Here is a 113,017-nt window from a genome sequence, read left to right as displayed (position 1 = left end):
GGCGTCCGCGATTGTTGTGTTTCGCCTAATGGTTTGTTGCCGGGAAGCTGTTTAAATTAAAAAAGGGCCGTCTGAAAACGATCATGTTTTCAGACGGCCTTTTGCAACCGGATGATCAATGATGCCCGCAGGCACTTTGTCCGTGGCTTTCGCGCAAGGCTTCGGCGGCCTGCTCGTCGGCGTGGTAGCTCGAGCGTACCATGGCGCCGATGGCGGCGTTGGAGAAGCCGAGTTCGTAGGCTTCTTTTTCGAAGATTTTAAACTGCTCGGGCGTGACGTAGCGCAAGACGGGCAGGTGGCCGTCTGAAGGCTGGAGGTATTGGCCGATAGTAATCATTTCGATATTGTGCGCACGCATATCGCGCATGATTTCGCGCACGTCTTCATCGGTTTCGCCCAAACCGACCATGATGCCGGATTTGGTGGGGATGTGGGGCATCATTTCTTTGTAGCGGCGCAGCAGGTCGAGAGAATGCCGGTAGTTGGCGCCGGGACGGGCTTTTTTATACAGGCTGGGGTGGGTTTCGAGGTTGTGGTTCATGACGTCGGGCGGGGTCTCGGCCAGAATTTGCAGGGCGATGTCGAGACGGCCGCGGAAGTCGGGAACGAGGATTTCGATTTTGGTGTTGGGGCTGCGTTCGCGGATGGCTTTGATGCAGTCGGCGAAGTGTTGCGCACCGCCGTCGCGCAGGTCGTCGCGGTCGACGGAAGTGATGACGACGTAGCGCAGGTTCATGGCGGCGACGGATTCGGCGAGGTTTTTCGGCTCGTCGGGGTCGAGATGGTTGGGGCGGCCGTGACCGACGTCGCAAAACGGACAGCGACGGGTGCAGATGTCTCCCATAATCATGAAGGTGGCCGTGCCTTTGCTGAAGCATTCGCCGATGTTGGGGCAGGAGGCTTCTTCGCATACGGTGTGCATTTTTTGTTCGCGCAAAATATCTTTGATTTCAAAGAATTTTTTAGACGGCAATTTGGCGCGTATCCACTCGGGCTTTTTCAGTTTTTCCTGCAGGGGAACGACTTTGATGGGGATGCGGGCGGTTTTGTCTGCACCTTTGAGTTTAACGCCGCGCTTGGGGTCGTCAACTTTGATTTCGCTCATTGGGTTTGCTCTTTCGGTGTGAGTTGTGCTTCGAGGTGTGCGGTCAGTTTTTCCGCCACTTCGGCAAGGGTGGGGCAGGGGTTGAGATACTCTGCCATCTGGGTCATTTCCAAGCCGGCGTATCCGCAGGGGTTGATGTTGTGGAACGGGCTTAAATCCATGTTTACGTTCAGCGCCAGGCCGTGATAAACCGAACCGTCTTTGATGCGCAGGCCGAGCGAGGCGATTTTGCGTTGGCCCACATATACGCCGGGGCGTTGCGGGTCGGCGGCGGCGGCGATGCCGTATTCGGCCAGCGTGGCGATGATGCTGTTTTCGAGCGCGGAAACGATGTGGCGCACGCTGGCTTTGCGGCGTTTGAAGTCTATCATGGTATAGACGACAAGCTGGCCGGGGCCGTGGTAGGTAATCTGCCCGCCGCGGTCGATTTGGATGACGGGGATGTCGGTGGGCAGCAGCAGGTGTTCGGGCTTGCCGGCAAGGCCTTGTGTGAACACAGGCGGGTGTTCGACGACCCAAAGTTCGTCTTCGGTTTGGCTGTCGCGTGCGGCGTTGAAGGTTTTCATCGCTTCAAACACAGGCAGGTATTCGGCAAAACCTTTCTGCACAATTTTCATTACAGCACCACTTTGACCAATTCGTGCGACGTCAGCGCGCGGTAGATGTTGTCGAGCTGCTCTTGGCTGCCAACGTAAACCTGAACGGTCGCACCGACATAGTTGCCTTTGCTGCTCGGGCGGGTGGTAATGTGGTGCGGTTGGGTATCGGGCGCGTGCAGGCGCACGGTTTCCAATACGGCGGCTTCGAATTCGGGGTGCACTGCGCCCATGACTTTCAGCGGGAAAGTGCAGGGGAATTCGAGCAGGGTGGTTTTTTCGGCGGTCATGGTGATTCCTTGGCGAGGCCGTCTGAAAAAAGAAACTGCGTTTTCAGACGGCCTCTGAAACATTTGGCGTTATTTTAACGCAAACGCAGGGCGCAAGCCATTGCGGGCTGCTTGGAAAATTAGGCGCGCGGCAGACTTTTTCAAGCCTTGAAATAACGGCGGTCAGCCCAATTTACGCAGCAACCTAGATTTGCAACCGTGTTAAAGAGATTGAACGATATGTCACAAGACAAACATTTAGAGGAATACGCCGCGCTGGCGACGCTGCCGCTGCGTGATGTGGTGGTTTACCCGCATATGGTGCTGCCGCTTTTTGTCGGCCGCCCGAAATCGATTGCGGCGCTGGAAGCGGCGATGGCCAACGACCATCCTGTGTTTCTGCTGGCGCAGCTTGACCCGAATACAGAAGAGCCGGCGCCGAAAGATTTGCACAAAATGGGTACGGTGGCGCAGGTTTTGCAGGTTTTGAAACTGCCCGACGGTACGGTGAAAGTATTGGTCGAAGGCATCCGTCGCGCTCGCGCGCTGACGGTGGAGGACGTCGGAGATCTGTTTTTGGCGCACATCGAATCGGTTGACGAAAACGCCGACGAACAAAACCTCGATATGGAAGCGCTGCGCCGCACGCTGCTGTCGCAGTTTGAGCAATACGCCAAACTCAACAAAAAAATTCCGGCGGAAGTGGTTTCGACCATTAACGGCATTTCGGAAAACAGCCGTCTGGTCGATACCATCGCCGCGCATTTGCAGCTCAAACTGGCGCAGCGTCAGGAAATTTTGGAAACCGTTTCCATCGCCGGCCGGATGGAATTCCTGCTCGGACAGCTTGAATCCGAACTCGACATCATGCAGGTGGAAAAACGCATCCGCGGGCGCGTGAAACGCCAGATGGAAAAATCGCAGCGTGAGTATTACTTAAACGAGCAGGTCAAAGCGATTCAGAAAGAGTTGGGCGAAGAAGACGAGCGCGGCGAACTCGATGCGCTGGAAGCGAAAATCAAAGAAGCCGGCATGGGCAAAGAGGCCGAAGAAAAAGCCTTGTCCGAGCTGAAAAAACTGAAAATGATGCCGCCGATGTCGGCCGAATCAACCGTTGTGCGCAACTATATCGACACGCTTTTAGAGCTGCCGTGGAAGAAAAAATCGCGTGTCAGCAAAGACATCGCCAAAGCTGATTTGGTGTTGAACGCCGACCATTACGGCTTGGAAAAAGTCAAAGAGCGGATTTTGGAATACCTTGCCGTGCAAAAACGCATGGACAAACTCAAAGGCCCGATTCTCTGCCTGGTCGGCCCGCCGGGTGTGGGTAAAACCTCGCTGGGCGAATCCATCGCCAAAGCGACCGGCCGCCAGTATGTCCGCATGGCGCTGGGCGGCGTGCGCGACGAGAGCGAAATCCGCGGCCACCGCCGTACCTACATCGGCTCGATGCCGGGCAAAATCCTGCAAAACATGATTAAAGCCGGCGTGAAAAACCCGCTGTTTCTGCTCGACGAAATCGACAAGCTCGGCAACGATTTCCGCGGCGATCCGGCGGCGGCATTGCTGGAAGTGCTCGATCCCGAGCAGAATAACAAATTTGCCGACCATTATGCCGAAGTGGATTACGACCTGAGCGACGTGATGTTTATCGCTACTTCAAACAGCCTGAACATCCCGTCTGCGCTGCTTGACCGCATGGAAATCATCCGCCTATCAGGCTATACCGAAGACGAAAAAGTCAACATCGCCATGCAGTATCTCGTGCCGCGCCAAATGAAGCGTAACGGCGTGAAAGAGGGTGAACTGGTGGTGGAAGAAAGCGCCGTGCGCGATATTATCCGCTACTACACCCGCGAAGCCGGCGTGCGCTCGCTCGACCGTGAAATCGCCAAAATCTGCCGCAAAGCCGTGATGCAGTTCACGCTGGCGGAAGACAAACGCAAAGCTGCGAAAAGCAAAGCGGCCGCCAAGCCCAAAGCCGTGACGGTTGGCGCGAAAAACCTGCATGATTTCTTGGGCGTGCGCCGTTTCGACTTCGGCGTAGCCGAGAGTGAAAACCGTATCGGCCAGGTCACCGGACTGGCGTGGACGGAAGTCGGCGGCGAACTTTTAACCATTGAGGCAGTCGCCCTGCCGGGCAAAGGCACGATTCAGTGCACCGGCCAGCTTGGCGATGTGATGAAAGAATCGGTATCCGCAGCCTGGTCGGTGGTGCGTTCGCGCGCCGAATCGGTCGGACTTGCGCCTGATTTTTACGAAAAACGCGATATTCATGTGCACGTTCCCGAAGGGGCGACGCCGAAAGACGGCCCGAGCGCGGGCATTGCCATGACTTTGGCGATGGTGTCGGCGTTTACCAAAATCCCCGTGCGTGCGGATGTGGCGATGACCGGCGAAATCACCCTGCGCGGCGAAGTGCTGCCCATCGGCGGTTTGAAAGAAAAACTGCTGGCGGCGCTGCGCGGCGGCATCAAACACGTTTTGATTCCGAAAGACAACGTCAAAGATTTGGAAGAAATCCCCGACAACGTCAAAACCGGCCTGACCATCCATCCGGTCAAATGGATAGACGAAGTATTGGCTTTGGGTCTGGAGACCCAGCCCGAGGCATGGCAGCCGCCGGCAGAAACTGCCCCTGCCGCGCTGGAAGTGCCGAAAGTCAAGGCTTCGCGCGCCAAGGCGACCAAACACTGATTTTTTGAAAATGTGTTGTATCAAGATGCGGATTTGTCCCGAAAGCCTGTAAAATCGGACAATTCCGCATCTTTTTGCTTGACACGGCATTTTGAGAATTGTTATAAAGCGAACAGGTACTCAGCAGTACGCAAAAGCCCGAATACTCGGGTTCTCATTAATTTCAACGATAGGAAGGGACTGATTGTGAACAAGTCTGAATTAATCGAAGCAATTGCTCAAGAAGCAGGTATTTCTAAAGCCGCTGCACAAAAAGCGTTGGACGCTACTACCGACGCTATTACCGGCGCGCTGAAAAAAGGCGACACCGTCACTTTGGTCGGTTTCGGTACTTTCTACGTTGGCGAACGCGCCGAGCGTCAAGGCCGCAACCCGCAAACCGGCAAACCGCTGACTATCCCTGCTGCCAAAACACCGAAATTCCGCGCAGGCAAAGCGCTGAAAGACGCGCTGTAATTGTAATTTAGCGGCGTTACAAGCATGCGAGGCCGTCTGAAAACATCAGTTTTCAGACGGCCTTTTTGTTTGGCGGTGTTACAATAGGCCGTCTGAAAATTACGTTTACGAAAAATCATGTTCACAGGAATCGTACAAGGCATGGGGCGCGTGGTTGATATTTTGCAGCCCGCAGCCGACTTCCGTACCCACATCGTCGAGCTGCCCGAGGGTCTGGCCGACAATCTGCAAATCGGCGCATCGGTCGCCAACAACGGCTGCTGCCTCACCATTACCCGAATCGACGGCCGGCGCGTCAGTTTCGACCTGATGGCCGAAACGCTGGAAAAAACCAACTTAGGCCGTCTGAAAACCGGCGACGTCGTCAACCTCGAACGCGCCGCACGTTTCGGCGACGAAATCGGCGGCCACGTCATGAGCGGTCATGTCATGGCGACGACCGAAATCACCCGCATAGACGAATCCGCACACAACCGCACCGTCTGGTTTGCGCTGCCCGAAGCGCTCAAGCCCTATATCCTGACCAAAGGATTCGTCGGCCTCGACGGTTGCAGCCTGACCGTCGGCGACGTAAGCGACCGCGGATTCAACGTCCACCTGATTCCCGAAACCCTGCGGCAGACGCTGTTTGGCAGCCGCAAAGCCGGCGACACGGTCAACATCGAAATCGACCTGCAAACGCAGGCCGTCGTCGATACCGTCATGCGCGTAATGGCGCAGCAGGCCGTCTGAAAGAACATCATGAAACTTGCCGAATTCCTCAAAAAAGCCCATTCCGTTTTAAACCGCCTCGACCTGATTCTGCCTGCAGAGCAGGGCGAGACCGACTGGACGGCGCTGGCCTACCGCTGGCAGAGCGTCGGGCGCAAAGGCATTTTGGAAAGCCTGCCCGCGCCGCACACCTTTCCGCTCGAGCGCCTCGCCGGAATCGGCCCGCAAACCGTCCGCCTCAAGCGTAACACCGAGCAGTTTCTCGCCGGCCGTCCCGCCAACAACGTCTTGATGAGCGGCGCGCGCGGTACCGGAAAATCTTCGCTGGTCAAAGCCCTGCTGCACGAATACGCCGCGCAGGGCTTGCGCCTGATCGAAGTCGATAAAAGCGATTTGGTCACATTGCCCGCGCTGCTTTCCATCTTGGCCGCGCGCGAAGAAAAATTCATCGTTTTCTGCGACGACCTGTCGTTTGAAGCCGGCGACGAAACCTACAAAGCCCTCAAAACTGCGCTCGACGGCGGCCTCTCGCAACGCTGTCCGAACGTATTGGTGTACGCCACTTCCAACCGCCGCCACCTGATGCCCGAATACATGGACGAAAACCTCGGCACCACCGGCGCGCGCGGCGAAATCCATCAAAAAGAAGCCGTCGAAGAAAAAGTCTCCCTCTCCGACCGCTTCGGCTTGTGGCTGAGCTTTTACCCCTTCGATCAAAACGACTACCTGCAAGCCGTGGAAAACTGGCTGGCCGATTTCGGCGTTGTGTTTGACGAAACCGCCCGCAAAGCCGCCTTGCAATGGGCGCAGATGCGCGGCAACCGCTCCGGCCGCTCCGCGTGGCAGTTCGCCTGCGACTGGGCGGGCAGGTTGCCCGGGCAGCGGGTTTTGGATTAACGGGGGTGGTCAATGAAATGCCGTCTGAAAATATTTTCAGACGGCATTTTGTATGGAAACAGGCTGAGACCGTTGCAAAAATAATAATGGCCGTCTGAAACTTTTATGTTCGGAAAATCAAACGTGGATTACCGCCTGCGCGGGAATGACGTCGATTGAGGAGTCAACCATTTCAGACGGCCTTTAGGCAGATATTTCTGATTTTTGCAAAGGTCTCAGGCTTTCGGGTTTCAAACCGGTTTACCGTTTAATACCCTGCTAAACCGCCACGCCGATGACATGGCCGATGATACCCGTTACCCCCAGTGCGACCGCACCCCAAATCACGACGCGGGCGACAGCGCGCAAAGGTCTGGCACCGCCGAGTTTGGCGGAAAACCAGCCCAGTGCGGCCAAGCCTGCAAGTGTAAGCACGGCAAGTCCGGCAATCAGATTTTCAGACGGCATCAGCAGGGAAACGGCCAGTGGCAAAACGGCGCCGACGACAAACGAGGCGGCGGAAGCCATCGCGGCCTGCAACGGGTTGGCGGCGTTGGCGTGGGTGATGCCGATTTCGTCTTGGGCGTGGGCGGCGAGCGCGTCGTGTTTGTGCAGGGCGACGGCGACTTGGCGCGCCAAATCCTGCGGCAGGCCGCGCATGGTGTAGATGGTGGTGAGTTCGTCCAATTCGGCTTCGGGATTTTTGGCCAGCTCGCGTTTTTCTTTTTCGAGGTCGGCTTTTTCGGTGTCGGTCTGGCTGGACACGGAGACATATTCGCCCGCCGCCATCGACACGGCGCCGCCGGCTAGCGCGGAAACGCCCGTGAGCAGCAGGGTCTCGAAATCGGGTTTGGCGGCGGCCATGCCCATCAAAAGCGCGGCGGTGGAAATCAGACCGTCGTTTGCACCCAAAACGCCCGCGCGCAGCCAGTTGCCGCGGTTGCTGAAGTGTGCTTCGGAGTGTTGGCTGTACATTTTTTCTGTTCTTGAAGTTGCAGTGGTTTGCGTATAAAGTGTTCCGCGGAATATTTTAGTACGAAGGAGAATCTGTGAATACAGTCACAATCCGCAACATCGAATTGGGCGCCGGCCTCCCGAAAATCGCCGTGCCGCTGGTGGCGGAAGATGCAGACGGCCTGATGCAGGCAGTGGCCGCTTTGCAGGGCGTCGGTTTCGATATTGTCGAGTTTCGCGCCGACTTTTTGAAACAGGCCGCCGACGCGGATTATGTGTTGGCGCAAACCGCTGCCGTGCGCGCCGCGCTGCCTGGTACGCCGCTTTTGTTTACCTTCCGCCGCGCAGCCGAGGGAGGCGCCTGCCCGTGTGGCGACGACTATTATTTTGCGTTGGTCAACCGCGTGATCGAATCGGGTTTGGCCGACATCATCGACATCGAACTTTTTGCAGGCGACGAAGCCGTCGGCGCGGCGGTGAAAGCGGCGAGAGCCAAAGGCATCGCGGCTTTGCTCTGCAACCATGATTTCGATAAAACGCCGCCGAAAGCGGAAATCACAGGCCGTCTGAAAAAAATGGAAGCGCTGGGCGCAGATATCTGCAAAATCGCTGTTATGCCGCAGTCGGCAGCGGACGTAGTTACACTTTTAGATGCGACGCAGGAAGTTTTTCAGACGGCCTCACAGCCGATTGTGACCATGTCTATGGGCAAACTCGGTGTCATCAGCCGTCTGGCAGGACAGACTTTCGGCTCGGTAATGACCTTCGGTGCAGTCGGCAAGGCATCAGCACCCGGACAAATCGGGGCGGACGATTTGCGCGGGATTTTGGAAATTTTGGGTTGAGGGAAACGGGTTTGCGCGCAGCCCCGTTTTTTTCAGACGGCCTCAAGGAGCAAAAAAGTGAATTGGCACAACAAACCGTTCGACTCGCTGAGCGTGTGCGAACTTTTTGAAATCTATAAAGCGCGCATGGCGGTGTTTGTGGTCGAGCAAAACTGCGCTTATCCCGAAGTTGACGATAAGGATTTGAACGCACGGCATTTTTTCGCCGAATCGGGCGGGAGGATTGCCGCTTGCTGCCGCATTATTCCCGAAAACGGCGCGGTCAGAGTCGGCCGCGTTTTGGTTGCGCAAACGGCGCGGGGCGGCGGTTCGGGCAGGGATTTGATGCGGCGCGCGCTGGAATTTGCGCGCGCGGAATATAAGGGTTGGCCCGTTTTGCTTCAGGCACGCTTTATCTGCGCGATTTTTACGCTTCTCTGGGGTTTGCGGCGGTGTCGGGCGAATATTTGGAAGACGGCATTCCGCATATTGATATGGCGTTGGTGCCGTCTGAAAAAACAGTATAGTGAAATAAAACTTCGTTGGCTGCGGCCGGGCTCAAAGGGGACGATTCACTAAGGCGCTGAAGTGTCAAATTCATCTGTCCCGTACTACCCGTACTGTCTGCGCCTTGCCGCCTTGTATCTTTCTTATTTTATTCCACTATCGTTTAAAATCTCAGCCGGCAGTTTTCATGCTGTCAAAATAAAGGCATAATGACGGCATAATTCAAACGGCCGTTTTCAGACGGCCTGATTCGGAAAACGCCATGAAACCTGCCGCGCTCGCGCTTCTTCTTTCCTTCTCTTTCTCTGCCCCCGCCTATGCCGCCGAAACGGTTTACGCCACGGGCAGGCTCGCCAACGGCTTTTCCTACCACATTTTCAAAGTTCCTTCCGCAGGCAAAAAACTGGTGACGCGCTTAAACGTCGGCGTGGGCGCGGCCGATGAAAACGCGGGCGAGGAGGGCATTGCGCACATCACCGAGCATATGGTGTTCCAACCGTCGCCGCAAAATCCCGAGGGCTTGTCGAAACAGCTGATGCGCGGCGGCTGGGTGATGGGCGGGCATTTCAACGCGCGCACAACCTATAACGACACGCGTTATATGCTCACGCCGCCGCGGGGCGTGAAGCAGCTTGGCGAGGTGTTGCAGGTTTACCGGCAGATTCTCGAGCCCAAAGCGTTTGCCGAGGGCGACTGGGCGAAGGAAAAACAGGTGGTATTGAGCGAATGGCGCCAGCAGCAGACGCTGCAAAACCGCCTCAACCGCCGCCGCCACGAGCTGACCTACAAAGGCGCGCGGCAGGGGCGTTATGCGCCCATCGGGCGGCTGGAGGCGATTCAGGGCGCGAGCATGAAAACAGCGTCGGATTTCCACAAACGTTGGTATGCGGGCAATAACGCGGTTTTGGTGGTGGCGGGTGATGTCAGCATAGACCGAACCGTCGCCGAGGTGCAGCAGATTTTCGGCAGCCTGCCGGCGAAAGAATTGGCCACGCGCAAGGCGGAGGAATACGAACCGGTTTTGCAAAACGGCTGGCACGTCGGCGAAATCCGCGACCAAGACAATACCGACAGCAAACTTTCGCTGGTGTTCCGCTTCCGCAAGCAGCCCGCGCAGGCGTATGAGGAACAATCCTACCAACGGCTTTTGGACAATTTCGCCGCTTATATCGTCAACCGCCGTATCGGTCGCTCGGGGCAGGCGGTGGAATTGAAAATGGATACGCTGGGGCGCAATACCGGCGCGCTGGTTCTGCATTCCGAAACCGCGCCCGAACAGCAGGCGGAGATGCTGGAAGTGTTGCGCAGCCTACGCCAAGACATCCTCGATAATCCCGCCACCAACGAAGAGCTGGCGGAATACCGCAAAGCGGTGCACAGCAATCTGCTGCCGCAAGCCGCCGCGCTGCCCGACAACCTCGATAAAATCGTCGGTATGGCCGACGACACGCTGTTGGCCGGCCTGCCGCTGCCGACCGCCGACATCCGCACCGCCGACCGCAGCCAGCTCTACCGCATCAACGCCAAAGCCGTAAATCAGCGCATTGCCGACTGGTTCAACGCGCCCGACAAAATGATTCAGGTGCAGCCCGCCGCCGCTGAAAAAATCGGCCTGCCGGCTTTGTCGAAACTCGACGAAGCTGTCAAAAGGCCGTCTGAAAACACCGCAGACACAAGCCGTGCTGCGCCAGAGTTTGCCGAATCGCCGGCGGGCAAAATCACCGCCGAACGCCGCGATGCCGCCACCGATACGCTCTATCTGCGTTTGGGTAACGGCGACACCGCTACCATCAGGCGCTTGGATGCGGCGGGCAGGAAAATCCATTTCAAAGCTGTCTCGCGCAGCGGCTGGTTCGGTGGTTCGGGCAACGTCCGCTACAACCGCCTCTCCGCCGACGTCGTTTCCCGTGCCGCGCCGCAAGGCATGAGCCGGACTGCGTTCAACCAATGGAAACAGCAGGCCGGCATCGCCAAATACAGCCTGCGCCTCGACGGTTATCATCAAACCACCGATGCGCAGGCGCTGGAGGGTGCGTTGCAGCCGCTGTTGCAGCTTTACCGCCAATACCAGACCGCGCCCGGTTTCGGCGGCCTAGGGCAGGCTGCCAAGCGCGAAGAGGCCGCGTTTAAAGTGGCGCAAAACACCAAAGCAGCCAAGTTGCGCCAAATGCAGGAAGAAATGCGCTACGGCCGCAGCCTGATGCCGTCTGAAAATCCGTTTGCCGCCATTGACGAAGCCGCGCTCAAGCGCCAATGGCAGCAGCTTGCCGCCGCGCCAACCGACTATTATTTCGTCAGCAGCCTGCCGTCTGAAACCGTCAAACAGGCTGTGCTGCAATATCTGGCTTCCATTCCCCGCCAAACCGCCGCAACGTCCGTCCAGCCGCTGCAAACAGGCCGCCACTGGCAGCAGGCCGCCGCAGGGCGCACCGATGGCGCAGAAATCCAAGCCGTTTCATGGCAGCCGCTTGACGCCCCCAACGCCGCGACTTTGTCGGAAATCAGGCTGCTCAACCATTTCGCCAACGCCCGCCTGAAAGAAGAACTGCGCAGCCGCAACCAAAGCGTGTACAGCGTCAAATTCGAGGCCGTGCCCAATTTCAGCCAAAAACGCATCGAAACCACGCTGACGTTCAACACCGCCGCCAACGAAGCGCAAAGCGCATGGCAGGCCGCGCAAAAAGTGTTGCACAACCTGCCAGACAGTATCGGTTTCAGCCAGGCCGCCGCCATGCGCAAACTCGCCGAAAACCTTGCCGAACGCCGCAAACGCAGCCCCGACGCCATGCTCGACTACATGGCGGCGATGGGAAATTCAGACGGCCTCAGCGTTCCCGAATTCAGCCGCAGCAGCCTGCGCGAAACGGCAAAATTATTATGGTCGGCGCAGAATGAACAGGTGTTGGCGGTGATGCCGGAAGGGGCAGGGGAATAATGGGGCGGGAATTTGCGGGGGGGGGGCAAGATCCAGAGTCCGGTAGATCGGATACCTGTATCCGACATTGATGAGAGGAGGGAACAATCTGTCGGATTCAAGAATCCGACCTACGGCTGATATGCAGAACGTACCCGATGAAAACGACGACAGTCCGTCTGAAAATTTCAGACGGACTGTCGTCGTTTCAACTTCCTGCTTACGCCTGCAAAGGTTTCAACAGCAAAACGCTGTTTTCCGCTTTGACTTTAAACAGCAAATCGATATTCGGATGTTTGCCCGGGTTGGCTTCGGCATCGGCAACGTGTTCGGCAAAAAGCTGCAAACCGCGCTCGGCTGCGGCAGCATTGAGTTTGCCGTCGAATTCCTGTGCCAGCGCGTTGTAGAGTTTGAGCGAGCCGAGCTTTCCCGGCGCGGCGGGGATGTGGCGGAGTACGTTGCCCTCGGCATCGCTGACGTCAAGACCGCTCAAATGGTCGATGGCGGGCATGGCGGCGAGGCTGTCTTGAAAACTCATAATGTGTCCTTCAGGTTGGGAAAAATCGAATAAAGGCCGTCTGAAAATCCGGTGGGCAGGCGCAGTAGTTTGCTGTGCTTACCAAATTCTAAGATATTCAGACGGCCTTCAATGTCATAACAAGCGCTTAGGCAGCGCAATCAGCGTGTGCCGAAAATCTTATCGCCCGCATCGCCCAAGCCGGGGATGATGTAGCCGTGTTCGTTGAGGTGGCTGTCGAGTGCGGCGGTGTAGATGGTGACGTCGGGGTGGGCTTCGTTGACGAGCTTCACGCCTTCGGGCGCGGCGACGAGGACAAGGGCTTTGATGTTGGTGCAGCCTTTGGATTTCAAGAGGTCGATGGTGGCAACCATCGAGCCGCCTGTTGCCAGCATGGGGTCGATAATCAGGGCAGGGCGCTGATCCATGCTGTCGACGAATTTTTCAAAATAGGAAACAGGTTTGAGCGTTTCTTCGTCACGCTGGAGGCCGACGACACTGATTTTGGCGGTCGGAATCAGGTCTAATACGCCGTCGAGCATGCCCAAACCGGCACGCAGAATCGGGACAACGGTCAGGGTTTTGCCTTTGATGCGGTCGCCTTCGATGCTGCCGCACCAGCCGTCGATAATGTATTTTTCGGTATCGAAATCGCGGCTGGCTTCATAGGCCATCAGGCGGGCGAGTTCGGTGGTCAGGGTGCGGAATTTGTAGGTGCTGCAATCCGCTTCGCGCATCAGGGTCAGCTTGTGTTTGACCAGGGGGTGGTCGATGATGGTAACGTTCATTTTTATGCTCCGCTGTCAGGGGTAAACGCCGCCATTATACGGCGTTTTACAGTGCCGTAAAATGCCGTTCTGGCGGGACGGTTTCCAACCATTCGGCGGCGGGGTGGATTCCTTATTTTGATTCACTATAAAATGTGCGTTTTTTCAGCGAAGGATAAAACTTATGGCAGCGGAACACGCGGGCGGACTGATTCAGGTGGTTGCCCTTTTGGGTGCGGCGGTTGTCGCCGTACCGCTTTTCAAACGGCTGGGACTGGGATCGGTTTTGGGCTATTTGGTGGCGGGCGTCGCCATCGGCCCGTTTGGTGCCGGGCTGTTTAACGATACGCAGGCGGTTTTGCAGATCGCGGAATTAGGCGTGGTCATTTTTCTGTTTGTCATCGGCTTGGAGATGAAACCTGCACAACTCTGGCATCTGCGCAAACAGATTTTCGGTGTCGGCGCGTTGCAGGTCGGCGTTGCGCTGGCAGCGCTGACGGCGGTCATTACGGCAGCAGGATATCCGTGGAAAACGGCGCTGGTCGGCGCGGCGGGTTTTGTGCTGACTTCGACGGCGGTCGTGATGTCTGCGTTGGGCGAACGCAATATGCTGTCGGGTAAAAACGGCCAAAGCATGGTGTCGGTATTGCTGTTTGAAGATTTGATGATTGTGCCGCTTTTGGCGCTGATTCCGATGCTCTCGCCGAATCAGGCGGAAAGTACCAAACCGCTGTGGCAGGCGGTCGGAACGCCGCTGCTTTGTCTGGCGGCCGTTGTGTTTGCCGGACTGTACCTGCTCAATCCGCTGTTCCGCCTGCTGGCACGTTTCAAGGCGCGCGAAGTCATGACGGCGGCGGCGCTGTTTGTAGTACTCGGTTCGGCGCTTTTGATGGAAACGGGCGGGTTGTCGATGGCGATGGGCGCTTTCGTCGCAGGCGTGCTGCTTTCTGAATCGAGCTTCCGGCACCAGCTTGAAGCCGATGTCGAACCGTTCCGCGGCTTGCTGTTGGGCCTGTTTTTTCTGGCCGTCGGTATGTCTTTGGATTTAAAGGTGGTTTGGGAAAACTGGCAGACTGTCCTGCTCGGCGTATTGGTTTTGGTTGACGCCGCGTTTATCTGCATTTACGCGGTGGCGCGGTTGACCAAATCGTCGCATCAGGAGGCTTTGGAACGCGCCGCCATGATGGCTTTGGGCGGGGAGTTTGCGTTTGTCCTGTATGGTGCGGCCGTGCAGCAGGGCGTAATCGACAGCGGATTCAATGCGCAGATGACGGCGGTTATCGTCTTGTCGATGGCGCTGAACCCCCTGCTGGTGATGGCGGCGGACAAATTTCTCAGCGTCAGAAAAGAAGAACGCCCTGCCGATGAAATTGATGAGCAGCATCCCGTTATTCTCGTCGGCATGGGCCGCTTCGGACAAATCGTGCGCCAAGTATTGAGTGCCGCAGGCTACCGGCTGACCATCATCGATTTGGACGAGGAGCTTGTCAGCGGCTTCAGCAACGTCTTGGACATCAAAACCTACTTCGGCGACGCTTCCCGCCCCGAGTTGTTGGTCAACGCGGGCATCGAAAAGGCCGAACTACTGATTGTCGCCATCGACGACCCCGAGAAATCCTTGCAGATTATCGGTTTTGCCAGAAGTATCAATCCGGACATCAAAATCGTCGCACGCGCTTACGATCGGATGCATACTTACAGGCTGTATGAAAAAGGTGTGGAAGAAATCGTGCGCGAAACCTTCGACTCCGCCGTGCGCAGCAGCAAAGCCGCCCTGCGGCAGCTCGGCATGCCGGCCGCGCTGGTCGAAGAAGTCGGCAGTCTGTATTTCAAACTCAACCGCACCGGTATGGAACGTGCCGCCGTTCTTTACGATCCCGATATTCCGTCGTTTACCAATCAGGCGCTGATAGACGAAGTCAAACGGCAAAACCGGTACGAATACGAAACCGTTCAGGAGCTGATCGGACGTTATAAGATGGACAACCAAGCCGACGGAGACAGTTAGATCTTGCTGTATCGCTCGAAAAATCCCGGCCTGAAATTCAGGTGCTGTTTCCATTTTCAGACGGCCTGATGTTTATTTTTGTTAAATCCGCATGAAACGGAGCCGCTTTTGCTACACTTTCGGCTGTTTTTCACCACATCATAAGGAAATCATCATGGCATTAATGGATACATTGTTGAACGTCGCTTCGCAGGCAATGGGCAACGGCGCGCAAGGTTCGATGGCGGAAATCGCCCGCGATCTGGTGCAGCAGCAGGGCGGTTTGGGTAACCTGATGGGCAAACTCCAGCAGGGCGGTTTGGGCGATGCGCTGGGCAGCTGGGTTTCGACCGAGCAAAGCAATATGCCTGTGTCCGGCAGCGATCTGCAAAACGCGCTGGGCAGTGATGTGATCGGTTCGATCGCGCAAAAATTCGGTGTGGACAGCAATCAGGCCGGCGATCTGCTGGCGCAGGTTCTGCCGAATCTGGTGGACAGCGCCACGCCCAACGGCAACGCGCAGGAAGCCGACGGCTTCGGTTTGGACGACATCGCCGGTATGCTGATGAAACATCTGACCAAATAAACGGGTTCGGCAAAAGGCCGTCTGAATTTCGATTACTGAGCGTAATTGAATTTCAGACGGCCTTTTGTTTTTAAAACTCAAAACCTTACAGCCATTTCCGTTTGTAAAAATAAACCAGCAGCCCTGCGATAATCAAGGCCATCAGGCCGAGTAGCATGAAATAGCCGTAATGCCAGCGCAGTTCGGGCATGTAGTCGAAATTCATGCCGTAGATGCCGGTCAAAACCGTCAGCGGCATGAAAATAATTGTAATGACGGTCAACACCCGCATTTGCTGGTTCATGCGGTTGGATTGGAACGACAAAAACACGTCCATCATGCTGAATACCATGTCGCGCGAGGCGTCCAGCGATTCAATCAGCTGCATCGTATGGTCGTAAACATCGCGCAGATACAGCGCCGAATCTTTGAATACCGCAAATTCGTCGCGCATGGCGAGGCGGTAGAAAATATCGCGCAGCGGCAGCAGCGTGCGGCGCAGGCGTACGGCGTCGCGTTTGAGGCGGTGGATTCGGCCGAGAATGTCGCCGCGCGTGTTGTCTTTAAACAGCGCTTTATCAATCGTTTCCACACGGTTGTTAAACTCTTCCAAAACGACAAAATAGTCGTCAACGATACGGTCGAGCAGGCAATAAGCGAGAAATGCCGTGTTTTTGTGCAGCATATCCTGCGGATTTGCGCCCATGCGTTCGCGCAATCTGCTGAAAAGGCCGAGCGGTTTCTGCTGGAACGACAGCAGAAAATTCTGCCCGACAATCAGATAAACCTGATCGTAATGCAGGCGGTTGCCCGTGTAGTGAAACACCTGCGCGGCGATAAAAATGTAGCTGCCGTAATCCTCGATTTTCGGCCGCTGTTTGCGGCTCAAAATATCCTCAACAACCAAATCATGAATGCCGTAAGGCGCCAGCGCGTGGCGCAACAGCGCGGCATCGTTGACGCCGACAAAGTGCAGCCAGTTGGTTTCGCCCGTCGCGGCGGCGCGGATTTCGGGCAGACCGGCGCCGGCGGGGTAATCATATTGCGCAAACGAGCCGGCGGAATAAAGCGTCTGGTGAACCGCGCAGGCCGGCGCGTCGGCGGTATCGCTGCGCAGCAGGGTTTGGTCGGGAATGTGTTGCTGGTTATCGGTATTCATGGGAAAAAAGGGAAGAAGGCCGTCTGAAAAATCATAACACAGATTTTCAGACGGTCTTCGGCTACCGCAGGGTGAAGCTTTGCAGCAACAGGAACTGTCTGTTTAAAGGCCGTCTGAAACGGCTGATTTCTCAATCGGCGTTATTCCCGCGCAGGCGGGAATCCACGGTTAAAGGCAAGCAATATTTTGTTTTAAAAAAGTTCTCAAAAATCAAATGCGGATTCCCGCCTGCGCGGGAATAACGTCGGTGAAAGTTCGGTTGCTGAGCATAGCCGAAGCATCAGACAGCCTCGATTTGCCGCAAGCCGTCTGAAAACCCGTTTCGCGTTCAGACGGCCTTTTCTTATAATGTCGTTTTTTTACCGGACAATCCGCATGACTTTCCGCGAACGCATCGTCCATATGCTGCTTTTCGAACTCGGCGCACTGACCGTCGGCACGCTGGCGGTGTTGCTGGCCGGCTACGACGACACGGCTTCGGCGGCAGCGATGAACATCATCATGTCGCTGACGGCGATGCTGTGGAATTTCGCGTTCAACTGGGGTTTCGACAAAATCTTCACCGGCCGCCGCGAAACACGAAGCTGGGGCGTGCGCCTGTTGCAGACGCTGGCGTTTGAGGGCGGGCTGCTGCTGTTTACCGTGCCTGTTGTGGCGTATTTCCTGCAACTGGGCTGGTGGGCAGCGCTGTTGGCGGACTTGGGCTTGTCGCTGCTGATTGTGGTCTATTCGCTGGCGTTCAACTGGATTTTTGATCATGCGCGGGCGCGCTACCGCAGGGTTCGGGGGCTGGATTGAGGCCGCCTGAAAGTTGAAAGGGGAAAATATAGTTGGTGAAGTTGAAGTTAGGGTGTGGCGTTTTCAAAAAACGTCATTGGTAACAGCGTTGGCAGCAGTTCTTGTGACGTTTATTGTTGCGCGGTTTGCATGGTTGCTATACAGCCATACGCAGGAAATCGAAATACTTTGGATTTTTGGTGTTGCCGTGCTGATTTTGACGGCAGTTTCGGGATATGTTATCAATCTTTGGCGAAATACCCGTAATTTGGAAGAAATTTTGAAAATGAATAGGGAAGGGATTTTTTATCGGATTTATGGGTGTGGGGAAGGAATGATTTTATGGGAAGAAATCCGGCATGTGTCGTATAGGGTCAACGGTAAACATTCAAGCGCGGCATTAATGATTGAACACCGACCCGTGGGTAATACGGATTTGGTTTTGCAGGAAAGTGTTTTGAATATGCGGTATATCCGCCCGCGTAAATTTGGGTTTTATACCTCGATAAGTGCCTCAGTTACGGCCTTAGCCGAAATAACCGAAGTAATTAAACAAAGAAGTCCTAATCTTAAAGAATATTGAATAAAGGCCGTCTGAAAAATTCAGACGGCCTTTATTTTTCCGTCAACCTGCGGCTTTCCGCAATCAGCGGCCAAATCAGCTCGTCATCGGCTTCGCCCAATACCGCGCTGACCCAATGTTCTTTGTTCATATGGTAGGCGGACAGGAAGCCGCGCATTTGGCGCAGGGCGCCGACGGTTTCGGGCGGGCATTTGAGGTTGAGCAGCGGCACGGCGCCGCCTTTGCGGCCGATTTTTTCGGCAGGAACGGGCAGGTAAACGGCAAACCATTTGCGTTTGCCTCCCGCATGGCGGAAGACGGCGTAGTCGGGGTATTTTGCCCACAGATACTGCGGCTCGGCGCCGTAGCGTTCGGCAATGCCTGAAAAGAGGGCGGCTTGGTTCATGGGATACCTTTCAGACGGCCTGCGGCTTTGGAAATGGGTGGTTTGTTATGCCAATCCGGTGAGTTTGGGATTGTTTTCTTTGGGAATCTGGCGCGGGTTGCCTTGTGCGTCGATGGCGACGTAGGTAAACACGGCTTCTGTGACCAGCAGGCGGTCTTCGTGGAGGTGGTCGTTCATCAGCGGTTTGACCCATACTTCGATTTTCAGTTGCAGCGAGGTGTTGCCGACGCGCACGCAGCGGCCGTAACAGCAGACGACGTTGCCGACTTTGACGGGGCGGATAAAGCTCATTTCCTGCACGGCAACGGTAGCAATCCGCCCTTGTGCGATTTCGGCGGCGAGGATGCCGCCGCCCAAATCCATTTGCGACATAATCCAGCCGCCGAAAATGTCTTGGTTGGGATTGGTGTCGGAGGGCATGGCGACGGTGCGCAACAGCAGTTCGCCTTGCGGGCGGGTGGGAATGTCGGTGGTTTGGGTCATGGTGACGGTTCCTGCGATGTGTGGAAAACGGTATTTTACGCTGTTTTTAAGGCTGTCTGAAAATTCGGCTGCGCTCGGTAACCGAATTTCAGACGGCCTTGCTGTTTAAACCAATCAGGCTTGTTTGTTCCAGCGTTCGATGGATTCTTTGATGACTTCTTTGGCTTCGGCAACGTCGCCCCATTTGGTGACCTGGGTCGAACCGAGTTTTTTCAGGGCTTTGTAGTTGTTGAAGTGGAATTCGATTTGTTTGATGAGCTGCGCGGGCAGGTCGGCGAGGCTGTCGTAGGCGTTGCCGTTGTTGCGGTCGTCGGCCGGAACGCAGACGATTTTGTCGTCAACTTCGCCGTCGTCCACGAATTTCATTACGCCGATGACTTTGGCTTCGAGGAAGATGCCGGTGGCCAGGGGCTGATCGGTAATCAGCAAAACGTCGAGCTCGTCGCCGTCTTCGTCGAGGGTTTGCGGGATGAAGCCGTAGTTGGTGGGTTTGGCGAAAATCGCGGGCTCGACGCGGTCGAGTTGGAAGGCGCCGAGTTTTCGGTTCCATTCGATTTTGTGGTTGCTGCCTTGCGGGATTTCGTTCACGACGTTGATGATGCCGCCGTCCACGTCGCCGGGTGTGAGGATTTTGTTGAAGTCTGCCATTTGGGTTTTCCTTTAATCAATGGGGTTTTGAACGGCGGAAGTATAGCAAACAACAAGCCGTCTGAACATTTTCAGACGGTCTTTTATCGGTGTTTGCCCAATTCCAAAATCGCGCGTTTGTTGGACGGGGAAAAAACTTTTTCGGCGGCGACGGCAGCGGGAAACCAGCCGTAGCGGACGTGTTCTTCGGGTCGGAGGCGGATGGGGGTGTCGCGGCCGATGCGGGCGGAGAAGATGTGTTCTCGGTTTTCGAAAACGCCTGCGGGATAGCGGTGGCGCCAGTGGTGGTAGATTTCGTAAACGGTGGATTCGTGCCAGTCGAGCAATTGGCCGTCTGAAAGTTTGATGCCGGTTTCTTCCCGGACTTCGCGGCGGGCGGTTTCGGCAATGGTTTCGCCGGGCTCGAGACTGCCGGTAACGGATTGCCAGAAACCTTGCGGGGCGGTGCGCTCGATGAGGAGGATATTGCCCGCGCCGTCGTGTAAAACGACGAGGGCGGAAACGGGGTATTTCAGCGGTTTGCCCATCAGTCGCCTCCGCTGCCGTCTTCGAGGGCGGGATCGGTTTCGGTGTTGCGCTGGGCGCGGATGCCGGCTTTGAGCATGGCGATGTCGCTGGGGCTTTGGGCTTCATTGAGGATGCGGATTTCGCGTTGGGGAAACGGGAATTCGATGTTGTTTTCGTTAAACTGTTTCCAAATATCCAGCAGGATGGCGGATTTGAGGCCGAGGAAGCCGTTTTCGGGGTCGCGTACCCAAAAACCGAGGTAGAGGTTGATGCCGTTGTCGGCAAAATCGGTGACGACGGCCAGCGGCTCGGGGTCTTTAATCACGCGCTCTTGGTTGGCAGCGGCTTTTTTGAGAATTTCGAGGGCGCGGGTAAGGTCGGAGTGGTAGGCGACCTGTACGGTCAGGGATTGCTGGAGTTCCTTACTGGTATAGGACTCGTTGATCACCATCGAAGTAACGAAATTCTCGTTGGGAATCAGGGCTTCGGTACCGTTGGCGTTGCGTAAAACGACGAAGCGGGAGGTGATTTGGGTGACGTAGCCGGTAAAGTCGTTGACGGTGAGGCGGTCGTTGATGCGGATGGAGCGGTCGCCGAGGATGATGAAACCGGAAACGTAGTTGCTGGCGACTTTTTGCAGGCCGAAACCGATGCCGACGCCGAGTGCGCCGCCGAAGACGGATAAGACGGTAAGGTCGATGCCGACCAAGGGCAGGGCGATGAGGACGGCCAAAACCATCATAGCGGTGTTGATGACTTTGGCGAGGATCATGCGCAGATTGTTGTCGAGGCTGCTTTGGGCGAGGCGGGCATTGATGGAGCGCGCCAGCCACATGGCAAACACCATGAGGATGGCAACCCAGATCAGGCCGTTGATAATGTTGAATAAATTGAGTTTGGTGGAGCCGACGGAAAATTGGATGTTTTTCAGGAAATCAATGATTTTGTCGTCAACTTCGGAAATCCATAAGACGAAACCGACCCATAATGCGGTAGAAACGGCGCGCTCGAGCCAGTCGGTCAGTTTGTTTTGCGGTAGGGCGGCGTGGACGACGGCGACGCTGATGCGGATTAAGATCATCCAGCGCGCGGCCAAAACCAAAAGTTGCAGCCAAACGGCCTGATAGCCGTAAAGGTTGCAGGCGAGGAGGGCGGCGGTTCCGCCGGCCAGCATCAGGATGGGCCACAAAATCCGCCGGCCGATGTGGCGCAGAAGCTGGAAATTCTGCGCGGTGCGCATATGGCGTTTGATGATGACGCCGGTCAGCCAGAATGTTGCCGCCATCAGGGCGATGACGCAGCCGAGTTCGATCCAGCCTGAGATTTGGTTGTAGTTTCGCGCCAGGAGTTTGGCGGTAAAGGCTTGGCGGGTGAACAGTTCGGCGAGGAATGTATTGAGGGCGTCCATAGGCGGCAGGCGTTGTTTTTTAAAAAGGGAACGGGGATTATATAGTGAAACCGTTGGCGGGCGGAAACGGTCGTTTTGATGCGAAAGGCCGTCTGAAAACCCGATTGGCTTGAATCATCGGGTTTTCAGACGGCCTTTGTCAGCATTTCATCAACTGAGTCTGCCGTGGCATTGTTTGTATCTCAAACCGCTGCCGCACGGGCACAAATCGTTGCGGTGAACCACGCGGCCGGCGGCGGCGAGGGCTTCGGGGCTGAAGTCGTTGCCGGTCGGGTCGAAGGCTTCTGTGACCAAATCGGTTTGTGATTCGCCGAGCAGATCTTCCATAGCCGGCGCGCCTGAATGTGTGGTTTGCATTTCAGACGGCAGATGTTCGACGGCCTCTTCCGCTACGTCTTCGTTACGTTCGATTTGAACCGAGGCAAGTAGGGCGGCGGTATTGTGCTTGATGTTGCGCCACAGGTTTTCAAACATGGTAAAGGCTTCGCGTTTGTATTCCTGCTTCGGATTTTTCTGCGCATAACTGCGCAGGTGGATGCCTTGGCGCAGGTGGTCCATCGCGGCCAGATGTTCGCGCCATTGGCTGTCTATAACCTGAAGCATGACGTTGCGCTCGAAATCGGCCATGGTCTGCTTGCCGACCAATTCGGTTTTTTCGGCGTATTCGCGTTCGACTGTTTCAATCAGGCGTTCTTTAACATCTTGATTGTCAAGCGTATTGTCGGCTTCCAGCCAGGCTTTGATATCGGCATGGAGGCGGAACTCGCCGGCAAGCTGGGCTTCGAGTGCGGGGATATCCCATTGCTCTTCCATGCTGTCGGGCGGCATGTGCATATCGACGACGTCGCTGATGACTTCTTTGCGGATGTCTTTGGTCAAATCGCTGACGTCTTTGTTGGTCAGGATTTCGTTACGCTGGTAGTAGATGACTTTGCGCTGGTCGTTGGCCACGTCGTCGTATTCCAAAACCTGTTTGCGCATATCGAAGTTGCGGCCTTCGACTTTACGCTGTGCGCCTTCGATTTGGCGGGTCAGAAGGCCGTGTTCGATGGCGACGCCGCGCTCGGGCGCGAGGCGGTTGAGGATGGCGGCGGCGCGGTCGAGTGCAAACAGGCGCAGCAGCGGATCTTCAAACGAAAGATAGAAACGGCTCGAACCCGGGTCGCCCTGGCGGCCGGAACGTCCGCGCAACTGGTTGTCGATGCGGCGGCTTTCGTGGCGTTCGGTGCCGATGATGTGCAGGCCTCCGGCAGCAATCACCTGCTCGTGTTCGGCCTGCCAGCCGTTTTCCAACGCGGCGATACGGGCGGCTTTTTCTTCGTCGCTCAGGGTTTCGTCGGCCGAAATGGCGTCGGTTTGGTGTTTCAGGTTGCCGCCCAAAACGATGTCGGTACCGCGGCCGGCCATGTTGGTGGCAACGGTAATCGCACCGACTTTACCGGCTTGGGCAACAATCAGGGCTTCGCGTTCATGTTCTTTGGCGTTCAAAACATTGTGCGGCAAACCGGCTTGGGTCAGCAGATTGGAAACCAGTTCGGAATTTTCGATGCTGGTGGTGCCGACCAAGACGGGCTGGCCGCGGGTGTGGCATTCTTGGATGTCTTTGACGACGGCCTCGAATTTTTCGTCTATGGTGCGGAAGACTTGGTCGTTGAAATCTTTGCGCTGAATCGGGCGGTTGGTCGGGATAATGACGGTTTCCAAATTATAAATGCTTTGGAATTCAAAGGCTTCTGTGTCAGCTGTACCCGTCATGCCCGAAAGTTTGGTGTAGAGGCGGAAGTAGTTTTGGAAGGTAATGGAAGCCAGCGTTTGGTTTTCGCGCTTGATTTCCACGCCTTCTTTGGCTTCAACGGCTTGGTGCAGACCTTCCGACCAGCGGCGGCCGGCCATCAGACGGCCGGTAAATTCGTCCACAATCACGATTTCGCCGTCTTGGATGACGTAGTGTTGATCGAGGTGGAAGAGGCTGTGCGCGCGCAATGCCGCCATCAGGTGGTGCATCAGCGAAATGTTGGCGGCGGAATAGAGCGAGTCGTTTTCGGCCAACAGCCCCATCTGGGTCAGAATCTGCTCGGCGTGTTCGTGGCCGGCTTCGCTCATGATGACTTGGTGCGCTTTTTCATCGACCCAGTAATCGCCTTCGCCTTCTTCGGTTTGCTGGCGGATAAGTTGCGCCGGAACGGCGTTCATGATTTGGTAAAGCTGGACGTTGTCGTCGGCTTGGCCGGAAATAATCAGCGGCGTACGCGCTTCGTCGATCAGAATCGAATCCACTTCATCGACAACGGCAAAATTCAGCTCGCGCTGCACTTTGTCGTATTGATCGGTAACCATATTGTCGCGCAGGTAATCGAAACCGAATTCGTTGTTGGTACCGTAAGTGATGTCCGAACCATATGCGCTTTGGCGGTGGAACGGTTCCATATCGGAAACAATCACGCCGACGGTCAGGCCGAGGAAGTTGTAAAGCGGTTCCATAATGCCTGCGTCGCGCGCGGCCAAGTAGTCGTTGACGGTCACGACGTGTACGCCTTTGCCGCTCAGGGCGTTGAGGTAAACGGCCAATGTGGCAACCAGCGTTTTACCTTCGCCCGTGCGCATTTCGGCGATTTTGCCGTTGTGCAGCACCATGCCTCCGATAAGCTGTACGTCAAAGTGGCGCATGCCTAAGACGCGGCGCGAAGCCTCGCGGCAGACGGCAAAGGCTTCTACCAGAATATCGTTGAGCGTTTCGCCGCCTTTGAGGCGTTGTTTGAACTCGGCGGTTTTGGCCTGTAAAGCCTCGTCGCTCAAAGCCTGCATTTCGGCTTCGAGCGCGTTGATTTTGGCGACCGATTTGCGGTATTGTTTCAGCAGGCGGTCGTTGCGGCTGCCGAAGATTTTCTTAGCAATGTTTGTCAGCATGAATAATGTTCCTGCGCCTGTATATAATGGGCGAAACCCGAATTTTAACACAAGCGCCTTAGTGAAAGTGATAATGCCGTCTGAAATAAAGGCGGTTTTACCGTATTTCAAGCGCTTTTGACATATTGCTTCTGTTTGTAAGGCCGTCTGAAACATGAATCTCAAGCAATTAGGCAGACGCGACAATGCACTTGATGCTTTGTTGCAACAATCACGACAGTGGCAAATATTAGACAGGCAGGTCAAGCAAATCCTGCCTGCAAATTTGCGTCCGCATTTTCAGACGGCCTGTGTGGAAAACGGGCGTTTGGTACTGCTGGCGGCCAACGGCATGGCAGCATCGCGCCTGAAAATGATCCTGCCTTCGCTGCTGCCGCAACTGCGCGAATTGCGCAGCGATATTGAAGCGGTAAACGTCAAACTGCAGCCGAAAACACCTGTCGCGGAAAAAGCCAATACGTTGAAATTGAGCGAAACGGCACTTGAAAATCTGGAAGATGCTTCCCTTAAACTGCAAGGCCGGCATCCCAAGCTGGCGCAGGCGCTGGAAAATCTGGTTAAGAAATACAGCCGCTGAAGTTTAGTTTTAAAATATGTCAATAAATTCGCCTGATTTTAATTTGGCTGCATTTCACTAATGCCTTCATTTGTAAGTTGTTGTAAATGCTTTGTTCAACTTTGACTTAAGTCAAAGTTTTTCATAAAGGAAACCCGCATACTTTATAAGTATCCGCGCAGAAAGCGAGTTTTGTGTCATGTCAAGTTCTGCGCCAATGCTCGAATGATTTAAGTTCGTATCAAACAACCAACACTAGGAGATATTACATGAAAACTTATTTGGCTCTGATTTCCGCTGCTGCAATCGGTTTGGCTGCTTGCGGTAAAACCGACAAACCTGCCGAAACCGCTCCTGCAGCTGAAGCATCTGCGCCTGCCGCCGCTTCCGAAGCTGCACCTGCTGCAGGCAGCGATGCATCTGCCGCTGCTCCTGCTGCCGAAGGGGCATCCGGAGCCGCTTCTGCCGATGCCGGTAACTGCGCGACAACTGTCGAAGCCAACGATGCCATGCAGTTCAACACCAAAGACATCAAAGTCAGCAAAGCATGTAAAGAATTTACCGTTACCCTCAAACACACCGGTACCCAGCCTAAAGCCGGCATGGGTCACAACCTCGTGATTGCGAAAGCAGAAGATATCGAAGGCGTTGTTGCAGATGGTTCTTCCGCAGGTCCGGATGCTGATTATGTTAAAGCAGGCGATGCCCGCATTGTTGCAGCCACGAAACTGATCGGCGGCGGCGAAGAAGCCAAAGTGACTTTCGATCCTGCTAAATTGGCTAATGGTTCGTTCAAATTTGTATGTACTTTCCCCGGCCACGCAGCTTTGATGAACGGTACGGTTACTTTGGCTGACTAATCCGTTTTGAAAATCTGTGCAGCAGCCGGATTACCTTCGCCGTATTTCACGGCGATAAAACAGCCCGCTTGATGAGCGGGCTGTTTTGTTTGGATATTTAAGCAGGCTCTATAAACAAGGGTATAGGCCGTTTTCATAGTACAAAATCCACAGGATTCGGATGTGCTGGTTTTTCGGCTATTTCAATGTTTTACGCCAGTCCAAACCGTTGATGGCGGCGACTTGGGTAATTTCGTGTGTGGCCAGATCGACGGCGGTCAGCTCGCCGCCCCAAAGCGCACCGGTGTCGAGGGATAAGATGTTGTTACAGTTCATAAAACCCAGCGAAGACCAATGGCCGAACACGATGGTGTGGTCGAGGTTTTGGCGCTCCGGCGCTTCAAACCAGGGCATGAGATCGGACGGCATATCCGCGAGCGTGCCTTTGTAGTCGAAATCGAGGCGGTTGCGTTTTTCCAGTGCGCGCATCCGCGTGAAGACGTTCACAATCACGCGCAGGCGGTCATAGCCTTTGAGGTCGCCGTGCCACTCGGCGGGCTTGTTGCCGTACATTTTCTCGAAAAATTTTTCGTGTTTTTTGCCTTGAAGTTCGGCTTCGGCTTCGCGCGCATAGGCCTCAGCTTCGGCGATGCGCCACGGCGGCAGGATGCCGGCGTGTACCATGACGTGACTGCCTTCGCGCACCATCAGTGGTTGGTGGCGCAGCCAGGCCAGCATTTTTTTGCGGTCGGGATGGTCGAGAATCGGGGTGATGGTGTCGCTGTGCTTGACCGTGCCGTGGCCGTAGCCGACGGCGAGTAAATGCAGGTCGTGGTTGCCGAGGATGGTTTGTACGCTGCTTTCGTGCTGCATGGCAAATTGCAGCGCTTCCAATGATTTGGGTCCGCGGTTGACGATGTCGCCTGTGAGCCAGAGCGTGTCCGTACCATGGTTGAAACCGAGTTTTGCCAACAGGGCGGCCAGTTCGTCGAAACAGCCCTGAACGTCGCCGATTGCGTAGTGTGCCATAGGATATTTTTTTTGATTTTTGTCGAATTTCGGTTGCTGAGCGTAGTCGAAGCACTAGACGGCATGGTGAAACAAAGGGCCGTCTGAAAAATTACAACGCCGAGCGGGGTTTCAGACGGCCTTAAATCATTTCAGGCCGTCTGAAAAAACGGTTTTAAGCGTTCAACACCAAAACTGCTTCCACTTCCACCTGCACGCCTTTGGGCAGGCTGGCGACGCCCACCGCCGCGCGCGCGGGGAAAGGCTGTTCGATAAATTCGGCCATCACTTCGTTGAACACAGTGAAGTTGGCCAAATCGGTCAGATAAGCGTTGAGCTTGACGATGTCGTTCAGCGAACCGCCCGCCGCTTCGGCTACGGCTTGCAGGTTTTTAAACACCTGCATGGTCTCGGCGCGGAAATCGCCGCCGCCGACCACGGTCATGGTTGCGGGGCCGAGCGGAATCTGGCCGCTTATGTAAACCGTATCGCCCGCGCGCACGGCCTGGCTGTATGCGCCGATGGCGGCGGGGGCATTGTTGGTGTGAATGATGGTTTTGGGCATGGGATACTCCTGAAGATTTTTGAGACGGTGCAGGCAATTATAACGCAGAACGTGCGGACGGATGCGCTCGGGACGTGCCGGCATGGGGGCCGTCTGAAAATTATCCTGTTTTTCAGACGGCCTGCCGTTGCGGCTGAGTTCGGGTGTGTTTTTCCGCCGTTTCTGCTTTCCTGCGGGAGGTACTTTCTTCGGCAAACAGGCGTAAACTTTATTGTATTGTGAACAAAGAGTTATATCTATGCGGAATGAAAATTTGAGCGCTACGGCAACTTTGGCGGCCTTGGATATTGTGTACGGCGACATCGGCACCGGCCCGCTTTATACGCTGCGGGAAAGTTTGACCGCCGCAAGGCTACCCGTGGACGAAACCAATGTTCTCGGCTTCGTTTCGCTGATTTTATGGGCTTTGCTGCTGATTGTTACCTTGAATATGTGGTGTTTGTTTTGCGCACCGACAGCAAAGGCGAGGGCGGAACGGCCATTATGATGCAGCAGGCTTTGGTCGTTTTGCGCGGCAAACCTGCGGTTTGGGTGATGTTTGAAGGGCTGACGGCGATGTCGGTTTTGTCGGCGGCCGAAGGCCGGACGGTTTTGAATCCGGCGGCAGAGGCGTGGGTTTTGCCGGTGGCGGTAACGGCTTTGCTGGCGCTGTTTCTCATCCAGCGTTACGGCACGCAGAAAATCGGCGCGTTTTTCGGATCGGTGATGTTGTTTTGGTTCGGCACGCTGGCTGTTCTTGAGGTTTGTCAGATTATCCGGATGCCGCAGATTCTGGCAGCGGCTAATCCGTATTATGGTTTGAACTTTATCGCCCATCACGGCTGGGGTGGCTTTGTCAGCTTGGGCGCCGTTGTCTTGGCAGTAACGGGCGCCGAGGCGCTGTATGCCGATGTGGGGCCCCGATTCAGACGGCTTGGGTCAGCCTGGTTTTACCGTTCACATCTACGAGTTCTGAAAAATTGGAGGCAGGTTGGATATCTGTATCCGACACGGTTGGACGGATGTGATGTCGGATTCTCGAATCCGACTTACGGGGCTGTTATGCCTTCTGAAATGTTTTGCGGTCAAGTAAGTATATTCCCTCTCCCGTGGGAGAGGGTTAGGGAGAGGGCTGTTTGGCGTTCTACAAGGTTATGTGCAGCGCAAATTGTATATGTCTTTAGAATATAATCAAAGGCCGTCTGAAAATCACTCCTTTTTCAGACGGCCTTTCCTCATTCCCCTGTCTCTTCATCCAATTTTCGCAGCCAATCCAGTTTTTCGCCGATTTTGATTTCCAGACCGCGCGGTACGGGTTGGTAGAAATCGGGTTCGGCCATGCCGTCGGGCATATAGGTTTCGCCGGCGGCGTAGGCGTTGGGTTCGTCGTGGGCGTAGCGGTATTCGCGGCCGTAGCCGAGTTTTTTCATGAGTTTGGTCGGAGCGTTGCGCAGGTGGACGGGGACTTCGTCGCTGCTGTTTTGTTTGACAAACGCCGTCATCTGGTTATACGCCTTGTAGCCGGCGTTAGATTTGGCAGCGGCGGCGAGATAAAGCACGGCTTGGGCAAGGGCGAGTTCGCCTTCGGGGGAGCCCAGGCGTTCGTAGGTTTGCGCGGCTTCGTTGGCGATGGTAAACGCGCGCGGGTCGGCGAGGCCGATGTCTTCCCATGCCATGCGCACGATGCGGCGGGCGAGGTAGCGGGGGTCGGCGCCGCCGTCGAGCATGCGGCAAAACCAATAGAGCGCGGCGTTTGGGTGGGAGCCGCGAACGGATTTGTGCAGGGCGGAGATTTGGTTGTAGAAACTTTCTCCGCCTTTGTCGAAACGGCGGATTTGGGCGCCGAGGCTTTCGGCGAGAAAGGTTTCGCCCAAGGTTTTCAGACGGCGTGTTTGGGCGGCGCGGAGGAGTTGTTCCAATAAATTCAATAATCTGCGCGCGTCGCCGTCGGCGGTTTGAACCAGCAGGGCGGCGGCTTCGGGGGTGATTTCCATGCCTTGGTAGTCGGGCAGGGCGAGGACTTTTTCGATAAGCTGCTGCAAATCGGCGGGGGATAAGGGGTTGAGGATATAAACTTGGGCACGGCTCAACAGGGCGGGGTTGACTTCAAACGAGGGGTTTTCGGTGGTCGCGCCGATGAAAGTGAGCAGGCCGCTTTCGACGTGCGGCAGGAAGGCGTCTTGCTGGGCTTTGTTGAAACGGTGGACTTCATCGACAAACAAAATCGTCGCGCGGCCTTGCTGGAGGGCGGTTTCGGCTTTGAGGATGGCTTCGCGGATGTCTTTGACGCCGGAAAAGACGGCGGAAACGGGCAGAAACTGGGCGTTGAAACTCTGCGCAAGTATCCGCGCGAGCGTGGTTTTCCCGACACCGGGCGGTCCCCAAAGCAGCATGGAATGGGGCTTGCCGCTTTTGACGGCGAGCCGTAGCGGTTTGCCTTCGCCGATGAGGTGCTGCTGGCCGATCACGTCGTCGAGCGTGTGCGGGCGCAGGCGTTCGGCGAGCGGGGCGTCGGGTTGGCGGGTAAATAAATCGGTCATGGCGGCGGCTTTCGTTGTTCAGACGGCATTTGGGAATTATAGCCCCTAACATCATTCTTTGCCTTGCGCTATAATGTGCGGGATTTTTTTACGCAGTCTGTTTTTTCTACTTGTAAGGGATATAAAAATGAAAAAAGTTTCGGCGGTAATTTTGTCTGCTTCTTTATTGGGCGCGTGTGCCGATACCGGTACGGGCGCGGGTTTGAGCGGTTTGGGCGGCGGCACGGGCATCGGCGGCAGCGTGGTCAAAATGGCGGTTGAAAACCAATGCCGTACCGAATTGAACAAACGCAACGAATGGCGCATGATCGCGCTGGCGATGTCGGCCGAAAAACAGGCTGAGTGGGAAAGCAAAATCTGCGGCTGTGCCAGCGAGGAAGCGCCCAACCAGCTGAGTGCCAACGAAATGATGCAGGTTCTCAATCCGAATACGCGTACCCAAGCCTTGGCAACGGTAACCGCCAAAACCGTAACCGCCTGCGTCAAACGCCTCTATCCCGCCAAATAATCCTTTCAGACGGCCTCTGCAACCGGGAGGCCGTCTGAAACTTTTTCACGAGTTTGCAGAGAAGAAAACCATGAAATACATCAGCACCCGCGGTGCGACCGCACACAAATCGTTCAGCGAAGTTTTACTGATGGGGCTTGCGCCCGACGGCGGTCTGATGCTGCCCGAAGCCTATCCGCAAATCGACGCGGCCACGCTGGAAAAATGGCGCGGCCTGAATTATCCCGAGCTGGCGTTTGAAATCATCAGCCTGTTTGCCACCGACATTCCCGCCGCCGACCTGCGCGACATCATCAACCGCACCTATACCGCAGAAGCCTTCGGCAACGCGGAAATCACGCCTGTGCGCACGCTTTCAGACGGCCTCAAAATCCAAGCGCTGTCCAACGGTCCGACGCTGGCGTTTAAAGACATGGCGATGCAGTTTTTGGGCAATGCGTTTGAATATGTGTTGGCAAAAGAGAGTAGGGAACTGAACATTTTGGGCGCAACCAGCGGCGATACCGGTTCGGCGGCGGAATACGCGCTGCGCGGCAAAAAAGGAATCAATGTTTTCATGCTTTCGCCCGAAGGCAGAATGAGCGCGTTCCAGCGCGCGCAGATGTTCAGCCTGCAAGACGAAAATATCCACAACATCGCCGTTAAGGGGATGTTTGACGACTGCCAAGACATCGTCAAAGCCGTGCAAAACGATGCGGCGTTTAAAGAAAAATACCATATCGGTACGGTCAATTCGATCAACTGGGGGCGCATCGTCGCCCAAGTGGTTTACTACTTCGCGGGCTATTTCAAGACCACGCAAAGCAACAGCGAAAAAGTCAGCTTCTGCGTACCCAGCGGCAATTTCGGCAATATCTGCGCCGGCCACATCGCCCGCCAGATGGGCTTGCCGGTAGGCCGTCTGATTGTTGCGACCAATGAAAACGACGTTTTGGATGAGTTTTTCAAAACCGGTGCCTACCGCCCGCGCAGCGCCGACCATACCCACGTTACCTCAAGCCCGTCGATGGACATTTCAAAAGCCTCGAATTTCGAGCGCTTCGTCTTTGATTTGATCGGACGCAACAGCAGCGGGATTCAGGTACTGTGGGCGGAAGTCGGCGCAGGAAAAGGCTTTGATTTGAGCTTCCTGCTTGATAAAGTGCATCAGCAATACGGTTTCGTATCCGGCAAATCGCTACACGCCGACCGATTGAAAACCATCCGCCAAGTTTACGGACAAGACGGCGAACTCATCGATCCGCACACCGCCGACGGCGTCAAAGTCGCCCGCGAAGTGCGCCAAAACGGAGAAACCGTCGTCTGCCTTGAAACGGCATTGGCCGCGAAATTCGAATCCACCATCCGCGAAGCCGTCGGCAATGTCGCCGTACCGCGTCCCGCCGCGCTGCAAGGCTTGGAAAACCTGCCGCAGCGGGTACGGGTTTTACCCAACAATGCCGAAATCGTTAAAGAATTTATCAGCGAGACGTTGGAGAAATAAGGAAAGGCCGTGCGCACCCAAACGGATAATCAAGGCCGTCTTGAGGTCTGGATGAATCATTTTACTGCCATACAAAAAACGGGCATCAAGCGCTATGCGCTGCCGGGCGGGCGGATTGTCTGGGTGCGCAAAGCCGGAGCGCATAACGCTGCGTGGAAATATACCTTGATGGGCATGGTGACCAAACCGCTGCATCTGGGTGCATTGAAACCCGTCCCCAGTTTGGGCGGTGTCCGGGCGCTTGATATTGAAGTGCGCCGTTTGAAAGATCTGGCTTCGAGAGGAATCAATGTTCCCGCTTTGCTGCTGCGCCGCCCCGACGCAATCATGATTAGCGGTCTGGAGGGCAGGCAGCTTGATTCCAGAATCGAAAAAGAGGCTGAAGAAGGCCGTCTGAACGCATGGCGGGCAGGTCTGGCCGCCATCGCAGACGTGCATGCCAAAGGCGGCTACCTCAGTCAGGCGTTTGCCCGCAATATGCTGGTTTCAGACGGCAAAATCGGTTTCATCGACTTTGAAGACGACCCGGGCGAATTTCTTTCCGATACCGAGTGCCAAACCCGCGACTGGCTCTGCTATCTGCACTCGACTTCATTGACACTCAGAAAGCAACATCTGCTCGGCGAGGCGGCTGCATACTGGGGAAAAATGCTGGCGGACATGCCGCCCGAAGTCCGGGATACTGTAGTACGGACGGTGAAGCCGATACGCTGGATGCACGTCCTCAAACGCCGTTTCTGGGGGAGGGATACACTTCGCCTGGCCGCATTGGCTGATCTGTTTCTGATGACGGAAGGAGCAGGGCAGTCGCCTCCCTGCAGGCCGTCTGAAAATAAGGATTGGCACAAACATTGAAATGAGAAATTTTTCTGTTTAGAATACTCCTGTTTTACACCCGCCGCTCCGCCCGTTTTTTACTTAATTTCTGCCGTCTGTTTTCAGACGGCCTCCATTCACAGGAAATCCAAATGGCTGCATTCAATACCCAAAAAGTCCTTTCCGTACACCATTGGACGGATTCGTATTTCTCCTTCACCTGCACCCGTGATGACTCGCTGCGCTTTGAAAACGGCCAGTTTGTCATGCTCGGTCTGATGGTGGACGGCAAGCCGCTGATGCGCGCATACAGCGTCGCCAGCGCCAACTGGGAAGAACATTTGGAATTTCTCAGTATCAAAGTGCCCGACGGCCCGCTGACCAGCCGTTTGCAGCATTTGAAAGTCGGCGACGAAATCCTCGTCAGCAAAAAACCGACCGGAACGCTCGTACTCGGCGATTTAAATCCCGGCAAGCACCTTTACCTGCTTTCCACCGGCACCGGCATTGCCCCGTTTTTGAGCGTCACCAAAGATCCCGATGTTTACGAAGCCTTTGAAAAAGTCATCCTCGTACACGGCGTGCGCTACAAAAAAGACTTGGCCTATTACGACCGCTTCACCAAAGAATTGCCCGAACACGAATACCTCGGCGAAATGGTGCGTGAAAAGCTGATTTACTATCCCGTCGTTTCCCGTGAAGAATTCGAACACAAAGGCCGTCTGACCGATCTGATGAAAAGCGGCAAACTCTTCGAAGACATCGGCCTGCCGCCGATGAACGCCCAAGACGACCGTGCCATGATCTGCGGCAGCACCGCAATGAACCGCGACACCGCCGCCGTTCTCGACAGTTTCGGTCTGACCGTTTCCCCAAAAACCGGCCAGCGCGGCGATTACCTGATTGAACGCGCATTTGTCGATCAATAAACCGGAGTATTCGAAACAGCCGTTCAGGCCGTCTGAAAAAATTTTTTTCAGACGGCCTTTGTTTCAGAAAAGATGCCGAAAAGTAACGCTTCCCGATAAAAATACCGCCGAAAAACACGCCTGCCATTGCGCTTTTTCCGCGTTTTGGTAAAATACTGCCATTAAATTTACCGCAAGCCGCCGAATCGGGCGGCTTGTATTTTTATTTCCAGTCCGCCCCAAAGAGATGAAAAAATAGGGCGGGTGTTCAGGAGAACCCTTTATGCAGAAAATCCCGTTAACCATACGCGGCGCCGAGTTGCTCAAACAGGAATTGCAACACCTCAAAAGTGTCGCCCGCCCCGAAATCATCGAAGCTATCGCCGAAGCCCGTTCGCACGGCGACTTGTCGGAAAACGCCGAATATGAAGCAGCCAAAGAGCGTCAGGGCTTTATCGAAGGCCGTATTTCCGAGTTGGAACGCAAACTTTCCATTGCCCAAATCATCAATCCCGCCGAAATACACGCCGAAGGCAAAATCGTTTTCGGCTCAACCGTCACGCTGGAAGATTTGGAAAGCGGCGAGCAGGTCACTTACCAAATCGTCGGCGAAGACGAAGCGGACATCAAAGCGCGCAAAATCTACGTCGGCTCGCCCATCGCCCGCGCCTTAATCGGCAAAGAGGAAGGCGATGTCGCCGAAGTGCAGGCTCCCGGCGGCGTGCGCGAATACGACATTATTTCGGTCGAATATATTTGATGGGAGAAAATACCGGGGAATGCCGTCTGAAAATGTTTGGAAAACTGTTTTCAGACGGCATTCTTACATTTTGAAAACTTAATCCGTTAAGGAAAAATCATGAGCAAACTGACAACCGCCCTCGCTGCCGTTTGGCTGGGAATGCAGATTATGGCCGGTTATATCGCCGCGCCGGTACTGTTTCACAATCTGCCGAAAATGCAGGCAGGTGCGATTGCGGGGCAGTTGTTTGCAGTGCTTTCCTACATAGGAATAGCGGTGTGGGCACCAGTGTTGGCGGTGCAAATCAGCAAACACGGCAGCCGGACGACGATCTGGCTAACGGGCAGTTTGCTGGCCGGATTGGCAGCCAATCAATTTTTGGTTGCGCCGGTTATTGAAGCGCACAAAACCCATACGGAGCATTGGCTGCTGACGCTGGCGGGCGGTTCGTTTGGTATGTGGCACGGCATTTCCAGCGTAATTTTTATGCTGTGCGCGGTTTTGGCTGTAATTGTTTTGCGGCGTTTGTTTACGCAGTTTTCCCGCTGATCCGGATTTACAGCCGCTCCGATTTAGCCTGATAACGGTACTGTCTGAGGTTTGCTGCCTTGTTTGGGCTAAATTGAAACGACTATAAAAAACAGGCCGTCTGAAATTTCAGACGGCCTGTTTTGATTTCCGGTTAACGGTGGCGGTGCAGATGTGCAGGTGCATGGCGTTTGTGGAATTTGCGTGCTTGCGCGGCTTTGTGTCTTTTCAGACGGCGTTCCTGACGGAAATCACGGCGTGCTTCGCGGCGGTCGTGGCGGAAGTCGCGGCGCATTTCGTGTTTGGGCGCTTTATGCTCGTGGGCATGTACCGGGCGGTGCGGTTCGCGCGGTTCGTGGCGGTGCATCGGGGCAGCCATCAGTCCGGCGGATACGGTCAGCAGTGAAGCGAAGGCGATTAATTTTTTCATGATGTGAACTCTTTCCTGAGTGTTGGTTTGTTCGACAGCAACCCTTGCTGCGATGGGGCGTATCTTAAGCTTTCATTTGTTAACTGATGTCAGTATCACGACAAAAACAAATAAAAATGCCGAAAGGATTGTCAGCAAAATACCCGCTTGGAAAATTTGCGTATAAAAATACACTGATGTATGTAAACTGAGGCCGTCTGAAAAAACTCTGCCTGCATTCCGCGGCGGCGTTTTTTCAGACGGCCTGTGTTTTTTTTGCAACGCGATGCCGTCATGCCGTTATGCCGTTGCGCTTTACCTGCCTTTTCTTGCGCGGGGTTCCGCATCCGGCTTGCGGCCTGTAATATCGGCCTGTTCCCCATTTTTTTCCAAAACCATGTTTGAAACCTTTATCCAAACCCTGTCGGAACGGCGCGGCGAACTGCTCACCGCACTGGTCGAACATTTAGGCATTTCGCTGCTCTCGCTTGCGGCGGCGGTTGCGATTGCCGTGCCGCTGGCGGTGTGGCTCAGTCCGAAAAAGCGCGCGGCGGAAGCAGTGTTGCAGATGACCAATGTGTTGCAGACGATTCCGTCGCTGGCGCTGCTCGGTCTGCTGATTCCGCTGGTCGGCATCGGCACGCTGCCGGCGCTGATTGCGCTGACGCTCTACGCGCTTCTGCCGATTTTTCAAAACACTTATCTCGGTCTTTCCGAAATCGATCCGTCAGTCAAAGAGGCGGAAACCGCGTTCGGCCTGTCGCGTGTGCAGCAGCTTTGGCGGGTGGAATTGCCGATTGCGCTGCCCGCGATTATTTCCGGCATCCGCACCGCCGCCGTGCTGATTAGCGGCACGGCTACGCTGGCGGCACTGATCGGCGCGGGCGGTTTGGGCTCGCTGATTCTTTTGGGCATCGACCGCCACAACATGGCGCTCACTTTTATCGGCGCGGCTTTGTCGGCGCTGCTTGCGGTGGGTGTGAGCGGGCTGATTGCCCTGTTTGCCCGCAGCCGCCGCAAAACCGCGCTGCTGGCGGGTTTGGCCTTGCTGGCTGCTGCATTCGGGCTGTTTTCGACTGTGAGGTCGTCTGAAAAACAGCAAATCGTGATTGCGGGCAAACTCGGCAGCGAGCCGGATATTCTGATCAACCTCTACAAACAGCTGATCGAATCGGCCGATCCGCAGGCAGAAGTGGTGTTGAAACCGAATTTCGGCAAAACCACATTTCTGTTCAACGCCTTAAACAGCGGCGAAATCGACATTTACCCCGAGTTTACCGGCACGGTATTGGAAAGTCTGGTCAAACTGCCCGAACCCCGAAAAGCGCAAAAACGCACCGCCGCCGAAACCTACGAAACCGGAAAAAACCTGCTGCAACAGCAGTTCCAACTGACCCTGCTGCTGCCGATGCGCTATCAAAACACCTACGCGCTGGCCGTTCCCGAGCAATACGCCGCTAAATACGGCTTGGAAAAAATTTCCGATTTGGCTAAAGTGAAAGCCAATATCCGCGCCGGTTTCACGCTGGAATTTACCGACCGCCCCGACGGAGGCAAAGGGCTGGCTGCGCGCGGCATCAACATCGCCCACGTTTCCACCGTCGAACCTGCGTTACGCTACACCGCCTTGCAAGAAGGGCGGATCGACCTCATCGACGCCTACTCGACCGACAGCGAAATCCGCCAATACCGCCTGAAAATGCTGCGCGACGATTTGCAGCTTTTCCCACCGTATCAGGGCGCGCCGCTGATGAAAAGCGGATTTGTGGCGGCGCATCCCGAAGTAACCGCCGCGCTTAACCGCTTGGCGGGCAAAATCAGCGAAGCGGAAATGATTGAAATGAACGACCGCGTCAAACGCGGCGGCGAAAAACCCGCCGACGTGGCGCGGGATTATTTGAAGGAACAGGGGTTGGTAAAATAGGGCGGAGGGCGTCTGAAAATTTCGTCCTCATCTTACGGCCGTTTTCAAACTTTTCAGACGGCCTCAAACTGCTCAGGCCGTCTGAAAACCCGCTTAATCAGGAGAACCAGCATGAAAAAAATCGCAGTAACCGGCGCCAGTGGCAACATCGGCGGCATGGTTGCCCGCCGTTTGGCCGAACAGCATTTCCCCTTGCTGCTGCCCTTGCGCAATCCCGCCAAAGCGCCGGATTTGCCCGGTTGCGAAGTGCGCGTGTGCAGTTACGGCGACGAAGCGGCGGCGAAGACGGCGCTGGCGAGCACGGAGGTTTTGTTTATGGTTTCCGCCGCCGAAAGCCCGACCCGCGAGGCCGAGCATGAAAGCATGGTGCGTGCGGCGAAAGCGGCGGGCGTGGCGCACATCGTTTATCTTTCCTTCGCCGGAGCGGCGGAAAACAGCACGTTTACTCTGGCGCGCACCCACGCGGCGACGGAAGCGTTTATCCGCGCAAGCGGTTTGCGCTACACGTTTTTGCGCGACAATTTTTACAGCGAAATGATGGCCGAACTGGCGGATTCGGACGGCATCATCAGCGGGCCGTCTGAAAACGGGCGCGTAACCTGCGTTTCGCAATGGGACGTGGCCGAAGCCGCCGCCAACGTTCTGGCGGATTTGGCAAACGGCAACACGCAGCACGTCAACCAAACCTATACCTTAAGCGGCAGCGAGGCGTTGACGCTGGCGGAAATCGCCGCACAATTATCGGCGCACACGGGCAGGGCGTTCCGATTTCATAACGAGACGGTAGCCAAAGCCTTCGCCTCGCGCTGTGCCGCCTATCCCGGCACGCCCGATTGGGAAATCGAAGCGTGGGTATCCACCTATACCGCCATTGCCGCGGGTGAGTTGGCCGAAGTGTCGCCTGATTTGGAGAAACTGATTTTCAGACGGCCTACAACGTTCCGCGAAGTATTGACACGGATAAAGGCCGTCTGAAAATGAGTGAAAACATCATAGAATTCAAACAGGTAACAAAATATTTCAGCGATAAGGCGGCGGTGTGCGGTTTGGATTTACCGATACGGCGCGGCGAATTGTTCGTCCTCGTCGGCGCCTCGGGCAGCGGCAAATCGACGACGCTGAAAATGATTAACGCGCTGGTCGCGCCTGATGAGGGCGATGTGTATTTCGACGGGCGGCGGATTAAGGATTACGACATCCGCGCGCTGCGCCACCGCATCGGTTATGTGCTTCAGCAGATTGCGCTGTTCCCCGCCATGACCGTGCGCCAAAACATCGAGCTGATGCCCGACATTTTGGGCTGGCGCAAAAGCGAACGCCGAAGCCGTGCCGAATCGCTGCTGGAAATGGTTGGTCTGCCGCCCGCCGAATACCTCGGCCGCTATCCGCACGAGCTTTCCGGCGGTGAACAGCAGCGCGTCGGCATTCTGCGCGCCATCGCCGCCCGCCCCGCCGTGCTGCTGATGGACGAAGCCTTTTCCGCCCTCGACCCGCTCTCGCGCACGGCCTTGCAGGATATTCTGCTCGACATCCACCGCCAGAATGAAACTACGATTGTGTTCGTCACCCACAATATGCACGAAGCCCTGCGCTTGGGCGACCGCATCGGCGTGATGCGCAACGGCGCGCTGGTGCAGAACGGCAGGCCGTCTGAAATTCAAAACCGGCCGGCCGACGATTTTGTCCGTGCGATGTTCGAGCAGGAACAGGCCACGCCCGAGCAGGTTTTGGCGGCGTTTGAACGGCTGAACCCGCAGGCGCGCGAAGTCGTGCGGCGGCGGATTAATCAGGCCGTCTGAAAAATAGGCCGGATTTTCAGACGGCCGAATGTTTTGGGTTTGAAAGGAAAAACATGAAAGCAAATGTAGTGCACCGCCCGGGCGGCGCGGAAGTGCTGGTGTTGGAAGATGTGCCGGTTCCCGCGGTCAAATCGGGCTGGTCGCTGGTCAAAGTGAAAGGCTTCGGCATTAATCACTCTGAAATTTTTACGCGGCAGGGCAAGTCGCCGAGCGTGAAGTTTCCGCGTATTTTAGGGATAGAATGCGCGGGCGAAATTGCCGAAACGACCGACGAGGCGCGGCTTCCCGCGGGTTGCCGCGTGGTGTCGCTGATGGGGGAAATGGGGCGGGATTTCGACGGCAGCTATGCGGAATTTGTGTTGCTGCCGAATGCGCAGATTTACCGCGTGGAAACCGATTTGGACTGGGCATCGCTGGCCGCCGTTCCCGAGACGTTTTACACCGCGTTCGGTTCGATGGGAAAACTCTGCATCGGCGCGGGCGACAAAATTTTGGTGCGCGCCGCGGCAGGCGGGGTCGGCGTGGCGTTTGCCAAGCTGGTTAAGGCAAAATTTCCGAATGTGGTATTGCACGGCTCGACACGTTCGCCCGAAAAAGCCGCCAAGCTGCACGAAGCGGGATTCGACGAAGTGGTTTTGGAACAGGAAGGCCGTCTGAAAACGTCGGATTCGTATCACAAAATTCTGGATCTCGTCGGCACGGCTACGCTGAAAGACAGTTTCAGCCACATTGCCGAACGCGGTATCGTCTGCGCCACCGGCCAGCTCGGCGGGAAATGGTTTCTCGAAGATTTTGATCCGATTGTCGAATTGAAAAACGACAGCTACCTGACTGCGTTTTATTCCGGCCTCGTTTCCGAAGCGCGTATCCGCCGTTTGTTTGACTATATCGAAACTTACCGGGTTGATGTCAAACCGGAAAAAGTTTTTACGCTTGAACAGGTTGCCGAAGCCCACCGGTTTGTCGAAAGCAGGGAAGGGTTTGGAAAAGCGGTTGTTTTGGTTTCAGACGGCCATTGACGTTTCAGGCCGTCTGAAAAACAGCAAACCCGCCGTAAAGGCGGGCTTGTTTGAATCTGGCAGAGAGGAAGGGATTCGAACCCTCGATACGCTATTCACGTATACACGCTTTCCAGGCGTGCGACTTAAACCACTCATCCACCTCTCTGTGGCAACGGAATTATAGCGGGAAAACGCCGTTTTCCGCAATCCGCTGATAAAAAATCCGGTCTGAAACCGGATTATTGGGATTTGGTGCCCAGGAGAAGACTCGAACTTCCACACCCGTGAGGATACCAGCACCTGAAGCTGGCGCGTCTACCAATTCCGCCACCTGGGCATTTCAAGCAAAGCTGCAACCAAATCCTGAGATTTGGTGCCCGGGAGAAGACTCGAACTTCCACGCCCGTGAGGACACCAGCACCTGAAGCTGGCGCGTCTACCAATTCCGCCACCCGGGCTTTGCTTTATCTGCCGAATTGCGTTACAGTTTGGGGCTGCCGCGCAAAACGAAGTGGCTATTATATATTTACAACAAAGAATGTCAACATTAAAAATGAACAAAAAAATTAAATCACTAAATTTACGAGAAAAAGATCCGTTTCTTGCACGGGAGAAGCAGCGTTACGCCCATCCGCTGCCCAGCCGCGAATGGGTTATCGAGCTTTTGGAAAAGAAAGGCGTGCCGCAGAAAATCGAAACACTGGCACGGGAATTGTCGATTACGGATGACGAATACGAATTTTTCGAACGCCGTCTGAAAGCGATGGCACGTGACGGTCAGGTTTTGATCAACCGGCGCGGTGCGGTTTGTGTGGCGGAAAAGCTGGCGCTGGTGAAATGCCGTGTGGAGGCGCACAAAGACGGTTTCGGTTTTGCCGTGCCGCTGGAGGCGTCTTCGGGCGGTGATTTTGTTTTGTACGAACACCAGATGCGCGGCGTGATGCACGGCGATATCGTAACCGTGCGCCCTGCGGGTATCGACCGTCGCGGCCGCCGCGAAGGCACGGTTTTGGATATTGTCGAACGCAGGCAGTCGAAAGTGGTCGGCCGTTTCTATATCGAACGCGGCGTGGCGATTTTGGAAGCGGAAGACAAACGCTTGGTGCAAAGCATTGTTTTAGAACCGGAAAGCGTGGCTGAATTCAAGCCAGAATCCGGTCAGGTCGTGGTGGCGGAAATCGACACTTATCCCGAGCACCACCGCCCCGCCGTGGCGCGGATTACCGAGGTGTTGGGCAATTACGCCGACAGCGGTATGGAAATCGAAATCGCCGTGCGCAAACACCATCTGCCGCACCGGTTCAGCGAAGCCTGTACCGCGGCGGCGAAAAAAATTCCGGCTGCCGTACGCAAAAGCGATTTGAAAGGCCGCGTGGATCTGCGCGACTTGCCGCTGGTGACGATAGACGGCGAAACGGCGCGCGATTTCGACGACGCGGTTTACGCGGAAAAACAGGGACGCAATTACCGGCTGGTGGTGGCGATTGCCGACGTGAGCCATTATGTTCGCCCGAACGATGCGATCGATATTGATGCGCTGGAACGCAGTACCAGTGTGTATTTTCCGCGCCGCGTGATTCCGATGCTGCCGGAAAATCTTTCCAACGGCATCTGTTCGCTCAATCCCGATGTGGAACGGCTGTGTATGGTGTGCGACATGATTGTCACCTACGCTGGCAATGTGAAGGAATACAAGTTTTACCCCGCAGTGATGCGCTCGCACGCGCGGCTGACTTACAATCAGGTTTGGGCATGGCTTTCAGACGGCGCTGACAATCCGCACAAAACCCAGCTTGAAACTTTGTACAAATTATTCAAAGTATTGCAGAAAAAACGCTTTCGGCGCGGTGCGGTCGAATTTGAAAGCGTGGAAACGCAGATGCTGTTTGACGACAACGGCAAAATCAAAAAAATCGTCCCCGTCGTGCGCAACGACGCGCATAAGCTGATTGAAGAATGTATGCTGGCGGCGAACGTCTGCGCGGCGGATTTTCTGTTGAAAAACAAACATCCCGCGCTGTTCCGCAACCACTTGGGGCCGACGCCCGAAAAGCTGGCGACCCTGCGCGAACAGCTCGGCCTTTTGGGACTAAACCTCGGCGGCGGCGACAACCCCACGCCGAAAGACTACGCCGGGCTGGCGGCACAATTTACCGGCCGCCCCGATGCCGAGCTGCTTCAAGTCATGCTGCTGCGTTCCATGCAGCAGGCCGTTTACCAGCCGGCCAACGAAGGCCACTTCGGGCTGGCTTACGAAGCCTACGCCCACTTCACCTCGCCCATCCGCCGCTATCCCGATCTGACGGTACACCGCGCGATTAAAGCCGTGTTGCAGGGCAAAAAATACACGTCCGAAAAAAGCTGGCAGGCATTGGGCGTACACACGTCCTTCTGCGAGCGCCGTGCCGACGACGCCGGCCGTGACGTGGAAAACTGGCTGAAAACCTACTATATGCGCGACAAAGTGGGCGAGGTGTTCAGCGGAAAAATTTCCGGCATGACCACTTTCGGCATCTTCGTCACCCTGGACGACATCCACATCGACGGCTTGGTGCACATCAGCGATTTGGGCGAAGACTACTTCAATTTCCGCCCCGAAATCATGGCGATAGAAGGCGAACGCAGCGGCATACGCTTCAACATGGGCGACCGTGTGACCGTCAAAGTTACCCGTGCCGATTTGGATACCAGCAAAATCGACCTGACCCTGATCAGCGGCGGTAAAGCAGGCAGAAAACGCCGTAAAAACAAGGCAGAAAAAGTTGCCGAAACCGTGCCCGAAAAATCAGTACGCGGCAAAAAAGCGGCTGTAAAACAAAAAGCCGTCAAGGCAAAAACGGCAAAAGCCAAGCCCAAAGCCCAACAAGCCGCCAAGAAAACCGCCCGCGGCAAGAGTGTGAAAATCAAAGTGAAAACGAAAAACGCACCGCATAAAGGCCGTAACAAGGCCAAAGCGTAAAACGGAAGCAGGTATGAAACAGGCCGCCTGAAAACTTTTGGGTTTTCAGGCGGCCTGAGACTATTGCTGTTTTTTTACAGAAATTTTCGAAATAATCCGCGGCATGGCTGCGGGTTATTTTTCGCCGATAACGACCACGCAGTTGCTTCCGCCGAAGGCAAACGACGAACTTGCGCCGATGCGCGGCTTATCTGCCGCCCAATGCGCATCCTGCCCCGTCAGCGCGATTTCCGGCAGGGATTCGTCGCGAATGCCGTCCCAAACGTGGTGCGGCAGACGGCCGGCGGGGTTGAAGCGGCGGCTGACGAAACCCCACAGCAGCGCGGCTTCGAGCGCGCCCGCGGCGCCGAGCGTATGGCCGGTCAGCGGTTTGGTCGAAGTGCAGGGCGTGCGGCTGCCGAACACTTGCGCCACCGCTGCCGATTCCATACTGTCGTTGTGCACCGTACCCGTGCCGTGCAAATTAATCCAGCCGACGTCTTGCGCGCCGATTCCTGCGGATTGCAGCGCCTGCTCAAACGCCATGACCGCACCTTTGCCGTCCGGACGCGGTGACGACATATGGTAGGCGTCGGAACTTGCGCCGTATCCCGAAAGCAGCAGGCCGTCTGAAAAATCCGCATCGCGCGTCATCACAAACGCCGCCGCCGCCTCGCCGATATTGATGCCGTTGCGGTTGGCGGAAAACGGATTGGCGATACCGTCTGAAAGCACTTCCAGCGAAGCGAAGCCGTTGATGGTCAGCGGCGAGAGCGTATCGACGCCGCCGCACACCACCGCGTCGCACAAACCTGCCCGCAGCAGCCGCGCAGCGCTGATTAAGGCGCGCGCACCCGACGTGCAGGCAGTGGAAACGGCATAACACAAACCGCCCAAACCATAAATATCGGCGACAAAATCGGCCGGCGCGCCCATCGCGTGCTGCTGCTGGTTAAACGGCAGCGCCGCCCAATCTTTGCCTGCCGCGCGCTGTTCAAACATCGGAATGTTTTCGTCCGCCCCGCTCACCGATGTGCCGATGACCACCGCCACCCTTGATGCACCGTAACGCTGTTTGGCTGCTTCAATCAGCAGCTCAATTTGCGCAAGTGCATGCCACAGCAGCCGGTTGGTGCGGCTGATATGCGCTTTATCCAATGATTCGGGCAGCGGGCGCAAAGGCCTGCCGACCGTGCCGAACGCTAAATTTTTCCCTTTAACCCAATGCTCGGAAAACGTCAGCGGGGCAGGCGGATCCGCCCGAAGCAGTTTTTCCAGATGCGTTTCCAAACCGCTGCCCAATGCGCTGACCAGCGCAGGTTTGCTCAAGTAAACAGGAACACTCATTTTTCTTCGTCCGCAGGAATAACCAGCCAGCTTCTGCCGTCGGGCAGCACCACTTTCAAACCGTCGCCCTGCTTCGACACGCGCCATAAGTCGCGGTTTTTATAGCGAAACAGCGCGCCGTTTTCAGACGGCATCTGTTTCGCGTCGGGATAAAGCGCCAGCGTGTCCGCCGATACCAAATACGGCAGCATCGCCGCAAACACCTGCCGCGACGCCGCATTAGGCATCACGAATCCGTCGTTTTTCCACCCCTTGCGGGTCAGAATCTGGCGCGATTTCGGCACGCCCAGCGCATCGGTCTGCACAAAACGCAGCCCTTCAGTCTCCTGCGCCACCGCCAACAGGCTGGTTTGCACGACCTTACCCGCTTTATCCGACTCGGTCATCTGAAACCAGCGCCCGTCGGCCGACACCGCCGTCTGAGGCAGATGCGGGCGCGGAAGGCCGTCTGAAAACGTGCAGGCCGCCAACAGCCACGCAGCGGCAAAGATGGGCATGAATTTTTTCAACATGGGGTTTCCTTAAAATATTCTGCCGTCGGCCGGGTTCATGAAGCTGATAAATCTTAATTTCTGCATCCGCCGAGGGTGTACTGAAGCCGTAGGTCGGATTCAAGAATCCGACCTGCTGCGGCATCTGCCGTCCGACCGTCATCACGGCATTTTTTCAGACGGCCTCATCCAGCAACACCGCCGCCGCCAACACCGCCAGCACCACGCCGACGGCGACGGTCAGGCCGAATGCGGCCACGGCGGGTGTGCCGCTGAACGCGAGCAGGCCGAACGAAATGCCCGTCGTCAGCGCCGCCAGCAGCATTCCGCCCAGCCGCACGGCGGGCGGGGGTGCGGCGGAGGCGGCGTAAACGGCGTAATCTACGCCGATGGCGGAAACCAACAGCAGGCCGAACATGGCAAACAGGCTGACAGGAATGCCCGTCCAGCCGAGCAAAGCAACCGTTCCCGCCGCCGCCGCCAGCGGCACAGCCAAAATCTTCACGCCCTTACGCGTACCGAAAATTTTCCAAAGCAGCAGCCACGCCGCCGCATACGAGGCTAGTTTCAGCCATGCGGCCTGATTGCGGGTCTCTTGGAACATTTGGTTCAGATGGGTGCGTTTGTCCGCCCAATGCACGCCGTTCATTCCCGCCAAAGCCGTCCGCACGGCCACAGCATCCTTCACGCCGCCCAAGCGCACCACCGCTGCCTGCCGCCCCGTTTCCACCTGCCCCAAATACAGCGGCCGCCACGCCTCGGCAATCTGCGCCTTGAGGCCGTCTGAAAGTGAAACAGGCGCCTGCGCCGCCGCTTCCTGCAAGGCGGTTTGAACGGTTTTAGGCGGCACACCAAGCTCTGCCAGCGGCTGCCACGTTTCGGGCTTGTCTGCCAGCGCGCGCAAATGCCGTTGGAGCTGCCGCTGCGTCTGCTGCGGCGCAATCCATTGATCGGGCGATTGCACCTCCGCCAATGCGCCCTGCCTGATTAAGGGCTGCAAAACGCGGTTGACTGCCGCGCTGCGCTCGAGCAGGCCGTCTTCGTCTGCGGCTTCCACCACGGCATACTGCGCACCAAAATCCATGCCGCCGAGTTCACCGAGCTGCCGCGCCTGTTCCAACAGCGCCGGCGGCATAGCGGCCCATTGGCGGATGTCGTCGCGCCAGTCGCTGCGCCACAGCCCCGCCGCCGCCAAAATCAGCAGCAAAACGGCGGCAGCCGGCTTTTTCAAAAGCGCGTGCAGCGCATGGATTTTCGCCAGCAGCGGCGGCATCAGCCTGCCGAAGGGCACGTCCCGCCCGTGATAGCGGCGGAACAGCGGCGGCAGCCAATACACCGTCGCGCCAAACGCCCCCAACAGTGCCGCTCCCGAAAACACTGCCGTCTGCTGCAACACCGAAAGCGGTGTCAGCCACAGCAGCGCATAACCCGAAACCGTTACGGCAAGGCTGATCAAAAAGCCGTGCAAAACATGGCGCATCGCCTCATCGGCCTGCCACACGGGCTTCTGAATCAGGCCGTCTGAAACGGATTTTTCAGACGGCCTGCACACCGCCGGCGCCAGCCAGTGCAGCGGGAAATCAACCAGCATGCCGACCAAACTCGTGCCGATGACCACCGTCAGAACGTGAATTTCTCCGAACACCGCCAGCGCCGCCGCCAAGCCCGCAAGCACGCCTGCACCCAGCGGCAAGACCAGCCAAAACACGCGCGCGCTGCGGAATACGCGCAGCAGCAGCGCAAACGTCAGCAGCATTCCTGCGATACCCATCCAACGGCTTTCCGCTTCCGCCGAGGTTTTCGCTTCGGCGGCAAACACCGCGCCGCCCGCGTATAAAACCTCCGCTTTCTGCGCGGCGGCGGTTTGTTTGCTGTCGTCCAACAGTTTCAGCAGTTTTTCATCGGGCGCCGCCCCTTCGGGCAGCCTGCCGCGCAGCCAGACCCAGGTTTTGCCCCTGTGTTCGGTAAACAGCATACCGTTGTCGGCGTTCCAGCGGATACGGCTCTGCGGCTGCCCTTTGCCCGCGGCGAAACGGCCGAAACCCAGCCAGTCGTCGGAAAGCGGCAGCAGCGAAGCGGCAAACGGATTGGCCGCATCTTCCGCCCGCACCTGAAAATACGCGCGCGGATTATCGCGCAGCAGGGTTTGCTGTTCAGACGGCAGCAGCGCCAGCCCCAGCCGCCTGATTTCTCCGCGCAGGCCGCCGATGTCGGGCGTCAGCGTGTCCTGAACCGAAGCAAATACGCTGCTTGCCTGCCATTGCCGCGCCAATGCAGAGGCCGTCTGAAACGCCGTGTCTGCATCAGCCGAACCGACCGCCAGCACCACTTGCCCGTTTAATTCCTTTTCCAGCACCGCATCGGCCTTTTGCAGCAAAACATCAGGCCGCGCTTCCTGCGGCAGCAGCGCGGTCAGATCGGTTTGCAGCCACGGCTTCGCCGCCAGCGTGTATGCGAAAAACACAGCGGCGGCGGCCATCAGCAAAGTGTAGAGAATGCGGGGAAATTTCATGGAACAAAAACAGGCGGTTTTTCAGACGGCCTTACAGCGCCTGTTTGGCAAACGCATCCAAGCCCTGATTGGTTTTCACGTTTTGAAAGCGCATGATTGTGCGGTCGCCCTGTTTTTCGTTTAATTCGATACGGCGCACCGCACTGTCGCCCTGAATATCAATGCGGGTAAAGATCTGCTTCATCACGGCGGTTTTCGGCGTCAGTTGCAACATCCACTGCTTTTCGCTGCCGCCGAGTTTCATGTCAAACTGCTTTTCCAGCCCCTGCGTATTGCCGCCGAGCAGGTCGAGGAAGAGTTTGACCTGCTGCGACTGGCCGACCGCGCTGCCCTGCGGTTTGACCCAGCTTTGGCCGTTCCATTGCGTGATGCCGTCGGCGCGCACGCGCATACGGGTTTCAAACGGCTTCTGCATATTCCAAAGCAGGCCGCGTTTGGGCTGCAAAACAAACGTACCGCGCGCGTTCATCGGTTTGGCCAGCGATTTCAGATGGCGTTCCTGCACAAAATCCCCCTGCACGTTTTGCGGCTTTTGCAGCGTCTGCGCCAACTCTGCAGCGGAAAACGCCCACAGCATCGGGCTGAACAGGGTCAGGGAGACGGCGGTCAAGCGTTTTTTCATCATAGCGTTCCTTTGGTTTTTCGGGCGGGTGCCCGTGGTTTTCAGACGGCCTTATTCCGCCTCACGAAAAGTCGGATGCGTTTTTACCGCGTTCAGCCAGCTTTGCGGCGTTTGAAACTGCATTTCGCCCGTTGCCAGCGACACGGCAGCCTGCGTGGTCGAGGCTTTGGTCAGCTTTTCGCCCGTGGCGGCATCGGTGATGAGGTAGTTGATTTTCAGGCTGCTTTCGATTTCCACCACGGCAGTTTCGACGCGGATTTTCTGGCCGAAACGGGCAGGGCGCACATATTTCAGGTTCATCTGCACAATCGGCCACATATAGCCCTGCCGCCCCATTTCTTCGTAATCATAACCGACGGCGGCGAGAAAGTCGCAGCGGGCGACTTCGAGGTATTTCACATAATGGCCGTGCCAGGCGATTTGCATGGCATCGACGTCGAAAAAAGGCACTTCCATTTCGGTGAAATGGCGGCAGTAAACATGTTTTGCCATGCGTTATTCTTCCCAAAAACGGTAAAAGTTAAACCATTGCAGCGGATTTTTCGCACATTCCGCCGCCATTTCGTCAGCAAAACGCTGCGCAGCCTCCGCTACCCGCGCCGCCCGTTCGCCGTACTTCCAGTCGGTATTTTCCAAAAACAGCCGCGTACTCAGGCGGTAGCGGCCGTTTTCCCTGATACAAAACAGCGTGTATACAGGCGTTTTCAGCAGCGCCGCCAGCAGCCATGCGCCTTGCGGCATTTGCGCGCGGTGTCCTAAAAAATCGACGGCAACAGTTTTTTCTCCGCGCACGGGCACACGGTCGGCGGCGACGGCCAGCCATTCGCCCGCGTCGATGCGGCGGTTGAGTTCCATCATCAGTGCGGCATCCAAATCCGTCACCTGAATCAGGCGGATTTTGTCCGCACCTGCGTTTTCCAGCGCCTCGTTAAATGCCGCGGCGTGGCGGCTGTGCACCAGCACATTGAGCGTAAAACGGCGGTGGTGCGACACCAGCGCGCGGCAGATTTCGGTATTGCCCAAGTGCGAACAGGCAAAAATCCGCCCGCGCCCCTGCGGGTTGTCGAGCAGCACGGAAACGCCGCCGGCATCATCAATCAGCAAATTTTCATAGCGGATTTTATGCTGCCACACGGCAAAACGGTCGCACACCGCGCGCCCGAACGCGGCAAACTGGCGGAACACCGCCGCACGGCGCGGCAGCACGGCATCGGGAAAGGCCGCCTGAAGCCGCGTTTGGTAAAGACGGATATTCCGCCGCGGCGCGGGCGCAGTCAGGTAGAAATAGGCGGTAACAAACCAAATGCACGGATTCATTAAGGAAGCGGGCAGACAACGCACCATCAACGTGGTCAGGCGCAGGAAAAAACGGCTGCCGCGCTCCTGCTGCGCCGCCCAATGGGATTCGGTTTTCATGTTCGTTTTCGTGTTTTCAGACGGTTCCGCCGCAGCGGCGGTTTCGGCAAACCCGCAATTATTTTGAAAACGCCATTGTAAATAGATTTTCCGTCTGCCGCAAAAAGGCCGGGGCCGTCTGAAAAGTTTCAGACGGCCCCGGCCGGTTGGCAGGAAAACATTACTTAACTTTCAGCCCCGCCACGCATTGTTTGTCGCGGGCTTCAAACGCTGCGGCGCCGCCGAGCAGTTTGAGCTGTTCTTCCGCGCTGATTTTACCGAAAGACTGAATCTGTTTTTCGGTCAGTTTTTCCAGCGGCTCGTCCCACATACACACGCAGTAGTCCTGAATCACGGCGTCGCTTTTGCCTTCCAGCCCGCGCGCTTTCAAATCGGCCTGCCATTTTTCGGCAAACGGGATGTTTTGGATACACGACTCGATAATCGCGGCTTTGGCTTTGGGTTTGCTCAAGGCGCATTGCGACAGGAAAAACAGCGAGAGAAACAGCGCCATGATGATCCACGCCCAGATGCGGATGGTGCGGATTTTGGCTTTGGCTTTTTTCAGCTTTGCGGCTTTTTCCTCTGCCGACAATTCGGTTTGCGGCTCAGTCATGCAGGCTTTCCATGCGGATCATAGTAATCGGGGTTTCGACGCAGTCGAGCGCTTCGATGGCGGCGATGGAGGCTTTGATGTTTTTTTCCACCGTGCTGTGGGTCAGAATCACGATTTCGGCAGTGGTTTTGTCGATGACGCCTTTTTGGATCAGGGCTTCGATGGAAACATTGTTTTGCGCCAACACGCCGGCGATTTTGCCCAGCGTACCCGGTTTGTCTTCGGCTTGGACGCGCAGGTAGTAGCTGCTGGTGATTTCGTCCATCGGCAGAATGGTTTGCGCTTCGACGTGGGCGGGTTGGAATGCCAGATGCGGCACGCGGTGGGCGGTATCTGCATCGATGAGGCGGCTGATGTCGATGATGTCGGCCACCACCGCGCTGGCGGTCGGCAATGCGCCCGCGCCCGCGCCGTAATACAGGGTTTCGCCGACCATATCGGCGTTGACGCGCACGGCGTTCATCACGCCGTTGACGTTGGCCAGAAGGCGGCTTTCGGGAATCAGGGTCGGGTGAACGCGCAATTCGATGCCTTTGGCGGTTTTGCGGGTGATGCCCAAGAGTTTGATGCGGTAGCCGAGCTCTTCCGCGTATTTGATGTCGCGGCTGTCGAGTTTGCTGATGCCTTCGAGGTAGCAGGCTTGAAAATTGACCGGCGTGCCGAACGCGAGCGCGCTCATGAGGGTGATTTTGTGACCGGCGTCGTGGCCTTCGATGTCGAACGTCGGATCGGCTTCGGCATAACCCAGCGCCTGCGCCTCTTTTAATACGTCGGCAAACGCGCTGCCCTTTTCGCGCATTTCGGTGAGGATGAAATTGCTGGTGCCGTTGATGATGCCGGCGATGGATTTGATGTTGTTCGCCGCCAGGCCTTCGCGCAGCGCTTTGATAATGGGGATGCCGCCGGCCACCGCGGCTTCAAACTGCACGACGGCGTTTTTTTCTTCCGCCAGCGGGAAGATTTCGTTGCCGTATTCGGCCAACAGCTTTTTATTCGCGGTAACGACGTGTTTGCCGTTTTGCAGCGCGGCCAAAACCGCTTCTTTGGCGATGCCGGTGCCGCCGAACAGCTCGACCACAATATCCACATCTTCGCGCGCGACCAAATCGAGCGGATTTTTGACAAACGCCGCATCCGGGCAGATTTCTTTGGCTTTTTCCGCACTCAAATCGCAAACGGCCGAGATACGCAGGTTGCGCCCCAAGCGGCGGCTGATTTCCGCAGCGTTATTCTGCAACACGGCGGCTGTTCCGCCGCCGACCGTACCTAAACCTAAAAGACCGATGTTTACAGGCTTCATTTTGTCTCCTTATTGTGAATCTGAGCCGGATGATATTTGGGGCAATGTCCTGATAAAGGCCGTCTGAACAGCCTCCGCTGCGGGCATGAAATTCGGTAATCCTACCCGAAATTACCTGTTTTTGCACCTTTTTTACGGTTGGCAAAGTCCGTCTGCCGCTGTGTCAAGCATTTTCAGGAATACGGAATTTATGTCTGAAAATGAGCGTGGTTGCGGCGTAATCGGATAGGTGGGTTTGGTACCGGAAACGGTTTGGGCAATGAAAGGCCGTCTGAAAACCTTATGGGTTTTCAGACGGCCTTTATGATTACAACGGATATTAAGACGCGCGTTTGCGGAATTCGCCGGTGCGGGTATCGATTTCGACTTTGTCGCCGGACTCGATGTAGGCCATCACTTGGATTTCGGTGCCGCCGACGAGACGGGCAGATTTCATTACTTTGCCGGAAGTGTCGCCTTTAACCGCAGGCTCGGTGTATTCCACTTCGCGCACGATAATAGTCGGCAGCTCGACGGAAATCGGATTGCCTTCGTAGAAGGTAACTTCGCAAACGTCTTCCATGCCGTCAACGATGAATTTCAGCGCGTCGCCGATGTTTTCGGCTTCGATTTCGTATTGGTTGAATTCGTCGTCCATAAAGACGTACATCGGGTCGGCGAAGTAGCTGTAAGTACAGTTTTTGCGCGACAGAATCACAACATCAAATTTGTCGTCGGCTTTATAGATGGTTTCGGTGGCGGCGCCGGTCAGCAGGTTTTTCAGTTTCATGCTGACTTTGGCGGAAGAGCGGCCGCCTTTGATGTATTCGCTTTTTTGAACGACCATCGGTTCGCCGTTGACCATAAATACGTTGCCGGCGCGCAGTTCTTGTGCTGTTTTCATGCTTGGTTTTCCTATCGGATTCGGTTGAAAATAAACGTGCTATTCTAGCTTAAGTGCGGTAAATTTGGCTAGTTTTTCCAGCGCCGTCGGCTGGGAAAACAGGTATTCGCGCCAATTTTCCGCACTTTGCCGCCATGTTTTCAGACGGCTTTCGAGCAGTTGCCAGGATTTTAGGCGTTCGGCATCGGTGAGGGTGTTCGCGCCGTTGAGTTCGCCGGATAGGGCTTGGTGGGCGGTAAACAGCTCTTGCGGATAATGCAGGCGGGTTTTATGCCAAAAGGCGTGCAGCTTGTCGAGGTGCGCCGCTTCTTCCTGCGGGTAGATGTGCCAGAAAAACGGTTTGCCTGAAAATTGGGCGCGCACGAAGCTGTCTTCGCCGCGCACGATGAGGCCGTCTGAAAGGTGCAGCAGTTTGTCGAAACCGTCTTGGGCGACAAAGGGTATTTTGACGAGGGTCAGGCAGGCCGTCTGAAAAACGTCGCCGTTTTGCGAGAGCGCGCCGGCGGGAATTTTGCCGGCGGCTTTGAGGCTTTCGATGATTTGGCTGCCGGCGAGCAGCAGGGTCATGGGGCGGCCGTGTTGCCGCCAAGTTTCCAGCCATTTTGCCCAAACGGAGCTTTGGTAGCCGAACAGCAGCCATTCGGGCGCGGTTTTTTCGGGTAGCCCGAGATGCCGTCTGAAAACGGTTTTGTCGAACCGAATCCGCGTCGGGTAGTCGCGCTCGCGGATGAGGCCGCCGCTTTTTTCGCTAAAGCCCATAAACCAGAAATATTTTTCCGCGCCCTCTTGCGGCGAGGGCATGAGGTGCAGGCGCTCGTTGCTGTCTTCGGCGCTGAGGTATTCCCAGTTGAGCCACAGCGGGCGGTGGCAGCGGATGATGCCGAGCACGTTTTCGGGCAGGTCGCAGGCGAAAGTTTCGATGACGGTGTCGGGCGTTTTCAGACGGCCTGCGTCTTCGGCGTGGTTCGGCAGCCAGCGGTGGACGGCGATGTTTTGATGCGTACACGGTAACGGCGGCAGGTCGGGGCAGAGCGCGGCGAGGGCGGATGCGTCGTCTGTCCAGAGATGGACGGTGAAACCGAGCTCGTCACACAGGGCGCGCGCGAGCCGCCACGATACGCCGGCGTCGCCGAAATTATCGATGACGTTACAGAAAATCCAGCAGATTTTTTTTTCAGACGGCATAAAGTTGTTCCGTAAAATTCCGTTATTGCATGACAAGGAAAAACGTTCAGATTTAAGACATTTTATCCAGTTGCAACAAGGTGTTGGATTGTTTTGATGTAGGGCTTCGTAATTTGATTTATATCAAAAACGAGCTGACTGATAGGTATAGAATGTTTACCGAATAGATTTTATCCACGTTAAACGAAAGAGAGAATCCGACTATGATTAAAGGTATTCAAATTACACAAGCTGCAAAACCTGCATTGCTGAATTCCTTCTGGCTTTTGGACGATGCAACCAACGAAGTGCGCTGTCTGGCCGCCAAAGCAGAAAGCGGTTTCGCAGAAGATGCAGTGGTTGCTTTGGCCGATTTGGGCGAAGTGTCTTACAAAGAAATTCCGGTTGACGTACACGCACGCCCGAAAGTGGAAGGCGGCCAACACTTAAATGTTAACGTTCTGACCCGCGAAACTTTGGAAGATGCCGTTGCCAATCCCGACAAATATCCGCAACTTACCATCCGCGTTTCCGGCTACGCCGTCCGCTTCAATTCGCTGACACCGGAACAACAACGCGATGTGATTACCCGTACATTTACCAACAGTCTGTAATTTTAGCTGTTTGCAAAGGCCGTCTGAAATTCAGACGGCCTTTTGGTTTTGACAGGCGGATGGAGGGGGTGAACCCCGTGCGGCAGCTTATTTTAAGAAAAATATTCAGACGGCCCGGCTGCCTGGGTATCCCGCTGTTCCGACATCATTTTCAGCAGCTCCTGCGGCGGCAGCAGCAGTTGGTACGCCTTGACACCCAGCGCCTGCGCCATTTTTTCGATGTTGGAAAGCGCAATGTTCCAGCGCTTGCGCTCGACGGCGGAAACATAAGTGCGGTCCAACCCGCATTGGCGCGCGAGTTCTTCCTGCGACCAGCCTTTGCTGACGCGGAACAGGCGCATATTGTAGGCCAAAACCGCGCGCAGGTCGGCGGCATCGGGCAATTCGGCGGGCGGTGTGAGTTTGTTGCTCATTTCGGATGCTTTCGTTTGTTTGAGAATTTGCTGCTACGGATTTTACTTCACGATATGCAAAAGCAAAAGGCAAAAAAAGAGGGGGTGGCTACACAGCCACACCCAAACACACACATCAAGAGGAAAGAGATAAGAAAGGAAATGAAAACTTAACGGATAAATAAAACAACCGGTTTTAAACAAAGTGAAAGTTTTGGCCGGTTGGTTTAAATTTCGTTAAACGTGATTATAGGGGGGTTAGAAATTAGAGCTTTGACTTAAATCAAGTCTGCCTTGATTTGTCGGATAAATCGGTAGATTTGCGGAATACATCAGAAACTATACTGATGGTGATTAAAAAGCAGCCCTCCGGGGCTGCTCTCGAAATCAAATCAAAACGTCAAAAAATCAAACCACTTCCGCCTTGGTAATCACCACCGCTTCAGACGGCACATCATCGTGATAGCCGTGGCGTTTGGTTTTCACTCCCTCGATGGCATCGACCACGTCAAAGCCGTCCACGACTTTACCGAAAACCGCGTAGCCCCATTCCTGAACCACGGTTTTGCCGTACATTTCTTTCGAGCGGAAGTTCAGAAAACCGTTATCCGCAGTGTTGATGAAAAACTGCGCGCTGGCCGAATGCGGGTCGGAAGTGCGCGCCATCGCGAGGCTGTATTTTTCGTTGGGCAGACCGTTGGACGCCTCGTTTTCAATCGGCGCGCGGGTGGCTTTTTCGTTCATGTTTTCATCCATGCCGCCGCCCTGAATCATAAAGCCTTTGATGACGCGGTGGAAAATTACGCCGTCGTAGAAACCGTCTTTGACGTATTGCTCGAAGTTGGCGGCGGTAACGGGCGCTTTCTCGAAATCCAGCTCGATTTTGATGTCGCCTTTGTTGGTGTGGAGGATAATCATGAGGGTTTCCTTTCGTTGAAGATTTCTTGCAAATGGCGCGCCGGCCGCAAAATTCAAGGCCGTCTGAACAAATTTTTCAGACGGCCTTGAGGCTTGATGAAGCGGCGGGTGTTACATCAAAAAGAAATAAGCCCAAAGCGCGACGAGGAAAACACACAATATATTCAATACCATGCCCACGCTCATCATTTCGCGCTGTTTGATCAGGCCGGTGCCGAACACGATGGCGTTGGGCGGCGTGGCCACGGGCAGCATGAATGCGCAGGAGGCGCCAATACCGATGACGAAGACCAAGACCTGTTCGGGCAGCCCCATCTGCGCGGCGATGCTGGCGAAAATCGGTACGAGCAGTGCGGCGGAGGCGGTGTTGCTGGTGAATTCGGTGAGGAAGATGATAAACGCGGCGACGACGAAAATCACCAAAAGCGGGTGGGTAACGGCAAAGGTTGTGGCGACCTGTTGGCCGAGTGCCAGCGATGCGCCGGAAGACTGCAACAGCGCGCTCAGGCTGATGCCGCCGCCGAAGAGCATCAGCACGCCCCAGTCGGTGCTGCGGGCGACTTCTTTCCAGCTGGCAACGCCGAACACAACAACGGCAATCGCGGCAATCAGGGCGATGACGGTATCGGGGTTGCCGATGCCGAAGACGGCTTTGATTTTAGAGCTGAAAATCCACGCAACGGCGGCAGCCAGGAAAATCAGCAGCGCGATTACGCGGTGCAGCGTCCAAGGGATGGATTCGTCTTTGATTTCAACACGTTCGTTGAGGTTGGGTTTTAAAACGACATACATAGAAAACAGCATCAGCGGCAGAATCAGCAGCATCATCGGCAGGCCGAGTTTCATCCAACCGACGAAGTCCAAATCCAGCGCTTTGGCGGCAATCATATTGGGCGGCGAACCGACGACCGTGCCCAAACCGCCGATGCTGGCGCAATAGGCAATACCGAGCAAAACGAACACAAAGGTTTTGCGCTCTTTTTCCTTATCCATATGATCCATCATGCCCATCGCCAGCGGCAGCATCATGGCCGCGGTGGCGGTGTTGCTGATCCACATCGACAAAAACGCGGTCACGCCGAACAGCATCAAAACCGCGGCCTTCATATTTCCGCGGGAGAGGCGCAGGAGCGTAATGGCGATTTTTCGGTCGAGCCGCTGCATATGCAGCGCCGCCGCCAACGCGAAGCCGCCGAAGAAAATATAAATCGTCGGATCGGCAAAACCGGCCATCGCTTTTTTGATGTCCATTCCGGGAAAACCGAGCAACACCGCAGCCACCGGCACCATCAGCGCCGTGACCGTAATGTGGACGGCTTCGGTAAACCAAAGCGCCGCCACAAAAATCAGCAGCGCGATACCTTTGTTGGCATTAGGTTCGTAGGGAAGGATTTTGTAGATGCCGAAACACACAATGGCAGAAACGACAGTAATCAACAAACCCTTGAAATCGGTAACAGGCACCTGACCGCTGAGGGTTTCGGCCGTTTCCGGGTGTTTGGTTTCGTCGTGTGAATGCAAATCCATGTCGCTTTCCTTTGTAGAAAAAGATGTGAAAAAACGGTATGGAATAAGAACGCAGCGGCCTGATGCCGCTTCCCGCTACGGGAGTGGTCTGATTCTGAGGGCAGTATATTTGTAATTCGATGTAGCGTAAATAGATTGTAAACAATTCCCGCAGAAATAAAGCAGGATTTTGCTTAAGGCCGTCTGAAAAACAGAACAAAAAATCCGCAAAAAAAGGCCGTCTGAAATATTCAGACGGCCTCCTTATTTTTCAGAAGCCAACCGCTTACAGCGCCGCCAAAGCCGCGTCGTAATCAGGCTCTTCAGTAATTTCGCCGACAAGCTGGGTGTAAACCACCTTATCGTTTTCATCCAAAACCACCACCGCGCGCGCGGTCAGGCCCGCAAGCGGGCTGTCGGCCAGTTTCACGCCGTAATCTTCGGCGAAGCTGCTGCGGAAGGTCGATAAAGTCACTACATTTTCCAAACCCTCCGCACCGCAGAAACGGCTTTGCGCAAACGGCAGATCCGCCGAAATGCACAGTACCGCTGTATTATCCAGCGAAGACGCGCGTTGGTTGAACGTGCGCACCGATTGCGCACAAACGCCCGTATCCACGCTCGGAAAAATGTTCAACACTTTACGTTTTCCCGCAAAATCTGCGAGCGTTTTGTCCGACAAATCCGCCGCAGTCAAAACAAATGCCGGTACCGTTTGTCCGACGGCAGGCAATGCGCCCGCTACGTTTACAGGATTACCTTGGAAAGCGACTTGGGTCATGAGTTTATCCTTTCAAAAATATGGGAAACATTCCGCATACGCAGAAGCATAGCCGTTTTGGTGCGGATTGCCAAACCGAATTTCAGACGGCCTTATATATTGCGCTCCATCAAGGGGCGCAAATTCTTTACCTTTTGTTTTCCCAGCCCCTTATTGCCGGTAGTTTTTCAAAAACCGTTCCAGTTTCATCATCGCTTCTTCAATCTGGTAAACATACGGCAGGGTAACGATACGGAAGTGGTCGGGTTTCGGCCAGTTGAAGCCGGAGCCTTGTACAAACAGCACTTTTTCCTGCACCAGCAAATCGTAGATAAATTTCATATCGTCATGAATGCCGTACATTCCGGTATCGATTTTTGGGAACATATACAGCGCGCCCATGGGCTTCACGCAGGTAATGCCTGGGATTTGGGTGACCAGTTCGTAGGCTTTGTTGCGCTGTTCCAAAAGACGGCCGCCGGGCAGGATGAATTCATTGATACTTTGGTAGCCGCCCAAGGCCGTCTGAATGGCATGCTGCATGGGCGTGTTGGCGCAGAGGCGCATGGAGGCGAGCATATCCAGGCCTTCGATGTAGCCTTTGGCGCGCTCTTTCGGGCCGTTCAACACCATCCAGCCCATGCGGAAGCCGGCGACGCGGTAGGATTTGGAGAGGCCGTTGAAGGTAATGGTCAGCAAATCGGGGGCGAGGGCGGCGATGTGGTGGTGGACGGCGCCGTCGTAGAGGATTTTGTCGTAGATTTCGTCGGCAAAAATAATCAGGCCGTGTTTGCGGGCGAGCTCGACGATTTCGAGCAGGATTTCTTTGCTGTACACGGCACCGGTGGGGTTGTTGGGGTTGATGACGACGACGGCTTTGGTTTTCGGCGTGATTTTGGCTTCCATGTCGGCCAGATTGGGGAACCAGCCGTTTTCTTCGTCGCAAAGATAGTGGTGCACGGTGCCGCCGGCGAGGGTGGCGGCGGCTGTCCAGAGCGGATAGTCGGGCGCGGGAATGAGGATTTCGTCGCCGTCGTTCAACAGCGCCTGCATCGACATGGTAATCAGCTCGGAAACGCCGTTGCCGATATAGACGTCGTTGACGGTGATGTCGCGCAGGTTTTTGGTTTGGTAGTAATGAACGATGGCTTTGCGGGCGGAATACAGCCCTTTGGAATCACAATAGCCCTGCGCGGCGGGCAGGTTGCGGATGACGTCGACGAGGATTTCGTCGGGCGCTTCAAAGCCGAACGGAGCGGGATTACCGATGTTGAGCTTGAGGATTTTATTGCCTTCTTCTTCAAGGCGCAGCGCTTCTTTGTGAACGGGGCCGCGGATGTCGTAGCAGACGTGGTCGAGTTTGGAGGATTTGGGGAAGTTTTGCATGGCGTTTCCTAAACGGGATTCGGTGGGTTTGGAGGGCGGCGCGGTCTCGGGCGAAACGGCATCGGCTTGGGGCGCGGCGTACATTTCGCCTTTGCCGGTTTCCAGCCACAGCGGCGAGACGCCCAAGACTTCGGAAATGGCGGCGATATTGGTCGGCTTTTTGTTTCTGCCCGATTCGATTGCGGCAACGGCGGATTGCGAAATGCCGACCAGTTTGCTCAATTTCGCCTGACTGAAACCTTTCGCGGCTCTTGCTTTGATGAAACGGTCTTTTAATGTACTCATAGCGTGCCTTTGAAAAATAAATATGATTATACTTAAAAGGGGAAATGTTGTGTTGGTTGTTTTAAGTATAACAATACTTAATTTAAGGTGAAACAGAGGCCGTCTGAATTTCGATGGTTGGCGAACGTAGTTGAACTGCTGCATTCAGCAAACGAAATTCAGACGGCCTGTACCTAACAAGACTGCAAGGCTGTATTTACGAAACTTGCTTCCCCGCCATTTTTTCAGACGGCCTTGCCGCGCCTGTTTTTTACATTCCGTTAAACATTTCTAAATCGGCTAAGGCGTACAATGCGCGCGTCTTTAATGTTTTAAAACAAGGAAATGCTATGAACCGTTCCCTCTTTGCGCTGATGTTTGCCGCACCGGCGGCCATCGTTGCGCCTTATGCGGCCGCCGCGGAACACCCTGCGCAGGCGCAGATGCAGCAGAACATCGATACCGTGTTGAAAATCGCCCGCAATACTTCCTTGAGCGAAGCTCAGCGCGTGAAACAGGTGGAAAGCTATGCCGACCGCTACCTCGACTACGAGCGCATTTCCGCGCTGGCGGTCGGCGCGCCGTGGAAACAGTTTACGCCCCAGCAGAAAACGGAATTTATCGCGGCGTTTAAAGAAATGATTATTTCGATGTATTCACACTCGGCGCTGATTGGCGCGGCGGACGTGAAAGTCAGACTGTTGCCGAAAATGACCAGCAACGGCAATAAATTCGACGTCTTTTCCGAGCTGCAAACCAAAAGCGGCAAGAAATACGAAGTGGCCTACCAGCTTTATCAGGTCGGTCCGGTGTATAAAATCTACAACTTCCGCTTAGACGGCACGAGTTTGGTAACGGTTTACCGCAACCAGTTCGGCGAATTGATCAAACAGAAAGGCATAGACGGCACGATTGCGGCGGTAAAAGCCAAACAGTTGAAGAAGAAGTAATTTTGGCGTAACAAAGGCCGTCTGAATTGTTCAGACGGCCTTTTGTGTATCTGTTGCAGCACGTCGGTTTATTATCTTCCTTTTTGCACGAAACCCGAATTAGCATAAACCGCAGGTTATCGCTTGCGCTTTCTTGTCATCACACTCTACTCATCCTTTAAACTAAAATTAATTTTAGTTTCGAATTCCGTCCAACCTTTTACCGGAAAAGTCGTTCTGTATGCCGCCTTGACAACCTCGTTGTCCAATATGGGAGAACCGCTGCTGCGGATAACCTGAACCCGACGGACAATATTTTTCGGCGAAACCCAAATCCGCACGCCAACCACACCCTCTATACCTGCTTCCTCCGCTTCGACAGGATAGCTAACCTGACTTGCAAGTGCTTTATGTGCCTCTGCCTTAAATGCGGCACTTACAGCACTTACGGTTTTCCCGTCATCCGCCGCTGCGGCAGGTACTGCTGCTCCAAGCAGACCAACGGCTAAAATTAAGCTTAATATTTTGTTTTTCATCAAACTTTCCTTTTCATGTTTTTTTCAGACGGCCTTTGGGCGGACGTTTCCGATTTTTGCAAAGGTCTCAGAAAAATCAGTTTTGCCCCTTTTTTGCCGCACGGCGCGCGCGGATGACTTCGATGACGCCCGGCAAAACGGAAACCACGATAATCGCTGCCAAAACCAGGCTGAGGTTTTGTTTGACCGCCGGAATATTGGCGAAATAGTAGCCGCCGTAGGAAAACAGCACCACCCAAGCCACTGCGCCGATGATGTTGTAGCGGATAAACGTGGCGTAGTGCATATGCCCCATGCCGGCGACAAAGGGCGCGAACGTGCGCACGATGGGGACGAAACGGGCGAGGATAATCGTTTTGCCGCCGTGTTTTTCATAAAACGCGTGGGTTTTGTCCAAATAAGCGCGGCGGAAAATTTTGGAATCGGGGTTGGCAAACAGCTTTTCGCCGAAGAATTTGCCGATCATAAAATTAACCGCATCGCCGATTACGGCGGCAATCAGCAGCAGCAAAACCATAATGTGGATGTTCATTCCACCCACCGCCGCAATCCCGCCGGCGGCAAACAGCAGCGAATCGCCGGGCAGAAACGGCGTCACCACCAGGCCGGTTTCGCAGAAAATGATGAGGAACAAAATCGCGTAAATCCATGCGCCGTATTGCGCCGAAAGCGCGGTCAGATGCTGGTCGATGTGGAGGATGAAGTTGATAACGGTGGCAATCACAATATTTTCCTGGTAAAGGCCGTCTGAAAAAGCGTTAAACCGCTGCGGGCGGAATGCGCAAACATAGCAGCGAAACGGCGCGTGTGCAAACCGTTTTCCGTTTTTTTGCGGTTTTGTTAAGGAGGGTTGGCAATGGCGTTTTCAGACGGCCTTTTAAGATGATTAAAGCTGGCGCAGTTCGGCCTTTGAAACAGGCGGATTTTGAAACGTCGAATTTTCAGACGGCCTGTCAGCCAAGCCCGCCGTGCCGTCTGAAAAACCTTATGATTGAAAGCCCCCGCCAAAGCAACGTAAAATAGCCCGATTCCGATTTATCCTGACCATACGCCCGTGAACCAGCTTATTTTTGATTTCGCCAAACACGAATACCCGAGTTTTGACAAATTCCTCGGTACATCCAATGCCGAGCTGGTTTACGTGTTGCGACACCAGCCGCAACATGGGCAGTTCGTCTATGTTTGGGGCGAAGAGGGCGCGGGCAAAAGCCATCTTTTGCAGGCGTGGGTTGCCGAAGCACTCGCAGCGGGGAAAAACGCGCTTTATATCGATGCCGCCGTTTCGCCGCTGCCCGAAGACGCGCTCGAGGCCGACTGCCTTGCCGTCGATCAAATCGAGCGGCTCAGCAACGACGAGCAGGCGCTGCTGTTTGCCGTGTTCAACCGTTTCCGCAACAGCGGAAGCGGCCTTTTGCTGCTCGGTTCGGAATATCCCCCGCAGCAGCTTGTCATCCGCGAAGATTTGCGCACGCGCATGGGCTACTGCCTTGTTTACGAAGTCAAACCATTGACCGACCAAGAAAAAACCGACGCCCTCGTCAGCATGGCCGCCGCGCGCCAGATGACCGTCGATCCCGAAATCTTCACCTACCTGCTCAACCATTGGCGCCGTGATTTGGGCAGCCTCGTCAAAATGCTCGACACCCTCGACCATTACGCCGTCGCCATGGGTCGGCGCATCACGCTGCCGCTGTTGCGCCAACTTTTAAAATCACAGGAAAATCCATGAAAAACCTTGCCATTTTCGACCTCGACAATACCCTAATCAACACCGATTCCGACCACTCATGGCCGCAATACCTGATGAAAAAAGGCCTAGTCGACATCGAATATACCGAAGCGCAAAATGAAAAATTCTACCAAGACTACCGCAACGGCTGCCTGAATATCGACGAATTTCTCAAATTCCACCTTGCGCCGCTGAAAGAATACAGCATGGAAGAATTGGCCGGAATGCACCGCGAATTTATGGCCGAGTTCATCACGCCGCACATTACACCCATGCAGAAAATGCTGGTGGACAGCCACCGTGCCGCAGGCGACGAACTCTTGGTCATTTCGTCCACCAACGAATTCATCATCACACCGATTTGCCGCGCATTCGGCATTGAAAACGTTATCGGCACGCAACTCGAAACCGGTTCGGACGGCCGCTATACCGGCAACTACATCGGCACGCCGAGCCTGAAAGAAGGCAAGATTACCCGCCTGAACGAATGGCTGGCCGCACGCGGCGAAACGCTGGAAAGCTACGGCAAAGTGTATTTTTACAGCGATTCCAAAAACGACCTGCCGCTTTTGCGTTATGTGAACGAACCCGTAGCTGTAAACCCCGATGCGGAATTATTGGCCGAAGCTCAGGAAAAAGGCTGGCCGGTGTTGAATTTTAAATAAGTTTTGATTCTGTTTTCAGACGGCCTAAATACAGGACAGGCCGTCTGAAACTTATCATGCCATCCGCTACCAAAATAATCATGTCCGTCAAACAAAGGAGAAGAATGATGAAACAAGGATTGCTGTTGGCTTTAATGCTGGGTTTAACCCAGCCCGTATATGCCTAAGACAGTGTTCCCCGTGCTGAGGATTATCAGGCAATTACGGAAATGGAAAAAGGGAAACAGGAGGGTTGTCGAACGAAACCCCATTATCCTGCGAGTGCGATAAAATTAAGACAGAGGGGAACGGTCGTTCTGGGTATCTTGGTTTCCCCCGAATCGAAAGTTGAATCGGTTGAGATTATCAAAAGCAGTGGCTATAAAAAATTAGACATAGCCGCCGTGGATGCGGCTAAAAAAGGCTGTTTCAATACGCACGGCGTATGGACGAAATTTCGTGCTCCCATCCACTTCAATCTTTGACAAAAGGCCGTCTGAAAATGCCCCAATTCAAACCCGTCATCATCACAACTACCATGCCCACGCGCGAGGAGGCCGAGAAAATCGGGTTGCTACTGCTGGAAAACCGGCTCGCCGCCTGCGTGCAATACGAAACCATCGTCAGCCATTATGTGTGGCAGGGTGAGGTGTGTTGCGATGAGGAAATCCGCATGGTAATCAAATCTTCGCGCTGCCATTACCGTGCGGTGGAAAAACTGATTTTGGCGAACCACAGCTACGATTGTCCGCAAATCGTCATACAGGCTGTGGCAGGCGGCTGGCGCGGATATTTGCGCTGGATGAAGGCGCAAATGGGGTTATAATAGCGGTTTTGTTTTCAGACGGCCTGAATCTTTGCAAAACTCGGTTTTAACCCGAAAATCTATGCCCGTCATTCCCGCGAAGGCGGGAATCCAGAATTTTAACTTTCTGTAATTTCTAAATATTTCTTAAGCTGGTCGATCTGAATTCCGCCTTCGCGGGAATGACGGATGAGCATTTTCGAATATTTGTGGGTTTTGCAAAGGTTTCGGCCTGTGGTTTTCATCAGCGTCTCAGGCCGTCTGAAAAACGCTTTACAATAAGATTTTTTAAAGGAAACCCATGTTCCGCACCATGCTCGGCGGCAAGATTCACCGTGCCACCGTTACCGAAGCCGATTTGAACTATGTCGGCAGTATTACCGTAGATTTGGATTTGCTCGACGCGGCCGGAATCTGCGTCAATGAAAAAGTCGCCATCGTCAACAACAACAATGGCGAACGTCTGGAAACCTATACCATCGCAGGCGAGCGCGGCAGCGGCGTTATCTGCCTCAACGGTGCGGCGGCACGGTTGGTGCAGAAAGGCGACATCGTGATTATCATGTCGTATGTCATGCTTTCCGAACCCGAAATCGCAGCGCATGAGCCGAAAGTGGTGCTGGTGGACGAAAACAACAAAATCCGCGATGTAATTTCTTACGAGCCGCCGCATACGGTGTTGTAAAAAGAAACAGGCCGTCTGAAACGGTTGGCTATTTTCAGACGGCCTAAACGTTTAAACCGATTTCCCTGATTTTTCAGACGGCCTCAAAAAGGATTCGACCATGAATGTCCAAATCAAAAATATCCGAGTCGGCAACGATTTGCCGTTTACCCTGTTCGGCGGCATCAACGTGCTGGAAGACATGGATTCCACGCTCAAAGCCTGCGAACGCTACGTCGAAGTAACCGCCAAACTCGGCATTCCGTATGTGTTCAAAGCCTCGTTTGACAAGGCCAACCGTTCGTCTATCCACTCATTCCGCGGCGTGGGTTTGGACGAAGGTTTGAAAATTTTTGAAGCGGTAAAATGCGAGTTTGGCGTGCCGGTCATCACCGATGTGCACGAGCCTTACCAATGCGCGCCCGTGGCGGAAGTGTGCGACGTGATTCAGTTACCCGCATTTTTGGCGCGCCAAACCGATTTAGTGGTCGCGATGGCGAAAACCGACAACGTCATCAACATCAAAAAACCGCAATTCTTAAGCCCCTCGCAGATGAAAAACATCATCGAAAAATTCAAAGAAGCCGGCAACGACCAACTGATTTTATGCGAACGCGGCTCGAATTTCGGCTACGACAACCTCGTCGTCGATATGCTCGGCTTCGGCGTGATGAAAAAAACCTGCAACGATACCCCGGTTATTTTCGATGTGACCCACGCGCTGCAAACCCGCGAATCAGGCGCTGCAGCCTCGGGCGGACGCCGTTCGCAGGTATTGGATCTGGCACTCGCCGGCATGGCCACCCGCTTGGCCGGCCTTTTCCTCGAATCGCATACCAATCCCGACCAGGCCAAATGCGACGGCCCCAGCGCCTTACCGCTCGCGCAGCTCGAAGAATTCCTCGTGCGCGTCAAAGCGGTGGACGAAACCGTAAAATCGTTTGCCAAGCTGGAAATTGTTTAGTTTTGAACCGGATTTCAATAAATCAGGCTGTCTGAAGTTTCAGACGGCCTGAAGTTTTTTCAAAACAGGAAATGGCCGGGACTTCTGCAAAAATCAAATCTGCAAATGTCTGGGTGGGAACTTTGCAAAAAGAGAAATATTCTTTTGCCGGTGCGTCATTCCCAATCTTCATTCCAAGCCGTTTTTATGGCCGTCTGAATAGTTTCGGTATCGAAACCGCGGTAGGCCAGAAAACGCATCTGTTTCTGTTTTTCTTTTAAATCAACAGCTTTTATTTTGAACTTTTTCCGTAATACGGTAACGGCGTTTTGCAGCTCGCAGTCGCGGTCGGGCATGAACGGGCGGCTGACGTCTTCGCCGACGCCCTGGGCGGCCAGCGCCTGTTTGAGGCGCAGCTTGCCGTATTGGCGGCTTTTGCTGTGGATATAGGCTTCGGCGTAGCGCTCGTCTGACTGCCAGTTGCGTTCGGCAAATTCGTCCAACACTTTTTCCAGCTCTTCTTCGCTTTCCGCATGGGGCGCGAGTTTGCGCTTGAGTGCGGTGCGGCTGGTTTCTTGGCGGGAAAGAATGTCCATCGCGCGGGCGCGCAGGGATTTTTGCGGTTTCATGAGTTTCGTTTTTTTCAGACGGCCTGATTTTCGGAAAAGGCCGTCTGAAAACAGGATTGCTCGGATTTAAATCGGATCGGTTTTTGAAAACTGCTTTTCAGACGGCCTCATCCGCTTTGTCTTTCTGCGGTTGCAGGTTTTCGTAGATTTCGGGCAGCGATCCGATGATCCAGTCGGGTTTGGTGGCTTTGTCTTGCGAGAGGGCGGTCATGTCGCCGTAGCCGAAGTTGACGCCGACGCTCAGGCAGCCTGCGGCTTTGGCGGCGAGGATGTCGTTTTTGGAATCGCCGACCATCATCATGTTTGCCGTGTCTATGCCCAAAACTTCGGCGGCGTGGACGAGCGGCAGCGGGCTGGGTTTTTTTTCGGGCAGGCTGTCGCCGCCGAGAATCAGGCTGAAGTAGTCGGCCAGACCGAGCTGTTTCAATAATTCGGCGGCGAGGATTTCGTTTTTGTTGGTGATGACGACAAGCGGGATGCCCAGCGATTTGAGCAGCGCCAAACCGGCAGCGGTTTCAGGGTAGGGGCGGGTAAAATCGCTGAGGTGGTCGCGGTAGTATTTCATAAAGAAAACAAAGCCTTTTTCCCAAATTTCGGCTTGGGCTTCGTTGTTGCGGCTGTCGGTAATGACGCGGTGAACGAGTGGGGCGAGGCCGTCGCCGACATAGCTTTCGACGACTTTGGCGGGCAGCGGCGCCAAGCCGAGGTGTCCGCGCATGGCTTCGGCGGCGGCGGCGAGGTCGGGAACGGAATCGCACAATGTGCCGTCAAGGTCGAAGGCGACGGCTTGGACGTGTTCGATGGTGGGCGTGGTCATGGGTTTTCCTTACAGGGTTGGGGGGAGCTTGCAAACGGCGGGAAATGGCTGTTTTCGCAAAAGCCTTAAGATTTGAATGCAGCGGATTTTAACATTTTTCTTAAAACTAAGGCCGTCTGAAAATCCGGTTTTTCAGACGGCCTAATCAAGAAAACGGCGTTATTTGTCGGTATTGCGCAGGCGCAGCTTGTGGCGGCCGGCGCGTTCTTTCAGGCGGCTGACTGCCTGCGCGGCGTCGCGCGGGATGCCGTCCACGCAGAAGGCGTTGTAAATGACGGCGCGCGGGTCGTCGTTGCGTTCCAGCGTGGTGCCGATGTTTTTCCAGCCGGCGTTGCGCGGCTGAATCCAGCGTTTGTTGACGGAATCGCCGTAGCCGAAGATTTTGTAGGACGAGCGTTTGTCTTCTTTATAGGTAAACGACGAACGCGCGCAAAACAGGGCTTCGTAGGTCAGGTTGTCGTGGCCTTGAGCCGATTGGGTGTTTAAAACGTAGCGGATGCTGGTGTCGGGCGCAGGCATGATTTGGATGCTGTCGAGCAGGATTTTCGGACGTTTGGCGTAGGTTTCGCTGACGTAGATGTCGAACCAGTTGCCTGATTTGGTGTCGGGCAGCGCGGGCAGGGCGGCGTCAGCTTCTTTGAATTCGCGTGAGGCTTTTTCCGAGGCACTTTCTTTGTAGCGGGTGTTGGTCAGCGTATTTTTCTCGCTGACGGGCAGGGCGGATGCAGAGGTGGCGGCAAAGGCCAGTAACAGCAGGCTGAGGCGGCGCATAAGGCTCTCCGTATTGAAAAACGAAGCCATTTTAGGGGTGCGCAAACGCAGGCGCAAGCGGATAGGCTATAATTAACCTAATCTTAAACAGGTGGAAATTCTGATGAACCAAACTTTAGACGTCACCGGATTGAAGTGTCCGATGCCGATTTTGAAAGCGAAAAAGGCGCTGGCGGAAATGGGTGCCGGCGACGTTTTGACCGTGTTGGCCACCGACGGCGGCGCACCGGGCGATTTCGAGGCGTTCTGCCGCCAGACGGGGCATATTTTGCTGGAATCGACGGAAGACGCGGGCGTGTTTACGCTGGTGGTGGGACACAGATAATTGAATGGGAAAGGCCGTCTGAAAAGTTCTGAACTGCGCGGGAATGGCGGCTAAGTATTTGTATTTGCGTCATCAAGAAAATTTTAAAACACCAAATCTTTCAGACGGCCTTTTTAATATCCGTCCAACCCCGCAGGCTGAGACCTTTGCAAAATCCGCCTGAATGACGTCCGTGAAAGTTCTGGCACTGAGCGTAGCCGAAGAGCCGGACGGCCATTCTGATTATTGCAGCGGTTTCAGGCCGTCTGAAAAACCAAACCCGTTTACCGAGGAAAAACCATGCAAACCCTGACCATTACCCAGCCCGACGATATGCACCTTCACTTGCGCGACGGCGAGGCGCTGAAGGCCGTTCTGCCCTACACCGCCCGCCAGATGGGGCGTGCCGTGATTATGCCCAACCTCAAGCCGCCGGTTGTCAGCGTGGCCGATGCCGAAGCCTACAAACAGCGTATTCTCGCCGCATTGCCCGAAGGCAGCGCGTTTGAGCCGCTGATGACGCTCTACCTGACCGACAACGCCACGCCCGAGCTCGTGCGCGAGGCCAAAGCGGCGGGCATCGTCGCGTTCAAACTCTACCCAGCCGGCGCGACCACCAATTCCGATTCGGGCGTGACCGATTTGTTCAAACTCATTCCCGTTTTGAAAGAAATGGCCGCGCAGGGAATTTTGTTTTTGGTGCACGGCGAAGTCACCGATGCCGACACTGACATTTTCGATCGCGAAGCCGCGTTTATCGAACGGATTATGAAACCCGTTTTGGTACAAGTGCCTGAATTAAAAGTGGTCTTTGAACACATTACCACTGCCGAAGCCGCGCGTCTGGTTTCGGAAGCGGGCGACAACGTGGCCGCCAGCGTCACCCCGCAGCATCTGCTGCTCAACCGTAACGATCTGCTGGTCGGCGGCGTACGCCCGCACCATTTCTGCCTGCCTGTGTTGAAACGCGAAACCCACCGCCAAGCCCTTGTCGCCGCGGTAACGGGCGATAAGGCGCACAAATTCTTCCTCGGCACCGATTCCGCGCCGCACGCCAAATCCGCCAAAGAAAACGCCTGCGGCTGCGCCGGAATGTTCAGCGCCGCCACCGCCGTCGAGCTTTACGCCGAAGTGTTTGAAAACGCCGGCGCGCTCGACAAATTCGAAGCATTCGCCTCACAAAACGGTGCCCGTTTCTACGGTTTGCCGGAAAACCCGCGCAAAATCACACTGGTAAAAGACGTGCAGAAAGTGCCCGAAAGCCTGCCGTTCTGCGACGGCGAAGTGCTTGTTCCGATGCGCGCAGGCGGCGAAACCGCTTGGCGCGTGGAATATTGAGCTTTGGCTGTTGAAATGAAACAGGCCGTCTGAATTTCAGACGGCCTGTTTTTTTATTCGCCCAGCTGCTTGGTTTTATTGACCAAGACTTCCACCCTGCGGCTTTTCGCACGGCCTTCCGGATTGTCGCTGCCGTCGGGACTGGTGTTCGGCGCGACGGGATCGGCGGCGCCGCAGCCTTCGGTCCGTATCGGCAGGGCAACACCGTGTGCTTCAAACCATGCTTTTACCGCGTCGGCGCGCGCTTTGGAGCGTTTTGGGTTGTAGCCGTCGCTGCCTTTGGCATCAGTGTAGCCGACGATGAGCGCTTCGCCCCGGCCTTTTTCGCGAATCACTTTGGCGGCGCGCTCAAGTTCGGGGTCGGCTTCGGGTTTCAATACGGCTTTGTCGAAGTCGAACAATACGTCGGCGGAGAGTTTGATTTCAATGTCGAACCCGCTGCGTTTGCCGGTCAGACCGCTGGTTTGCGCACTCAGATCACCGCCTTGTGCGCGCAGATTGCTGCCGACGATGGCTGCGACGCAGTAGGTTTGGCTTGCGGTGTAGCGGGGGCGGATTATACAGCGGCGGGCTGTGCGGCAGAAGCAGGCGCGGCGGGCGCGCTTTGTTGCAGCGCGTCGGATTTTTGCCCGCAGGCGGCGAGGGCGGTTGCGGTGAGACACAGGGTAAGATGGCGGAATTTCATGGCGGGCTCCGTGTAAACATTGGGAACAGTTTGTTTTCAGACGGCATTTAGACAGGTGTTTTTATTATTGCGGAGATTAGGCTCTTTAGCTGCTTCGGGGTTATTTCCAGTCTGATTCAAGAATCCGACCTACAGTGATGGAATCAAAAAGGCCGTCTGAAAACCGCTGTCGTTTTTCAGACGGCCTTTCCGCATTCACACCGACAACTGTTCCAACAGCGCCTGTTTGAGCGCGAGCTGGTTTTTCGGGTTGTCCAAAACGGTGCTGTACACGATGAAGCTGTCTTCGACGCGCTCGTCGAGGGTGGCGATTTTGGCGTAGCGCAGGCTGACTTGGTGGGCGAAGAAGACTTCGGCGATGTCGGCGAGCAGGTAGGCGCGGTTGACGGCGGTGATTTCGACGGTAAACCAGCCGGGATAGTCTTCTTCCTGACTGATGGCGACCAGCGGCGCGGCGGCCATGTAGCGGCCGCGGCGGCTGATGCGGTAGTCGTAGTTTTGGCTGTCGAGTACGCTGTATCCGTGGATGAAGCTGTTTAACTCGGCTTCGAGCGCGCTTTGGATGTCTGGGTAGTCGCCGGGGTCGTGCCCGGGGGGAATCTGCACGATGAAGGTGTCGAGGATATAGTCGTGTTCGGTGATGAAGGCACGGGCGGCGAGGATGTCGAAGCCGTGCCGGCTGAAAATGCGGCAGAGACGGGCAAACAGGCGGGCGCCGTTGGGCATGAACACCATGACTTGAAAGGTGTCGCTTTTGGGCAGGATGCGGCTGCGGATGAGCGGGGTTTTGAAATCGTGGACGAGGTTGGCGGTGTGCCAGAGGATTTCGCGGGTTTGGTGGCGGACGAAATAGGCCGAACCCAATACTTTCCAGAGTTTCTGCTGCTGTTTTTCGGGCGCACCGGCGCGGGTCAGCAGGGCGGCGGCTTCGCGCTGGCGGCGGTCGAATACGTCGTCGGGGCTGCCGCCGTTGCCGGAAAGGTGGCGGTCGGCGGCGTGGAACAGGCTTTCTAAAAGACTGGCACGCCAGGTGTTCCACAATTTCGGGTTGGTACCGCGGATGTCGGCGACGGTGAGCAGGTAGAGGGCGGCGAGGCGGCGGTGGGTTTTGACGCGGCGGCAGAACGCGGCGACGACTTCGGGGTCTTGCGTGTCTTCTTTTTGGGCAACGGCGGACATCAATAAATGGTGTTCGACCAGCCAGGCCAAAAGTTCGCCTTCGTCGCTGCTCAAGAAATGGTCGGCGGCAAATTGTTTCGCATCTTCAATGCCTTCGACGGAATGATCGCCGCCGCGCCCTTTGGCGATGTCGTGGAAAAAGGCGGCGAGATAGAGCACGGCGGGGTCGCCGAACGACTGCATCAGCGCGTAGGCAAACGGGTGCTCGTGGCTGCGCGCTTCCAGCGAGAGGCGGCGCATATTGTGGACGACGGTGAGGATGTGGTCGTCAACGGGATAAATGTGGAACAAATCGTGTTGCAGCAGGCCGACGATTTTTTCCCATGCGGGCAGGTAGCGCCCCAATACGCCGTAGAGGTTGAGGAAACGCAGGATGTGGGTCAGGCCGTCGCCGTGGCGGAAAAATCCGGCAAACAGGCGGCGGTTGGCGGGATTGCCGTAAAACGCGCGGCCGATGTCGCGGCTCGCGCCCCACCACGCGCGCAGCGTTTGCGGTTCGATGGCGGTGATGTCGCTGCGGCTTTGCAAGAGGCGGATGATATTGAAAATCTGCATCGGGTCGCGGCGGAAAATTTCGGTGTCTTTGGCGGCAATCTGCCGGCCGGTGCGCCGGTAATCCGCGTCGATTTCTTCGCCAAGCTGCGCTTCGCCGCCGCCGATGCGGTTTTGCAGCATGGGCAGCAGAATGCCGTTGAGCTGCATCACGGACTTGACCGCGCGGTAGAAAATCCGCATCAGTTTTTCGCTTTTACGCTGTCCGCCGCCGTCTTGCAAACCCATGCTGTCGGCGGTTTGGCTCTGTAAATCGAAAATCAGCCGCTCTTGCGCGCGTTTGGCACACAAATGCAGATGGATGCGGATGACGGAAAGCTGTCTGTAGCCCTGCGTCAGCATCGCCGCCTCGTCGCGCGTGAGGATGCCCTGTCCGACAAGCGAAGAAAGTTTGGTGTCCAAACCCTGCGCTTTCGCCAGCCACAGCATGGTGTGGATGTCGCGCAGGCCGCCGGGGCAGGTTTTGACGTTCGGTTCCAACACTGCGCCCGAACCCTGCGATTTGGCATGACGCTGCTGCATTTCCAGCATCTTGGCTTCGACAAATGCGCCGACGTCGCGCTGAGCATTCATCCGCGCCAGCGTTTGCGCCGCCAAGTCTTTGCTGCCGAAAAGAAAACGCGCCTCTATAAACGCCGTGTCGCCCGTGATGTCTTCCGCCACGCTCTGACACAATTCTTCCGTGCTGCCGCTTTTTACAGACGGCATCAGTTTCATGTCCCACAAAGTCTGCACAAAATCCGCAATTTTTTCCTTGAGGCCGTCTGAAACCGGCACGGCAGAGACGACGGCCAAATCCAAATCCGAATAAGGGTAAAGTTCCCCGCGCCCGAACCCGCCCGTGGCCAGCAGACACAAATCTTTTTCGCCCGCCAGCGGCTGCCACAAGGCCGCGAGCAGCACTTCCACCGCCACGCCGTATTGCGCGAAAAACACGGCGGGTTGCTGTTTGGCGAGAAAGGTTTCAACGGCGAGGTCGCGTTGTTTGGAAAAGAGGGCTTGGGCGGACATGGGATTTCCTGATGAAAGGGCGGTAGTTTTTTCAGACGGCCTGATTTGTCCGCATGTTTTGCAGGCCGGGCAGGCTGTTGAAACTTTGGCTGAAACTTTATCTGAAAACGGGACGGTTTATTGCTGTTTCACCGCGGCGGCATCCTGCCAGCCGTCGCCGGTTTTCACCAGCGTGGCGGTTTCGGACTGTTCGCTTTCCAGCGGCATTTTGCCGCCGCCGGCTTTAATCAGGTCTTCCAGCCAGTTTTCGGGAATAAATTCGGCTTGATAGGAAACGCGGGAAACGGTCATGCCGTTGGCGGGGGAAGGTTCGGTGAACCAGTTGATTTTTTTGACTTTCAAACGGCCTATGCAGAAATCGGGGGTGTCGGGCCGCGTGGTGCGGACACGTTCTTTGCCTTCATCGGTCAGAGTGTACCGGCGGCCGCTGACGGTTTTGCCGCCGGGTGCGGGCATTTCGATGTCGCTTTGTTCGTAAAAATCTTCGTCTTCCATCAAATCCATCTGTTTGATGGCGGTTTGGTTGATGGCTTTGCCGTTTTGGTCTTTTTCCGCCAGGCGGATTTCGGGCGCGCCGAGGAAGGTTTGGCTGAACGCGGCGTTGGCCTGCGGATGCTGTACGTTGAGAATCAGGGGCAGGCAGACGCCTTGTTTTTCGGCGATGCGGTTGATGGTTTTTTCAAAGAGTTTGTTGTCGGGTTTGCCGTCTGAACAGGCGGTGAGGGCGAGGGCGGCCAGCGCAGGGAAGAGGATTTTTTTCATGCTGCTGTCTTTCTGTATGATGGTTTTATAAGTGATTGTTATATCGGGGAATTAGGCTGCGGCCATTTTACCGCATTTGTTTGGCGGTAGAAAACTGCACGCGTGCGGGTTTAAAATGCAGCTGTTTTGTTTGCTATAAGGAACGCAAATGACGAAGCTCTACGGTATCCCCAACTGCGATACGGTGAAAAAAGCCCGCCGCTGGCTGGAGGAAAACGGCATTGCCTATGAATTTTTCGATTTTAAGAAAACACCGCCGACGGCGGATTTGATTGAAACGTGGCTTGCGCAGATTCCGTTGGAAACGCTGCTCAACAAGCGCGGCACGACTTGGCGCAAACTTGATGCGGCCGCGCAGGCTGCGGCGGCGGATCAGGGCGGGGCGGTGGCTTTGATGGCGGAAAACCCGAGCCTGATCAAGCGGCCGGTTTTGGCGAAAGACGGGCAGTTTTACGCCGGCTTTTCGGAAGTAGCGTATCGGGCGGTTTTTGCCGTCTGAAAAACGGGCGGAGTGAATATTTTCAGACGGCCTTAGTGATTTCAGCCGCAGGCCGTCCGAAAGATGCGCCGCGCCTGAAAACACGCTACAATACACGCCTTTCGTTTATCCGTTTGATTGAAAACAATATGTTCCATACCGTAGAAAAATTCAAAGTACCCGCGCAGATTCTTTTGGGTCTGATTGCCGTGACCTTCGTCGGCTTCGGTGTCAGCACCGTGGCCAATCCGGGCGCGGACTACATCATCAAAATCGGCGGCCAGAAAGTCAGCGAGCATGAGCTGAACGCTGCCATGCAAAACATTCAGGCGCAGGGCGGCAACGAGTCGCGCGATGCGGTGTTCCAACAGCTCGTCCAGCGCGCTTACCTGACGCAGGGCGCGAAGCTGATGGGGATTGCGGTTTCTCAGGAACAAGTCAAACAGATTATTGTCGATGACCCTGCGTTTCACGACGCTTCGGGCAAATTCAGCCAGGCGATGCTGACGCAGTATCTTGAGCAGCGCCGCATGAGCGAAGACCAGTTTGTCGAAGATGTGCGCCAGCAGTTCGGCCTGCAAAACCTGATCAATCTGGTGCAAAACGGCACCATCGTCAGCGACGCGCAGGCTTCGCAAGTCATCAACCTGACGCAGGCAACGCGCACCATCCGCTCGGCGACCTTCAGCCCCGAAGCCTTCGCCGCGCAGATTAAGGTGGACGATGCGGCCTTGCAGCGTTATTACGATGCGCACAAAAAAGATTATCTGATTCCGCAGGCAGTCAAAATCGAATATGTGGCCTTGAGCAACAAAGACTTGGCGGCCAAACAGACCGTTTCCGAAGAGGAAGTCCGCAAAGCCTTTGACGAACAAGCCAAAACCATGACGCCGCGCCGCGAAATCGCGCACATTTTCTTCCCCGTTGCGCAAGATGCCGACGACGCTGCCCGCGCCGCCGCCAAAGCAGAGGCGGACAAAGTTTACGCGCAAGTGAAAGCCAAGCCGTCTGAATTTGCCGCGTTGGCAAAACAATATTCCAAAGACCCCGCATCCAAAGAAAAAGGCGGCAATCTGGGCTATCTGCCCAAAGACGGCGGCTTAGGCAAGGAATTTGAGGACGTGGCCTTTACCCTGCCCAAAGGGCAGATCAGCGAAGTCGTTCAGACGGCCTTCGGCTATCACATCATTACCATTTTGAACATCCAGGACAAAGTGGATTACGCTCAGGAAAAAGAGCAGATTGCCGAAGACCTGAAGCTGAAAAAAGCAGCGGCGGAATTCAACAAAGCCAAAGAAAAACTCGCCGAAGAAGCGTTCAACAATCCCAACAGCTTGGCCGAAGTGGCGGAAAAACTGGATTTGAAACTGACCGCACCCGACGAATGGCTGAACAAATCCAACGGCAAAGCCGCAGGGATGTCCGACGAATTGCTCAACGTGATTTTCAGCGACGACGTTTTGAAGAAAAAACACAATTCCGAGCCGGTAACGGTTGATCCGAACACCGTTTGGGTTGTTCGCGCCAAAGAAGTGCGCGAAGAGAAAACCGCGCCGTTTGCCGAAATGAAGGAAGAAGTGCGCACCGCCTATCTGCGCAGCGAAGCGGTGAAACTGGCCGAGAAAAAAGCGCAGGAAGCGCTGGCTGCGCTCAATGCCGGCAAACCCTCCCAAGTAAACTGGTCGGGTGTGGAAAAACTGACCGCCGAACAGGCGCGCGGTTCGATGCCGCCCGAAGCCTACGCCGAGCTGGTCAAAGCCCGCCCCGCAGGCGGCAAACCGGCCTACGCGCTGCTGCAAGGTCTGCCCGCGCCCGTGATTATCGAAGTGCAGAGTATCAGCGCGCCGGAAAATGCCGCTTCGCAAATCCCCGCTGCCAAAAAGGCTTTGCTGACGCATGAAACCAACAATGCGTTTGACGCCCTGCTGCAATATCTGAGCAAAAACCTCAAGCGCGAACAGGGCGCGCAGAAAGTCAACGCTGGCGGCGAATAAACGCAGCGCGGCAAAGCGGTCGGGGAAACCCGGCCGTTTTTTCGTTTATAATTTGCACGGGATTTTTGAAAAAATCAGAAACATCTGCCTGAAGGCCGTCTGAAAAGATTGAGTTTTCAAACGGCGTCATTCCCGCGCAGGCGGAAATGACGTCCGTGAAGATTTCAGACGGTCTTTTTGATTTTTTGCAATGGTCTCAATCCGATTGTTCCACTTAGGCCGTCTGAAAAAAACATGAGCAAACAACCCGATGCCTTTACCCGCCTGACCAACGCCCTGAAAGTATTGCCCAACGTCGGCCCCAAATCCGCGCAGCGCATGGCGCACCAGCTTTTGCAATACAAGCGCACAGAGGCGCAGGAATTGGTTGATGCGCTGCAAAACGCGCTGAGGCTGGTACACCACTGCAAAATGTGCAATACCTTCTGCGAGGCCGATTTGTGCGACATCTGCGCCGACGAAAGCCGCGACCGCCGCCGTCTGATGATTGTGCATATGCCCGCCGACGTTTCCAATATGGAAATCGCCAACTGCCACGACGGCCTGTATTTCGTCCTGATGGGGCAGATCAGCCCCGCGCAGGGCATGGACATTTCCGCCATCGCGCTCGACAAACTCGTCACACGATTGCAGGAAAGCGAAGTCGAAGAAATCATCATCGCCACCAATTTCACCGCCGAAGGCGACGCCACCGCCTACATCCTCGCCGAACTGTTCAAAAACCTGCCCTACAAAGTCAGCCGCCTCTCGCGCGGCATCCCGCTGGGCGGCGAACTCGAATACGTCGATGCCGGCACGCTGGCGCAGGCGGTTTACGAGCGGCGGTTGGTGAAAGAGTAGGGTAGCGCCTGCCCAATATCCGAATATGGAAAGCGGCAGGCGGAAAGTGACTGACAAAATAAAGGCCGTCTGAACATTTTCAGACGGCCTCTGTTTCAAATCAAACCCGAATCAGGCAAACACCAGATTTCCGTTTTCGGCTTTCACGCGGATTGTGCTTTCCGGTGCATAGCGGCCTTCGAGCAGCGCTTTGGCGAGCGGATTCTCGATTTCGGCCTGAATCGCGCGTTTGAGCGGGCGGGCGCCGTACACGGGGTCGAAACCGGCTTTGGCGACGGTATCGAGCGCGGATTCGTCCACTTCCAGATGCAGCCCCATGTGTTCCAGCCGTTTTTCCAAGCCTTTGAGCTGGATTTTGGCGATGCTGCGGATGTTGGCCTGATCGAGGCCGTGGAACACCACTACTTCGTCGATGCGGTTGATCATCTCGGGGCGGAAATGCTCTTTCACGTCTTCCATCACCACTTCTTTGAGCGCGTCGTAATCGGCGGTGCCCATCTGCTGGATGTGCTGGCTGCCGATGTTGGAAGTCATCACAATGACGGTGTTTTTAAAGTCCACCGTGCGGCCTTGTCCGTCGGTGAGGCGGCCGTCGTCCAGCACTTGCAGCAGGATGTTGAACACGTCGGGATGCGCTTTTTCCACTTCGTCGAGCAGAATTACGCTGTACGGTTTGCGGCGTACCTGTTCGGTGAGATAGCCGCCTTCTTCGTAGCCGACGTAGCCCGGAGGCGCGCCGATCAAGCGGGCGACGGCGTGTTTTTCCATGTATTCCGACATATCGATGCGGATTAAATGGTCTTCGCTGTCAAACAGGAATCCGGCCAGCGTTTTGCACAACTCGGTTTTACCTACGCCGGTCGGGCCTAAAAACAGGAAGCTGCCGTAGGGTTTGTTCGAGTCGGAAAGGCCGCTGCGGCTGCGGCGGATGGCATCGGAAACGGCGCGCACGGCTTGGTCTTGGCCGACCACGCGGTCGTGCAATACCTCTTCCATTTTCAAGAGTTTCTCTCGCTCGCCCTCCATCATTTTGCTCACCGGAATACCGGTCATGCGCGACACGATTTCGGCCACTTCGTCGGCGCCGACTTCGGTGCGGAACAGTTTGTTGGTCTGTTTTTTATCGGCCGAGCCTTCGGCGGCTTTGAGCTGTTGGCCGAGTTTGGGCAATTCGCCGTATTCCAGCTCGGAAGCACGGGCAAAATCGCCTTGGCGTTTGGCCTGCTCGATTTTGACTTTCAAATCATCAATTTGTTTTTTGATGTCGGCCGTACCCGCAGATGCGGCTTTTTCGGCTTTCCAGATTTCGTCTAGATCCGCGTATTCTTTCTGCAGGCCGTCGATTTCTTCGTCGATGAGTTCCAGGCGTTTTTTGCTGGCGTCGTCGCTTTCTTTTTCGACGTGCATTTTTTCCATTTTGAGCTGGATGATGCGGCGGTCGAGTTTGTCCATCTGCTCGGGTTTGGAATCCAGTTCCATTTTGATGCGGCTGGCGGCTTCGTCAATTAAATCAATGGCTTTGTCGGGCAGGAAACGGTCGGTAATGTAGCGGTCGCTCAATTCCGCCGCGGCGACGATGGCCGGGTCGGTAATGTCGATGCCGTGGTGGATTTCGTAACGCTCCTGCAAACCGCGCAGAATGGCGACAGTGTCTTCCACACTCGGTTCGCCGACCAAAACTTTTTGGAAACGGCGTTCCAACGCGGCGTCTTTTTCAATGTATTGGCGGTATTCGTCCAGCGTGGTCGCGCCGATGCAGTGCAGCTCGCCGCGTGCCAGCGCGGGTTTGAGCATATTGCCCGCATCCATCGCGCCGTCGGTTTTGCCTGCGCCGACGAGGGTGTGGATTTCGTCGATGAAAATCAAAGTGTTGCCGTCGTCTTTAGCTAAGTCGTTCAACACGCCTTTCAAGCGTTCTTCAAATTCGCCGCGGTATTTCGCGCCCGCAATCAGCGCGGCCAAATCCAATACCAGCAAACGTTTGTTACGCAGCGATTCGGGCACTTCGCCGTTGACGATGCGCTGCGCCAAGCCTTCTACAATCGCGGTTTTGCCCACGCCCGGCTCGCCGATTAAAACGGGGTTGTTTTTGGTGCGGCGCTGCAATACCTGAATCGCGCGGCGGATTTCGTCGTCGCGGCCGATGACCGGATCGAGCTTGCCTTCGCGGGCTCGTTGGGTTAAATCCAGCGTGTATTTTTTCAAGGCTTCGCGCTGGTCTTCCGCGTTGGCGTCGTCCACCGTCTGCCCGCCGCGCACGGCATCAATCGCCGCGTTGATATTCTGTTCGGTCGCACCGGCGTTTTTCAGGATTTTGCCGGTGGCGTCGTTTTGCTGAACCAGCGCCAGCAGGAAAAGTTCGCTGGCGATATAGGCATCGCCGCGCTTGGCAGCGGCCTTGTCCATCAGGTTCAACACCGCCTGCAACTCGCGGCTGGGCAGCACTTCGCCGCCCTGGCCGGATACTTTCGGCAGGCTGTTTAAAGTTTGCTGCAACTGCGTTTTTACCTGCGCCACGTTCACGCCAGCATGCGCCAGCAGTGCCGATGCGCCGCTGTTTGGGTCGTCGAGCAGGGCTTTCAAAACATGCCCCGCTTCCAGATAGCTGTTGTCGGCAGCCAGCGCCAGACTTTGACCCTCTTGCAGGGCTTGTTGGAATTTTGCGGTCAGTTTGTCGAATCTCATCTTTCGGTATCCTTTTGTGGAAATATTTTCTGATAAACGGTATATAGGGTTGGCTGTGGATAACTCAAGCCGTATCTTTCCGGTTGGGAAATATTTATTTTAATAATCTGTTTTTAAAGAATATTATATTTTTTACCTGTGGGTAAGTTGCTTGGCGCCGGTAACGGCAGGGAAGAAATCAGGCCGTCTGAAAATTTTCAGACGGCCTGATTTTTAGTGTGTGAACAAACCCTGCGGTTACGTCCGCCCACGTTCGCCGAACCATTTCAATTCTTCCCGCAGCGCCGCGACTTCGCCGATGACCATCAGCGCGGGGCGCGGGGCTTTTTCGGCAAGTTCGGGCAGGTTTTTCAGACGGCCTGACAACACGCTTTGTTCGGGCAGCGTACCGTTGGAAATGACGGCGACGGGGGTATCGGCGCTGCGGCCGTGGGCGATGAGTTTTTCCGTGATTTCGGCGGCTTTGAGCGTGCCCATGTAAACCACCAATGTTTGTTTGCTCAAGGCCAGCGTGCGCCAGTCGGGTTCGCTGCCGTCGTGTTTGCTGTGGCCGGTGACGAACAGCGCGCTTTGGGCGCAGCCGCGGTGGGTCAGCGGGATGCCGGCGTAGGCGGTGGCGCCGAGCGCGGCGGTGATGCCGGGGATGATGCGGTAGGGAATGCCGGCCTGTTTCAAGACCTGCGCTTCTTCGCCGCCGCGCCCGAATACAAACGGATCACCGCCCTTGAGCCGCACCACGCGTAGCCCTTTCTGCGCGTATTCCACCAGTAGGCGGTTGGTTTCTTCCTGCTGGACATGGTGCAGCCCCGCGCGTTTGCCGACGCTGATTTTTTCCGCATCTTTGCGCACCATCGCCATGATGCCGTCTGAAACCAGTGCATCGTAGAAAACCGCATCGGCGGCTTGGACGGCCTGCAAGGCGTGCAGCGTCAGCAGACCCGCATCGCCGGGGCCGGCACCCGCCAGCACCACTTCGCCGCGCGTCGGGGCGAAGTTTTCGAGTTGCGCGGTCAATTCGGTTTCCGCCGCTTCGGTATCGCCTTGTGCGGTCAGGGCGGAAAAGCGGCTGTCGAACAGGTTTTCCCAAAAACGGCGGCGGTTTTCCGTGCCTTCGATTCTGCTTTTTATATGGCTGCGCCATTTTCCGGCAATTTCCGCCATTCTGCCCGTATGCAGCGGCACCAGCGTTTCAATGATCTGCCGCCATTTGCGCGCCAATACGGGCGATGTGCCGCCGCTGGAAACGGCGATTTTCAGCGGGCCGCGGTCAACCAGCGCGGGCACGATAAACGAACACAAATTCGCGGTATCGACCGTGTTGCAGAGCTTGCCGCGCGCTTCGGCGGCGTCGAAAATGCGGCGGTTGAAGGCATGGTCGGAAGTGGCGGCGGTAATCAGGAAAACGTCGTCAAGCTGTTCTTCGCAAAATTCGCCGCCCAGCCAGATGATTTCTCCTTCGTCCGCCCATTTTTGAAATTGGAAGTTGAGAGTTTTGGCGACCACGCGCACTTTCGCACCTGCGTCCAACAGGCTTTGGGCTTTGCGTTCGGCAACTTTGCCTGCGCCCGCCAGCAAAACGGCGCGGTCGCGCAGGTCGGCGAAAATCGGAAAATGGCTCATGGTTCGGCAGTCGTTTGGGTTTGTGAGGCGTGCATCATAAAGGCCGTCTGAAAAAAGCGGAAAGAATGGATTTTACTTATCTTATCGGCTTTGGTTATATGTTTCAGACGGCCTGCGGATATGGTTTGAGCGGCAGTTTTGCGGTAAGATACACGCCATTCTTTTACTTGGATTCTTCAGACGGCCTGCCGGAAGGATAAGGCCGTCTGAAAACGTTTAAACCGATTGGAACACACCATGAAAACTTCCGAACTCCGCCAAAAATTCCTCCGATATTTCGAACAGCACGGCCACCAAATCGTGCGCTCTTCCTCGCTCGTACCGCACGACGACCCCACGCTGCTGTTTACCAACGCCGGCATGAACCAGTTTAAAGACGTGTTCCTCGGCTTCGACAAACGCCCCTATACCCGCGCGACCACCGCGCAGAAATGTGTGCGTGCCGGCGGCAAGCACAACGACTTGGAAAACGTCGGCTACACCGCCCGCCACCACACCTTTTTTGAAATGATGGGCAACTTCTCCTTCGGCGACTATTTCAAACGCGACGCCATCCATTTCGCCTGGGGCTTCCTCACCGGCAAAGAATGGCTCAACCTGCCCAAAGAAAAACTGCTGGCCACCGTTTACGCTGAAGACGACGAAGCCTACAACATCTGGCTCAACGAAATCGGCCTGCCGCCCGAGCGCATCGTGCGCATCGGCGACAACAAAGGCGCGCGCTATGCCTCCGACAACTTCTGGCAGATGGGCGACACCGGCCCCTGCGGCCCCTGCACCGAAATCTTCTACGACCACGGCGAAGAGATTTGGGGCGGCATCCCGGGCAGCCCTGAGGAAGACGGCGACCGCTGGATTGAAATCTGGAACAACGTCTTCATGCAGTACAACCGCGACGAGCAGGGCAACATGCACCCGCTGCCCAAACCCTCCGTCGATACCGGTATGGGCTTGGAACGCATGGCCGCGGTGATGCAGGGCGTGCACAGCAACTACGAAATCGATCTGTTCCAAGACCTGCTTAAAGCCGTGGCGCGGGAAACCGGCGCACCGTTCAGTATGGACGAGCCGAGCCTGAAAGTGATTGCCGACCATATCCGTTCATGCTCGTTTCTGATTGCCGACGGCGTGATGCCCAGCAACGAAGGCCGCGGTTATGTGTTGCGCCGCATTATCCGCCGTGCCGTGCGCCACGGTTACAAATTGGGTCAGAAAAAACCGTTTTTCTACAAATTGGTTGCCGATTTGGTGAAAGAAATGGGTGATGCCTACCCTGAATTGAAAGAGTATCAGACCAAAATTACCGAAGCACTGCGCAGCGAAGAAGAGCGTTTCGGTCAAACTCTGGAAACAGGCTTGGAATTGTTCAATAAGGTATTGAACGGCATGAAATTTATGAAGTTGGAAAGCCTGCTGCCGTCTGAAAACAGCGGCAAACCGCTGAAACTGAAAACTTCAGACGGCATCGAGTTTACCGCCGCGTCGCGTAATGCGGCGGGAACGAAACAAGTCGTATTGGCTACACAGGAGGCAGGCCGTCTGAATGAAAAACTGGTCATCGGCTTGCAGGACATTATCGAACACGCCGACGTTCAGACAGAGGACAAACCGTTTGCCGCCGCGCTGGATGTCTATCTGAATGACAACATCGCCAACAGCAAACTCATCATTCCGGGCGAACACGTCTTCAAACTCTACGATACTTTCGGTTTCCCATATGATTTGACTGCCGATATGGCGCGTGAGTTGGGCATTGATTTGGATGAAGAGGGATTCGAGCGCGAAATGGAAGCCCAACGCGCCCGCGCCCGCGCCGCGCAAAACTTCAAAGCCGATACCAAGCTGGCTTACGACGGCCAGGATACCGTGTTCAAAGGCTACACCGAGCGCAAGCTGCAAGCCAAAATCATCGCTTTGTATAAAGACGGCGAAGCCGTTAATGAACTGAGCGAAGGCGACAGCGGTGCCGTCGTCATCGACCTTACCCCGTTTTACGCCGAATCCGGCGGCCAAGTCGGCGACGTCGGCTTCATCTTTTCAGACGGCAACCGCTTTGAAGTGCGCGACACCCAAAAGATCAAAGCCGCCGTATTCGGCCAGTTCGGCCTACAGACCTCGGGCCGTCTGAAAGTCGGCGACAGCGTAACCGCGCAGGTTGACAACGATGTGCGCAACGCCAATATGCGCAACCACAGCGCCACCCACCTCATGCACCGCGCCCTGCGCGACGTATTGGGCAGTCACGTCGAACAAAAAGGCTCGCTGGTGACCGCCGAATCCACCCGCTTCGACATTTCCCATCCGCAAGCGGTTACCGCCGAGGAAATCGTCGAAGTCGAACGCCGCGTGAACCAAGCGATTCTGGCCAACGTTGCCGTGAGCGCGCAAAGCATGAGCATGGAAGACGCGCAAAAAACCGGCGCGATGATGCTCTTTGGCGAAAAATACGGCGACGAAGTGCGCGTATTGCAGATGGGCGAATTTTCCACCGAGCTCTGCGGCGGCACGCACGTTGCGCGTACCGGCGACATCGGTTTGTTTAAAATCATTTCGGAGGGCGGTATCGCTGCAGGCGTACGCCGTATCGAAGCCATCACCGGCCTGAACGCCTTGAATTGGGCGCAAAACCAAGAGCGTTTGGTCAAAGACATCATCGCCGAAGTGAAAGCGCAAACCGAAAAAGACGTATTGGCGAAAATCCAAGCCAACGCCGCGCAAACCAAAGCGCTGGAAAAAGAGCTCGCCAAAGCCAAATCCGAGCTGGCAGTATACGCAGGCGCGGCCTTGTTTGACAACGCGAAAGACCTGGGGACCGCCAAACTCATCGTCGCCCGAATCGACGCCGAAGCAGGCGCATTGCGCGACATCGTTACCGACCTCACCGGCAAAGCCGACAACGCCGTCGTGCTGCTCGCCGCCGTAAACGACGGCAAAGTCTCACTCTGCGCCGGCGTCTCAAAACCGTTCACCGCCAAAGTCAAAGCCGGTGACCTCGTCAAAACCGTTGCCGAACAAATCGGCGGCAAAGGCGGCGGCCGCCCCGATTTGGCGCAGGCAGGCGGCAGCGATGTTGCGAAACTGGCCGAAGCGCTGGAAAGCGTGGAAGGCTGGATTGTTGCAAAATTAGGCTGATTTTCTTCTTCATTCCGCAGACACTGCCGTTCGCCCCGAAAGGCGGAGTCGTACACAATATTTGAGGCCGTCCGAAAAAGTTTTTTCAGACGGCCTGCTTTAAATTTATAAAGAATGTTATGGTTGACCGACGGAATTTAACATAAAAAGGCAAAACTTTAATGTCAAAAAAGAGTCATAATTAACAGACATTGCGTGCAGTAATGTCTGTTTGACAAACCTTCTCAAGGAGTTTGAATCATGAAAACATTGACCGTCAAAGACTTGGCACAGGTTTCCGGTGGTTTCGGTTGTACCATTACTTTATGGGATCTGACTCTTGATCATGTCAATTCATTTTATAGAAGACCGGGAAGAGCCGAGTGGGCATAAAATGTTTGTACAACCAACTGAAAGTTGGGAGGCCGTCTGAAAATTCAGACGGCCTTTTTTTGAAAAATATCGGTTAATGATTGGCTTCCAACCAGCCTTCCAGCGCGGCTTCCAGCCGTTTCAGCCCTTCTTCCATGTCTTCGTCGCTTAACAGCAGGCTTGGGGCGAGGCGGACGACGTTTGCGCCGGCGACCAAAACCATCAGGCCGTGTTTCAAGGCGGCGGCGGTGATTTCGCCGGCGCGGCCTTTGTAGGGTCCGGCCAAAACGCAGCCGATGAGCAGCCCCATGCCGCGGATTTCTTCAAACACGCCGGTTTTTTTGCCCAACGCTGCGAGCGCGGTTTGCAGTTTTTTGCCCTGCGTTTCAACGTGGGCGAGCGTTTCGGGGGCGTTGATGATGTCAAACGCGCGGCTGCCGACGGCGCAGGCCATCGGGTTGCCGCCGAAGGTCGAGCCGTGCGTACCCGGGCCGAAGGTGGAGGCGATTTGGTCGGTGGTCAGAATCGCGCCGATGGGGAAGCCGCCGCCCAGCGCTTTGGCGCTGCTCAAAATATCGGGCACAACGCCGTAATGCTCATAGGCAAACAGTTTGCCCGTATGCCCCATGCCGGTTTGCACTTCGTCGAAAATCAAGAGCGCGCCGTGGCGGTCGCACATCTCGCGCGCGGCTTCGAGGTATTCGCGGGTGGCGGGCAGAATGCCGCTTTCGCCCTGTATCGGCTCGATGATGACGGCGCAGGTTTGTCCGCCGACGGCGGCTTTAAGCGCTTCGACGTCGTTAAACGGCACATGGCGGATGCCCTGCGGCAGCGGCGCGTAGTCTTGGCTGTATTTGGGCTGGCCGCCGACGGAAACGGTAAACAGCGTGCGGCCGTGGAAACTGTTGAGGCAGGCGACGATTTCGTGTTTGTTTTCGCCGAAGCGGTCGCGCCCGTGTTTGCGGGCGAGTTTCAGCGCCGCTTCGTTGGCTTCCGCACCCGAGTTGCAGAAAAACACTTTGTCGGCAAAGGTGTTTTCCACCAGCTTTTTCGCCAAATCCTGCGCCGGCTGCGTGGTGTAGATATTGGAAATGTGCCACAGCTTCTGCGACTGTTCGGCCAGCGCGGCGACCAAATCGGGATGGCAGTGCCCCAGCGCGTTGACCGCAATCCCGCCCGACAGGTCGATATACTCGCGCCCCCCGATATCCCACACGCGGCTGCCCAGCGCGCGCTCGGGAATCATGGGGGCGAAGGAAAAATTCGGAGTCAGGTAGTTTTGCATGGTCGTTTCCTTTTTCAGACGGCATGGGATGAAAGCAGGAATTATGCGCCGATTGTTGACAATGTTCAATGTAATCAGGCCGTCTGAAGTTTCAGACAGCCTTTCCATATTCCCCAATCCGCTCAAATCGTATATTCGATCAACTCATTCTGCGAAAAGATATAAATCTGCTTGGGAACGAGCGGGAGCGCTTTGCCTTCGGCCAAGTCCAGTTTGGCGGCGTCGCTGCCGCCGAGGGTGATGTGGACGTCTTGTTTGCCGTGTTTCACTGTGATGTGGGTGAGGGCGCCGACGGCGTGGATTTTGGTGACGGGCGCGGTGAACATGGGGGTTTCGTCTGCGCGGGCGGTGCGCCATTCATGGGGGCGGATGTAGCCGACGGCAGTCTGTTCCTGCCATTGGTAGTGGACGTCGAGTTTCCAGCCGAAGCAGCCGTATTGCCACATGCCTTTTTCGATGTAGCCTTCGAAAGCGTCGGTTTCGCCGAGAAATTCGGTAACGAAGGCGTTTTCGGGGTGGCGGTAGATGTCGGTGGGGGCACCGGTTTGCTCGATGTGGCCGTGGTTCATGACGACGATTTCGTCGGAAACTTCCAGCGCTTCTTCTTGGTCGTGGGTTACGAGGATGCTGGTAACGCCGAGCTCGTGGTGGATGTCGCGCAGCCAGGTGCGTAATTCTTTGCGCACTTTGGCGTCAAGCGCGCCGAAGGGTTCGTCGAGCAGCAACAGTTTGGGCGATACGGCGAGTGCGCGGGCGAGTGCGACGCGCTGGCGTTGGCCGCCTGAAAGTTGGTGCGGATAGGATTTGGCGAGGTGGGAAAGTTGCACCAAACCCAGCAGCTCTTCGACTTTGGCTTTGATTTTTTCTTTGCCCGGGCGTTTGTTTTTCGGCAATACGGTCAGGCCGAAGGCGATGTTGTCGAAGACGTTCATGTGGCGGAAGAGGGCGTAGTGTTGGAACACGAAACCGACTTTGCGGTCGCGCACATGTTTGGCGGTCACGTCGTTGCCGTCGAAAAAGATGCTGCCGCCGTCGGCGTTTTCCAAACCGGCGATAATGCGCAGTAGTGTGGTTTTTCCGCAGCCGGAGGGGCCGAGCAGGGAAACGAGTTTGCCGGTGGGCACAATCAGGTTGATGTTTTTCAGCGCGTGGAAACTGCCGAAGTGTTTGTTGAGGTTTTGGATGGTAATGCTCATGCGCTTCTCTCCGCGGCGGCGAGTTTTTTCTCTTGACGGTTGGTAATGAAGTTTTGCACGGCCAGCGTGGCCAATGCGAGCAGCGCGAGTACGCCCGAGAGGGCGAAGGCGCCGGTGAAGTTGTATTCGTTGTAGAAGATTTCGACCAACAGCGGGATGGTGTTGGTTTCGCCGCGGATATGCCCCGAAACGACGCTGACCGCGCCGAATTCGCCCATCGCGCGGGCGTTGGTGAGGATGATGCCGTAAATCAATGCCCATTTAATGTTGGGCAGGGTGACCCGCCAAAACATCTGCCGGCCGCTCGCACCCAAAATCAGCGCGGCCTGTTCTTCGCTGTCGCCCTGCGCCTGCATCAGCGGAATCAGTTCGCGCGCGACAAACGGGAAGGTCACAAACAGCGTGGCCAGAATAATACCCGGCACGGCGAAAATAATCTGCACGCCCTGCGCTTCCAGCCAGCCGCCAAAGGCGGTGTGCGCGCCGAAGAGCAAAACAAACATCAAACCGGCCACCACGGGCGACACGGAAAACGGCAGGTCGAGCAGGGTGGTCAGAAGCTGTTTGCCGCGGAAATCAAAGCGGGTCAGCAGCCAGGCCATCGAAATGCCCAAAACGGCGTTGACGGGTACAACCACCGCCGCCGTCAGCAAAGTCAGCCGCACGGCAGAGAGCGCTTCCTTGTCGGTCAGAGCCTGCAGGTAGAGTTCCCAGCCGCCTTTCAAGGCTTCATAAAACACCGCCACCAGCGGCACGACCAGCATCAGCAGCAGAAAAGCGAGCGCGGCGGCGGTCAGCATCAGGCGCAGCCAGCGCGGCTCGGTCAGATTGGGGTTGGAAGTGTAGGTTTTCATGGTTTGTTTTTTCAGACGGCCTCATGCCGCGTAAAGTTTTGGTATGGACGGATTCGGTTTTCAGACGGCCTAAGCCTTCGCACCCGCCCGTTTGCTCAAGGCCCACTGCATCAGGTTGAGCGCAAACAGAATCACAAACGACACCATCAGCATAAACAGCGCCACCGCCGACGCGCCCTGCACGTCAAACTGTTCCAGCTTGCCCGTAATGATCAGCGGCAGGATTTCCGACACCATCGGGATGTTGCCCGCGATAAAAATCACCGAGCCGTATTCGCCCGTCGCCCGCGCAAACATCATGCCCGCACCCGTAATCAGCGCCGGCGTGATTTCCGGCAGCAGCACGCGGCGGAAGGTGGTGAAGCGGTTGGCGCCCAAAGTCGCCGCCGCTTCCTCATATTCGTTGGAAAGCTCTTCCAACACCGGCTGCACCGAGCGCACGATAAACGGCAGGCTTACCACCACCAGCGCAATCCAAATCCCGATCGGGGTAAACGCAATCTTGATTTCATGTCCCGCCAGTTTGCCGAACACCCCGTCGGCGGCGAAAAACCGCCCGATCCAGCCGTTCGGCGCATACAGCGTCGCCAGAGCAATGCCCGTTACCGCCGTCGGCAACGCAAACGGCAGATCGACCAGCGCGTTGACCATGTTTTTGCCCCAAAAATCGTAGCGCACCAATACCCACGCCACCAGCGTGCCGAAGACGATATTCGTCAGCATCGCGTAAAACGACATTTTCAAACTCAGCCACACCGCCGCCAAAACATTCGGCTCGGCAATCGTCGTCCAAAACGCCGACCAGCCGATTTCCGCCGCTTTCGCCGCCATCATGGCAAAGGGCAGAACGACCAGAAGCGACAGACAGAGCACGGTCAGGCCGAGGCTGATGTTGAAGCCGGGCAAAACGCTGGGAGTTTTTAAAAGGCGCATAAACAGTCCGAATTGAATCATTTTCGGCGCTACTTTAGCGAGGCCGTCTGAAAAAAGGAAAGAATGCTTGGTTGTAATCAAAGAGAAAACGGTTATATGAATCAGGCCGTCTGAAAACCCGACTGCGTGTGGCAAGAGGTTTTCAGACGGCCTTGATTTATAGTTAAATAAAATAAGAAAGATATAAGGCGGCAAGGCGCAGACAGTACGGTTAGTACGGGACAGATGAAAGCGCCTTAGCGAATCATCCTCTTTGAGCCCGGCCGCAGCCAACGAAGTAGATTTTTTATTTTAATATTCACTATAGAAATGGGGTCAGACGTCGTATGTTCCCGTTACCACCGCCGTATCCAAAATATGCCCCTGCATCGCATAATGCAGGTCGTTGAAACGGAAGCCCGCAGGCAGATCCAGCACCGTATCCAGCGCATACACGGTCAAATCGTAGCGGTGGCGGCAGTTTGGCGGCGCCATTCCGCCGTAAAACGAGGCTTCAGCGGGCTCGAGTTTGCCCAAAACGCTCGCCCAACTGTTCGCCCCCTGCGTGAAATCCGTGGCGGAAACGCTCTCGTTTTCCGCCACGCTTGTGCGCCGCAAATCGGAAATCAGCCAATGAATCCATACAAATCCGCTGGCGGTAATCGCGTCTTTGTCGTCCAAAACCACCGCGTAAGATTTCGTGCCTTCAGGCGCGCCGCTGATTTCAAAGGGAACGGAAAACGTCGGCATGCCGTTTGGGCTGAATTGGCTGCCGCGCTTGCCGTATTTGTCGGGAAATTCGCCATTGACGATGACGGAAGAAGTAACTTGCATGATTGTCTCCTTTCGGGTTGGTGTGGGGCTATTCTAAACCGAATGCCGTCTGAAAAGGAAACGGCAAACCGGTTTTTCAGACGGCCTGAAACCGTTGCAAAAACTCAGGATGGCCGTTTGAAACTTTCACGGACGTCATTCCCGAACAGGCGGGAATCTACAGTTGATTTCCTGAAACTTATTTTAAAACAAAATGTTGCTTGATTTTAACCGTGGATTCCCGCCTGCGCGGGAATGACGTCGGTTGAGAGATTAACCGTTCCAGACGGCCTCCGGACGGACATTTCTGATGTTTGCAAAAGTATCGGCCTCTCAGGCATCGGCAAAACCCGCCGTTTATCGGTAAACACGCAAAATGCGCACGGGATTGCCGTATAATGGCGGAAACTGTTTTCAATTTTTCAATAAGGAACACATCATGAAATGGGAAGGGCGCCGGGAAAGCACCAATGTCGAAGACCACCGCGGCAGCGGCGGGGGAGGCGGCGGTAAAACGCCGGGTATCATCGGCATCATCGTGCTGCTGGTCGGCGCGTACTACGGTGTGGATCTGTCCGGCATTGTCGGTACGCCTTCGTTGAGCAGCGGCGCGGTGCAGCAGAGCAGCCTAAGCGCGGAAGAAGAAGCCAAACTGGCGAAAATGTCGAAAGTCGTTTTGGCGGAAACCGAAAACGTGTGGGGCAGCTATTTCAGCCAACGCGGTCAGAAATATACGCCGACGACGTTAAGGCTCTACACCGGCGGCACGCAAACCGCCTGCGGTATGGGGCAGGCGGCGATGGGGCCGTTTTACTGCCCGGGCGATCAAAAAGTCTATCTGGATTTGTCGTTTTACAAAGATATGCAGACCAAACTCGGTGCTTCGGGCGACGCGGCTTTTGCCTATGTGATTGCCCACGAAGTCGGCCACCATGTGCAAAACCTGCTCGGCGTGTTGCCGAAAGTCAACCAAATGCAGCAGCAGGTCGCCAAAACGCAGGCCAACGCGCTTTCGGTCAAACTGGAATTGCAGGCCGACTGCTTCGCCGGCGTGTGGGGGCATTACGCCGCCAAACAGGATTTGTTTGAAGCCGGCGACTTGGAGGAAGCCATGCGGGCCGCCGAATCCGTGGGCGACGACCGTTTGCAGCAGCAGGCGCAGGGCTATGTCGTACCCGACAGTTTCACCCACGGCTCCTCCGCCGACCGCATGACTTGGCTCAAACGCGGTTTGGAAAGTGGGGATATCAATCAATGTAATACGTTTGCCGCGAATTGAGTTTGGGCCAACGGGAAAAGTATAGATGAAAGGCCGTCTGAAAATTCAGACGGCCTTTGGTTTTAACGGTTACCGCGTTTTGCCGCAATCCGGTTGGACACGGCGATACAAGCTGCTGCTTCGAGCCCCATAAAAATGAAATAGCGGAAATCGAAAGTGCCGGCATCAATCATTTTGTTGATTAAATAGCTGTGAACGGTGAAGACAACCCAGCCTGCACACCGCAGTGAAATTTTGAATTTCTTTTGTTCGGCCAGATTGGCAAGGCTGAGTAACAGCATGAACAAAGTGGAAACGGCGGCAGCTTGAAGCATGTAGGCTCCTGAATGAGGCCGTCTGAATATTCAGACGGCCTCCGTTTTTAATCTTTAAAACATGTTCAAACCCGATTCAACTTCAGGCGATTTCCAGCCACATCACCTGATACGGCTGCAACACCACATCCTGATTCAGCGCCACGGTTTCGCCGCTGATCAGGTCTTTGGCTTTGGCGGGCATGGCCTGCAAAGTGGCGGTGCTGATGGTTTGCGGGAACTCGCTGAAGTTGCCGAATGCCAGCAGCGCGTTGTTGCGCAGGTAGCCGATGATGTGTTTGTTGTTGGTATTGAACGTGGTCAGACGGCCTCCGTCGAAGCGCGGGTTGGTTTGGCGGATTTCGATCATATGGCGCAAGCCCTGATAGATTTTGCCTGCGTTGGTCGAAGCGTCGTGGCGTTGGGCGTAGAGTTCTTCGTCGAATTTCGGACGGTGCGCCCAGCGGCTGTCGTCGCTTTTGTTGCTGTCGTTTTCCCATTCGCTGTCGTTGAGCGTACCCACTTCGTCGCCGAGGTAAATCAGAGGCAGGCCGCCCGTGCTGAAGGCGATGCTGTACAGCAGCTTGATGCGGTCGACGGCAAACGGGTCGCCCTGCGCCAAACCGGCCAGCGCGGCGGCGGTACCGCAGACGCGGCAGTCGCCCGTTGCCGGATTGTATTGGAACGGCACGCCCTGCGCGAAGCTGCCGTCGAAACGGTTGACGAAGAAGCGGTTGAGAAATTGGCGGTGGTCGTAGCCGTGGATGCCGAACTGCGCGGCGTCTTCGTCGGCAAACGTCCAGCCGATGTCGTCGTGGCTGCGCACATAATTCACCCATGCGGTGTGTTCGGGCAGGTTGTGGCGGTAGGTTAGCGCCTGCTGGAGCAGGTTGACTTCGCGCGTTGCCAGCGTGTTCCACAGCAAGGCCATCTGAAGCGGGTTGTAGCCGATTTGGCATTCGTCCTGCCCGATGTACTGTACCACTTCGTCGGGGTGGACAATCGCTTCGGATTTGAAAAACACTGCCGGCGCGGCGATGCGCATCACGGCGTTAAACGCGCGGATTAAAGCGTGTGCCTGCGGCAGGCTTTCGCAGCTCGTGCCCATCTGTTTCCAGATAAACGCCACCGCGTCCATGCGCAGAATGTCCACGCCCAGATTGGCAAGGAACATCATCTCGCCCGCCATCGCGTTAAACACCCACGGGTTGCTGTAATTCAAATCCCATTGGAACGAATTAAACGTCGTCCACACCCAGCGGCCGTCTTCAAGCTGCGAAAAACCGCCCAGATGCTGGTCGGGGAAGATTTCGCGCAGGGTGCGGTCGTATTGGTCGGGCATCCAGCGGTCGGGGAAAATGTAGTAGAAATTGTCAAACAGCGGATTGCCGGAAACGCATTCCTTCGCCCATTCGTGTTCGTTTGACGTGTGGTTGAAAATAAAATCGACCACGGCGGAAATGCCTGCTTTGTGCAGCGCTTCGATCACATCGCGCAAATCGTCAATCGTGCCCAGCGCCGGATTCACCTCGCGGTAGCTGCTGACCGCATAACCGCCGTCGCTCTTGCCCTCGGGGCATTTGAAGAGCGGCATCAGGTGCAGATAAGTCAGACCAAGCTCTTGAAAATACGGAATTTTCGCTTTCAAACCCTGCAAGTCACCGGCAAACAGATCCACATAGCAAACGCCGCCGACCTGTTTGTTGGACAAAATCCAATCCGGGTTTTCCTCGCGCGCCGCATCGGTTTTCTTCAAATCCTTAGCGCGCGCGGAATAGCTCTGCCACGCATTTGAAATCAGCTGCTCCAGCATCGGTAAAAGCGCTTCGTTGCTGCCGTAAACATTATCCAACTCATACATCAGCTTGGGGAAATGCGCCGCCAGCCGTTCGCCGAACTTTTTCCAGTCGGCCGATTTTTCAACCGTTTCCCGCTGCTTGGGCGTCAAGGCCGCGAGCGCGTAGTTTTTCAGATGTTGCAAGGTCAGATCGACCTGTTGGGTTTGGGTCAACATAATGCCTACTCCGATTTGATTTTTTATATAGTGAATTAAAACAAGAAACCTATAGCGTTGGCTGCGGCAGGGCTCAAAGAGGACGATTCACTAAGGCGCTGAAAGCGCCAAGTTCATCTGTCCCATACTAGTTGTACTGTCTTCAGCTTGCCGCCTTGTATCTTTCTTATTTTACTTCAACTTAGATAGATGCTTGATTTTCAGACGGCCTTTTTGAACTTTTTAAAGCAACTGCTCGATAATGCTGATGGATAACGATAATACTGGAAGAAACCAAATCTGCCTAGCGGATTTGAAACGCATAAAAGGCCGTCTGAAAAGATGTTCCGCCATATGCGGCTACCAAAAACTACACCATTAAATAACGTATAAGCCTGTATTTAACGCACAAATCTGTCGGAATGTCTGCTTGTTTGGCTTTTTCGACGGGATGATGCCGTTGCCGGCCCGAATTTTATGCGGCCCAAAGCCGGATAACGGCGGAATATTGCGGCAACGATTTGCAGCTTGTTTGACCAAAATCAAAGGCCGTCTGAAAGCATGAAAAAACTTTCAGACGGCCTTTATAGGTTTAATGTTTACGCAACCTGCGTTTGATGCTCGTCGCTGTTACGTTCGCGGATTTCGCCCAAGCGGTAAACCGTTTCGCCCTGTTCTTTCAAAAACGCAGCCACCGCGTCGGCGTCTTCTTTGGCGATGATGATCACCATGCCGATGCCGCAGTTGAAAGTGCGGTACATTTCCTGCGTTTCCACATTGCCCGCTTTTTGCAGCCATTGGAACAGCTTGGGCAGTTCCCAAGATTTCGCGTCGATTTGGGCAACGGTGTTTTCTGGCAGTACGCGCGGAACGTTTTCGGTGATGCCGCCGCCGGTGATGTGCGCCATGCCTTTGATGGTGAATTTTCCCAGCGCGGCGAGAATCGGCTTGACGTAGAGGCGGGTCGGCGCAATGACGGCTTCGCGCAAGGTTTTGCCGTTGTCGAATTCCGCGTCCAAATCAGGATTGTCACGCTCGATGATTTTGCGTACCAGCGAATAACCGTTGGAATGCGCGCCGTTGGAAGCCAAGCCCAGTACTACGTCGCCGGCAACGATGCTGCGGCCGTTGATGACACGCTCTTTTTCGACCACGCCGACGGCAAAACCGGCCAAGTCGTATTCGCCCTCGGGATACATGCCGGGCATTTCGGCGGTTTCGCCGCCGATCAGCGCACAGCCGGATTCTTCGCAGCCCTGCGCGATGCCTTTAATCACGTCGGTGGCGCGGGCGACGTCGAGTTTGCCGCAGGCGAAATAGTCGAGGAAAAACAGCGGCTCCGCGCCCTGAACGAGAATGTCGTTTACGCTCATGGCAACAAGGTCGATGCCGACGGTGTCGTGTTTGTCCCAGTCGAACGCCAGTTTGAGTTTGGTGCCTACGCCGTCGGTACCGCTCACGAGCACGGGATTTTTGTATTTTTTGCCGATTTCAACCAACGCGCCGAAACCGCCCAAACCACCGAGCACTTCGGGGCGCATGGTGCGTTTGGCGAAGGGTTTGATGTTTTCAACCAGTTGGTCGCCGGCGTCGATGTCCACGCCCGCATCGCGGTAGCTCAAAGAGGTGCTCATGTCGGATTCCTTAAGGGGATTTGAATGGGGCGTATTTTACCTGATTTGGCGGCAAAACGGCTGGGATTGTTTACAACTTTTCAGACGGCCTTTTGATTAATTTCACGTTTTCAGACGGCCTCTGTTACACTTTAGGCCGTCTGAAAACGGAATAAGAAAACGCTCAATGTATCAGAAAAAAACGCGCGGCGCGAAGCCGTGGATCATTATGGCCTGCGTTGCCGCGGCCTTTTTGTGGCTGCTTTATGCGCTGGGCAACACACTGACACCGTTTGTGGTAGCGGCGGTGTTGGCTTATGTGCTGAACCCGCTGGTCGAAGCGCTCCAACGCAAACGCATCAAGCGCGGCGCAGCTTCGATGATGGTGATGGTGTTTGCGCTGGCGCTGCTGCTGGCGCTGCTGCTGATTATCGTGCCGATGCTGGTGAGCCAGTTTAATAATTTCATCGAACGCCTGCCACAGATTGTGAATTTCGTGCAAAACAGACTGCTGCCGTGGCTCGACGGCATGGCGGGCAGCTACATCCGACTGGATTCCGCCTCGATTGTCGCCTGGCTGCAATCGCACACGGGCGAATTGAGCAACACGCTGAAAACCGCGCTGCCTACGATTATGCGCCAAAGCAGCGGCGTGTTGGCGGGAGTGAGCAACCTCTTACTGCTGCCGTTTCTGCTGTATTACTTTTTATTGGATTGGAAACGCTGGAGCAAAGGCATCAGCTCGCTTGTGCCGCGCCGCTTTATTGACGCCTACACCCGCATCAGCGGCAATATGGACAAAGTTTTGGGCGAATTTCTGCGCGGGCAGCTCATGGTCATGCTGATTATGGGCTTGGTGTACGGCATCGGGCTGGCGCTGGTCGGGCTGGATTCGGGCTTCGCCATCGGCATGATTGCGGGGATTTTGGTGTTTGTTCCGTATCTGGGCGCGTTTACCGGCCTGCTGCTGGCGACTGTGGCCGCACTGCTGCAATTCAGTTCGTGGCAGGGTTTGTTGATGGTTTGGGCGGTGTTTGCCGTCGGCCAGTTTTTGGAAAGTTTCATCATCACGCCGAAAATCGTCGGCGACCGCATCGGCCTGTCGCCTTTCTGGGTGATTTTTTCACTGATGGCGTTCGGCCAGCTGATGGGGTTCGCCGGTATGCTCGCCGGCCTGCCGCTGGCGGCGGTGACGCTGGTTTTGCTGCGCGAGGGTGCGGCGGCCTATTTCGGCAGCCGTTTTTACCGGCATAAATAAACCGCAGGCCGTCTGAAAAAATAGTGTTCAGACGGACTCATCCAAAAAAAGGAACTTCCCATGTTTGCTATCATCGGCGGCAGCGGCTTTGCCAAACTGCCCGAACTGAACATTACCGACCGCCGCATCGTGCGCACGCCCTACGGCCTGACCAGCAGCCCGCTGCTCTTCGGCAGACTGGGCAGCCTCGACATCGTGTTCCTCGCCCGCCACGGCTTCGGCCACACCATCGCGCCCCACGAAATCAACTACCGCGCCAACATTTGGGCGCTGGATTCCGTCGGCGTCACAGACATTACCGCCGTTTCCGCCGTCACCGCCGCCAACGGCAGCTTTGAAAACGGCGCACTCGTCATGCCACACGACCTCATCGACTACACCAGCAGCCGCAGTTCCACCTATTTTGAAGGGCCCGAAAGCCCCGTCGTCCACACCGATTTCACCGAACCCTACTCCGCCGTCCTGCGCGCCACCCTGCTCGAACACGCCGGTAGCCACAACGTACCCGTTTACAGCCAGGCCGTTTACGGCTGCCTGCAAGGTCCGCGCTGGCCGACCCGCGCCGAAATCCGCCGCTACCGCAACGACGGCGCCGACGTTTTGGGCATGACCGGAATGCCCGAAGCCTTCCTCGCCCGTGAGCTGGGTTTAAATTACGCCCACTTCTGTGCCATCGTCGGCACCAACTGCTTGAGCACGGGCGTTCAAAACAACGAATGCACATTAGAGCTGAAACAATCGCTTGAGAAAATCAGATTGCTGCTGGCAGGGCTGTGAGGCCGTATGAAAATACTGTCGAATTCAAAAGAAGGCCGTCTGAATGTTCAGACGGCCTTTTTATTATCGCAAAAGCTGCAAGAAATCAAAATTCCAATTCAGCTTTCAGCCAATAAGTACGGGGAAGTCCGACGACGGCGAAGCTGCGGTCGTATTGGCCGCGCTGTACCTGCCAGTATTTTTTGTTGAACAGGTTTTCCACCGAGCTGCTGACGGTAAACTGGTTTTTGCCCAGCTTGGTTTTATAGCGTGCACCGACGTCAACCAATGTGTAAGACGGGAAGGCATATTGTTTCTGCGTGTCTTGATAGGATTTGCCGAAGTATTGGACATTGCCGTTCAGGGTCAGACCTTTGGCAAACGGGGTATCCCATTCCACGCCGGCTTTGGCAATCACGCGCGGATTGGCGACTTGTACGCCGCTGACCAGATTGTCTTGATAGTTCGGATAATCTTTAACGCGCGATTGCAGATACATCAGGCCGAATGACGGACGCAGGGTGTTGTTCAACAGATTGGCATAGGTATTGAACTCGATACCGCGGTTGCGCTCCTTGCCCTGTTCTTCGCCGCTTTTCGCACCCGAACGGGCAAAATCCGTACCCGACGAAGTTGTTCCGCGCCAATAGCCCGGGCGGGTAATTTGGAAAGCGTTCAGAGTAGTAACGAAGTTGCCCCAGTTTTTACGCACACCGATTTCAAACTGGCGGCTGACACGCGGATCGGCCATTGTGGTTTCATCAGTGACGGAGTCGGTATTGACCGCGCCCGGTTCCAAATCTTCCATATAGTTGCCGTAAACCACCAAATCGGGCTGCGGCACCCATGCCGCCATAAACATCGGGCTGAAACGGCTTGCATCGGCATCTGTACGGTTCCGTTTGTTTTTTTGGTCAACAGCTTGGAAGCGTCCGCCCAAGGTCAGGCGGTATTTATTGTCGGCAAAACCCAAAGTATCGGACAAAGCCAGACTGTTTACCTTGATGACGTTATCGACGGTCGGAGTCGGATCCCAATCGCGGCTGTAATTGGAATTCATCTTGGCCAGTTGTTCCGCAATATCGCGGGTGGTGTCGATTTGGCGGCTGCCCGTGCTGGCGGAGGCTCCCCTGTAAGTTGTACGCTTGCGGTTGATACGGTCGAACGCGGCGCTCCAGTTGTGGCTGAGCGGGCCGGTTTCAAATGCGCCGCGTGCCGTCAGGTTCATGCTCAGAGTGCGGAAATACTGGTCGGTCAGGCGCGCCGTGCCGGTGTTGTAAACCAATCCGTCGGTATTCGGGCGCGCAGTCGGCGAAATCAGCGTGCCGTAATAACGGGCGTTGTTGTAGCCGATACCGCCGGTAATCTGCGCATTTTCAAACGCATCCCACTCAAAGGTAAGCATATTGGTCTGGCCGCGCGTGTTCTGCCAGTTCCAAGAGGGCAGCAGGTTGGTCTTGCCGTTCGGCGCGTCAAACAGGCGGGCGCCGGCGTTCTGAATATCTTGGATACGGGCGCGGCCGCCTTGGGTTTTGCGTTTGGCGTAAACCGAATCGAACTGCACGCGCAGTTTCTCGCCGCGATAATCCGTATTCAATGCAAACTCTTTGTTGTCTTCGCTGTAACCGTGGCGCGGCGTATCGCCGTGGCGCAGTTTGCCGTTGGCACGGATACCGAACTGTTTGTCGGCGCCGAAACGCTGCCACACATCGGCCGTGCCTTGTGCGCGGTTGTTGCTGAACCAGCCCAAACCGACTTTGCCGTTGCCTTCGTCCAATGCTTTTTTGGTTTCGATGTTGACCGCACCTGAAACCGCCCCTTCGGGATCCATGCCGTTTACAGTAGTCGATGCGCCTTTAATCAGTTGCGCCGCACCGACCTGAACGCTTGATGTGCCCTGTGTACCGTACATTCCGGCCAAGCCGTTGACGCTGAACTGGCGCGAATCCAATTGATAACCGCGGAAATACAGGCCGGTCAGCGTATTGCTCTCGCCGCCGAACTGCCATGTGGACGCATCTTTTTTGGCGATGGTGTCAACCAAAGTGCGCGCTTCAGTGTTGTTAATCACCTTTTCGTCATAATTAACAACCGTGATCGGAGCAGTAAACGCGTTGGCTTTGCCTAATAAACCTAAATTCACACGGTCGCGCAAATCGCCGTCGCTGGCGATGGAATAAGACTTGGCCGCACGCACTCTGTTCGCATCGGCGCGGACGTTGACCTGCTGCAACTCGGTCTGTTCGGGCGCGGCGGCGGAATCGGCCTGCGGCGCAGCCTGTTCGTCTGCGGCGTAGGCAAATGCGCTGACAATCAGCAGCGGCATAAGGGCTAATTTGTTTTTCATATAAACCTTCTCTATTCAACAGTTTGCATCAACTTATTCGGATAAAAAAGCGTAAAACGATTTTGAAGGCGGATTATATTTGATACCATTACACTTTTCTATTGTTTTAAAAAATAATTGTTCGCATCTTTTGAATTTTAAAAACAAATACAAAAGTTTAAGCGAAAATAACTTTTAAAACTTTCATTTAAGCAATTTCATGCCGTCTGAAAACAGATTCCGACAAAAATCCGTTTGCGCATCAAATTCCGTTTTTCAGACAGCCTTCCGGATTTAAAAAACACCATCATGGAAAAATGGCAAATCGAGCTTTACGGCACGCCGCTTTGGCTGCTGAAAACATCGGCGGCGGTTTTGGCCGCTTCGGCGGTGATTCTGTTTTTCGCCGCCAAAACCCGCTTCGGCAAAGAGTTCCGCTATATTCTGCGGCTTTGCCTGAACGCCGAAAACAGCCTGAAAATCTTCGCCGTCGTCGTTTTGATGATGATTCTGCTGCTGACCGAAATCCGCCTCAACGTCTTGAGCACGTTTATGTCCAACGGGCTTTACAGCTCGATGCAGGACATGGACGTCAATGCCTTTTGGGTGTTTGCCGCAATGAACGCCGGCGTAGTGCTGATGCGTACGTTTAACGGCGTGATTAACGATTTTCTCGACCAAAGTCTGGCGATTAAATGGTCGGAAAAACTCAACGCCGTTTTGGTATCGCGCTGGCTGTCCGGCAAAAATTATTACCGCCTGCAAATGCGCCGCCACGCGCCCGACAACATCGACCAGCGTATCCAGCAGGATGCGCAGGATTTCATCAAATCGACCATCGAATTTATCCGCGGCATGCTCAATTCCGTCGTTTCCTCACTGGAATTCGCCTTCGTATTGTGGGGGCTGGCGGGCATTCTGACCGTGTTCGGCTACGATATTCCGCGCGGAATCGTCTGGTTTGTGTTTATTTTCGTGATTTTGGCAACATTTATCGCCATGTGGATCGGTAATCCGCTGATCCGCTACAACTACGAAAATGAAAAACTCAACGGCGACTACCGTTATGCCCTGATTCGGGTACGCGATCATGCTGAAAGCGTGGCGTTTTACAGTGGCGAGGCGCGCGAACAGCAGGCGCTCGGCAGCCGTTTCGCCGCCATCATCAAAAACCGCTGGCGCATCGCCCGCCAAAGCGTCGGCCTGAGCGGATTTAACGATATGTTCAGCAGCGGCGTCCAGCTTCTGCCCATCATTTTGCAGGCGCCGCGCCTGTTTGCAGGGCAGATTAAAATCGGCGACATCCAGCAGACCGTACAATCCTTTGCCCGTCTGCAAAAAGCGCTGTCGTTTTTCCGCCTTTTTTACGAAGACTTCACCGCTTACCGCGCCCGCCTCGACCGTCTGCACGGCTTTTTATTGAGCACCGAATCCCAACACGCCGCACAAACGCCGCAAACCGAAACCGTTTCAGACGGCCTCAGGCTGGAAAACCTGACCCTCTACCGCAGTAACGGCGATGTTCTGCTTTCCGGCATCAATGCCGAGATCGGAAGCGGCGGCTCGCTGCTGATCAAAGGCCCCAGCGGCTGCGGCAAAACCTCGCTGTTGCGCGCGCTCGCCGGCTTGTGGCCGTTTGGCGCGACCGGCTTTGTCGCCAAACCCGACAACAGCGCCGTGATGTTTGTTCCGCAACGCCCTTACACCCCGCAGGGCAGCCTGCGCGAGGCCGTCTGCTATCCCGGCATCAGCGCCGACACCGCCGCGCTCGAAACCTCCATGCAGCAATGCCGTTTGGGTCATTTGATTGAAAATCTGGATAAGACCGACGACTGGCAGCACCGTCTCTCTCCGGGCGAGCTCCAGCGCATCGCCTTCGTCCGCATCCTCCTGACCCGCCCGAAAATCATCCTGCTAGACGAAGCCACCGCCGCGCTAGACGAAGCTACCGAAGCGCAGCTCTACCAAACCGTCCGCCACACCCTGCCGCAAAGCGTCATCGTCAGCATCGGCCATAGAAGCACGCTGAACGCGTTTCACGATGCGCATTTGGAAGTGGCGGCGGTAGAAAACTGCGGGTAGGGTAGGGCGTTTGATGAAGCAGGCCGTCTGAAATTCAGTTTCAGACGGCCTGCTTTTTCTTGGGGCTGTCCTAGATAACTAGGCCAAATTATCTCTTACCCATTGTTTTAACAACACGATTGGTCGGACGAAGTATTGGCGGCAACCGGTTTGAGCCGCGCCAATATGCCTGCGCTGGTTAAGGGCAGCGAAAACAGCGGCACACTGCCGCTTTGGGGTGTACGGTTTAGCTGCCGCCATAAACTACACACTGATTAAAGTGTTTTACGGCATCCGCAGCTTTGCTTATCTGCTGTTTCTGTATTCTTTTATCGTGATGATTGTGCAAAACGTTAAAGGATCGCAGATCAGCCCGTCGATGGGATGGTTTTGGAGACTTATTCACTGGGTATCGGCGTATTCGGCAGCAAAATCCCGAGTATTGTTTTTAAAGAAAAACTCACCGACGAAATGGATGTATTATGGATGGCGCTGGGCTTCTGCGCGGCCTGCGGCCTGATTGCCGTGTTCAAACTGCGCAAAGTCAATTCCGAATCACATCTGCACGGCCTGCCGGTGAAACAGAAATTCGCCGAGCTGACCAATGCCGTGACCCTGCTGGTCAGTAACCGCAATATCCTGTTTTCAAGTTGGGTGCGCATCATCAACACTTTGTCGCTGTTCGGCTTTGCCGTAATTATGCCGATGATGTTTACCAAAGAACTGGGCTTTTCAACCGCGCAGTGGTTGGATATCTGGGCGGTATTTTCCGTCACTACGCTGATTTCAAACGTATTTTGGGGGATTGTCGGCGAAAAACTCGGTTGGATCCGCGTCGTTCGCTGGTTTGGCTGTATCGGCATGGCGCTTTCGACGCTGATTTTCTACTACATGCCGCAGTGGTACAACACAATCGCCCCTGCCGGTGGCGCGGAAGTCGGTTCGGCCGAATATTACATGGCTTGGATTCCCGCCATTCTGCTGGGCTGGTTTGCCGCGGCGTTTGTGCCGATGACGGCGGTTTTTACCACGCTTGAACCTAAAATGTCAGGGCGCAGCAATTTCCGTGTACAACCTTTCTGCCAGCCTTTCCAATGCGCTTGCACCGAAAATTGCCGATATACTGCTGCCGGGTTACAGCTTTAAAGGCGTGGTTTTTGCTTATGCCGTGCTGTATCTGTTTGCCTTTGTGGTGACATTCCTCCTCAAGGTCAAACAGCCCGGATTCGACATCCACGGCAAGCTGCCTGAGTGTAAAACCTGTTGAAACAGCAGAGGCCGTCTGAAAACTGAATTTGATTTTCAGACGGCCTTTTCTTTTCTTACATTACGGTTTTGTTTTTTAGGATGCTAAAACGCGCGGGAAGAACACTTCGTTTTCCAAATGGATATGGTCGGTTAAGTCATTGACCAGCTCTTCGGAAAGACGGTAGAGTCGGGTCCAGCTGCCGCAGGCGTTTTCAGGGATTTTGAAATTGTCGGTCAGCTCTTTCAGACGGGCGATGGCTTTGTCGTGTTCTTCGTGTTCGTGCATCATCACGCTGATAGGCATGGCCGCACTGCGTCCGACGCCCTGATTAATCATAGGAAACAGCATCCGCTCTTCCTTCATCATGTGCATCAAAAGCTCTTCCTGCATATAGGCCAGAATGTCGGCCACTTCGGCAGGAAACGTATCGGCGTGAACTTCGGCCACTTTCTTCGCCAGCGGCACCAACTCTTCAAGCTGGGCGCGGTGGACGTTGTGGTAGCGTTGCAGAATGTGGTCGATGGTGGCGCCGAAAGGGGCGCTTTCCCAAACGGTAAAATCGGTCATGGCAGGGTTCCTTTAGTGGATAAAGGCTTTCAGACGGCCTTTTTGAAAGATTCGGATTTGATGAATGTATTTCATCAACCGCAAGGATACGCCTGCAAAGGGCGATTGTACAGACTGAAAAATCGGGTTGGATACAGAGAAAATAGGAGGCCGTCTGAAAAATCCGGTTACACAAACGTATTCGAAGTTTTCAGACGGCCTTTTGCAAATTTCGGGCAGTGGAATCAGTCTTCCAGATTCTTGCGCCACAAAACCAAGAGTTTGCCGATATGCTGCACCAACTGCGCATCGACGGCTTCGCAAAGCGCATTGGCAATTTCGATACGCTCGGCGCGGTCGTCGCCGAATACGCGCACTTTGATCAGCTCGTGGGCGGTGAGGGCGGCGTCGGTTTCTTTAATGACGGAGTCGGTCAGGCCGTGTTGGCCGACCATCACGACGGGGTTGAGGTGGTGGGCGCGGGCTTTGAGCTCGAGGATTTCTTTGGTGGAAAGTTTTTCATCGGTCATTTCGTTACTGCTTGATAGGAAATAATAATCCGCGCATTGTACGCGATTTGGCGCAGGCTCGGGGAAAAATCGCGTACAATGGCAGTCGTTTTATTTTTGTGGAAACCGCTATGGCTGTGCGTTCCAAATCTTCCAAGGCGTGGCTCAGCGAGCACGTCAACGACCATTATGTACACAAGGCGCAGAAAGACGGCTATCGCGCCCGTGCGGCGTATAAGTTGTTGGAAATCAATGAGAAAGACAAGCTAATCAAGCCGGGTACGGTGTTGGCCGATTTGGGCAGCGCCCCGGGAAGTTGGTCGCAGGTGGCTGCGAAACTGGTCGGGGAAAACGGTCGGGTATTTGCGCTCGATATTCTGCCGATGGACGACATTGCGGGTGTGTCTTTTATTCAGGGCGACTTCCGCGAGGAGTCGGTTTTGGCGGAATTTGAATCTTTACTCGACGGCCGTCCGCTAGACCTTGTAATCTGCGATATGGCACCCAATATGTCGGGTAACGCCGTAACCGATCAGGCGCGCAGTTTCTACCTCTGCGAGCTGGCGTTGGATTTTGCAGCCTCCCATCTGAAAAGCGGCGGCAGTTTTTTGGTGAAGGTTTTTCAGGGCGCGGGTTATCAGGAATATATGGCGGCGATGCGGGATGTTTTTGCAACGGTGCAGACGCGCAAACCTGATGCTTCGCGCAATCGTTCCAGTGAGATTTATTTATTGGGCAGAAATAAACGCTGACAACCGCAGCAGCGTGTTTTAAAATTCTGCCTTTCGTTTACCCTTAAATTAATGGAGCCTGTTCAGTGGGGAATACCTTTAAGAATATTCTGCTCTGGGTGGTTTTGGGCGTCGGCCTGATGGCGGCGTTCAATGCGATCAACAGCAAGCAGGAAAGCAAGCAGCAGATTGAATATTCGCAGTTTATCAGTCAGGTAAACAACGGCGAAATCGCCAGCGTCAATATCGAAGGCTCGGTGGTAAACGGCTATTTGATTAAAGGCGAACGTGCCGACAAAACCACATTTTTTACCAACGCGCCGTTAGACGACAACTTGGTGAAAAACCTATTGGACAAAAAAGTCCGCGTCAAAGTGACACCGGAAGAAAAACCGAGCATGCTGACCAGCCTGTTTTTCAGCCTGCTGCCCGTGTTGCTGCTGATTGGCGCATGGTTTTACTTTATGCGGATGCAGAACGGCGGCGGTAAAGGCGGCGCATTTTCATTCGGAAAAAGCCGTGCCCGCCTGCTGGATCAGGATGCCAACAAAGTTACTTTTGCCGATGTGGCCGGCTGCGACGAAGCTAAAGAGGAAGTTCAGGAAATCGTCGATTACCTGAAAGCGCCCAACCGCTATCAGAGCCTGGGCGGACGCGTGCCGCGCGGCATCTTGCTGGCGGGCAGCCCGGGTACGGGTAAAACCCTGCTGGCCAAAGCGATTGCCGGCGAAGCGGGTGTTCCTTTTTTCAGCATTTCCGGCTCCGACTTTGTAGAAATGTTCGTCGGCGTAGGCGCCAGCCGTGTGCGCGATATGTTTGAGCAGGCCAAGAAAAATGCGCCCTGTATCATTTTTATCGATGAAATCGACGCCGTCGGCCGCCAGCGCGGCGCAGGCTTGGGCGGCGGCAACGACGAGCGCGAGCAGACTTTGAACCAGCTTTTGGTGGAAATGGACGGCTTTGAAAGCAATCAAACCGTGATTGTGATTGCCGCCACCAACCGTCCCGACGTACTCGACCCTGCGTTGCAGCGTCCCGGCCGTTTCGACCGTCAGGTTGTGGTACCGCTGCCCGACATCCGAGGCCGCGAGCAGATTTTGAAAGTGCACGCCAAAAAAGTACCACTGGACGCTTCCGTCGATTTGGTTTCGCTGGCGCGCGGTACGCCCGGTTTTTCCGGCGCGGATTTGGCGAATTTGGTAAACGAAGCTGCGCTGTTTGCCGGTCGTCGCAATAAAGTCAAAGTCGATCAAAGCGATTTTGAAGATGCGAAAGACAAAATCTACATGGGTCCCGAGCGCCGCAGCATGGTTATGCACGAAGACGAAAAACGTGCGACCGCCTACCATGAATCGGGCCATGCCATCGTGGCTGAAAGTCTGGAGCATACTGATCCTGTACACAAAGTAACCATCATGCCGCGCGGCCGTGCGCTGGGCCTGACTTGGCAGCTTCCCGAGCGCGACCGCATAAGCATGTATAAAGACCAGATGCTGAGCCAGATTGCGATTCTGTTCGGTGGACGTATCGCCGAAGACATCTTTGTCGGCCGCGTTTCCACCGGCGCTTCCAACGACTTCGAGCGCGCCACCCAAATCGCCCGCGAAATGGTGACGCGCTACGGCATGAGCGACAAAATGGGCGTGATGGTGTACGCGGAAAACGAAGGCGAAGTCTTCCTCGGCCGCAGCGTGACCCGTTCGCAGCATATTTCGGAAAAAACCCAGCAGGAAGTGGATGCCGAAATCCGCCGCATTTTGGACGAGCAATACGCCGTTGCCTACAAAATCTTGAACGAAAACCGCGACAAGATGGAAACCATGACCCGCGCCCTGATGGAGTGGGAAACCATCGACCGCGATCAGGTTTTGGAAATCATGGAAGGCAAACAGCCCAGCCCGCCTAAGGATTACAGCTACAACCTACGCCCCGAAGGCGAAGAGCCGGTTGCGGAAACGGCGGAGCAGCCCCGGCCCGAGCCTGCTTTAACAGCAGGCGCGCAGGAAAACAATCCCGAAGTTCCTCCCCAAAACAGGGCTTAAATAAAACAAAACGGCAGCTTTAACGGCTGCCGTTTTGTTTTGTATAGTGAAATAAAAAAGATACAAGGCGGCAAGGCGCAGGCAGTCTAGGTAGTACGAGACAGATGAACTTGGCGCTTCAGCGCCTTGGTGAATCGTTCTCTTTAGGCTCAGCCGCAGCCAACGAAGTAGATTTTTTATTTTAATTCACTATATTTTCCCGTGTCGAAACAGTTTTTCAGACGGCTACGGGCACTCAAGCCGTCTGAAAAACCCTTGCAAATTCGTTTATAATGCAGCTTTCCCGATGATGGCACGATTATGAAAACGGTAGAAAAAAGCGTTTTGGTATTGCACAGCGCCGCGCAGATGTTCGAGCTGGTCGATAAAGTGGAGGATTACCCGAAATTCCTGCCTTGGTACAGCAAAACCGAAATTATCGAACGCAGCGGTAACGAGCTGAAAGCACGGCTGTTTATGGACTATATGCGCGTGCAGCAGTCGTTTGCTACCCACAACCACAACATTCCCGGCCGGGAAATCCGCATGGATCTGCTCGAAGGGCCGTTTAAAACCCTGCGCGGCACATGGAAATTCATCGACTTGGGTGACAATATGTGCCAAATCGAATTCCGGCTTGAATACGATTTTTCCAGTGCGGTTTTGTCGGCGCTGATTTCGCCCGTATTCAGCCACCTTTCCAACACGCTGGTCGAAGCGTTCGTCAAAGAGGCAGACCGCCGCTATGCTTGAAATCGAAGTCGTCTATGGCACGGCGGAACAACAGTTTCTGCAAAGCCTGAAAGTCAAAGCGGGAACAACCGCCCGCGAAGCCGTTTTACAAAGCGGCGTGTGCGGCAAGTTTCCCGAAGTCGATTTGCACGCCGCGCCGCTGGGCATTTTCGGCAAAGCCGTGAAAGACGACACCGTTTTGTGGCCGCACGACCGCGTCGAAATCTACCGTCCGCTTTTAATCGACCCGAAAGAAGCGCGGCGCAAACGCGTCAGCCAAGATTAACAAAGGCCGTCTGATATTTTAACGGCTGCTGAGCGAAGTCGAAGTACAGACGGCATCAACGAGAACACCATGTCAAACAAAATCAAAATCATCGTCGGACTGGGCAACCCCGGTCAGGAATACGCACAAACCCGCCACAACGTCGGCTTCTGGCTGCTGGACGAACTGGCCTGGCAATGGAAAGCCACATTTAAAGAAGAAAAAAAATTCTTCGGCGAAGTCGCGCGCGTGGCGCATAGCGGCGGCGACGTCTGGCTGCTCAAACCGACCACGTTTATGAACCGTTCCGGCCGGGCAGTTGCCGCGCTGGCGCAGTTTTACAAAATCAAGCCCGAAGAAATTTTAGTGGTGCACGACGAATTGGACATCCCCTGCGGGCGCATCAAATTCAAACTCGGCGGCGGAAACGGCGGCCACAACGGCCTCAAAGACATCCAAGCCCGCTTGGGTACACCGGATTTCTACCGCTTGCGCTTGGGTATCGACCATCCCGGCGACCGCAACTTGGTGATCGGTTATGTCTTAAGCAAACCCAGCACCGAACACCGCCAGCAGATTGACGACGCCGTCGCCAAATCCATCCAAGGGCTGCCGCAACTTTTGGCGGGCGAATGGGAAGAAGCGACGCGGTTTTTGCACAGCAAATGATTTGCTGAAATTTTTTGTAACTGCCGAACGAGTTGAGAACGTTGTAAAAACCGCAAAGGCCGTCTGAAATTTTACCGACATTGTTTCCGTACTTGCGCGGGAATAACGGATTGAGTGTTTCAGACGACCTTCAAATGATATTTTTGGATTTTTGCAAAGCCTCAGCCCGTAGGCCTTCAGCTCAGCATCTTAATCAAGTTGCAATCGTTGCAAGAATAAGAAACACCTGTTTGCAGGGGTGGGTTTTACACCTGCCCGTAAACTTTCAAACTGCTGAAAAGGTTTAATATTTCAGAATTGTTAACATTCGGTCGGGTGTAAAACCCGTCCCTACAAACGTTTCTCGGGATTTTCCGCTTTTTGCAAAGCTTCAGGTCGTCTGAAAAGCAGGTTCATCCCCCCGACAACCGCAGCAACGCCTCAATCGTTTGAATTTTCAGACGGCCTCATCTCAAGGATTTTCCATGTCCGAACTTCTCAACCTCATCCAAACCGAAGCCGTCGGCACCGTCGAAGAAACGCTGGATTTCTGGCTCTACGAATGCAGCCTCGACGAAGCCCCGAGCCGCGAAGAAGTGGCGCAATGGCGCGATTTGCTGAACGCGCGCGGCGGCAAGTTTGTGCGGCTGGCGCAAATCTGCCGAACCTGGCTCGACGAGGAGGCCTGAAATGCCGCGCAACAAATTTACCGTATTGGTGCTGCTTTGGTTTGCCGCCGGCATTTATGCCCTGCTGTTCCGCGAATCGGGCAGCGGTGCACCGCCGTTTCCGAATTTCGACAAAGTCGCGCATTTCACGCTGTTTTTCGCCCAAATCTGGCTGTTGGCGCGCACGTTTATCGAAGCGGATAAAACCGTTCCCTACCACGCCCTGATTGCGTTTGCGCTGGTTTACGCCGTCGGCAGCGAGTTGGCGCAGGCCGCGTTTACCGCCACGCGCGAAGGCTCGTTCGGCGACGGACTGGCCGACATGGGCGGCTGTCTGACCGCGCTCTGGCTGGCGAAAAAAGCGCAGGCCGCCAAGCGGGCAGTGGGCATGAGGCCGTCTGAAAACAGTCAGTTTTAAACCGACAGCCAATCAGGCTTTTATCCGATCAGTCTACAGCGCCGTTTTCCAGACGGCCTCAAAGGAATGTTTATGAATCCCACCCCGTTTATCGAACGCCGCCACCGTGTTTTGTCGCAAATCGGCCGCGACGGCATCGCCGTCCTCTTTGCCGCGCCCGGGCAGCGGCGCAGCAACGACACCGAGTTTCCCTACCGCCAAGACAGTTATTTCCACTATCTGACGGGTTTCGGCGAACCCGGGGCCGTTTTGATCCTCGACGGTGCGACGCAGAAAAGTATTTTGTTTTGCCGCGACAAAGACGAGCTGGACGAAATCTGGAACGGTTTCCGCTACGGCCCCGAAGCGGCGCAGGAAGCGTTCGGCTTCGACGAGGCGCAGAGCAACAGCCGCTGGCCGCATTATCTGAGTCAGGCGCTGTTGAACAAAAAAACGCTGTATGCCTTGTGGGGGCTGTATCCCGAGCGCGACCGCGAGGTTATGGAAAAGTGGCACAACGTGCAGCAGAGCGCAGGGCGGCGCATTCAGGTCAACAGCCATGCGCCTGAAAACCTGGCCGATTTGGCCGCGCTGCTTGATCCGATGCGGCTGGTGAAAGACGAATACGAAATCGGTTTGATTAAAAAAGCGGGCGAAATCAGCGCCTTGGCGCACATCCGCGCCATGCAGAAAACCCGCGCCGGCGTGGGCGAACTGCAAATCGAAGCCGAAATCCTGTACGAATTTATGCGCCACGGCGCGCGTTTCCCGTCGTACAACAGCATTGTTGCCGGCGGCAAAAATGCCTGCTGCCTGCATTACGTTGCCAATCAGGACATGCTGCGCGACGGCGATCTGCTGCTGATCGACGCCGGCGCGGAATACGGCTTTTACGCCGGCGACATCACGCGCACCTTCCCCGTCAACGGCCGTTTCAGCGCTGCGCAGAAAGACGTTTACGAAATCGTACTCGCCGCCAACGAAGCCGTTATCGCCGCCGTCAAACCCGGTGCCGATTGGGGCGGAATCCATCTGCTCGCGCTGCGGATACTCGTTCGGGGTCTGACCGACCTCGGCCTGCTGCAAGGCACGGTGGACGGCAACATCGAATCGCAAGCCTATCAGCGTTTCTATATGCACGGCCTCGGCCATTGGATCGGGCTGGACGTACACGACGTCGGCAAACGCTGGCAAAACGGCAAACCGCTGCTGCTTCAGCCGGGTATGTGCACCACCGTCGAACCCGGCCTCTACATCGCCGCTGCCGACGACATTCCCGAAGCGTTCCGCAACATCGGCATCCGCATCGAAGACAATATTTTGGTCACGGCCGACGGCTGTGAAAACTACACCGCGCTCGCGCCGAAAAAAGTGGCGGATATTGAAGACGTGATGCACGGGTAGGTCGGGTTGGTTCGCCTAAAAAGACTTCAGGCCGTCTGAAAACTTCAGACGGCCTGTTTCATCTTTACCAACCCTTTTCAAACTCCCTCGGGCTGCGGCACTTTATGCTGAACCGCATATACCGCCGCCTGCACGCGGCTGCCGAGGTTGAGTTTGCGCAGAATGTTTTGGACGTGCACTTTGACGGTGGATTCGGCCAGCTCGAGGTGGCGGGCGATGACTTTGTTGCTGTGGCCGGCGGCGAGGTAGCCGAGGATTTCCAGTTCGCGCGGGGTAAGGGTGGCGAGGGCTTGGTCGTTGCGCGGGGCGGCGGGGGCGATAAGCGACTGCACCAGCCGCGTGGTCATTTCGGGGGAAAAGACGTTGTCGCCGTCCACGGCTTTGCGGATACTGTCGAGCAGGAAATCGGCGTTGATGTTTTTGAGTAGGAAACCGCGCGCGCCGATGCGCATACATTCGGTAAGGTCGTCGCCGTCTTCGGAGACGGTGAGCATCACGACGGTTTGGCCGGGGTTGGTGCTGAGGATTTGCGCCAGCGCTTCACGGCCGTTCATGGCGGGCATGTCGAGGTCGAGCAAAACGATGTCGGGGCGGAGCTGTTCGACGAGTTTGACGCCGGAAAAGCCGTCGGCGGCCTCGCCGACGACTTCAAAATCGCTTTGGCGCGAGAGCAGGGCTTTGATGCCGCTGCGGAACAGGGTGTGGTCGTCGATTAATACGATTTTGATGCTCATAGTGTGTTTCTCTTCTCTTGGGGTAACACGAGGGTTACGGTTGTGCCTTGTTGCGGCGCGGATTCTACGGTGAGGACGGCGTTGATGCGGCGGGCGCGTTCCTGCATGATGCCGAGGCCGACGTGGCCTGTGGCGGGATTTTTCAGACGGCCTGTGTCGAAACCCCTGCCGTCGTCGCGCACGGTCAGCATGAAGTCACGGCGGTTTTCGATGGAGACGGCGACGTGTTTGGCCTGCGCGTGTTTGCGCACGTTGGAAAGGCTTTCCTGCAAAATGAAGATGACTTGCAGTTTTTCGTCGTTGGAGAGCGCGGCGCCTTCGTCTGTCCAGCGGGTATCGACTTCGGTTTGGGTTTCGCGCGAGAAGCGTTCCAGCAGGCCGTTGACGGCTTCGGGGAAGTCTTTGTTGCTGATTTTGGTACGGAAGTTTAACAGAAGCTCGCGCACGTCGTCATAACATTCCTGCACGCCGTTTTTGATAAAGAGGATGTTTTCTTCCACCTGCACTTTTTCTCCCGCGTGAAACGCGCTTTCGAGCATCTGCACCTGTAAATTGAGAAAAGTCAGCGCCTGCGCGATGCTGTCGTGCAAACCTTGCGCGATCAGGTTGCGTTCCTGCAAAACGGCGAGCTGGCGGCGTTCTTGGGCGAAACGGCTGTTGGCGACGGAAACGCCGAGCTGGCCGGAAAGCGTGCGCAGAAGGTCGTGTTCGTCCTTGGAGAGGCTGTGGCCGTCTGAAAAATAGAGGGTAAACGCGCCCAGCTCTTCGCCTTTGTAAACGATGGGGAACGCGGCGGAATGCGGGTAGGGCGGCGTTTGGCCGTTTGAAAACGCATCGTCCAAACCGATGGCGGCGACCAAATCATTGTGCGTGCCCCCGGAATCGGAAAAATGAATGCTGCCGGCAGCGGCGGAAACGGCGGGCAGGGTACGGGCGAGAAATTCTTCGGCGGCCTCTTTCGGACTGTGGGTGCGGTGCAGGTCGCGGGTGGTTTGGTAGAGCAGCGCCAAATCGCGGTTTTGCCGCGCCAAATCCTGCGTCTGCCGTGCCACTTGGCCTTCCAGATCCGTGTAGAGCGTTTTCAGGCTGGCGCTCATTTGGTTGAAACCTTCGCTGACTTGGGCAAACTCGCGGATATGGTCGGTTGGGATTTTCACGCCGAAACCGCCGCGCCCGATGGTATCGACGCCCTCGCGCAGTGTTTCCAGCGGGCGGATAATCCAAGAGTAGTGCAGCATAATCATAAACCCTGCAGCAATGAAAATCATCAGAATCAAGGCCGTCTGAAAACGGCGCAGCCACAAGGTGTTTTTATCGTTGGCGTTTTCCAGCGCCTGCACGAAAAGTTCGATATTGCCGGTAAAGCGGTACAAATCAATCTGTTCGGGCAATTCGTGGCGGATAACGGCGGGGCGGATGTGCGCCTGCCAGTCGGTGTTGAGCATATCCTGAATCAGCATATACGACAGCGGCGTGTCGGCAGGAATCAGCGGATGAATCGCATCGCTGGTACTGACTTTTTTCAGCGTGGTTTCAAATTCGCGGATTTGGTTGTCGATCTGTTTCGCAGGTGCGCGGTTGCTGACCAGATAGGCGATTCGGTAGGTCTGCATCCTGAGGCTGCCCGCGTCGTTAATTGCCGTGCCTGCGCCTTCCAGCCGCCACGACAAAAGCAGCGTTAACACCACGGAAAACAGCGCTGAGCCGACCCAAAGCAGGGTCAGGAGCTTCAGGCGTGCGGAGAGGCTGAGGCCGTCTGAA

Annotated in this window: 108 protein-coding genes, 3 tRNA genes and 1 pseudogene; 54 read left to right on the top strand and 58 right to left on the bottom strand. The window is 55.3% G+C overall.

The window, feature by feature from the left end; all coding sequences use genetic code 11:
• Positions 1-115: 115 nt before the first annotated feature.
• From lipA to BG910_RS00555, 3 genes are read right to left on the bottom strand one after another with little or no spacing between them, the layout of a single operon-like run.
• Complete coding sequence (gene lipA, locus BG910_RS00565; RefSeq protein ID WP_089035161.1) at positions 116-1,105, bottom strand: lipoyl synthase; 990 nt, start codon at positions 1,103-1,105, stop codon at positions 116-118.
• A complete protein-coding gene (gene lipB / locus BG910_RS00560) occupies positions 1,102-1,722 on the bottom strand; it encodes a lipoyl(octanoyl) transferase LipB (RefSeq protein WP_089035160.1) in 621 nt (206 codons plus the stop codon). The genes lipA and lipB overlap by 4 nt, the downstream gene beginning before the upstream one ends.
• A complete protein-coding gene (locus BG910_RS00555; protein WP_089035159.1) occupies positions 1,722-1,991 on the bottom strand; it encodes an HP0495 family protein in 270 nt (89 codons plus the stop codon). The genes lipB and BG910_RS00555 overlap by 1 nt, the downstream gene beginning before the upstream one ends.
• Before the next feature lie 219 nt (positions 1,992-2,210).
• On the opposite strand from BG910_RS00555, the gene lon reads away from it, so the two are divergent.
• From lon to BG910_RS00535, 4 genes are all read left to right on the top strand, one after another.
• Entirely contained in the window at positions 2,211-4,667 is a 2,457-nt protein-coding gene (lon, locus tag BG910_RS00550; protein ID WP_089035158.1) for an endopeptidase La, read from the top strand.
• A gap of 186 nt (positions 4,668-4,853) precedes the next feature.
• Positions 4,854-5,123 carry an HU family DNA-binding protein gene (locus BG910_RS00545; protein ID WP_089035157.1) on the top strand — a complete coding sequence of 90 codons (270 nt, stop codon included), beginning with the start codon at positions 4,854-4,856 and terminating at the stop codon, positions 5,121-5,123.
• Positions 5,124-5,240: 117 nt separating this feature from the next.
• Positions 5,241-5,855: a riboflavin synthase subunit alpha gene (locus tag BG910_RS00540; protein WP_089035156.1), complete on the top strand. Its 615-nt coding sequence runs from the start codon at positions 5,241-5,243 to the stop codon at positions 5,853-5,855.
• 9 nt (positions 5,856-5,864) lie between these two features.
• Positions 5,865-6,731 carry an ATP-binding protein gene (locus BG910_RS00535; protein WP_089035155.1) on the top strand — a complete coding sequence of 289 codons (867 nt, stop codon included), beginning with the start codon at positions 5,865-5,867 and terminating at the stop codon, positions 6,729-6,731.
• Positions 6,732-6,989: 258 nt separating this feature from the next.
• On the opposite strand, the gene BG910_RS00530 is transcribed toward BG910_RS00535, so the two are convergent.
• Positions 6,990-7,685, bottom strand: coding sequence for a VIT1/CCC1 transporter family protein (locus BG910_RS00530; protein ID WP_089035154.1), 696 nt, complete (start codon positions 7,683-7,685; stop codon positions 6,990-6,992).
• Between the two features lie 74 nt (positions 7,686-7,759).
• On the opposite strand from BG910_RS00530, the gene aroD reads away from it, so the two are divergent.
• The 3 genes from aroD to BG910_RS00515 all read left to right on the top strand — a co-directional run bounded on the left by aroD (position 7,760) and on the right by BG910_RS00515 (position 11,930).
• Positions 7,760-8,509 (top strand): type I 3-dehydroquinate dehydratase, encoded by a 750-nt coding sequence (aroD, locus tag BG910_RS00525; RefSeq protein ID WP_089035153.1) that lies wholly within the window; start codon positions 7,760-7,762, stop codon positions 8,507-8,509.
• 57 nt (positions 8,510-8,566) lie between these two features.
• Positions 8,567-9,067, top strand: a complete 501-nt coding sequence (locus BG910_RS13215) for a GNAT family N-acetyltransferase (protein WP_325048914.1) — start codon at positions 8,567-8,569, stop codon at positions 9,065-9,067.
• 190 nt (positions 9,068-9,257) lie between these two features.
• On the top strand, positions 9,258-11,930 hold the full coding sequence (locus BG910_RS00515) for a M16 family metallopeptidase (RefSeq protein ID WP_089035152.1): 2,673 nt from the start codon (positions 9,258-9,260) through the stop codon (positions 11,928-11,930).
• Between the two features lie 199 nt (positions 11,931-12,129).
• Here BG910_RS00515 and BG910_RS00510 read toward each other — a convergent pair whose 3' ends face one another.
• Positions 12,130-12,447 carry a DUF2322 family protein gene (locus BG910_RS00510; RefSeq protein WP_089035151.1) on the bottom strand — a complete coding sequence of 106 codons (318 nt, stop codon included), beginning with the start codon at positions 12,445-12,447 and terminating at the stop codon, positions 12,130-12,132.
• Between the two features lie 140 nt (positions 12,448-12,587).
• Positions 12,588-13,214: a uracil phosphoribosyltransferase gene (gene upp / locus BG910_RS00505; protein WP_089035150.1), complete on the bottom strand. Its 627-nt coding sequence runs from the start codon at positions 13,212-13,214 to the stop codon at positions 12,588-12,590.
• 163 nt (positions 13,215-13,377) lie between these two features.
• Here upp and BG910_RS00500 point away from each other — a divergent pair, with 163 nt between their 5' ends.
• Both BG910_RS00500 and BG910_RS00495 read left to right on the top strand, forming a co-directional pair.
• The gene (locus tag BG910_RS00500) at positions 13,378-15,201 is read left to right on the top strand and encodes a monovalent cation:proton antiporter-2 (CPA2) family protein (protein ID WP_089035149.1); all 1,824 of its coding nucleotides are present in this window, start codon (positions 13,378-13,380) and stop codon (positions 15,199-15,201) included.
• A gap of 154 nt (positions 15,202-15,355) precedes the next feature.
• Positions 15,356-15,766, top strand: coding sequence for a YidB family protein (locus tag BG910_RS00495; protein WP_089035148.1), 411 nt, complete (start codon positions 15,356-15,358; stop codon positions 15,764-15,766).
• 85 nt (positions 15,767-15,851) lie between these two features.
• Here the strand turns inward: BG910_RS00495 and corA are convergent, their stop codons facing one another.
• Entirely contained in the window at positions 15,852-16,904 is a 1,053-nt protein-coding gene (gene corA, locus BG910_RS00490) for a magnesium/cobalt transporter CorA (RefSeq protein WP_089035147.1), read from the bottom strand.
• Between the two features lie 375 nt (positions 16,905-17,279).
• Here corA and BG910_RS00485 point away from each other — a divergent pair, with 375 nt between their 5' ends.
• Both BG910_RS00485 and BG910_RS00480 read left to right on the top strand, forming a co-directional pair.
• Complete coding sequence (locus tag BG910_RS00485) at positions 17,280-17,702, top strand: PACE efflux transporter (RefSeq protein ID WP_089035146.1); 423 nt, start codon at positions 17,280-17,282, stop codon at positions 17,700-17,702.
• 13 nt (positions 17,703-17,715) lie between these two features.
• On the top strand, positions 17,716-18,264 hold the full coding sequence (locus tag BG910_RS00480; protein WP_123805931.1) for a hypothetical protein: 549 nt from the start codon (positions 17,716-17,718) through the stop codon (positions 18,262-18,264).
• Between the two features lie 31 nt (positions 18,265-18,295).
• Here the strand turns inward: BG910_RS00480 and BG910_RS00475 are convergent, their stop codons facing one another.
• The 6 genes from BG910_RS00475 to secA all read right to left on the bottom strand — a co-directional run bounded on the left by BG910_RS00475 (position 18,296) and on the right by secA (position 24,602).
• Positions 18,296-18,649, bottom strand: coding sequence for an MmcQ/YjbR family DNA-binding protein (locus tag BG910_RS00475; protein WP_089035144.1), 354 nt, complete (start codon positions 18,647-18,649; stop codon positions 18,296-18,298).
• A gap of 45 nt (positions 18,650-18,694) precedes the next feature.
• On the bottom strand, positions 18,695-19,132 hold the full coding sequence (yciA, locus tag BG910_RS00470; protein WP_089035143.1) for an acyl-CoA thioester hydrolase YciA: 438 nt from the start codon (positions 19,130-19,132) through the stop codon (positions 18,695-18,697).
• A 114-nt stretch (positions 19,133-19,246) separates the two neighbouring features.
• Positions 19,247-19,780, bottom strand: coding sequence for an inorganic diphosphatase (locus BG910_RS00465; protein WP_089035142.1), 534 nt, complete (start codon positions 19,778-19,780; stop codon positions 19,247-19,249).
• An 83-nt stretch (positions 19,781-19,863) separates the two neighbouring features.
• Positions 19,864-20,307 carry a dihydroneopterin triphosphate diphosphatase gene (gene nudB, locus BG910_RS00460; RefSeq protein WP_089035141.1) on the bottom strand — a complete coding sequence of 148 codons (444 nt, stop codon included), beginning with the start codon at positions 20,305-20,307 and terminating at the stop codon, positions 19,864-19,866.
• On the bottom strand, positions 20,307-21,695 hold the full coding sequence (locus tag BG910_RS00455; protein WP_089035140.1) for a mechanosensitive ion channel family protein: 1,389 nt from the start codon (positions 21,693-21,695) through the stop codon (positions 20,307-20,309). The genes nudB and BG910_RS00455 overlap by 1 nt, the downstream gene beginning before the upstream one ends.
• 150 nt (positions 21,696-21,845) lie before the next feature.
• Positions 21,846-24,602, bottom strand: coding sequence for a preprotein translocase subunit SecA (gene secA / locus BG910_RS00450; RefSeq protein ID WP_089035139.1), 2,757 nt, complete (start codon positions 24,600-24,602; stop codon positions 21,846-21,848).
• A 154-nt stretch (positions 24,603-24,756) separates the two neighbouring features.
• Here secA and BG910_RS00445 point away from each other — a divergent pair, with 154 nt between their 5' ends.
• Together BG910_RS00445 and azu are read left to right on the top strand one after the other, a co-directional pair.
• The gene (locus BG910_RS00445) at positions 24,757-25,179 is read left to right on the top strand and encodes a DciA family protein (RefSeq protein ID WP_089035138.1); all 423 of its coding nucleotides are present in this window, start codon (positions 24,757-24,759) and stop codon (positions 25,177-25,179) included.
• Between the two features lie 248 nt (positions 25,180-25,427).
• Positions 25,428-26,018 (top strand): azurin, encoded by a 591-nt coding sequence (azu, locus tag BG910_RS00440; RefSeq protein WP_089035137.1) that lies wholly within the window; start codon positions 25,428-25,430, stop codon positions 26,016-26,018.
• Positions 26,019-26,195: 177 nt separating this feature from the next.
• On the opposite strand, the gene BG910_RS00435 is transcribed toward azu, so the two are convergent.
• A complete protein-coding gene (locus BG910_RS00435; RefSeq protein ID WP_089035136.1) occupies positions 26,196-27,026 on the bottom strand; it encodes a symmetrical bis(5'-nucleosyl)-tetraphosphatase in 831 nt (276 codons plus the stop codon).
• 154 nt (positions 27,027-27,180) lie between these two features.
• Positions 27,181-27,570, bottom strand: a complete 390-nt coding sequence (locus tag BG910_RS00430) for a RidA family protein (RefSeq protein ID WP_089037063.1) — start codon at positions 27,568-27,570, stop codon at positions 27,181-27,183.
• A gap of 238 nt (positions 27,571-27,808) precedes the next feature.
• Between BG910_RS00430 and BG910_RS00420 the strand changes: the two are divergent.
• Positions 27,809-28,740, top strand: a pseudogene (locus tag BG910_RS00420) (KUP/HAK/KT family potassium transporter).
• Positions 28,741-28,784: 44 nt separating this feature from the next.
• Here BG910_RS00420 and BG910_RS00415 read toward each other — a convergent pair.
• A complete protein-coding gene (locus BG910_RS00415) occupies positions 28,785-30,089 on the bottom strand; it encodes a replication-associated recombination protein A (protein ID WP_089035133.1) in 1,305 nt (434 codons plus the stop codon).
• A 127-nt stretch (positions 30,090-30,216) separates the two neighbouring features.
• Between BG910_RS00415 and BG910_RS00410 the strand changes: the two genes are divergently transcribed.
• The 6 genes from BG910_RS00410 to BG910_RS00385 all read left to right on the top strand — a co-directional run bounded on the left by BG910_RS00410 (position 30,217) and on the right by BG910_RS00385 (position 35,095).
• A complete protein-coding gene (locus tag BG910_RS00410) occupies positions 30,217-30,597 on the top strand; it encodes a hypothetical protein (RefSeq protein ID WP_198344806.1) in 381 nt (126 codons plus the stop codon).
• Between the two features lie 70 nt (positions 30,598-30,667).
• Positions 30,668-32,080 (top strand): threonine synthase, encoded by a 1,413-nt coding sequence (gene thrC / locus BG910_RS00405; RefSeq protein ID WP_089035132.1) that lies wholly within the window; start codon positions 30,668-30,670, stop codon positions 32,078-32,080.
• 51 nt (positions 32,081-32,131) lie between these two features.
• The gene (locus tag BG910_RS00400) at positions 32,132-32,935 is read left to right on the top strand and encodes a BUD32 family EKC/KEOPS complex subunit (protein ID WP_089035131.1); all 804 of its coding nucleotides are present in this window, start codon (positions 32,132-32,134) and stop codon (positions 32,933-32,935) included.
• A gap of 113 nt (positions 32,936-33,048) precedes the next feature.
• Complete coding sequence (locus BG910_RS00395; protein ID WP_089035130.1) at positions 33,049-33,825, top strand: ferredoxin--NADP reductase; 777 nt, start codon at positions 33,049-33,051, stop codon at positions 33,823-33,825.
• Between the two features lie 262 nt (positions 33,826-34,087).
• Entirely contained in the window at positions 34,088-34,564 is a 477-nt protein-coding gene (gene greA, locus BG910_RS00390; protein WP_089035129.1) for a transcription elongation factor GreA, read from the top strand.
• Between the two features lie 99 nt (positions 34,565-34,663).
• Complete coding sequence (locus tag BG910_RS00385) at positions 34,664-35,095, top strand: DUF4149 domain-containing protein (RefSeq protein ID WP_089035128.1); 432 nt, start codon at positions 34,664-34,666, stop codon at positions 35,093-35,095.
• A gap of 133 nt (positions 35,096-35,228) precedes the next feature.
• Here the strand turns inward: BG910_RS00385 and BG910_RS00380 are convergent, their stop codons facing one another.
• On the bottom strand, positions 35,229-35,504 hold the full coding sequence (locus BG910_RS00380) for a hypothetical protein (RefSeq protein ID WP_089035127.1): 276 nt from the start codon (positions 35,502-35,504) through the stop codon (positions 35,229-35,231).
• Positions 35,505-35,880: 376 nt separating this feature from the next.
• On the opposite strand from BG910_RS00380, the gene BG910_RS00375 reads away from it, so the two are divergent.
• From BG910_RS00375 to BG910_RS00360, 4 genes are all read left to right on the top strand, one after another.
• Entirely contained in the window at positions 35,881-37,407 is a 1,527-nt protein-coding gene (locus BG910_RS00375) for an ABC transporter permease/substrate-binding protein (RefSeq protein ID WP_089037061.1), read from the top strand.
• 111 nt (positions 37,408-37,518) lie between these two features.
• A complete protein-coding gene (locus tag BG910_RS00370; protein WP_089035126.1) occupies positions 37,519-38,382 on the top strand; it encodes an SDR family oxidoreductase in 864 nt (287 codons plus the stop codon).
• A gap of 2 nt (positions 38,383-38,384) precedes the next feature.
• A complete protein-coding gene (locus BG910_RS00365) occupies positions 38,385-39,206 on the top strand; it encodes an ATP-binding cassette domain-containing protein (RefSeq protein WP_089035125.1) in 822 nt (273 codons plus the stop codon).
• Positions 39,207-39,259: 53 nt separating this feature from the next.
• The gene (locus tag BG910_RS00360; protein ID WP_089035124.1) at positions 39,260-40,225 is read left to right on the top strand and encodes a zinc-binding dehydrogenase; all 966 of its coding nucleotides are present in this window, start codon (positions 39,260-39,262) and stop codon (positions 40,223-40,225) included.
• Positions 40,226-40,282: 57 nt separating this feature from the next.
• Here the strand turns inward: BG910_RS00360 and BG910_RS00355 are convergent.
• The 3 genes from BG910_RS00355 to BG910_RS00345 form a co-directional block, all read right to left on the bottom strand.
• Positions 40,283-40,373: transfer RNA gene (locus tag BG910_RS00355), tRNA-Ser, on the bottom strand.
• An 84-nt stretch (positions 40,374-40,457) separates the two neighbouring features.
• Positions 40,458-40,544 (bottom strand) — tRNA-Leu (locus BG910_RS00350).
• 34 nt (positions 40,545-40,578) lie between these two features.
• A tRNA-Leu gene (locus tag BG910_RS00345) sits at positions 40,579-40,665 on the bottom strand.
• An 80-nt stretch (positions 40,666-40,745) separates the two neighbouring features.
• Between BG910_RS00345 and rnr the strand changes: the two genes are divergently transcribed.
• Positions 40,746-43,166, top strand: coding sequence for a ribonuclease R (gene rnr / locus BG910_RS00340; RefSeq protein WP_198344805.1), 2,421 nt, complete (start codon positions 40,746-40,748; stop codon positions 43,164-43,166).
• A gap of 114 nt (positions 43,167-43,280) precedes the next feature.
• On the opposite strand, the gene BG910_RS00335 is transcribed toward rnr, so the two are convergent.
• The 10 genes from BG910_RS00335 to earP form a co-directional block, all read right to left on the bottom strand.
• The gene (locus tag BG910_RS00335; RefSeq protein WP_089035122.1) at positions 43,281-44,492 is read right to left on the bottom strand and encodes a beta-ketoacyl-ACP synthase; all 1,212 of its coding nucleotides are present in this window, start codon (positions 44,490-44,492) and stop codon (positions 43,281-43,283) included.
• Entirely contained in the window at positions 44,489-45,004 is a 516-nt protein-coding gene (locus BG910_RS00330; RefSeq protein WP_089035121.1) for a hypothetical protein, read from the bottom strand. The genes BG910_RS00335 and BG910_RS00330 overlap by 4 nt, the downstream gene beginning before the upstream one ends.
• A 154-nt stretch (positions 45,005-45,158) precedes the next feature.
• Positions 45,159-47,495, bottom strand: a complete 2,337-nt coding sequence (locus BG910_RS00325) for an MMPL family transporter (RefSeq protein ID WP_089035120.1) — start codon at positions 47,493-47,495, stop codon at positions 45,159-45,161.
• 31 nt (positions 47,496-47,526) lie between these two features.
• Complete coding sequence (locus BG910_RS00320) at positions 47,527-48,117, bottom strand: LolA family protein (protein ID WP_089037060.1); 591 nt, start codon at positions 48,115-48,117, stop codon at positions 47,527-47,529.
• A 51-nt stretch (positions 48,118-48,168) separates the two neighbouring features.
• Positions 48,169-48,609 carry an acyl-CoA thioesterase gene (locus BG910_RS00315; protein WP_089035119.1) on the bottom strand — a complete coding sequence of 147 codons (441 nt, stop codon included), beginning with the start codon at positions 48,607-48,609 and terminating at the stop codon, positions 48,169-48,171.
• A 3-nt stretch (positions 48,610-48,612) separates the two neighbouring features.
• Complete coding sequence (locus tag BG910_RS00310) at positions 48,613-49,533, bottom strand: LpxL/LpxP family acyltransferase (protein ID WP_089035118.1); 921 nt, start codon at positions 49,531-49,533, stop codon at positions 48,613-48,615.
• Between the two features lie 160 nt (positions 49,534-49,693).
• Positions 49,694-50,128, bottom strand: a complete 435-nt coding sequence (locus BG910_RS00305; protein ID WP_089035117.1) for a hypothetical protein — start codon at positions 50,126-50,128, stop codon at positions 49,694-49,696.
• The gene (locus tag BG910_RS00300) at positions 50,121-51,428 is read right to left on the bottom strand and encodes a homoserine dehydrogenase (RefSeq protein ID WP_089035116.1); all 1,308 of its coding nucleotides are present in this window, start codon (positions 51,426-51,428) and stop codon (positions 50,121-50,123) included. Before BG910_RS00300 ends, BG910_RS00305 begins: the two co-directional genes overlap by 8 nt.
• Positions 51,429-51,747: 319 nt before the next feature.
• Positions 51,748-52,311 carry an elongation factor P gene (gene efp / locus BG910_RS00295; RefSeq protein WP_089035115.1) on the bottom strand — a complete coding sequence of 188 codons (564 nt, stop codon included), beginning with the start codon at positions 52,309-52,311 and terminating at the stop codon, positions 51,748-51,750.
• 39 nt (positions 52,312-52,350) lie between these two features.
• On the bottom strand, positions 52,351-53,496 hold the full coding sequence (earP, locus tag BG910_RS00290; RefSeq protein WP_089035114.1) for an elongation factor P maturation arginine rhamnosyltransferase EarP: 1,146 nt from the start codon (positions 53,494-53,496) through the stop codon (positions 52,351-52,353).
• A gap of 203 nt (positions 53,497-53,699) precedes the next feature.
• On the opposite strand from earP, the gene grcA reads away from it, so the two are divergent.
• Positions 53,700-54,089: an autonomous glycyl radical cofactor GrcA gene (gene grcA, locus BG910_RS00285; protein WP_089035113.1), complete on the top strand. Its 390-nt coding sequence runs from the start codon at positions 53,700-53,702 to the stop codon at positions 54,087-54,089.
• A 92-nt stretch (positions 54,090-54,181) separates the two neighbouring features.
• Here grcA and BG910_RS00280 read toward each other — a convergent pair whose 3' ends face one another.
• The 5 genes from BG910_RS00280 to BG910_RS00260 form a co-directional block, all read right to left on the bottom strand.
• Positions 54,182-54,502, bottom strand: a complete 321-nt coding sequence (locus BG910_RS00280; protein WP_089035112.1) for a helix-turn-helix domain-containing protein — start codon at positions 54,500-54,502, stop codon at positions 54,182-54,184.
• A 387-nt stretch (positions 54,503-54,889) separates the two neighbouring features.
• Positions 54,890-55,399, bottom strand: coding sequence for a peptidylprolyl isomerase (locus BG910_RS00275; RefSeq protein WP_089035111.1), 510 nt, complete (start codon positions 55,397-55,399; stop codon positions 54,890-54,892).
• 111 nt (positions 55,400-55,510) lie between these two features.
• On the bottom strand, positions 55,511-56,926 hold the full coding sequence (locus tag BG910_RS00270) for an SLC13 family permease (RefSeq protein ID WP_089035110.1): 1,416 nt from the start codon (positions 56,924-56,926) through the stop codon (positions 55,511-55,513).
• A gap of 265 nt (positions 56,927-57,191) precedes the next feature.
• Positions 57,192-57,686: a thiol peroxidase gene (tpx, locus tag BG910_RS00265; RefSeq protein WP_089035109.1), complete on the bottom strand. Its 495-nt coding sequence runs from the start codon at positions 57,684-57,686 to the stop codon at positions 57,192-57,194.
• Between the two features lie 150 nt (positions 57,687-57,836).
• Positions 57,837-59,336: an aminotransferase class I/II-fold pyridoxal phosphate-dependent enzyme gene (locus BG910_RS00260; protein ID WP_232462209.1), complete on the bottom strand. Its 1,500-nt coding sequence runs from the start codon at positions 59,334-59,336 to the stop codon at positions 57,837-57,839.
• A gap of 329 nt (positions 59,337-59,665) precedes the next feature.
• Between BG910_RS00260 and BG910_RS00255 the strand changes: the two genes are divergently transcribed.
• On the top strand, positions 59,666-60,265 hold the full coding sequence (locus BG910_RS00255) for an MlaC/ttg2D family ABC transporter substrate-binding protein (protein ID WP_089035107.1): 600 nt from the start codon (positions 59,666-59,668) through the stop codon (positions 60,263-60,265).
• 146 nt (positions 60,266-60,411) lie between these two features.
• On the opposite strand, the gene BG910_RS00250 is transcribed toward BG910_RS00255, so the two are convergent.
• The gene (locus BG910_RS00250) at positions 60,412-60,780 is read right to left on the bottom strand and encodes an energy transducer TonB (RefSeq protein WP_089035106.1); all 369 of its coding nucleotides are present in this window, start codon (positions 60,778-60,780) and stop codon (positions 60,412-60,414) included.
• Between the two features lie 76 nt (positions 60,781-60,856).
• On the bottom strand, positions 60,857-61,504 hold the full coding sequence (locus BG910_RS00245; RefSeq protein ID WP_089035105.1) for a DedA family protein: 648 nt from the start codon (positions 61,502-61,504) through the stop codon (positions 60,857-60,859).
• 330 nt (positions 61,505-61,834) lie between these two features.
• On the opposite strand from BG910_RS00245, the gene hda reads away from it, so the two are divergent.
• From hda to kdsA, 6 genes are all read left to right on the top strand, one after another.
• Positions 61,835-62,509 carry a DnaA regulatory inactivator Hda gene (hda, locus tag BG910_RS00235; protein ID WP_089035103.1) on the top strand — a complete coding sequence of 225 codons (675 nt, stop codon included), beginning with the start codon at positions 61,835-61,837 and terminating at the stop codon, positions 62,507-62,509.
• Positions 62,506-63,174, top strand: coding sequence for a histidinol-phosphatase (locus BG910_RS00230; protein ID WP_089035102.1), 669 nt, complete (start codon positions 62,506-62,508; stop codon positions 63,172-63,174). Before hda ends, BG910_RS00230 begins: the two co-directional genes overlap by 4 nt.
• Positions 63,175-63,383: 209 nt before the next feature.
• Positions 63,384-63,638: an energy transducer TonB gene (locus tag BG910_RS13095; RefSeq protein WP_089035101.1), complete on the top strand. Its 255-nt coding sequence runs from the start codon at positions 63,384-63,386 to the stop codon at positions 63,636-63,638.
• A 17-nt stretch (positions 63,639-63,655) separates the two neighbouring features.
• Positions 63,656-63,979, top strand: coding sequence for a divalent-cation tolerance protein CutA (cutA, locus tag BG910_RS00220; RefSeq protein ID WP_089035100.1), 324 nt, complete (start codon positions 63,656-63,658; stop codon positions 63,977-63,979).
• Positions 63,980-64,259: 280 nt separating this feature from the next.
• A complete protein-coding gene (panD, locus tag BG910_RS00215; RefSeq protein ID WP_089035099.1) occupies positions 64,260-64,643 on the top strand; it encodes an aspartate 1-decarboxylase in 384 nt (127 codons plus the stop codon).
• Between the two features lie 100 nt (positions 64,644-64,743).
• Positions 64,744-65,586: a 3-deoxy-8-phosphooctulonate synthase gene (gene kdsA, locus BG910_RS00210; RefSeq protein ID WP_089035098.1), complete on the top strand. Its 843-nt coding sequence runs from the start codon at positions 64,744-64,746 to the stop codon at positions 65,584-65,586.
• Between the two features lie 155 nt (positions 65,587-65,741).
• On the opposite strand, the gene recX is transcribed toward kdsA, so the two are convergent.
• The 3 genes from recX to BG910_RS00195 form a co-directional block, all read right to left on the bottom strand.
• Complete coding sequence (gene recX / locus BG910_RS00205) at positions 65,742-66,194, bottom strand: recombination regulator RecX (protein WP_089035097.1); 453 nt, start codon at positions 66,192-66,194, stop codon at positions 65,742-65,744.
• A 97-nt stretch (positions 66,195-66,291) separates the two neighbouring features.
• Positions 66,292-67,011: a phosphoglycolate phosphatase gene (locus BG910_RS00200; protein ID WP_089035096.1), complete on the bottom strand. Its 720-nt coding sequence runs from the start codon at positions 67,009-67,011 to the stop codon at positions 66,292-66,294.
• 159 nt (positions 67,012-67,170) lie between these two features.
• Positions 67,171-67,782, bottom strand: coding sequence for a CNP1-like family protein (locus BG910_RS00195; protein WP_089037059.1), 612 nt, complete (start codon positions 67,780-67,782; stop codon positions 67,171-67,173).
• Positions 67,783-67,882: 100 nt separating this feature from the next.
• Here BG910_RS00195 and BG910_RS00190 point away from each other — a divergent pair, with 100 nt between their 5' ends.
• Both BG910_RS00190 and pyrC read left to right on the top strand, forming a co-directional pair.
• A complete protein-coding gene (locus BG910_RS00190; RefSeq protein ID WP_089037058.1) occupies positions 67,883-68,107 on the top strand; it encodes a sulfurtransferase TusA family protein in 225 nt (74 codons plus the stop codon).
• A 279-nt stretch (positions 68,108-68,386) separates the two neighbouring features.
• A complete protein-coding gene (gene pyrC / locus BG910_RS00185) occupies positions 68,387-69,424 on the top strand; it encodes a dihydroorotase (protein ID WP_089035095.1) in 1,038 nt (345 codons plus the stop codon).
• A gap of 53 nt (positions 69,425-69,477) precedes the next feature.
• On the opposite strand, the gene BG910_RS00180 is transcribed toward pyrC, so the two are convergent.
• The 3 genes from BG910_RS00180 to BG910_RS00170 form a co-directional block, all read right to left on the bottom strand.
• Positions 69,478-70,086: an OmpA family protein gene (locus BG910_RS00180; RefSeq protein ID WP_157693993.1), complete on the bottom strand. Its 609-nt coding sequence runs from the start codon at positions 70,084-70,086 to the stop codon at positions 69,478-69,480.
• 218 nt (positions 70,087-70,304) lie between these two features.
• Positions 70,305-72,851 (bottom strand): [protein-PII] uridylyltransferase, encoded by a 2,547-nt coding sequence (gene glnD, locus BG910_RS00175; RefSeq protein WP_089035093.1) that lies wholly within the window; start codon positions 72,849-72,851, stop codon positions 70,305-70,307.
• 117 nt (positions 72,852-72,968) lie between these two features.
• On the bottom strand, positions 72,969-73,613 hold the full coding sequence (locus BG910_RS00170) for a lipoprotein (RefSeq protein ID WP_089035092.1): 645 nt from the start codon (positions 73,611-73,613) through the stop codon (positions 72,969-72,971).
• Between the two features lie 148 nt (positions 73,614-73,761).
• Between BG910_RS00170 and BG910_RS00165 the strand changes: the two genes are divergently transcribed.
• The 3 genes from BG910_RS00165 (at position 73,762) to recR (ending at position 76,925) form a co-directional block, all read left to right on the top strand.
• Entirely contained in the window at positions 73,762-74,112 is a 351-nt protein-coding gene (locus BG910_RS00165) for an ArsC family reductase (protein WP_089035091.1), read from the top strand.
• A 128-nt stretch (positions 74,113-74,240) separates the two neighbouring features.
• Positions 74,241-76,085: a SurA N-terminal domain-containing protein gene (locus tag BG910_RS00160; RefSeq protein WP_089037057.1), complete on the top strand. Its 1,845-nt coding sequence runs from the start codon at positions 74,241-74,243 to the stop codon at positions 76,083-76,085.
• Between the two features lie 234 nt (positions 76,086-76,319).
• Positions 76,320-76,925 carry a recombination mediator RecR gene (recR, locus tag BG910_RS00155; RefSeq protein WP_089035090.1) on the top strand — a complete coding sequence of 202 codons (606 nt, stop codon included), beginning with the start codon at positions 76,320-76,322 and terminating at the stop codon, positions 76,923-76,925.
• A gap of 111 nt (positions 76,926-77,036) precedes the next feature.
• Here recR and clpB read toward each other — a convergent pair whose 3' ends face one another.
• Together clpB and cysG are read right to left on the bottom strand one after the other, a co-directional pair.
• Positions 77,037-79,610, bottom strand: a complete 2,574-nt coding sequence (gene clpB, locus BG910_RS00150; RefSeq protein WP_089035089.1) for an ATP-dependent chaperone ClpB — start codon at positions 79,608-79,610, stop codon at positions 77,037-77,039.
• Between the two features lie 237 nt (positions 79,611-79,847).
• Positions 79,848-81,230 carry a siroheme synthase CysG gene (cysG, locus tag BG910_RS00145; protein ID WP_089035088.1) on the bottom strand — a complete coding sequence of 461 codons (1,383 nt, stop codon included), beginning with the start codon at positions 81,228-81,230 and terminating at the stop codon, positions 79,848-79,850.
• A 65-nt stretch (positions 81,231-81,295) separates the two neighbouring features.
• Between cysG and BG910_RS12925 the strand changes: the two genes are divergently transcribed.
• From BG910_RS12925 to BG910_RS00135, 3 genes are all read left to right on the top strand, one after another.
• Positions 81,296-81,430, top strand: a complete 135-nt coding sequence (locus BG910_RS12925; RefSeq protein WP_269766457.1) for a hypothetical protein — start codon at positions 81,296-81,298, stop codon at positions 81,428-81,430.
• 37 nt (positions 81,431-81,467) lie between these two features.
• Positions 81,468-84,362, top strand: coding sequence for an alanine--tRNA ligase (gene alaS / locus BG910_RS00140; RefSeq protein ID WP_089035087.1), 2,895 nt, complete (start codon positions 81,468-81,470; stop codon positions 84,360-84,362).
• A gap of 240 nt (positions 84,363-84,602) precedes the next feature.
• Entirely contained in the window at positions 84,603-84,734 is a 132-nt protein-coding gene (locus BG910_RS00135) for a bacteriocin (RefSeq protein ID WP_089035086.1), read from the top strand.
• 73 nt (positions 84,735-84,807) lie between these two features.
• Here BG910_RS00135 and BG910_RS00130 read toward each other — a convergent pair whose 3' ends face one another.
• The 5 genes from BG910_RS00130 to BG910_RS00110 form a co-directional block, all read right to left on the bottom strand.
• Entirely contained in the window at positions 84,808-85,998 is a 1,191-nt protein-coding gene (locus tag BG910_RS00130) for an acetylornithine/succinyldiaminopimelate transaminase (RefSeq protein WP_089037056.1), read from the bottom strand.
• 122 nt (positions 85,999-86,120) lie between these two features.
• Entirely contained in the window at positions 86,121-87,194 is a 1,074-nt protein-coding gene (locus tag BG910_RS00125; protein ID WP_089035085.1) for a sulfate/molybdate ABC transporter ATP-binding protein, read from the bottom strand.
• Complete coding sequence (gene cysW / locus BG910_RS00120; RefSeq protein ID WP_089035084.1) at positions 87,191-88,048, bottom strand: sulfate ABC transporter permease subunit CysW; 858 nt, start codon at positions 88,046-88,048, stop codon at positions 87,191-87,193. Before cysW ends, BG910_RS00125 begins: the two co-directional genes overlap by 4 nt.
• A gap of 69 nt (positions 88,049-88,117) precedes the next feature.
• Positions 88,118-88,981: a sulfate ABC transporter permease subunit CysT gene (gene cysT, locus BG910_RS00115; protein WP_089037055.1), complete on the bottom strand. Its 864-nt coding sequence runs from the start codon at positions 88,979-88,981 to the stop codon at positions 88,118-88,120.
• 315 nt (positions 88,982-89,296) lie between these two features.
• Complete coding sequence (locus tag BG910_RS00110; RefSeq protein WP_089035083.1) at positions 89,297-89,794, bottom strand: YbhB/YbcL family Raf kinase inhibitor-like protein; 498 nt, start codon at positions 89,792-89,794, stop codon at positions 89,297-89,299.
• Positions 89,795-90,212: 418 nt separating this feature from the next.
• On the opposite strand from BG910_RS00110, the gene ypfJ reads away from it, so the two are divergent.
• Entirely contained in the window at positions 90,213-91,052 is an 840-nt protein-coding gene (ypfJ, locus tag BG910_RS00105) for a KPN_02809 family neutral zinc metallopeptidase (protein ID WP_089035082.1), read from the top strand.
• 62 nt (positions 91,053-91,114) lie between these two features.
• Here the strand turns inward: ypfJ and BG910_RS00100 are convergent, their stop codons facing one another.
• From BG910_RS00100 to purM, 3 genes are all read right to left on the bottom strand, one after another.
• Positions 91,115-91,366, bottom strand: coding sequence for a hypothetical protein (locus BG910_RS00100; RefSeq protein ID WP_089035081.1), 252 nt, complete (start codon positions 91,364-91,366; stop codon positions 91,115-91,117).
• 82 nt (positions 91,367-91,448) lie between these two features.
• Complete coding sequence (locus tag BG910_RS00095) at positions 91,449-93,359, bottom strand: alpha-amylase family protein (protein ID WP_089035080.1); 1,911 nt, start codon at positions 93,357-93,359, stop codon at positions 91,449-91,451.
• Positions 93,360-93,937: 578 nt separating this feature from the next.
• Positions 93,938-94,972: a phosphoribosylformylglycinamidine cyclo-ligase gene (purM, locus tag BG910_RS00090; protein WP_089035079.1), complete on the bottom strand. Its 1,035-nt coding sequence runs from the start codon at positions 94,970-94,972 to the stop codon at positions 93,938-93,940.
• A gap of 166 nt (positions 94,973-95,138) precedes the next feature.
• Here purM and BG910_RS00085 point away from each other — a divergent pair, with 166 nt between their 5' ends.
• Positions 95,139-96,209, top strand: coding sequence for an AI-2E family transporter (locus tag BG910_RS00085; RefSeq protein WP_089035078.1), 1,071 nt, complete (start codon positions 95,139-95,141; stop codon positions 96,207-96,209).
• Positions 96,210-96,269: 60 nt separating this feature from the next.
• Entirely contained in the window at positions 96,270-96,986 is a 717-nt protein-coding gene (locus BG910_RS00080) for an S-methyl-5'-thioinosine phosphorylase (RefSeq protein ID WP_089035077.1), read from the top strand.
• A gap of 85 nt (positions 96,987-97,071) precedes the next feature.
• Here BG910_RS00080 and BG910_RS00075 read toward each other — a convergent pair whose 3' ends face one another.
• Positions 97,072-99,312: a TonB-dependent siderophore receptor gene (locus BG910_RS00075; protein WP_089035076.1), complete on the bottom strand. Its 2,241-nt coding sequence runs from the start codon at positions 99,310-99,312 to the stop codon at positions 97,072-97,074.
• A gap of 288 nt (positions 99,313-99,600) precedes the next feature.
• Between BG910_RS00075 and BG910_RS00070 the strand changes: the two genes are divergently transcribed.
• Complete coding sequence (locus BG910_RS00070) at positions 99,601-101,373, top strand: ABC transporter ATP-binding protein/permease (protein WP_089037054.1); 1,773 nt, start codon at positions 99,601-99,603, stop codon at positions 101,371-101,373.
• A 369-nt stretch (positions 101,374-101,742) separates the two neighbouring features.
• A complete protein-coding gene (locus tag BG910_RS12480) occupies positions 101,743-102,498 on the top strand; it encodes an MFS transporter (RefSeq protein ID WP_198344804.1) in 756 nt (251 codons plus the stop codon).
• A 196-nt stretch (positions 102,499-102,694) separates the two neighbouring features.
• Here the strand turns inward: BG910_RS12480 and dnrN are convergent, their stop codons facing one another.
• Together dnrN and yhbY are read right to left on the bottom strand one after the other, a co-directional pair.
• Complete coding sequence (gene dnrN, locus BG910_RS00060; RefSeq protein WP_089035075.1) at positions 102,695-103,168, bottom strand: iron-sulfur cluster repair protein DnrN; 474 nt, start codon at positions 103,166-103,168, stop codon at positions 102,695-102,697.
• 224 nt (positions 103,169-103,392) lie between these two features.
• On the bottom strand, positions 103,393-103,677 hold the full coding sequence (gene yhbY / locus BG910_RS00055; protein WP_089035074.1) for a ribosome assembly RNA-binding protein YhbY: 285 nt from the start codon (positions 103,675-103,677) through the stop codon (positions 103,393-103,395).
• A gap of 110 nt (positions 103,678-103,787) precedes the next feature.
• On the opposite strand from yhbY, the gene rlmE reads away from it, so the two are divergent.
• The 8 genes from rlmE (at position 103,788) to BG910_RS00015 (ending at position 110,522) form a co-directional block, all read left to right on the top strand.
• Entirely contained in the window at positions 103,788-104,408 is a 621-nt protein-coding gene (gene rlmE, locus BG910_RS00050; protein ID WP_089035073.1) for a 23S rRNA (uridine(2552)-2'-O)-methyltransferase RlmE, read from the top strand.
• Between the two features lie 65 nt (positions 104,409-104,473).
• Positions 104,474-106,429, top strand: coding sequence for an ATP-dependent zinc metalloprotease FtsH (gene ftsH, locus BG910_RS00045; RefSeq protein ID WP_089035072.1), 1,956 nt, complete (start codon positions 104,474-104,476; stop codon positions 106,427-106,429).
• A 300-nt stretch (positions 106,430-106,729) separates the two neighbouring features.
• Positions 106,730-107,161 carry a type II toxin-antitoxin system RatA family toxin gene (locus BG910_RS00040; protein ID WP_089035071.1) on the top strand — a complete coding sequence of 144 codons (432 nt, stop codon included), beginning with the start codon at positions 106,730-106,732 and terminating at the stop codon, positions 107,159-107,161.
• The gene (locus tag BG910_RS00035; RefSeq protein ID WP_089035070.1) at positions 107,154-107,426 is read left to right on the top strand and encodes an RnfH family protein; all 273 of its coding nucleotides are present in this window, start codon (positions 107,154-107,156) and stop codon (positions 107,424-107,426) included. The genes BG910_RS00040 and BG910_RS00035 overlap by 8 nt, the downstream gene beginning before the upstream one ends.
• 69 nt (positions 107,427-107,495) lie before the next feature.
• The gene (gene pth, locus BG910_RS00030) at positions 107,496-108,074 is read left to right on the top strand and encodes an aminoacyl-tRNA hydrolase (RefSeq protein ID WP_089035069.1); all 579 of its coding nucleotides are present in this window, start codon (positions 107,496-107,498) and stop codon (positions 108,072-108,074) included.
• Between the two features lie 464 nt (positions 108,075-108,538).
• Positions 108,539-108,742, top strand: coding sequence for a dioxygenase (locus BG910_RS00025; protein ID WP_089035068.1), 204 nt, complete (start codon positions 108,539-108,541; stop codon positions 108,740-108,742).
• 1 nt (position 108,743) lies between these two features.
• Positions 108,744-109,139: a VanZ family protein gene (locus BG910_RS00020; RefSeq protein WP_089035067.1), complete on the top strand. Its 396-nt coding sequence runs from the start codon at positions 108,744-108,746 to the stop codon at positions 109,137-109,139.
• A gap of 72 nt (positions 109,140-109,211) precedes the next feature.
• Positions 109,212-110,522, top strand: a complete 1,311-nt coding sequence (locus tag BG910_RS00015) for an aminopeptidase P N-terminal domain-containing protein (protein ID WP_089037053.1) — start codon at positions 109,212-109,214, stop codon at positions 110,520-110,522.
• A 77-nt stretch (positions 110,523-110,599) separates the two neighbouring features.
• On the opposite strand, the gene BG910_RS00010 is transcribed toward BG910_RS00015, so the two are convergent.
• Positions 110,600-111,256: a response regulator gene (locus BG910_RS00010; protein ID WP_089035066.1), complete on the bottom strand. Its 657-nt coding sequence runs from the start codon at positions 111,254-111,256 to the stop codon at positions 110,600-110,602.
• The gene (locus BG910_RS00005) at positions 111,253-112,869 is read right to left on the bottom strand and encodes a histidine kinase (protein ID WP_232462272.1); all 1,617 of its coding nucleotides are present in this window, start codon (positions 112,867-112,869) and stop codon (positions 111,253-111,255) included. Before BG910_RS00005 ends, BG910_RS00010 begins: the two co-directional genes overlap by 4 nt.
• Positions 112,870-113,017 lie beyond the last annotated feature (148 nt).

Source organism: Neisseria chenwenguii, from assembly GCF_002216145.1.
Taxonomy (GTDB): Bacteria; Pseudomonadota; Gammaproteobacteria; order Burkholderiales; family Neisseriaceae; genus Neisseria; species Neisseria chenwenguii.
The sequence above is the reverse complement of the archived record's forward strand: the minus strand, read 5'-3'. Positions and strand labels throughout refer to the sequence as shown.

What these genes read in the sequence shown, in the direction of transcription:
- lipA (WP_089035161.1), bottom strand. Translation starts at nt 1,105, where the DNA reads ATGAGCGAAATCAAAGTTGACGACCCCAAGCGCGGCGTTAAACTCAAA.
- lipB (WP_089035160.1), bottom strand. Translation starts at nt 1,722, where the DNA reads ATGAAAATTGTGCAGAAAGGTTTTGCCGAATACCTGCCTGTGTTTGAA.
- BG910_RS00555 (WP_089035159.1), bottom strand. Translation starts at nt 1,991, where the DNA reads ATGACCGCCGAAAAAACCACCCTGCTCGAATTCCCCTGCACTTTCCCG.
- lon (WP_089035158.1), top strand. Translation starts at nt 2,211, where the DNA reads ATGTCACAAGACAAACATTTAGAGGAATACGCCGCGCTGGCGACGCTG.
- BG910_RS00540 (WP_089035156.1), top strand. Translation starts at nt 5,241, where the DNA reads ATGTTCACAGGAATCGTACAAGGCATGGGGCGCGTGGTTGATATTTTG.
- BG910_RS00535 (WP_089035155.1), top strand. Translation starts at nt 5,865, where the DNA reads ATGAAACTTGCCGAATTCCTCAAAAAAGCCCATTCCGTTTTAAACCGC.
- BG910_RS00530 (WP_089035154.1), bottom strand. Translation starts at nt 7,685, where the DNA reads ATGTACAGCCAACACTCCGAAGCACACTTCAGCAACCGCGGCAACTGG.
- BG910_RS00515 (WP_089035152.1), top strand. Translation starts at nt 9,258, where the DNA reads ATGAAACCTGCCGCGCTCGCGCTTCTTCTTTCCTTCTCTTTCTCTGCC.
- BG910_RS00510 (WP_089035151.1), bottom strand. Translation starts at nt 12,447, where the DNA reads ATGAGTTTTCAAGACAGCCTCGCCGCCATGCCCGCCATCGACCATTTG.
- upp (WP_089035150.1), bottom strand. Translation starts at nt 13,214, where the DNA reads ATGAACGTTACCATCATCGACCACCCCCTGGTCAAACACAAGCTGACC.
- BG910_RS00500 (WP_089035149.1), top strand. Translation starts at nt 13,378, where the DNA reads ATGGCAGCGGAACACGCGGGCGGACTGATTCAGGTGGTTGCCCTTTTG.
- BG910_RS00495 (WP_089035148.1), top strand. Translation starts at nt 15,356, where the DNA reads ATGGCATTAATGGATACATTGTTGAACGTCGCTTCGCAGGCAATGGGC.
- corA (WP_089035147.1), bottom strand. Translation starts at nt 16,904, where the DNA reads ATGAATACCGATAACCAGCAACACATTCCCGACCAAACCCTGCTGCGC.
- BG910_RS00485 (WP_089035146.1), top strand. Translation starts at nt 17,280, where the DNA reads ATGACTTTCCGCGAACGCATCGTCCATATGCTGCTTTTCGAACTCGGC.
- BG910_RS00475 (WP_089035144.1), bottom strand. Translation starts at nt 18,649, where the DNA reads ATGAACCAAGCCGCCCTCTTTTCAGGCATTGCCGAACGCTACGGCGCC.
- yciA (WP_089035143.1), bottom strand. Translation starts at nt 19,132, where the DNA reads ATGACCCAAACCACCGACATTCCCACCCGCCCGCAAGGCGAACTGCTG.
- BG910_RS00465 (WP_089035142.1), bottom strand. Translation starts at nt 19,780, where the DNA reads ATGGCAGACTTCAACAAAATCCTCACACCCGGCGACGTGGACGGCGGC.
- nudB (WP_089035141.1), bottom strand. Translation starts at nt 20,307, where the DNA reads ATGGGCAAACCGCTGAAATACCCCGTTTCCGCCCTCGTCGTTTTACAC.
- BG910_RS00455 (WP_089035140.1), bottom strand. Translation starts at nt 21,695, where the DNA reads ATGGACGCCCTCAATACATTCCTCGCCGAACTGTTCACCCGCCAAGCC.
- secA (WP_089035139.1), bottom strand. Translation starts at nt 24,602, where the DNA reads ATGCTGACAAACATTGCTAAGAAAATCTTCGGCAGCCGCAACGACCGC.
- BG910_RS00445 (WP_089035138.1), top strand. Translation starts at nt 24,757, where the DNA reads ATGAATCTCAAGCAATTAGGCAGACGCGACAATGCACTTGATGCTTTG.
- azu (WP_089035137.1), top strand. Translation starts at nt 25,428, where the DNA reads ATGAAAACTTATTTGGCTCTGATTTCCGCTGCTGCAATCGGTTTGGCT.
- BG910_RS00435 (WP_089035136.1), bottom strand. Translation starts at nt 27,026, where the DNA reads ATGGCACACTACGCAATCGGCGACGTTCAGGGCTGTTTCGACGAACTG.
- BG910_RS00430 (WP_089037063.1), bottom strand. Translation starts at nt 27,570, where the DNA reads ATGCCCAAAACCATCATTCACACCAACAATGCCCCCGCCGCCATCGGC.
- BG910_RS00415 (WP_089035133.1), bottom strand. Translation starts at nt 30,089, where the DNA reads ATGACCGATTTATTTACCCGCCAACCCGACGCCCCGCTCGCCGAACGC.
- BG910_RS00410 (WP_198344806.1), top strand. Translation starts at nt 30,217, where the DNA reads ATGAAAAAAGTTTCGGCGGTAATTTTGTCTGCTTCTTTATTGGGCGCG.
- thrC (WP_089035132.1), top strand. Translation starts at nt 30,668, where the DNA reads ATGAAATACATCAGCACCCGCGGTGCGACCGCACACAAATCGTTCAGC.
- BG910_RS00400 (WP_089035131.1), top strand. Translation starts at nt 32,132, where the DNA reads ATGAATCATTTTACTGCCATACAAAAAACGGGCATCAAGCGCTATGCG.
- BG910_RS00395 (WP_089035130.1), top strand. Translation starts at nt 33,049, where the DNA reads ATGGCTGCATTCAATACCCAAAAAGTCCTTTCCGTACACCATTGGACG.
- greA (WP_089035129.1), top strand. Translation starts at nt 34,088, where the DNA reads ATGCAGAAAATCCCGTTAACCATACGCGGCGCCGAGTTGCTCAAACAG.
- BG910_RS00385 (WP_089035128.1), top strand. Translation starts at nt 34,664, where the DNA reads ATGAGCAAACTGACAACCGCCCTCGCTGCCGTTTGGCTGGGAATGCAG.
- BG910_RS00380 (WP_089035127.1), bottom strand. Translation starts at nt 35,504, where the DNA reads ATGAAAAAATTAATCGCCTTCGCTTCACTGCTGACCGTATCCGCCGGA.
- BG910_RS00375 (WP_089037061.1), top strand. Translation starts at nt 35,881, where the DNA reads ATGTTTGAAACCTTTATCCAAACCCTGTCGGAACGGCGCGGCGAACTG.
- BG910_RS00370 (WP_089035126.1), top strand. Translation starts at nt 37,519, where the DNA reads ATGAAAAAAATCGCAGTAACCGGCGCCAGTGGCAACATCGGCGGCATG.
- BG910_RS00365 (WP_089035125.1), top strand. Translation starts at nt 38,385, where the DNA reads ATGAGTGAAAACATCATAGAATTCAAACAGGTAACAAAATATTTCAGC.
- BG910_RS00360 (WP_089035124.1), top strand. Translation starts at nt 39,260, where the DNA reads ATGAAAGCAAATGTAGTGCACCGCCCGGGCGGCGCGGAAGTGCTGGTG.
- rnr (WP_198344805.1), top strand. Translation starts at nt 40,746, where the DNA reads ATGTCAACATTAAAAATGAACAAAAAAATTAAATCACTAAATTTACGA.
- BG910_RS00335 (WP_089035122.1), bottom strand. Translation starts at nt 44,492, where the DNA reads ATGAGTGTTCCTGTTTACTTGAGCAAACCTGCGCTGGTCAGCGCATTG.
- BG910_RS00330 (WP_089035121.1), bottom strand. Translation starts at nt 45,004, where the DNA reads ATGTTGAAAAAATTCATGCCCATCTTTGCCGCTGCGTGGCTGTTGGCG.
- BG910_RS00325 (WP_089035120.1), bottom strand. Translation starts at nt 47,495, where the DNA reads ATGAAATTTCCCCGCATTCTCTACACTTTGCTGATGGCCGCCGCCGCT.
- BG910_RS00320 (WP_089037060.1), bottom strand. Translation starts at nt 48,117, where the DNA reads ATGAAAAAACGCTTGACCGCCGTCTCCCTGACCCTGTTCAGCCCGATG.
- BG910_RS00315 (WP_089035119.1), bottom strand. Translation starts at nt 48,609, where the DNA reads ATGGCAAAACATGTTTACTGCCGCCATTTCACCGAAATGGAAGTGCCT.
- BG910_RS00310 (WP_089035118.1), bottom strand. Translation starts at nt 49,533, where the DNA reads ATGAAAACCGAATCCCATTGGGCGGCGCAGCAGGAGCGCGGCAGCCGT.
- BG910_RS00305 (WP_089035117.1), bottom strand. Translation starts at nt 50,128, where the DNA reads ATGACTGAGCCGCAAACCGAATTGTCGGCAGAGGAAAAAGCCGCAAAG.
- BG910_RS00300 (WP_089035116.1), bottom strand. Translation starts at nt 51,428, where the DNA reads ATGAAGCCTGTAAACATCGGTCTTTTAGGTTTAGGTACGGTCGGCGGC.
- efp (WP_089035115.1), bottom strand. Translation starts at nt 52,311, where the DNA reads ATGAAAACAGCACAAGAACTGCGCGCCGGCAACGTATTTATGGTCAAC.
- earP (WP_089035114.1), bottom strand. Translation starts at nt 53,496, where the DNA reads ATGCCGTCTGAAAAAAAAATCTGCTGGATTTTCTGTAACGTCATCGAT.
- grcA (WP_089035113.1), top strand. Translation starts at nt 53,700, where the DNA reads ATGATTAAAGGTATTCAAATTACACAAGCTGCAAAACCTGCATTGCTG.
- BG910_RS00280 (WP_089035112.1), bottom strand. Translation starts at nt 54,502, where the DNA reads ATGAGCAACAAACTCACACCGCCCGCCGAATTGCCCGATGCCGCCGAC.
- BG910_RS00275 (WP_089035111.1), bottom strand. Translation starts at nt 55,399, where the DNA reads ATGATTATCCTCCACACCAACAAAGGCGACATCAAAATCGAGCTGGAT.
- BG910_RS00270 (WP_089035110.1), bottom strand. Translation starts at nt 56,926, where the DNA reads ATGGATTTGCATTCACACGACGAAACCAAACACCCGGAAACGGCCGAA.
- tpx (WP_089035109.1), bottom strand. Translation starts at nt 57,686, where the DNA reads ATGACCCAAGTCGCTTTCCAAGGTAATCCTGTAAACGTAGCGGGCGCA.
- BG910_RS00260 (WP_232462209.1), bottom strand. Translation starts at nt 59,336, where the DNA reads ATGAGTACATTAAAAGACCGTTTCATCAAAGCAAGAGCCGCGAAAGGT.
- BG910_RS00255 (WP_089035107.1), top strand. Translation starts at nt 59,666, where the DNA reads ATGAACCGTTCCCTCTTTGCGCTGATGTTTGCCGCACCGGCGGCCATC.
- BG910_RS00250 (WP_089035106.1), bottom strand. Translation starts at nt 60,780, where the DNA reads ATGAAAAACAAAATATTAAGCTTAATTTTAGCCGTTGGTCTGCTTGGA.
- BG910_RS00230 (WP_089035102.1), top strand. Translation starts at nt 62,506, where the DNA reads ATGAAAAACCTTGCCATTTTCGACCTCGACAATACCCTAATCAACACC.
- BG910_RS13095 (WP_089035101.1), top strand. Translation starts at nt 63,384, where the DNA reads ATGGAAAAAGGGAAACAGGAGGGTTGTCGAACGAAACCCCATTATCCT.
- cutA (WP_089035100.1), top strand. Translation starts at nt 63,656, where the DNA reads ATGCCCCAATTCAAACCCGTCATCATCACAACTACCATGCCCACGCGC.
- panD (WP_089035099.1), top strand. Translation starts at nt 64,260, where the DNA reads ATGTTCCGCACCATGCTCGGCGGCAAGATTCACCGTGCCACCGTTACC.
- kdsA (WP_089035098.1), top strand. Translation starts at nt 64,744, where the DNA reads ATGAATGTCCAAATCAAAAATATCCGAGTCGGCAACGATTTGCCGTTT.
- recX (WP_089035097.1), bottom strand. Translation starts at nt 66,194, where the DNA reads ATGAAACCGCAAAAATCCCTGCGCGCCCGCGCGATGGACATTCTTTCC.
- BG910_RS00200 (WP_089035096.1), bottom strand. Translation starts at nt 67,011, where the DNA reads ATGACCACGCCCACCATCGAACACGTCCAAGCCGTCGCCTTCGACCTT.
- BG910_RS00195 (WP_089037059.1), bottom strand. Translation starts at nt 67,782, where the DNA reads ATGCGCCGCCTCAGCCTGCTGTTACTGGCCTTTGCCGCCACCTCTGCA.
- pyrC (WP_089035095.1), top strand. Translation starts at nt 68,387, where the DNA reads ATGCAAACCCTGACCATTACCCAGCCCGACGATATGCACCTTCACTTG.
- glnD (WP_089035093.1), bottom strand. Translation starts at nt 72,851, where the DNA reads ATGTCCGCCCAAGCCCTCTTTTCCAAACAACGCGACCTCGCCGTTGAA.
- BG910_RS00170 (WP_089035092.1), bottom strand. Translation starts at nt 73,613, where the DNA reads ATGAAAAAAATCCTCTTCCCTGCGCTGGCCGCCCTCGCCCTCACCGCC.
- BG910_RS00165 (WP_089035091.1), top strand. Translation starts at nt 73,762, where the DNA reads ATGACGAAGCTCTACGGTATCCCCAACTGCGATACGGTGAAAAAAGCC.
- BG910_RS00160 (WP_089037057.1), top strand. Translation starts at nt 74,241, where the DNA reads ATGTTCCATACCGTAGAAAAATTCAAAGTACCCGCGCAGATTCTTTTG.
- recR (WP_089035090.1), top strand. Translation starts at nt 76,320, where the DNA reads ATGAGCAAACAACCCGATGCCTTTACCCGCCTGACCAACGCCCTGAAA.
- clpB (WP_089035089.1), bottom strand. Translation starts at nt 79,610, where the DNA reads ATGAGATTCGACAAACTGACCGCAAAATTCCAACAAGCCCTGCAAGAG.
- cysG (WP_089035088.1), bottom strand. Translation starts at nt 81,230, where the DNA reads ATGAGCCATTTTCCGATTTTCGCCGACCTGCGCGACCGCGCCGTTTTG.
- BG910_RS12925 (WP_269766457.1), top strand. Translation starts at nt 81,296, where the DNA reads ATGGATTTTACTTATCTTATCGGCTTTGGTTATATGTTTCAGACGGCC.
- alaS (WP_089035087.1), top strand. Translation starts at nt 81,468, where the DNA reads ATGAAAACTTCCGAACTCCGCCAAAAATTCCTCCGATATTTCGAACAG.
- BG910_RS00135 (WP_089035086.1), top strand. Translation starts at nt 84,603, where the DNA reads ATGAAAACATTGACCGTCAAAGACTTGGCACAGGTTTCCGGTGGTTTC.
- BG910_RS00130 (WP_089037056.1), bottom strand. Translation starts at nt 85,998, where the DNA reads ATGCAAAACTACCTGACTCCGAATTTTTCCTTCGCCCCCATGATTCCC.
- BG910_RS00125 (WP_089035085.1), bottom strand. Translation starts at nt 87,194, where the DNA reads ATGAGCATTACCATCCAAAACCTCAACAAACACTTCGGCAGTTTCCAC.
- cysW (WP_089035084.1), bottom strand. Translation starts at nt 88,048, where the DNA reads ATGAAAACCTACACTTCCAACCCCAATCTGACCGAGCCGCGCTGGCTG.
- cysT (WP_089037055.1), bottom strand. Translation starts at nt 88,981, where the DNA reads ATGCGCCTTTTAAAAACTCCCAGCGTTTTGCCCGGCTTCAACATCAGC.
- BG910_RS00110 (WP_089035083.1), bottom strand. Translation starts at nt 89,794, where the DNA reads ATGCAAGTTACTTCTTCCGTCATCGTCAATGGCGAATTTCCCGACAAA.
- ypfJ (WP_089035082.1), top strand. Translation starts at nt 90,213, where the DNA reads ATGAAATGGGAAGGGCGCCGGGAAAGCACCAATGTCGAAGACCACCGC.
- BG910_RS00100 (WP_089035081.1), bottom strand. Translation starts at nt 91,366, where the DNA reads ATGCTTCAAGCTGCCGCCGTTTCCACTTTGTTCATGCTGTTACTCAGC.
- BG910_RS00095 (WP_089035080.1), bottom strand. Translation starts at nt 93,359, where the DNA reads ATGTTGACCCAAACCCAACAGGTCGATCTGACCTTGCAACATCTGAAA.
- purM (WP_089035079.1), bottom strand. Translation starts at nt 94,972, where the DNA reads ATGAGCACCTCTTTGAGCTACCGCGATGCGGGCGTGGACATCGACGCC.
- BG910_RS00085 (WP_089035078.1), top strand. Translation starts at nt 95,139, where the DNA reads ATGTATCAGAAAAAAACGCGCGGCGCGAAGCCGTGGATCATTATGGCC.
- BG910_RS00080 (WP_089035077.1), top strand. Translation starts at nt 96,270, where the DNA reads ATGTTTGCTATCATCGGCGGCAGCGGCTTTGCCAAACTGCCCGAACTG.
- BG910_RS00075 (WP_089035076.1), bottom strand. Translation starts at nt 99,312, where the DNA reads ATGAAAAACAAATTAGCCCTTATGCCGCTGCTGATTGTCAGCGCATTT.
- BG910_RS00070 (WP_089037054.1), top strand. Translation starts at nt 99,601, where the DNA reads ATGGAAAAATGGCAAATCGAGCTTTACGGCACGCCGCTTTGGCTGCTG.
- dnrN (WP_089035075.1), bottom strand. Translation starts at nt 103,168, where the DNA reads ATGACCGATTTTACCGTTTGGGAAAGCGCCCCTTTCGGCGCCACCATC.
- yhbY (WP_089035074.1), bottom strand. Translation starts at nt 103,677, where the DNA reads ATGACCGATGAAAAACTTTCCACCAAAGAAATCCTCGAGCTCAAAGCC.
- rlmE (WP_089035073.1), top strand. Translation starts at nt 103,788, where the DNA reads ATGGCTGTGCGTTCCAAATCTTCCAAGGCGTGGCTCAGCGAGCACGTC.
- BG910_RS00040 (WP_089035071.1), top strand. Translation starts at nt 106,730, where the DNA reads ATGAAAACGGTAGAAAAAAGCGTTTTGGTATTGCACAGCGCCGCGCAG.
- BG910_RS00035 (WP_089035070.1), top strand. Translation starts at nt 107,154, where the DNA reads ATGCTTGAAATCGAAGTCGTCTATGGCACGGCGGAACAACAGTTTCTG.
- pth (WP_089035069.1), top strand. Translation starts at nt 107,496, where the DNA reads ATGTCAAACAAAATCAAAATCATCGTCGGACTGGGCAACCCCGGTCAG.
- BG910_RS00025 (WP_089035068.1), top strand. Translation starts at nt 108,539, where the DNA reads ATGTCCGAACTTCTCAACCTCATCCAAACCGAAGCCGTCGGCACCGTC.
- BG910_RS00020 (WP_089035067.1), top strand. Translation starts at nt 108,744, where the DNA reads ATGCCGCGCAACAAATTTACCGTATTGGTGCTGCTTTGGTTTGCCGCC.
- BG910_RS00015 (WP_089037053.1), top strand. Translation starts at nt 109,212, where the DNA reads ATGAATCCCACCCCGTTTATCGAACGCCGCCACCGTGTTTTGTCGCAA.
- BG910_RS00010 (WP_089035066.1), bottom strand. Translation starts at nt 111,256, where the DNA reads ATGAGCATCAAAATCGTATTAATCGACGACCACACCCTGTTCCGCAGC.
- BG910_RS00005 (WP_232462272.1), bottom strand. Translation starts at nt 112,869, where the DNA reads ATGCAGACCTACCGAATCGCCTATCTGGTCAGCAACCGCGCACCTGCG.